The following is a 90551-nucleotide window of genomic DNA, read 5'->3' on the forward strand; positions in this document are numbered from 1 at the left end:
TGCACTACATTGCGTCCACCCTCGGCCGCGCGGGTGGCCTGGCCGGCGCTTTCCGCCGTGCTCTGGGTGTTGTTGGCCACCTCCTGCACGGTCGCCGACATCTGGTTCATCGCGGTGACCACCTGCTCGACATCGGAGCGCTGATCGTTGGTCGCGCGACTCAACTCGTTGCTGCGGCCTTCCAGCTGGCGCGCCGAGGCGGCGATCCCGTCAGCCGCATCCGCCACCTGCGTGATCAGGCCCGACAACCGCTCCATGACCGCATTGAACGCGGTGCTGGTACGCCCGATTTCGTCATCGGTGGTGATCTCGACACGATGGCCGAGATCCGCCTGTCCCGAAGCGATTGCCTCCAGCCCCGTAGCCAGTCGCTCCAGGGGCCGAACCAGCATCGTGGCCGCGAACCAGCCGATCGCCAAGGCGACCAGAAAGGCCACCACCCACAAGCCCCAGAGCAGCCACCACAGCTGGTCCACCAATGCGGCGTCAACGCCCGCTGCCAGATCGCCCTTCATCACGTGGAAGGTTACCCCGCCCATGATGGAAAGCGGGATGGTGCTGACAAGGATCACAAGGATCACGAGCTTGAGGCGCAGTCCGCCGATCTTCAGAAGCCGGTTCATGGGGTTCCTCCTTTCCCCGCTATAACGGCCGGGCTGGCCGGTACTTTATAGCGCGCCCATCTTCGCGTGGGCGACGCCAAGAGCAGGTGATCCGGATCAAGTTCAGTACACAGGTTTACAGACACAAAAAAAACCGCGTCCCCATGGGAGACGCGGGCGGATTCGGTCAGAACGGCGAGGAATCTAGCGGCTGCGTGCAGCCCGATTGCCCTGCGCCGCACGGCCCTGGCCACCACCGCGATTGCCGCCGGGCTTGGCCCCACGGCCCTGGCGCGGCTTGCCATTGCGTGCGCCGCCACCCGGCTTGCCGCCACGGCGATGACCATTGCCATCGTTGGCCGCCGGCTTCGGGGCCGCGAAACCCTCGGTTTCGATCCGATCGATCGGGCGCTGAATCAGGCGTTCGATGCCCTTCAGGAGCTTCATCTCTTCGCCATCCACCAGCGACAGTGCGGCACCAACGGACCCGGCACGACCGGTACGCCCGATGCGGTGGACATAATCTTCCGGCACATTCGGCAGTTCGAAGTTGACCACCTGCGGCAACTGGTCGATGTCCAGCCCTCGGGCCGCAATATCGGTGGCGACCAGCACCGGCACGGCCCCGGTCTTGAACTGCTTGAGTGCCCGGGTACGCGCCGCCTGGCTCTTGTTGCCATGGATGGCCTCGGACGGCACACCGTCCTGCGTCAGCTTCTGTGCCAGGCGGTTGGCTCCGTGCTTGGTGCGGGTGAACACCAGCACCTGGCCCCAGTCGTTGCTGCGAATCAGGTGGCTCAGCAGTTCGCGCTTGCGGCTGGTCTCCACCAAATGCACCGTCTGCTGCACCGTCTCGGCAGCGGTGTTGCGCGGCGCTACGTCGACCTCTGCCGGCTTGTTCAGCAGGCTCGAGGCCAGAGAACGGATCTCGCCGGAGAAGGTCGCCGAGAACATCAGGTTCTGGCGCTGCTTGGGCATCAGGGCAATCAGCCGGCGAATATCGCGGATGAAGCCCATATCCAGCATTCGATCGGCCTCGTCCAGCACTAGGATCTCCACGCCGGAGAGGTCGATCGTCTTCTGGCCAGCATGGTCCAGCAGACGACCCGGGGTGGCCACGACGATATCCATCGGGCCCCGCAGTGCTTTGATCTGCGGGTTCATGTTCACCCCGCCGAAGATGGTCATCGACTTCAACGACAGGTGGCGACCGTAGGTACGAACGGAATCGTGGACCTGTGCAGCCAACTCGCGCGTCGGCGTCAGGATGAGTGCCCGCGGACGCCCTGGCTTGCGCTCGGGCGCTTGCCCGGTAGTCAGTCGCTGCAGGATCGGCAGCGTAAAACCGGCGGTCTTGCCGGTCCCGGTCTGCGCAGCGGCCAGCAGATCCCCGCCTTTCAGGACTTCGGGAATTGCCTGGGTCTGGATCGGGGTCGGCGTTTTGTAACCGGCCTGGTCCAGCGCGCGCATAAGGGGTTCGGCCAACCCAAGGTCGGCAAAGGAAGAAACGGAAGACATGCAATACTCCAACGGCTACCCGCCACTCGTACTCGAGGGGCGCCCATCGGGGTATGACGAAATCGGGGGGACGGGAACCGAAAAGGTTCCGGATCGGTGAACGGACGCTGACGGGCGGGGCGTTCGATGGGGCCACTATACGGGCTCGGGACACGAAAGCAAGCTTATTCCGCCGATAAATCCTACCGCGACACTAAAGATCTCTACCCCCTGTTCTAATTACTGTCGTATATTACCAAGAATATAAGAATAATCGCGCCAGGGAAGGCCGGGCGGCCTGCACCATCGAGAGATGCGTCCATTTCGCCCAAGGGTCAAACGCGCGTGCTTCGCGGCAACGGCATACACCCAGCAAATTGATCGTCCGTTGCCGACTCTGGAGGGGCACGATGAAGGAGTTCGTCCGGGCCACGCGTGGTCTGGTCACCAACGGCATGGCAGATCGCCAAGCTCGTTCGCGGGCACGTGGATGCATGGCGGCCGGATGAGAACGTTCCCCCGCTCATGGCCAGTGCGTCATACGCCACTGGCCTGGCTGGCATTGCTGGCCCTGTTCATGCTGCCCGTGTTTCTGTGGATGGCCGGGATCCCCGTCCCGCCGCTGGTTCCGCTGGAACACATGACAGCGTTCCACACAGCCACCGAGCTGTTCGCGGTGGTGGTGGCGATCGGGGTGTTCGCGGTGGCCTATCATGTGCGCGACCGGCGACGGGTGCTGGCCACTCTGATCCTCGCCACCGGCTTCCTCGCAGTGGGTTTGCTCGATTTCCTGCATCTGATGACCTATCCGCAGATGCCGGATTTCATTACCCGAAATTCTTCTCAGCAGACGATCTTCTTCTGGCTCGCCGCCCGGCTCATTGCCGCCCTGGCGCTTCTGTTATATGTCGCCTTGCCGCTGATAGCACGCAATCGCGAACCGGCCCCTATGACATTTCTGGCCGGAGCCCTGGTCCTGGTCGCATTCCTCGCGTGGATTGGGCTCTGGCACGAGCACCGCATCCCGGCGCTGTTCATCCCGGGCGAGGGGCTGACACCCGTGAAGATCGCCCTGGAAGGCGTGGTGGTCGCACTGCATGCCGCAACGCTGCTCATCCTCCTGCTGCGGCCACAGTTGCTGCAACGCCCGGGCATGCCCCTGGTGGCCGCCGCACTCATGATCCTGATGTCGAGCGAGGTGTTCTTCACCCTCTACGGCAGCCTGTCCGACGGCTTCTTCGTGCTCGGCCACGTCTACAAGGTGGCGGGCTACGCGCTGATCTACTGGGGCGTATTCATCGCAAGCGTACGCACACCCATGGAGCAGCTAAGAGCCGCCCATCAGGATGTCGAACTGCGCCAAAAACGTTATGAACAACTGATCGACACGGCCCCGGACGGGGTGCTGGTCACCGACGCGAACGGGACCATCCTGATGGCGAACCGCAACATTGAGCGCCTGTTTGGCTACCCGCGCCGGCACCTGATCGGCGAATCCGTGGAGACGCTGGTTCCCGAGCGCCTGCGCGAACATCATCGTTCGATGCGCGAACGGCAGGGCGACAACGTCTCGGAACGCACCATGGGCGAGGTACCCGATCTGCGCGGGCGCCGGCTCGACGGCTCGGAAATTCCGGTCGACATCAGTCTCAACGCCCTTGAGGACGAGGACGGCTATCGAATCACGGCCTTTATTCGCGACGTCACGGACCGTCAGCGCCGAGAAGCGCGCATCCAGCACCAGGCGACCCACGACAGCCTGACCGGCCTGCCCAACCGCTGGCTCCTGCACGACCGGCTCACCCAGGGCATTGCCCATGCCAACCGTCACCACCACCGGATCGCGGTGATGCTGCTTGATCTGGATCACTTCAAGATGATCAACGACACCTTCGGCCACCACGAGGGCGACGAACTGCTGCGGGAGGTTGCACAGCGCCTGAAAGACGTCGTTGGCGCCGATGCCACTATCGGACGATTTGGCGGCGACGAGTTCATGATCCTGCTCCCGGACGTTTCGGACAGCCTGCGGATCGGAGAGCTGGCCCAGCAGATCCTGGAGCTGTTTGACCGGCCGTTTCACACGGGGCCGGCCCGCCAGTTCACCTCGAGTGCCAGCATCGGGATTGCGTTGTTCCCCGAGGACGCGCGCGATGAACACACGCTGGTCCGTTACGCCGACATGGCCATGTACGAAGCCAAGCGCACCGGCCGCAATACTTACGCCTTTTATTCCGCGCATCTCGATGACCAGGTACGCGCGGAACAGCAACTCCAGGAACGCCTGAAGCGCGCGCTGGAAAATGACCAGCTGGCACTGCACTTCCAGCCGGTAATCGACGTTCACACCGGAGCCGTTGTCGGCGCTGAAGCCCTGCTGCGCTGGGACGACCCGGAATTGGGCTCCGTGGCGCCGTCCAGCTTTATTCCCAGCGCCGAGGCCAGCGGTCTGATCCTGCCGCTCGGCGCATGGGTGATTCGGCATGCGTGCCAGCAACTGGCCAGCTGGGAACGCCAGGGCGCCGATTTGTCCCTGTCCATCAACATCTCGGCGCTTCAGTTCCGCCAGCTGGATTTCGTCGACCAGCTACGGCAGACCCTGAGGGAGACCTCCGCAGCGCCCGAACGACTGGAGATTGAGGTCACCGAAACGGTGGCCATGGCCGATGTCGGCCTGGCTCGCGAGCACCTCTCCGGCCTCAAGGCGCTGGGCGTACGCGTGTCGCTGGATGATTTTGGTACGGGGTATTCCTCCCTCGCCTATCTCAAGTCATTGCCGATCGACAAGATCAAGATCGACCGCTCGTTCATTGCCGACATCGGCCGCGACCGCGACGCCGAGATGATCCTGCGCTCGGTGATGAGCCTGGGTGACAGCCTGCACCTGAATCTCGTGGCGGAGGGCGTGGAGACGGCCGAGCATCTCGCCTTCCTGCAGCGGGAAGGCTGCGACTTGTATCAGGGGTGGCTGCATTCGCCGGCACTGACCATTCAGGAATTCAATGCCACCATCCATTCTCAACTAAAGGCCTGAAACCGACCCAGCCGAGCGCAGTTCAAATATGCATTAGCATTCGCTGTTTGACACAAGGCTAACGTTCCCATTGAATCAGGTACATAACGCCTGTTTTACATTGGCGGGCGCAATAACGAAGGGGAACGCCCTATTGGCCGAATCCCCTCGCGACGCAGGGAGTCAGCGTGACAGGGAGATTCCGTATTGGCACGGCGTCGGGGCCAGGCAGTGGCCATACTCCGACGCCGCACACACGCTCAACCTGGGTGATCGGGCTCGGGTTCACGGTTGTGCTGGTCCTGATGACGGTGATGATCGCCCTGGGGCTGAACCGCATGGCGCAGGTGCACGACCGTCTCGAACTGATCGTGCACGAACACAACGTCAAGACCGAGCTGCTCGGCAACATGCGCAATGCGGCGCGCGAACGGTCGGTCACCCTGCTCCAGTTGTCGATCACCACCGACCCCTTCGATCTCGACGAGGGGATCATGACGTTTCGCGGCCACGCATCGGATTTCATGGTCAACCGCCAGCAACTGGATGCCATGCCGATGACCGCGGAAGAACAGAGACTGCTCGACGAGTCCCGCGGGCTGACCGAACGCGCAGTCGAGGTCCAGGAGCGCGTGCTCGACCTCATTCTGGAAGGCCAGACGGAAGAAGCCACGAACTGGCTGCTCGCGGAGGCCATCCCGAAACAGGGACGGGTGCTCGAGCACCTGGACGCGATGATCGGGTTGCAGAAGGAGGCCAGTGTGGCCGCTGTGCGTGATACGGCACGGCAGTATCGTACCGCGGTCGTCCTGAAGCTGGTGCTCGGTGGCGCCGCGCTACTGATGGGGATGCTGATTACCCTGGGCGTGCTGCGGCATACGCGGCGAATCGAATCGGCCCTGTTCGAGGAGAAAGAGCGCGCCCAGGTCACGCTGCACGCCATTGGTGACGGCGTGATCACCACGGATCTGGAGGGCCGGATCGACTACCTCAACCCGGTCGCCGAACACCTGACGGGCTGGGACCAGGAAGCCGCTCGCGGTCAGCCGCTTTCACGCGTTTTTCACATCATCCGCGAGTCCACTGGCGAACGGCTCCATCATCCTTTGACCGAACGCCTGCCGGACGGCACGGCATGCACGCTCGATCAGGAGGCCATCCTGATCTCGACTGAGGGGCGCGAGCATGCGATCGAGGAGGTCTCGGCCCCCATCCGTGACCGCGATGGCACCACCATTGGTGCGGCCCTGGTGTTCCGCGATGTTTCCCGGGCCCGCGAGATGGCGCGCGAACTGTCCTGGGCCGCCACCCACGACTGCCTGACCTCGCTGGCCAACCGCGCGGAGTTCGAACGCCGCCTCGCCCAGCTGGTGGCCACGGCCCACCAGGAAAACCGCGAGCACGCCCTGCTCTACATGGACCTGGACCAGTTCAAGCTGGTGAACGATACCTGCGGGCACGGGGCCGGCGACGACCTGTTGTGCCAGTTGACCTCGCAGCTACACAGCCAGCTCCGCGAGAGCGACACCCTGGCCCGCCTCGGGGGCGACGAGTTCGGCGTGCTGCTGTCGAACTGCCCGCTCGTACAGGCGGAACGCATCGCGGAAAACCTGCGCGCGACGGTCGACAGCTACCGCTTCGAATGGCAGGGACGCATCTTTCGCGTAGGTATCAGCATTGGCGTGGTCCCGGTATTCGGACACACCAAGGATACCGCGCAGTACATGAGCGAAGCCGACGCCGCCTGTTATCTGGCCAAGGAGCAGGGACGCAATCGTATCCACGTCTCGCGCGCTGGCGACACCGAGCTGTCGCATTGTCAGGGCGAAATGAACTGTGTCCAGCGCATCACCTATGCGCTGCAGCACAATCGTTTCTGGCTGCATGGACAAAGAATCGTCCCCGTTTCCAGCGACGATCCCGCGCATACCGAGATCCTGCTGCGCATGGTCGAAGACGATGGCACGGTGGTACTGCCGGCCACCTTCATTCCCGCCGCCGAACGCTACGGGCAAATGCCTGCGATCGACCGCTGGGTCATCAAACGGGTGCTGAAGCACGTCGCCAACGACACCGATACCGAGGGTCACTTTGCCGTCAACCTGTCCGGGCACTCCCTGTGCGACCGCGGCATGCTGGACTACATCGTCGAACAGCTCGAGCAAAGCGGCGTCGATCCCGGCCGTATCTGTTTCGAGATCACGGAGACCGCTGCCATCGCCAACCTGAGCCAGGCCAGCCGTTTTATTCGCGTACTGCGCGGCCTGGGCTGCCAGTTCTCCCTGGATGACTTCGGCACGGGGATGGCCTCGTTCGGCTACCTCAAGACACTGAAGATTGACTACCTGAAGATCGATGGCAGCTTCGTACGCAACATGGCGGACGACCGCATCAGCCGAGCGATGGTCGAAAGCATTCACCACATTGGACGCGTGATCGGAGTCCAGACCATCGCGGAGTGTGTCTCGCACGAGAGCATGCTGGACTCCCTGCGGCTGGTTGGCGTGGACTATGCCCAGGGATTCGGGCTGCATCTTCCGGAACCCCTCGAGCCGTGCCCGGTGGTCGTCAAGGACAGCCCGCGTACCGGCTCGGTTGCCAACTGATTCGCGCATGAAGACCAGGCGGCCGGAGCCCGGCCCCGGCCGCCTGGTTTGTCTGCTTCAGTAGCCCATATTGGCGTGAACGTCTGGCGGGGCTTCGTGCGTCAACAACGACCACGTCAGATGCGCCATGACCTCGGGCGCCACCACCGTATGGCGATTCCCGTCTTTCTGCATCCCTTCGCGCAGGCGCTGGCGCACCTCGGCGCGTCCCGTCAGGTCGTAGACCACATCCACCTGGTCACCACGGGCCAGGATCTGTTCGACCGATTCCACCGGAATTCCCCGCGCCTGCGCCAGCTTGCGGCCATCGGTTTCGCCCTGCTCGGATACCGCGCAGATCTCCATCCCCGGCGTGTCGCTGTCCAGCAGCAGTTCCAGGAAACGCCCTCCCACACGGCCAAGACCGACAATTGCGATCTGAATCGCCATCACTCCCTCCTGTTGTTTTCGTTATATCCGGCATGCATCGAATGGCATGCCCATCGGAGTATAGGAGACATTCCTGTTTTCGTACGGCGGGGAGACATGGGGAAGATCAGGCCTTTTGGGGGCAGACCCCGCAGGCCCTACACTCGCCCGATCAACCGCAATGGAGTATCCCGATGAGCCAGCTGCAGCTTCCGATCCGCGTGGACCGCCGCGAACAGGGCAAGATCATCCAGCGCCTGGAGCGCCTGGAGGGCGTGGAGCTGGAGTTCACCGATCTCGATGTAGGCGACTACGAGCTCCCCAACGGAGTCGTCGTCGAGCGCAAGTCCGCCACTGACATGGTCCTGAGCGTCGTGGACCAGACGCTGTGGGAGAACGCGGCCAAGCTGAAGGCGCAGTACGACAAGGTCATCTACGTGGTCGAGGGCGACCTGTACGAACCGCGCTTTCATCAACAGGCGCTGGACATCCATCGCGCCCTTACGCACCTGACGATCGCACTCGGGATCAGCGTACTGCCCTCCAATGACGAGGACACCAGCGGCATGCTGATCTACCTGCTGGGTCTGAACGCCCAGGTCGATCCCGACCCGGCCGCGCGACCCGCCAAGCCCGAAAAGCGCCGCGAAGCAGCAGAGTTCATCGTCAGTGGCCTGCCGGGTGTGGAGCCCGACCAGGCCCGCGATCTGCTGCGCCAGTTCGGCAGCGTGCGCGACGTAATGAACACGGATGCACAGCAACTGGCCGAGATCGATGGCATGGACCTCGAGCGCGCCCAGCGCATCGAGTCGGTCGTAACTTACGGTAGCCGCAACGCCTGAGCGCCGATTCACGTGTCTCGGCCCCAGCCTGGCGTTACAATGCGCGATGTAGCCCATATGCGGACCCAGGGGCCGCGCGGAGCCAGGCTCGCGATTTCACGGGCAAACGGGACCGCAATTTACTGATTTCAGGGAGAAACCAATGACGTTTGTCGTTCTCGATAACTGCATCAAGTGCAAGTACACCGATTGCGTCGAGGTCTGCCCGGTCGATTGCTTCCATGAAGGCCCGAATTTCCTTGCGATCGACCCCGACGAGTGCATCGACTGCACGCTTTGCGAACCGGAATGTCCCGCCGAGGCGATTGTGCCGGAGGACGACGTCCCGGAGGATCAGCTGGAGTTTATCGAGCTGAACGCCGAACTCTCGCGTACATGGCCGGTGATCACCGCGCGCAAGGACCCGCCGGACGACGCCGAGGAGTGGGACGGCGTGGAAGGCAAGTTGCAGTACCTGGAACGCTAAGGAAACGCTGATGTAGTCCCACGTCCGCGTGGGCGCCCCCTTCCTTACGAGACAAGACGCGTCGTGCAGCGGGTAATGATTCTACCCCCAACACGGCGCAACAAGGTGCCACCCCGTGGGGCCAGGCGTCACACCCCACGACGCCTCTCCCGGCCTCTACGACACCGGTTCACCCGCCTTCGAACACTCCTTGCCACGTAATGCACGGCAGTGTCTCCGCAATGATCCATCCGCATCGCGCGGGATAGGCTCATCATTTCAATGCGTTAGCTTCACTCTTTCAGAGTGTGGCCGAGTGATCTGTATCACAACTGGCGCAGTTTGCGCCTCGTCATCATTCCACGAATCGTTCCAAGTCACTGTTCCTGCGAGGTTTCCATGTATTGGCCTGACTCCTGCTAGTGGTATGGCTACGTAGCGCGGTACCTCGTACACCGGGGCTACGACAACCGTCTATTGCTAGCTAGCCAATGGAGACTTGACCATGAACTTCAAAAAGACCCTGATTGCTTCCGCTGTCGCCCTGGCCTTCGGCCTGAGCTCGGGCCTGGCCCTGGCCAACCCGACCAATACCGCCGACGGCGAAGTCGGTGATCAAACCGCCACCGCCACCTCCTCGGCGGACGGCGGCGGCGCCTCGGCGAACGAGTATTCCCAGGCGTTGGCGATTAACGACTCCGACCTGTCGAACAGCTCGGACAACAGCACCTCGATCTCGGATTCCGGGAACACCACGGTTTCGGATTCGGGCAATGACAGCTCGGATAACAGCCTCAATATCGCCGACTCCGGCAACGACAGCTCCGACAACAGCACCAACATCTCCGAGTCCGGCAACACCATGGTTTCGGACTCGGGCAACGACAACTCGGACAACAGCCTGAACATCTCCGACTCGGGGAATGACAGTTCCGACAACAGCACCAACATCTCGGACTCCGGGAACGACAGTTCCGACAACAGTCTGAACATCTCGGATTCGGGTAACGACAACTCCGACAACAGCATGGCCCACGCGGACGACAACAGCGCGGCCGCCAATAATGGCTCCACCGCCTCGGTGACCCGTGACCAGAGCGACAACTCGGACAACAGCCTGGCCATCATGGACTCCGGCAACAGCACCGCGACCGACAGCTTCAACACAACGCTGCAGGTGAACGCCGTGGTCAGCCAGAACGAGCTGTCGGGTACCGTGACCGGGAACCATGTTGACGTTGCGCCCGAGGCGTCTCAGATGAGCTCCAACAGCATTGGGGCGGATTCCTTCGTGTCTCCGGCGGGGATTACCCAGGTGTCACAGAACAGTGGCGCCAACAGCCTGACCCAGCAGCAGGTTTCGGTGCAGGCGCACCTGAACCTGGGCAACTAGCCGACATACGTTGTCGGAACGGCATGCGGCGGGGGTCTTCCCCGCCGCATTCTCCCTGCCATGCAAGAGGGTCCGGTCATGTGTAATCCGTCAGCCCGTCGCGGCGGCATCGGTTCTGCCGCCTTTTTGTCCATCGGCATGATGCTGGCTGCGGGCGTGGCCCACGCCGACATGACGCCTGCCAGCACTCCCCCCTCCCTCGAATTTGGCGCCGGGGAATACGAGGTGGTGGACATGGCCACCCTGGATGCACAGCGGGCACGTCAGGGCGTGACCAACATTCAGCTGGGCCAGATTCATTCGCGCATCGATCTGACCAACAACCAGGTCGTGAACTCCTCTACTGGCAGGAATCTGGTGGCGCCCGGGGCCTTTGACAACGCCCGCGGGATCTCCACGGTCATCCAGAACAGCGGCAACAACGTTGCCATACAGGAATCCATGATCGTGAACATCACGATCAATCCCTGAGGGAGTCTCGATGCGAGCCCGCCGATGGTTCCCTGCATTGATCATCGCAGCCACACTGGCGCTTGCTCCGGGCTTGTCGGCCTGGGCCAGCGGGGCTCAGTTTCCCGGCGTAATCGGCAGCATGAATGTGCCCGTGGAAAGCCTGAAAGACCTTCGCTTTCGCTCGATCGTGCCACAGCGATACGACTTCAGTTGCGGCTCCGCGGCCCTCGCCACTCTGCTGACCTACCATTACGATCGACCGACCACCGAGGTCGAGACCTTTGACAGCATGTTCCGGCACGGTGACCAGGATCTGATACGCGAGCAGGGCTTCTCCATGCTCGACATGAAGCACTACCTGGAGGCCGACCAGGGCCTCCCGGCCGACGGCTTTCGCATCGGGCTCGACGACCTCGAGAACCTTGGCGTGCCGGCGATCGCAATGATCGAGACCCGCGGCTACCGGCATTTCGTCGTCATCAAGGGACTCAAGGATGGCCATGTGCTGGTAGGCGACCCGGCGCTGGGAGTCAACAGCTATACCCGAAACGAATTTCAGCGGGTCTGGATCAACGACATCCTGTTTATCATCCGCGAGGATGTGGACCTTGCCCGGTACCGCTTCAATGCCTCGGAAACCTGGGCCGCCGTCACACGGGCCCCGATCGAATCGGGCGTCGTGCGCAGCGATCTGGCGAGCTTTACCCTGAACCTGCCCCGCGCCGGGCAGTGGTGACCCGCGAGATGAACCCGAAGAACCGTTTTGGCTGCAGCGTCCTCCTGGTCATCGTACTGGGCTGGACATGGCCGGTGGCCGGTCAAGCGTTCGATGCCCTGCCCCCAAGCGACGACTACCGCGTGGTGCCGGACACGGTACTGGAGGCCCAACGTGGCGGTTTCTTCGGACGCGACGGCCTGGAGATCTCGTTCGGACTGGAACAGATCACGTCCCTCAACGGCGAGGTGATCCATCAGTCGACGCTGCGCCCCCTGAGCGATCTCGCGAGCGGCGCCAGCCGGGCCGGCGGCGATCTGCGATCGGTCGTGATCCAGACCGGTGGCGCGATGCCCGTGGAAAACTGGAGCTCCGGCATGGGATGGGTGACCGCGATCCAGAACGAACTCGACGGGCAGGACATTCGTCACCAGACCATCCTGCAGCTGGAGCTGGGCAACTTGCAGATGCCACGCGGCGACCTCAGCCGGGCGCTGGAACAGCAAATGCTCGAACGCGGCGGAGGCTTCTGACACCCCCGCCACGGCAATGTCCCTCAGAAACGGATCGGCACCCGCAGGGTTGCCTGGACATCCGGGGCCGCCTCGGTCGCCCCTACCCCGAGGGAGAAGTTGACACTGGTGCGATCCGTCAACCGGTGCGAGATCCCCCACAGTACGGTCCCGACCTGGCGCCGCCCGAACACGGGTTCGAGTCCGCTATCGTTTTCCACCCGCGTGCGGAATACCGTGCTGTGGTCATAGCCAAAGCTCATCGAGGTGCGGTCATTCAGACTGATGGCCATCCCCAGGCTCATCCCGACTGCATCGCCAGGATTGACCTTGCCATAGCCATCACCCACATCGCGCTCGATATTCCAGAGATAGCTGACATTGGCAAAGATGACCGCCGGGTCGGTGGGATAGATCATCGTCACGCTGGGCTGGATGCTCCAGAACCCGGAACCCGTGGGCTGCTCCAGGAAGATCTCGCCCAGGCGATTGCCCTCGTCGTCGAGAATCTCGCGGCGGGCTACATCGAAGGGCCCCTTCCCGGTTGTGCTCTTGGCCTTGAGGTTACCGATAAAGAACGGCCGGCCACGATCCGCCATGTTGAACTGGTAGGAAAGACCGAATTCGATATCGCCCAGTCCCTGCCCGGTGGAGCCGGTCACGCGCTCCAGTGCGGTCGCCTCAAGGATGTCGCGCCTGCGCACCTGCTGCTCACGGTAGACATAAGGGATCTTCATCCCCACCTCGAGCCGCTCGGTCACGCCATACCGGAAGCTTACGGCCGCGGTCAGCGTGTCGCGCTCTGTCTCGCTGACATCAATCAGGCCAATCGCCAGGGCCGGAACGATGGTGAACCCCTCGATCGATACATCCAGCGAACTACTGTGGACGTACGACAAGGACGGTTCTATGACCCACTGTCCCTTCGGCGTGAGCACGCCCCGATCCGCGAACACGGTCACCTCGGGACCTGAATCGACCGGGGCATCCCCGACGGCCTCCCGCCCCTCCTGACTCATGGCCGGCCCGGCCAGCCCCCAGCATAGCGGCACAACCCCCAACCCACTCCACTTGATCCATCGCTTGTCCACCATCGTTCTCCATGGCCCCAAGGGCCGAACCGTTACGCAAGGACCAGCCTCTTCCCCCACACAACCTTCACGGCGCGTCGGAACGCAGCCCGTGCTTGGCGAGCAAGCGGTAGAGCGTCATCCGGCCCACCCCCAACTGGCGTGCGGCCCGCGAGACGTTGTTGTCGCACTGGCCAAGCGCCTTGATGAGCAATTCCCGTTCGGCATTCGATCGCGCCTCGGCAAGCGTCGGTGGCTTCTCGGCCTGGGCCGGCACCGCGGCCAGTCCAAGATCCTCCGGACGAATCAGGCGTCCTTCCGCCATCGTGACCGCACGCCGCACACGATTGACCAGCTCGCGGACGTTGCCGGGCCAGCTGTAGGCGTGCATCGCCTGCCACGCGGCCTGGGTAAAGCCGCGCAAACGGGGGTTCTGACGACGAAACTGATCGAAGTAAAAACGTCCCAGCTCTTTCAGGTCCGTGCCCCGCTCACGCAGAGGAGGCACATCGAGCTGGATCACATTCAGGCGGTAATAGAGGTCCTGCCGAAACCGACCGGTTTCGACGGCCTTGTCGAGCGCAACGTGGGTCGCCGCGAGGACGCGTACATCCACCTTGATGGACTGTAGTCCACCGAGCCTGACCAGCGTCCCTTCCTGCAGAAAGCGGAGCAGATTGACTTGAAGATCCAGGCTGAGGTCGCCGATCTCGTCCAGCAGCAAGGTACCGCCATGCGCCAGCTCGAACTGCCCGATCTTGCGACGTCCTGCTCCGGTAAAGGCACCTGCCTCGTGCCCAAACAGCTCCGACTGGATCAGTTGTGCCGGCAAGGCGCCACAATTAACCGCGACGAACGGCCCGTTAGCCCGCCGCGAGTGCCGGTGTACCGCCAGCGCGGCCAGCTCCTTCCCGGTCCCGCTCTCTCCCTGAAACAGCACTGGCGCCTCGGAGCCGGCCACCCGTTCAATCTGACGGGCTAACGCCTGCATGGCAGGGCTGTGCCCGATAATAGGGATCGCATCTCCCGGCTCTGCATCCCGAGTCGGGCGCACAGGCCGTGCCTCCAGAGCCGCCATACCGCAGGCCCGCCCAAGGGTGATCTCAAGGCGCGCCTGGTCCAGTGGCAGAGTATGGAAGTCGTAACAGGACTCGCGGATCAGCTCGCGAACGTCATCGTGCAACAGTAAATCCGGGTGCACCAGCGCAATCCACTTCACGTGCTGGTGCGTGTGAACAAGCTCGGTGGCCCAGGGCGGTACCGGGCTCCCCAGGTCCAGGAGCCCAACCCGGATCTTGTCCAGCACCTCGCCGGAAGACCCGGCCGGGCGCGGCACATGGGTCAGCTTCCAGGCATCCGAAAGGCCCGCGAGCGAGTCGCATGCACATCCCCCCGCGTCCATCCACGCCACTTCGCGCACCATGGAGGTCGCGCAGGCGCGCTGCAGCGCATAACGCGATCCGTCGGCATCCCCCCGGGGCAGGAAACCCCCACCATCCACCGACCGCAAAAAGGAACCGTTCAACCTTCGCGATCCGGCCATGCTCGTCCCTATTGTTCCAAACCCCGGCCAATATGCCGATGGACTCCCCCTGAGACAGGGCCGGGGCATTCAACAGCGTCTACGCCGAATATAGGGCAAAAGAACGATCAGAACGGGAAAACGCAGGAGGGAAATTCACCACCCAAAAGAATTAAGATTGAATTTAATATTCGGCATTAATATTCCCAAAAACAAAAACGAAGAAACAAAAACAGGCCGCTACAAGGCGGCCTGTTTTTGTGACCAATTTAAAACTTGTCAATGCCTACACAGCACTCACAATGGGTCAATCACACAACGGGTTTACATCCTGCCGACGCCGATCACCACAGCCAGGTCTCTGGCTGCTCAATGGCCCGGTCTTCGTTGTTTGCCAGCAGCCCCTTGATACAGCGCACCAATAGCCAGATGATCATGAACAGCAACACCAGGAACCCAATGCCGACCGGGGTCAGGATCGCACCCACGACTACACCCAGCAGTCCAATCCAGAACGTACGAATCTGGTATGTGAAATGAGTATCGCTGACAGCGTCTCCATCGTGACGCTTGATGTAAGCAATAATCACTCCCGCGATCGCGGTCAGGGCGGTGAGAAAACTGACCAGGTACAGCACGTACACCACAGTCACCATGGTGCGCTCCTTGCGCGGACCCGGCACGGGACGGCTCACTTCGCTTGGTTCGACTTCCGGTCTTGTTCCCTCGGTCACCTTGCACCTCCCGTTGGCATGGTCAGGCTCATCACAGGCCTCTTGGGCGAGACTAGCACTTTTGATACTGCCCCAGCAGACTCGTGCGTCTACATTGGGCCCGCCCAGACGATCAGCACGATCCCCAGCAGCGCAAACACAAAGCCCGTCAACTGCACGCGTGACATGCGCTCGGCCTGAAACAGGCGGGCCATCAGTGCGGTCGGCGCGGGTGATAGTGCCCCGGCCACTGCAATAATCGACAACAGCCCCATGCGCACGGCCACCACGAAGGCCAGTGTAGCGGCGGCCTGAAACAGCCCCGCCAGCGCCAGCAGAACAAAGGTGGAGCGGCTCATACCGCGTTCGGGCCGCAGGACCAGCATGACCAGGGCCAGCGTAAAGGCCCCGACCGCCGAGGTCGCAACCACGGGCCACAAAGGCGACCCGGTCTGGGCCTGATCGAGAAACACGAACACCAGTCCGAAACAGACCCCCGCGATCACGGCGTTGAGCAGACCCTTGACCGGATGCGCACCCCGGGCCAGCGCCAGCAGACCACGCACCGGTTGATCCAGACGCCGCGGGCTGGCCTTGCGCGCCCCACCCGAGATCATGCCGATCGCGACCACAATCGCGGCAATCCCGACCAGGGCCAGCACCCCGGGCCGCTCGCCGAGCGCCAGCCCGACTCCCAACGGGACCAGCGCGGAGATCACACCGGTAATCGCCGCCACCAGGCCCATGGAGCCCTCTGCCAGCCCGCGGTAGTAGGCGAGGAGGCCGAGCGCCAGCGCCAGTCCGGAGGCACCGCCCCAGAACAGTGCCTGAGGGCCCGGAAAGCCGGCAAGCGGAACGGCAATGAGCAGCAGTACGCCGGTGGCCAGGAGCTGCGAGTAACAGGCCACGACCAGCGCCGGAATACGGCGCGAGGCCAGACCACCAAGAAAATCGCCCGCGCCAAACCCAAGCGCCGTCAGAAGCCCGAGAAAAAACGCCATCAGCGATACCGCCGTCGCGAACGCGGGGCTCGCTGGCGGCGGGCCTTATTCACCTGCCTTTTCGAGCAGCTCCTTCAGACGGTCTTCGTTCGCCGCGGTGTGGATGCCGGTGACGGTGCCCTCGCCGTCGAGCAGGATGACGGTGACCTCTTCCGGAGTATGCGGCATAAAGCCCGCGTCCTCTTCCGAGCGAGTAATCGCGGTGGGGTACTCGCGTGCCTGCATGCGAGGCAGGACGACGTTTTCCATCACATGCGGTGGCATCTGATGAATATCGGCGATATAGATCACCCCGATTTCATTGCGTTGTTCTTCTGTCATTTCACCCAGAACGGCATTGGCGATATCCGCCGGGGCCATCTCCACCGTCTTGAGGATGACGCGCGCCGCGCCCGGGATCTGTAGCGGGTTCCCGTGTTGATCGTTCAGTGTGCGCTCGGGGAAGGTCTCGCCCTCGACGACGTCATCGGCCGAGGCCTCGACGCCACCCTCGCAGCCCGCCAGCAGCAGGGTCGAGGTGGCAAACAGGGCGGCAAGCAAAAGTGCGGGCAATCGTGTCATGGGGATTCCTCCAGGGCTGTGAATCAATGCGCGCCGCGAACAACCGGACGTACGCGGCAAACGCCGCCGATGGTAACGCATCCATTGCGCCAGTAGACTGCAGGGGAAACACTGGTCCATGTACACGCTCGCGCTCGAGTCGCTTTTGCGTGCGAACAAGGCGCGGTGACTGCCGTGCAGTCATTCTGCACAAGGGAGCCGCAACGCCGTGCGCGCGCCCGTTTTTGATGACAACGGGCGGTCGAGCCCCTGCATTGAATGGTTTGTGGGGTTGGTACCCCAGGTTCCCCGATCCTGCGTTGCGCCGCTTGCGGGTAGAACCACTACCCGCTGCGCGACACGCCTTGTCTCGGAAAACCTGGGGTACCAACGCGAGCGTGTACATGGACCAGTGTTTCCCTACGCGAATTTCCAAGGGCCCGCCGATGGTTCAGCCACTGATCAAACTGCTGCGGCCGCACCAGTACATCAAGAACGGGTTTGTCCTGCTGGGCGTCGTGTTCGCCCACGAGTGGGAACCGGCGATGCTGCTGGCCGCCGGGGTCGCCTTTGTCGCGTTTTGTGCAATGGCGAGTGCCGTTTATGTACTGAACGACATCGTCGACGTCGAGGCCGACCGCCAGCATCCGGTCAAGCGCCACCGGCCCATTGCCAGCGGGGCCATTCCGGCCAGTACCGCCTGGGCGATCTTTGCAACGCTGGTGGTGGTCGCGCTCGTACTGGCGGCGTTGGTCAGCACCGGCGTGACCGCACTCGTGCTTGCCTACCTGGTGCTGAACGTCGCCTACTCCTGGTGGCTGAAGCATGTCGTCATCCTGGATGTGTTCAGCATCTCGGCGGGCTTCATGCTGCGCATCCTGGCCGGCACGCTCGGCCTCGGGATCGAGCCCTCGCAGTGGCTGCTGCTGTGCGGCCTGATGCTCACGCTGTTTCTTGGCTTCGCCAAGCGCCGTGCGGAACTGGCGGATACCGCGATCGAGCGGTCCCCCGAGCGCGAGGGCCCGCGCCGTGTACTCAATGACTACAGCGTGGGCCTGGTGGACCAGTTCATCGCGATCAGCGCAGCCTGCACGGTCCTGGCGTACGGGCTTTATACGGTCAGTGCACAGACGATCGACCTGCACGGCACCGACGGGCTGATCTACACCCTGCCGCTCGTAATCTACGGCATCTTCCGCTACCTGTTCCTGCTGCATGCCCGAGGCGGGGGCAACGACACCTCGCGCGACCTGGTCACCGACCCGCACCTGCTCGCGACGGTCGCTGTCTGGCTGGGCGTCACCATCGTCGTACTCGCATGAGCGCAGTGCTGCTGTCCGGCTGGCGCATGCGGGCCGTGATGCTCTCCGTAATCGCGGCGGTCGTGCTGTATCTCGGAGTTGCGCTGTGGGCGGGGGCCACCGAGGTCTGGCATGCCCTCACCCTCGTGGGGATCGGCGGCCTGCTGCTGGCACTGTCGCTCTCATTGGTGAACTATTCGCTGCGTTTCACGCGCTGGCAGCTCTACCTGCGCCGCCTGGGTCACCACGTGCCCCTGCGCGGGAGCGCGCACATCTACCTGGCGGGGTTCGCCCTGACCACCACCCCCGGAAAGACGGGCGAGGCGCTGCGCGGGGTGCTCCTGAAGCGACGCCATGTTCCCTATCCCGACAGCTTCGCGGCCTTTGTCAGCGAGCGTCTGTCGGATCTGATCGCGGTCGTGCTGCTGTCGATGCTGGGCTTCACCCTGGTGGCCAAGGGTGGCTGGCTGATCCTCGGCGGGGCCGGCGCGGTGGCGCTCGCGCTGGTCATCCTGTCGTGGCGCCGACCACTTGCGCGGCTGCAGGCGTGGACGGACCGACCCGGCCAGCGTCTGTGGCGGACCATTCATCACCTGGCGACCGTCCTCCTGCAGGCCCGCCGCTGCCATCGTCCGGCCCTGCTGGCCGGGACGATCCTGCTGAGCGTGGTCGCCTGGAGCGCAGAGGCGCTCGCCTTCTGGTGGATCCTCAACGCGATGGGCTTCGAGGCCAGCTTTGCCTTCGCCGCATTCGTGTTCGCGCTGGCGATGCTGGCCGGCGCGCTGAGCTTCCTGCCCGGCGGGCTCGGCGGGACCGAGGCCGTGATGGTCGGCCTGTTGCTGCTGCACGACATGCCCGCAGCCGATGCGGTTGCCGCGACCATGCTGATCCGCTTCACGACCCTGTGGTTTGCGGTCATCCTGGGCCTGATTGCACTGGGCACCAACCCCGAGGCCCGCGGCCGCGAACAACCGGAGGCTACGGCATGACCACGAGCTGGAACCGCATCCCGCGTGTCGCGCACGCCGCCGAGGTCTCCCTGACCCGGCGCGGCCAGCCCCTGCCCGAGGCTGCGCACCCGCTGCTGGCCCACGGCCTCGGCCGCAGCTACGGCGACGTCTGCCTGAATCCCGGCGGGACCCTGCTGCATACCCGAGACCTCGACCGCTTCATCACCTTCGACACGGACACCGGCCGCATTACCGCCGAGGCCGGTCTGACCCTCGACGACTTGCTGCGCTTCGCGGTCACGCGCGGCTGGTTCGTGCCGGTGGTACCCGGCACACGCTTTGTCACACTCGGAGGCGCCGTGGCCAACGACGTGCACGGCAAAAATCACCACCATGCCGGCAGCTTTGGCGAGCATGTCCGCGCCCTGACCCTGCGCCGCTCCAACGGCGAATGCCTCGAAGTGACCCCCGACGGCACTCCGGACTGGTTCGCCGCGACCGTCGGCGGGCTCGGGCTGACCGGCCTGATCGAGACGGTCACGCTGCAACTCATTCCCGTGCGCACCCCCTGGATGCGCGCCTGGTCGCAGCGCTTCGACAGCCTGGACGAGTTCTGGGAACTGGACGCCCGGGCCGAGCGCGAATGGCCCTACACCGTCGCCTGGATCGACTGCCTGAACCCGGGCCCGCGCGGCGAGGTCGGGCGCGGCATCTACAGCGGGGCACGCCATGCGACCACCGCACCGGCACGCAGCCGATACCGGGAGCCCCGCCGCGCCATCCCGCTGGACCCGCCAGTGTCACTGGTCAACCGCGTGACCCTGCGGCTGTTCAACCAGCTCTATTTCCGCCAGTCCGTACACCCGACCGCCCGCGCCGTCCATCACCTGCCCTGGCTCTTCCCGCTGGACGCGATCCGCCACTGGAACCGCATCTACGGGTACAAGGGTTTTTACCAGTACCAGTGCGTACTGCCTCCGCATGCGCAGAAGGACGGCATGCAGGCGCTGCTCGATACCGTGGCCGCCAGCGGCCAGGGTTCGTTCCTCGCCGTGCTCAAGCGCTTCGGGGATCGCGCGGGACCGGGGATGCTGTCATTCCCCCGACCCGGCGCGACCCTGGCGCTGGATTTCCCCGATCGCGGCAACGACACCGAGCACCTGTTCCGGCGCCTGGACCGCATCGTGCAGGAAGCCGGCGGCGCGCTGTATCCGGCCAAGGATGCGCGCATGTCACCCGAGCTGTTCCGCAGCGGCTTTCCCCGCTGGGAGGAGTTCGCTAGCTTTGTCGACCCCGAATTCTCCTCCGGCTTCTGGCGCAGGGTAACCAAATGAACCGTTTGCAATCCGTCGTGATCCTCGGCGCCACCTCGGCGATCGCCACCGCCGTCGCGCGCGAACTCGCCGAGCACGGCGCCCGACTGTTCCTGGTCGCGCGCGACGGCGAGCGGCTGGAGCCCCTGCTGCAGGATCTGCGCGTACGCGGCGACGATGCCTCCGCCACGCGCATCCTCGGCACGACGGCCGACCTGGCGGACGTCGACGCCCATGCGGACGTATGGGCACAGGCCCAGGAGGCGCTGGGAGACAACATCGATGCGGTGCTGCTGGCCTGGGGCGCGCTGCCGGATCAGGAGGCCTGCAACGTGTCGGTCGCGACCACGCTGGAGGCGATCCACGTGAACGGTACCAGCGCCATCGCCTTCCTGGCCCATATAGCACCCGACTTCGAACAGCGCGGCCGTGGCGTGATCGCCGCCATCGGGTCGGTCGCCGGCGACCGCGGGCGCCAGAGCAACTACGTCTACGGCACTGCCAAGGGCATGCTGGCCACCTATCTCCAGGGGCTGCGCAACCGGCTGTTCTTCAGCGGCGTGGATGTGGTCACGATCAAGCCGGGTTTCGTGCGCACCCCGATGACCGAGGGCTTCAACCGCGCCGGCGCGCTGTGGGCGGAGCCCGAGACGGTCGCGCGCGGGATCGTCAAGGCCATGCGCCGCGGCCGCGATGTCGCCTACCTGCCCTGGATCTGGTGGGGCATCATGACCGTGATCCGCCTGATCCCCGAGTACCTGTTCAAACGCCTGAAGCTGTAATGACGGCTCCGCAACGCATCGTGCTGTTCGACTTCGACGGGACCCTGACGCGGCGCGACAGCCTGTTCCCGTTCCTGCGCTTTGCGCTGGGTACGCCGCGCTTTCTCGCGTCCCTGCCCGGGTGCCTGCCGACACTGGCGGGCTTCGCGCGCGGGCGCATCGCCAACCAGGTCGCCAAGGAGGCCGTGCTCCAGCGGACGATCGGCGGCGCATCCCTGGACGATCTGCAGGCCCGGGGCCGTGCCTTCGCCGATCGCGGGCTGGACCGCTTGCTGCGACCCGTCGGCATGGAACGCCTCAACCATCACCAGGCGGCCGGCGACACCTGCGTGCTGGTCTCGGCCTCGCTGGATCTGTGGCTGCGCCCCTGGGCCGAGCGCCATGGCCTGGCCGACGTGATCTGCTCGCGCCTGGCGGTCGACGATCACGGCTACGTCAGCGGGCATCTGGACGGCACCAACTGCCAGGGCGCGGCCAAGCCCGCCGCGATCGCCAGCTGGCTGGGCCGCTTCGACCCGGAGACGCCCGTCGACCTCTACGCCGCCTACGGTGACAGCGCCGGCGACGAGCCCATGCTGCAGATGGTCACCACGGGTTATCGGCTGCAGGGCGGCCGCTTCGAGCCGACCCAGACGGGCATGCACGAGGCATGAGCGAAGATCGCCTGCCTCCCGGCGCGCCCTGGCTCGTGCGCCACTACGGCGCGGTATTGCTGACCGCCCTGGCCGTCAAGATCCTGATCGCCTGGACTTTGCCGATCACGGGCGACGAGGCGTACTTCCTGATCTGGGGGCAGAACCCCGATCTCGGCTACTACGACCATCCCCCGATGGTGGGCTGGTGGCTGAGCCTGGTGCTCGCGATCTCGGACCACCCGCTCGCGATCCGGGCGCTGGGGATCGCCGTATCCATGGCCCCCGCCCTGCTGATCCTTGCGCTGTGGCATCGCCAGGACCCGGTTCGGGCGCGGCTGGTCTCGCTGATCGCCCTGTTCGTGCCGCTGCTGTTCATCGCGGTACTGACCGCCACGGACACCCCGCTGCTCCTGTTCGGCCTGCTGGCCACCGGTCTGACCTGGCAAGCGCTGCGCACCGGGCGTCCCGGCTGGTTCCTGCTGGCCGGATTCGCTCTGGGCCTGGCCTTCCTGTCGAAGTACTTCGCGGTGCTGCTCGGGATTGCGCTAGGGCTGCATATCCTGCTGTTCGCGCCGCGCCACTGGCGCGGACTGCTGCTGATCATCCTCGGCGTCGTGCCGGCGGTGGCCCTGAACCTGTACTGGAACTGGGACAACTGCTGGTACAACGTGATGTTCAACATCGTGAACCGGCATGGCGGCGACGGGATCGATTCCGCCAACGTGCTCGCCTACGCGGCGATGCTGGTCTATGTGTTCACCCCCTGGCTGCTGTGGTTCATCGCCCGCGAGTTCCGCGCGCTGGGGCCCGGCATCCGCGAACATCACTTCGGGGTCTTCCTGAGCGCCGGGCTGATCCCGCTCGCGGTGTTCGCCCTGCTGGCGCCGTTCAAGAGCATCGGCCTGCACTGGTTGGCGGTGTTCGTGCCCTTCCTGCTGCTGCCCGCCCTGTTCCTGAGCACCCGCTCGCTGAACATCAGCGCCTGGCTCTCGGCCATCCTGGCCGGCGTGCACGCGGCCGTACTCTTGACCATCGCACTGATGCCCGTGGAATGGCTCGAGGGCCACGACCGCTACGGCGATGCGGTCTACTACCTCGCCCCGGAATCCGTGGCCGAGGCCGTGAACGAATATGACCCGGACTGGCACGTGTTCACGCGCAGCTATTCACGCTCCGCGGTCCTCGCCTACTACGCGGGACGCGAGGTCGGGGTATTCGGCTCCGGCTCGCACTATGGCCGCCAGGATGACCTGCTGACCGACTTCCGCGCCCTCGACGGCGAGAATCTGCTGTACGTCGCGACCCGCGGCAAGGTCGACCGGGGCGATCTGGAACCCTTCTTCGACGAGGTCGTGATCCGCCGCCAGTCCATCCGCGGGATCGACTGGGAGATCGCCGAGGGTCGGGGCTTTCGGTATGAGGCCTACCACGAACAGGTGCTGCAGGAGATCCTGGACGACTACTACACCATCCCCACCTGGCTGCCCGAAGGCCGCTGCGACTTCACCGATCGATATAGCCGGTGACCCACCGAACGCCTGTTCGGTATTACGGTCACACAGGCACGCCGATGCGCTTGAACCCGCCGCCATGCGCGTTCAAGCTGACGCGTTTGCCAATGCAATGACGGAGATCCTTACATGAAGCCTTACCTGGCATTCGCTGGTGCGCTGCTACTGGCCATCCCGGGCCTGACCCTGGCCCAGGCCCAGACCGACCCGCAGATGGAAGAGCAGATGCAACAGCAGGAGCCGGAGACCACGACCTATCAGGACTGGGAGGTCGCCTGTATCGAGACTCAGGGTGGCGAACGCTGCCGCATGCAGCAGACGTTGCAGATCCAGGACGAGCAGGCGCAGGGCGCCTACCTGCAGGCTTCACTGTTTCGCGATGGTGACAGCTATATCATCGAGATCCTGCTCCCGCTGGGAGTGGACCTGCGCCCCGGTATCCTGATGCAGGTCAACGACGATGGCGAGGAGGTCGAGGCCCCGTATATCGCATGTGTGGAACAGGGTTGCGTGGCGGGCCATGAGCTCTCCGACAGCCAGTTCAACGCGATGCGTGGCGGTCGCGCGCTGACGGTCGGCTTCTGGCCTCTGCATGGCGAACAGCCGCTGGCCTTCGACGTCTCGCTGATGGGCTTCACCGACGCCAGCGAGCGCCTCTGAGGCTGCCCTTGGCTGCGCCTCGCGGGCCGGTACAATGACCCGTGTGGCAAAGCACAGGGACGCAACGAGCCGAGGCGGCCTGAACCGGGCTCGGGCACGCTGGCGGCGGGCAGCCTGGACTGTCCTGGCCGCCGCTGTCCTGTGGTGGATACTGGCCGGTCTCGATTCTCTGCTGGAACCACTGGCCCTGCTAGCGGTTGTGCTGGCGGGCGCCGCCAGCCTGGTCCTGCCCACCGGCCGACCCCTCGCCATTCGCCCCCGTGCCATTCCGGGTCTGACCGCCTATTTCGTGCGTGCCTCATTCCTCGGCGGCATCGATATTGCCCGCCGTGCGCTGGATCCAAGGCTGCCCATCGCCCCCGATTTCATCGAATATCGGGCGGACCTGCCGCACGGGCCGCCCCTGACACTGTTCATGGCGGTGCTCAGTCTGCTACCCGGGACGCTCAGCGTGCGCCTTGAGGGTCGCCTGTTGACGGTGCATGTACTCGATCGTCACAGCGACCCCGAGAGCGCCCTGCGGGACCTGGAGAAACGGATCCACGCCGCATTCGAAGACCCGCGGCAGGAATCGGGGGGGGACCAGTGATCACCTTCTATCTGATGGCCGCGCTCTTTCTCCTGGCGACGATTCTGCTTGGCCTGATCCGCGTGCTTCGTGGCCCCGGCTCGGGTGACCGCATGCTCGCCGCACAATTGTTCGGAACGACCGGTGTGACCATCCTGTTGCTGCTTTCGATGACGCTGGAGACCCCGGCGCTGGTCGACGTTGCCCTGGTATTTGCGCTACTGGCTGTCGTCGCCGCCGTCGCATTCGTCCGTCAGCATGGCCTGCCGGAGCCCTCGGGCACGCCTGTACACCAGCGCAAGAACGACCAGAAAACGGAGTCAGACGATGATCGCTAACACCCTGACCGTGATCCTGATCCTCGCGGGGCTGGTGTTCTTTGCCGCCGGCACGGCCGGGCTTCTGCGATTCCCCGATGTCTATTCGCGTCTGCACGCCCTGACCAAGGCGGACAACGTCGGGCTGGGTCTGGTCATCCTCGGCCTGATGCTGCAGGCCGCTGGGCCAGCGGACATCCTCAAGCTGCTTCTGATCTGGGTGCTGGTCCTGGCGGCCGGCACCACGGCTGCGCACATGGTGGCGCAACGCACCTGGACCCACGGGGAATTCGAGTCCGATCGATGAGCAACCTGCTCCTGGTCATCTTCGACCTGGTCCTGCTGGCCGGGCTCCTGGGGGTGGCCTGGCGCTGCCTGGCGAGCACCGACCTGTTTCGCGCGGTGGTGCTCTTCATCACCTTCGGGCTATTGCTGGCGCTGGCCTGGGTGCGTCTGGAGGCCCCCGACATCGCACTGGCCGAGGCCGCGATCGGCGCCGGGATCACCGGTGCCCTCTTGTTGGTCACGCTGGAGCGGCTGCGCAGCATCGCGGTCGAGCGCCGCCGCGGGCGGCCCGACCAGCCACCCGACCCCGCCGGCGCCGACGCCCTGCTGCACGCCCTGCATGATCCGCCGCCGCCACGACGGACCTTTGTCCCGGCGCTGAGCTTTGCCCTGGTGGTGGGCGGGCTCATGGTCACCGCCCTGTGGCACCAGCCGGACGCCGTCGGCCTGGAGCCGGTGGTCGACGAACACATGGGCGTCTCGGGCGTGGATCACCCGATCACCGCCGTGTTGCTGAATTTCCGCGCCTACGACACCTTCCTGGAGCTGGCGATCGTGCTGATTGCACTGCTCGGGGCCTGGTCGCTGGGACGCTACGACCGCCTGCCGGCCCGCCCAGCGCCGGGCCCGATCCTCCCCGGCACCCTCCGCCTTCTGGTGCCGGTCGCGATCGTTACGGGCGTGTACATCCTCTGGGCGGGCAGCCATGCCCCGGGCGGAGCGTTTCAGGCGGGGGCGATCCTGGGTGCCGCCGGCATCCTGCTCGTGCTGGCACGGCCGCGCGACCTGCCGATGGCACCGAGTACACCGCTGCGGCTGGGCCTGACCGCAGGGGTGGGCCTGTTCCTGGCGATCGGCATCGTGGGCCTGTTTATCGGCCCGGGTCTGCTCGGCTATCCGCCGGAATGGGCCTATCCGCTGATTATCGTGATCGAGATCGCGGCCACGCTGTCGATCGCGCTCACCCTGGTGGCGCTGTTCATCGCCGGCCGGCCCGCCGGAGACGATCACTGATGGCCGGGGACGCACGCTGATGGAATGGCTCGCCCAGCAGCTGGCCCCAGGCCTGATCTATCCGACGGCGGGCGCACTCCTGTTTGCCCTGGGCCTGTACGGGCTGATCCGCCGCCACCACCTGGTGCTGCGCATCCTGGCGCTGAACATCATGGGTTCCGGGGTGTTCATGGTGCTGCTGGGCATTGCGGCCCGGGGCGAGGGGGCGCCGGACCCGGTCGCGCAGGCCCTCACGCTGACCGGCATTGTGGTCGCGGTCAGCGCGACGGCGTTCGCGCTGGCGCTGGTCGTACGCCTTGCGCGCATCACGGGGCAGGCGATGATGCTGCCGGGTCCGCCGGACGATGAAGCACCGGTGGATGACATCTCGCGCGAGGAGCATGCCCCCTCCGCAGAGTACGAGAGGGAGCATCGCGAATGAGCGAGGCACCCGCCGAGATGCTCCCGCTGGCGATCAGCGGCTTGGTGGCCCTGTCGCTGACGCTTGCGATCCTGGCCACGGTCTGGCCGCGCCAGGCGCACCGGATTGGGGGTTATGGCGCGGTACTGATGGCGGCAGCCGTAGTGGCGCTGAGTGCCCTGTTCGTGGCTGCGGGACCCGAACCGGAGTCCGCGGCCACGCGCGTCGCCCTGGGCGGCTGGGAGGCACCCCTCGGCGTGATGCTGCATCTGGATGGGCTGTCGATGACCCTGCTGGTCCTGACCGGCGTGGTCGGACTGGCGACCAGCCTGTACAGCCTCGGCTACGTGCACGACCCGATCGAACGCCGCCAGTTCTGGCCCCTCTGGCTGTGGCTGTGGGCCGGGTTGAACATGCTGTTGCTGTCCGGCGATGCCTTCAACCTGTACATCTCGCTGGAGGTGGTGTCGCTGTCGGCGGTGGCGCTGGTGGCATTCACCGGTACCGCGGCCGCCGTCTCCGGGGCGATGCGCTATCTGCTGGTCAATATTCTCGGCTCGCTCAGTTTCCTGATGGGGGTCGTGCTCCTGTTCGGAGAACACGGTGTGCTGGATCTGGTGTTGCTAGAGGCGCGCACCGAGATCGGCCCCACCGAGCGCATGGCCGCGGTACTGATGACCGCCGGGCTGATGCTGAAGGCAGCGCTGTTCCCGCTGCATGTCTGGCTCGCCCCCGCACACGGCTCCGCCCCGGCGCCCGTCAGCGCCGTGCTCTCCGGTCTGGTGGTCACCGGCTCGTTCTACCTGATCCTGCGTCTGTGGATGGGACCCTTTGCCCCGCTGGCCACGCCGGCGTTCGGTATCCTGGTGGGCCTGCTCGGCGTAGCCGCGCTGGTCTGGGGCTCGGCCCAAGCCCTGCGGTCCGGGCGCCTGAAATCCATCGTTGCGTATTCGACCGTGGCCCAGTTCGGCTATCTCCTAATCGCGTTCCCGCTGATGCTGATCGAATCGGAGGCGTGGAAAGTCGTGGTGTTCTTCGCCATCGTCCATGCCCTGGCCAAAGCCTCGGTCTTCCTCGCCGCCGGCACACTGCAACACGCGGCCGGGCATGACCGCGTCGCCGAGATGGGCGGGGTCCTGCGCGCCCGCGGGCGGACGGTATTTGCGCTCGGACTGGCCGGGGTCAGCCTGATGGGACTGCCCTTCACCGGCGGCTTCATCGCCAAGTACCTGTTGCTGGAGGCGGGTCTGTCCACGATCCTGGCAGGCAGCCTGATCGGCGTGCTGTGGGTGATCGCGATTGCTGGAGGCGGGTTGCTCGCCGCCGGCTACGTGCTGCGCATGGTAGCCCCAGCCTTTCACCGCGGGGCCCGTGACGCCGGCGAGGCGGTCTCGCCGTGGATGGACTGGGTACCGCTGGGACTGGCCGTGGTCGCGGCCGCCGCCGGGTTCGCCGGCACCCTGACGCTGCACACGCTGACGCTGACGCCGGGGGCGCCATGAGCGACGGCGGCTGGCTGCTCCTCGCCATTCTTTTGAGTTCGCTGGGCCCAGGCCTGGCGATCTTCTTCCTGCCCGAACGGCGCTATGGCCTGCGGACCCTCCTGAACCTCGGCGGGGCCGGGACCAAGCTGGTACTGGTCGGCTGGCTTCTCCTGAGCGTCCTGCGCGGCGATGAATATCAGCTCAGCATCCCGCTGCTGCCAGGGATCGACTTCGTGCTCGCAGCGGACGCTCTGTCGCTGTTGTTCGCCACCCTCTCGGCGGTGCTGTGGTTCGTCACCACCGTGTACGCCATCGGCTATCTGGAAGGTTCACCACGCAGGAGCCGCTTTTTCGGGTTCTTCTCCCTTTGCGTCAGCGCCACGGTCGGGATCGCGCTGTCGGGCAACCTGATCACGCTGCTGATCTTCTACGAGCTGCTGACGCTGGCTACATGGCCACTGGTGGTACACCGCGGCACGCCCGCCGCCCTGCGTGCCGGACGGCTGTATCTTGGCTACACGCTGACCAGCGGGCTGGTGCTGTTCACCGCGATCGTCTGGCTGACCCTGCTGGCCGGGGCCGAGCCGTTCGTGCCGGGTGGCTACCTGGGCGAGCTTGCGACCACGCACGAGACCACGCTCAAGGTCCTGTTCGTTATGCTGATGATCGGATTCGGGGTCAAGGCCGCATTGGTGCCTCTGCACTCCTGGCTGCCGATCGCGATGGTCGCACCCGCCCCCGTCAGTGCATTGCTGCACGCGGTCGCGGTGGTCAAGGCCGGGGCCTTCGGGATCGTGCGGGTGGTGAACGACGTCTACGGCGCCGAGGTCGCGATGGAACTCGGACTCGCCGCGGGGCTGGTGGTGATCGCCGCGATCACCATCCTGTACGGCTCGATCCAGGCCCTGCGCACGGACGACCTGAAGCAGCGGCTGGCCTTTTCCACCGTCAGCCAGGTCTCGTACATCGTGCTGGGTGTTGCGCTGGCCGGGCCGCTGGGGGTCATCGGCGGGCTGGTGCATCTGGTGCATCAGGGGATCACCAAGATCACGCTGTTCTTCTGCGCCGGCAACTTCGCCGAGACTCTTGGCATCCACAAGATCAGCGAACTGGACGGCGTGGGCCGGCGCATGCCGCTGACCATGCTGGCCTTTACCCTGGGCGCCCTGGGCATGATCGGCCTCCCGCCGCTCGCCGGCTTCGTCACCAAGTGGCATCTGGGCCTGGGCGCGCTGGAAGCCCAGTTCCACTGGGTACTGGTCGTGCTGATCGCCAGCAGCCTGCTCAATGCCGCGTACTTCCTGCCGCCGGTGATCCGCGGCTGGCTGGGCGAGCGGCGCACGCCCTGGCACGAGCATCTGGTCGAACATAGCGGCCCCACACGCTTCGAAACCCACTGGATGCTGCTCGTCCCGACGTTGTTCGTCGCAGCGCTGAGCCTGCTCGGTGGTCTGCTGGCGGGGATGAGCCTGAGCCCGCTCGACTGGGTGACCCTGATCGTGGAACGCGACTATTCGATCCCGGGGTTCGCACCATGAACGCCCTGGTCTGGCTCGCGATCCCCCTCATCCCGCTGCTGCTGGCGGTGCTGATCGGCCTGCGGCCGCACCGGACCCGCTTCAACCGGTGGGTCCCGTGGGCGGCATTGCCAGGCCTTGCGGGGGCGGCCTTCGGGGGCGATGTCGAGCCTGCCGCCCTGGACGGTCTGATGCTGAACACCCTGCTGGGGCTGGACCCGCTGGGACAGGCCTTTCTGGCACTGACCTCGGGGCTCTGGCTGGCCGCCGGCCTGTTCGCCCTGAGCGACCGCCAGGATGATCCGCTGCGTCATCGCTTCTACGTGTTCTGGCTGCTGGCGCTGTCCGGGAACCTGGGCCTGATCCTCGCACAGGACGCCCTGAGCTTTTACCTGTTTTTCTCCCTGATGAGCCTGGCGGCCTATGGTCTGGTGGTGCACTCCAATACAGGGGAAGCCTGGCGTGCCGGACACATCTATCTGATTCTGGCAGTCGTCGGCGAAATCCTGTTGTTTGCCGGCTTCGTAATGGCGATCCACCAGACAGGTGGGGATACGCGGTTGACCGCAATCGCCGAGGCACGCCCCGAGGGCTGGGGCCTTGCGCTGCTGGTGCTCGGTTTCGGCATCAAGGCCGGCATGCTTCCACTGCATTTCTGGCTCCCACTGGCCCACCCGGCCGCACCGGTCGCGGCCAGCGCCGTACTGTCGGGGGCGATGATCAAGGCCGGCGTGCTGGGCTGGCTGCGCGTGTTGCCACTAGACGAGACCGGCCATGTGCTGCTCGGCGAGACCCTCGTGCTACTGGGTCTGGCGGCCGCCTTCCTCGCCGCGCTCGCCGGTGTTCTGCAGTCGCGTCCCAAGACTATCCTCGCCTACTCCAGCATCAGCCAGATGGGGCTGATAACGGCCGGGGTCGGACTGGCACTCGTCCTGCCCGACCTGCGGCCCTGGCTGCTGATGGCCGTTACGCTCTACGCCGTGCATCACGGCTTTGCCAAGGGTGCGTTGTTCCTGGCCGCCGGGATGACCGCACAGCGCCCTGCGGGTGGTGCAGGCCGTCTGGCCTTTTTCCTGTTCGCGGCGCTGCCGGCGCTCGCCCTGGCCGGGATGCCAATGACCAGCGGGGCGCTGGCCAAAAACACCCTGAAAGACCCGCTGTACGGCGCCGACCTGGCCGGCTGGATGGCCTACACGGAATTCGCGCTGACGCTCGCGGCTGCTGGCACAACGCTTCTGATGCTGCGCTTTCTCTGGTGCTGGCACCAAGCACAGCAGGACATACAGGCGCCCCCGCGAGCGGACTCCCGCCGCTGGTGGGCCTGGGGCGGCCTGGCGGGCATGTCGCTGGTGTTTCCCCTGCTGGGGATCGCGGTTGCACCGCCGGAGCAGGTGCCGGCCTGGGTTGTGCTGACGGGGCTGAGCCTGGTCTGGCCGATTGGCCTGGGCCTGGTACTGGGTCTGCTGGCCTGGCGATGGCTGCCAGATCGCAATCGCCCATGGCTCCAGGAAGGCGATCTGGTCGTGCCACTGGAGTGGCTCGCGCACGCCAGCCAGCGCCTGTGGCACAGCCGCCCTGCACTGATCGGCATCGGGCGCCACCCGGCGCGCCTGCGCTGGGTTCGCTACCGGCTGCGTGAACGGCTGGAACTGGCCGAGCGCGTACTCACTCGCTGGGAAACCATTGGCCTGCTGTTCGCCGCCGCGATGCTCGGACTCTACCTGACCCTCTGGGCCGGTTAAGGAAACGAGTTTCCTTACGGCAGGCACAAAAAAGGCCGGCCCATCAGGGCCGGCCCGACTGCGTCAGATCAGCGAGTCAGTGCTGATCGAGAAAATCGACAGTGAAGTCCACCACGTCATCCGCGAAGAAATCACGGAAGAAGTGATCCGCACCATCAACGGTGTTCACGGTGATGTGCTCTTTGTCCTCGACCGCATCCATCCGCTCCGGCAGATCCGCCACCACGTCATCCTCGGCCCCGATCACCACGAGCGTCGGGGTCTGGATGCCGTCGATCACACTGGGCGTGTTGTGAACGGGGGCCGGATCGTAATAGCTCAGGAACGCATGGGGTGCGACGTCCAGCTCGCCGCATTGCAGAAAACGCACGCCTTCCAGCATGGAGCCGTCGCCACGATCGTGCTTCTCCTGGGCGCGGGCCAGCACTTCACCCAGCGGCTCGCCGGCCTGCTCTTCGTAATCCGCGGAGACCCTGTCTGCATCAAACGTGGACGGGGCCACCAGCACCATCGCACGAATGTCGTCCGGATCGTGCTCGGTCAGATAGCGCGCCACCTGGTTACCACCGCGCGAGTGCCCGAACAGGGTGACCGGGCCATAGCCTTCACCCTGCAGCCATTCCTGCCAGAGAGCGACCTCCTTCAGGTGCTCGTCCACGCCATGGTGAATCGGCGCGTCACACTCGAACATCCCCTCGCGCTCGTCGATCCCGTAGCTCAGGTTGATCGACAGCGTATTGTGTCCCCGGTCGGCGAGTTGATCCTGAACCGCCTGCATGATCTCCATGCGGCCGTGGGCCAGCGTGCCATGCAGCATCAGCACCACGCCATCTCCAGGCGAGGCACCCGCCCCCTCCTGGAAATGACCGATCAAGGTCAGGTCATCATGTACCAGCGTGACCTTCTCGGCCGCAAACGCCGGGGCGGAGGCCAGGGCAGCGGCCGCACAGGCCGTCGTGATCCACGAATACCGCATTGCAATCTCCTTTTTCGGAATGGAATCGTTCTAATGATCCCGCGAACGACTAGACCATTGAGGGCTCGAAAAAATTCCCGACTTCTACTACGCCAAAAGGAACCACCCCAACGTGGCAGCATCGGCTGCGCCGAGAGACAACACGGAACGCCCCGGACATTTCCCGTACCGCTCGCCGCCTGTAACCTGAAGGCTGAATTCGCTCTTGGAAGCCCTTGCCCCTCATGAGTGCCGAACAGCCCCTGACCCCGGATTCCACTGCGCTGGAAGCGCTGGCGGCCGCGATCGCGGTCCTGCAGGGGGAGCTGCCCGCGGATCGCCTGATCCTGGAGGCACACGAACGCCGCACCTACGAATGTGACGGGCTGTCCGCCTATCGCCAGACCCCCGGCGCGGTCGCGCTCCCCCAGACCCGTGAGGAACTGCTCACCTGCCTGCGGGTCTGCCGCGAGCACCAGGTCCCGATCATTCCCCGCGGCGCGGGCACGGGGCTCTCGGGCGGAGCGCTGCCCAGTGCCACCGGATTGCTACTGTCGCTGGCACGGTTCAATCGCATCCTGGAGATCGACGCCGACAATCGCTGCGCTGTGGTACAACCCGGAGTACGTAACCTCGCAATCTCCGAGGCAGCCGCCCCGCAGGGCCTCTACTACGCCCCCGATCCCTCATCGCAGATCGCCTGCTCGATTGGCGGCAACGTCGCCGAGAACGCCGGCGGCGTGCACTGCCTGAAATACGGCCTCACCGTGCACAACGTCCTGGGCCTGGAGATGATCACGCTGGATGGCGAGATCATCCGGCTGGGCGGCAAGACGCTGGACACCGCAGGCCCCGATCTGCTGGCGCTGATGATCGGCTCCGAGGGGATGCTTGGCATCGTCACCGAGGTCACCGTGCGCCTGCTGCCCCGCCCCGAGCGTACCCAGGTCCTGCTCGCGAGCTTCGACGATGTAGAGGCTGCCGGACGCGCAGTGGCCGGGATCATCGCGGCCGGGTTGATCCCGGCCGGCCTGGAGATGATGGACAACGCCGCGATCCGCGCGGCCGAGGACTTCGTCCATGCCGGTTATCCGGTGGATGCCGCCGCGATCCTGCTGTGCGAGCTCGACGGCACTAACGCCGAGGTCTCCGAGGACATTATGGTGGTGCGCCGCAAGCTGCTCGAGTTGGGCGCCACAGAGGTGCGCACCGCGCGCGACGCCCAGGAGCAGGCCCTGTTCTGGGCCGGGCGCAAGGCCGCGTTCCCCGCGGCCGGGCGGATCTCGCCGGACTACTACTGCATGGACGGGACCATCCCACGCCACCAGCTGGGTACCGTGCTCGAGCGCATCAATGCACTGTCGCACGAACATGGCCTGGGCGTGTGCAACGTTTTTCATGCCGGCGACGGCAACCTGCACCCCCTGATCCTCTACGACGCCAACCAGGCCGGCCAGCTGGAAACGGCCGAGGCCTTCGGGCAGCAGATTCTGGAGCTGTGCGTGGCAGTCGGCGGGACCGTCACCGGGGAACACGGCGTGGGCGTCGAAAAGCTCGACGGCATGTGTGTGCAGTTCGCACCCCCCGAGCTCGAACAGTTCCACCGGCTGCGGCAGGCCTTCGATCCGCTCGGCCTGCTGAACCCCGGCAAGGCCGTGCCCACACTGGCACGCTGCGCCGAGTTCGGTCGCCAGCATGTGCATGGCGGCGAGCTCCCGCACCCCGACCTGCCGCGCCTTTGACTGGCCCGGTAACCAATACCGGGTCAAGTGCAGGCCCGGAAACACTCTTGTAAGGTGGCCCGGAGTCCACAGACCTCGGGCCACAGTCGCCCGTGGAAGACCGATGAAGCGTTCCCAGGATCAGAGCAAGGACAGCGAGGACCCGTTCAATCAGGGCGTGGATAACACCCTGCGTCTGCTGCACCAGCTCGCCCCGCTCGACACCTGGATGCTGACCCGGGTGGAAGGGAATGAACAAATAGTGGTGCGGGCGAACGACCACGGCTACGGCATCAAGGCCGGCACGGCCTTCGACTGGAGCAACTCGTTCTGTATCCGCATGCTGGAAGGCCGAGCGCCCCGGATCGCGCCGGATGCCGCAAGCGAACCGGCCTACGCCGAGGCACTGGAAGCCCTCGCGGCGGCCGGCAACGAGACACCGATCAGCAGCTACATCGGCTACCCGGTGCGCGACATCGACCACCAGTTGTACGGCGTACTGTGTGCCATTCACCCGGACAAAATGGATATCTCGTCCGCTGAGCAGGACGCACCGATCCAGGCAGCGGTCGGAGCGCTTGAGGCACTGATACGGATGCGCCACCAGATTGACTCGCTCGAGCGCGAACGCGAAGCCCTGTTTCTCGAGGCGCATACCGATACCCTGACAGGCGCCTACAACCGTCGCGGCTGGACGCTCGCGCTCGCGGCCGAGGAAGACCGCTGCGCTCGCCATGGCCTCCCGGCCGGGGTCGTCATAATCGACCTGAACGGCCTCAAGGCCGTCAATGACACCGAGGGGCACGAGGCCGGCGACCGACTGATCGCCACAGCCGGGCGTACCCTGCGCGAATCCGTGCGGGAAGTCGACACGGTGGCCCGCCTGGGCGGCGACGAGTTCGCAGCCCTGTTCCCTGAGACCCCCATCGACTACATTCCGGATCTCGCCCGGCGCCTGCGTGACGCGCTCGATCAGGCCGGCGTCTCCGCTGCACTTGGCGCGTGCTCGCGCGATATGCGTGGCGACCTGCAAACCACTCAGGCCTATGCCGACAAGGCCATGTACGAGGACAAACACAGCCAGCGCGCCCCCCACTGACAGCCCAGGGTCAACCCCGTCCGGAATTCCGAAAACCGGCCCGAACGACGCTGCCCGGTGGGTGTCGATGGTTTACCATGCTCCTTTTCGACCCCGCGCATTCGGGCGCCCCAGCGAATTTTCGAGGCCGTTTCATGAGCAAGACCGTCACGCTGACCGACAACACCACCGGCAAGAGCATCGAGCTGCCGATCCAGGAAGGTGCCCACGGCCCCAACTGCATCGACATCCGTGCGCTGTACAAGGAACTCGGCTACTTCACCTACGACCCGGGATTCATGTCCACGGCCAGCTGCCGCTCGGATGTGACCTTCATCGACGGGGACGAAGGCACCCTGCTCTACCGGGGTTACCCGATCGAACAGCTGGCGGAGGAGAGCACCTATCTCGAGGTCTGCTACCTGCTGCTCAACGGCGAACTGCCCTCCTCGGACGACCTGCACGACTTCTCGCGCATCATCAAGGAACACTCGATGCTGCACGAGGCGGTGCGCCGCTTCTTCGACGGCTTCCGTCACGATGCGCATCCGATGGCGATCATGGTCGGCGTGGTGGGCGCGCTGTCGGCCTTCTATCACGACAATGTCGACGTGCATAACCCGGAACACCGCCGCATCGCCGCGCACCGGCTGATCTCCAAGATGCCGACCATCGCCGCCTGGTCGTACAAGTACGCCCACGGCCAGCCGTTCATGTATCCGGACAACAACCTGTCCTACACGGCCAATTTCCTGTCGATGATGTTCGGCGTGCCCAGCGAGCCCTACCAGCCGAACCCGGTGTTCGTGCGCGCGCTGGACCTGATCCTGATCCTGCACGCCGACCACGAGCAGAACGCCTCGACCTCCACCGTGCGCCTGTCGGGTTCCTCCGAGGCGAACCCGTTTGCCGCGATCTCGGCCGGCATCGCCTCGCTGTGGGGCCCGCTGCACGGCGGTGCGAACGAAAAGGTTGTGCGCATGCTCGAGGAGATCGTGAATTCCGACAAGAGCGTGCAGGACTTCGTCGCCCGGGCGAAGGACAAGAACGACCCGTTCCGCCTGATGGGCTTCGGCCACCGCGTGTACAAGAACTACGATCCGCGGGCGAAGATCATCCGCAAGATGTGCCACGAGCTGCTGGCCGAGATGGGCGACATGGGTGCCGACAACCAGCCGCTGTTCGACGTCGCGATGGAACTGGAGCGTATCGCGATGGAGGACGACTACTTCATCGAACGCAAGCTCTATCCGAACGTGGATTTTTACTCCGGCATTATCCTGCGAGCGATGGGCATCCCGCTGAACATGTTCACCGTGATCTTTGCGCTAGCCCGTACGGTCGGCTGGATATCACACTGGAACGAGATGATGCAGGACCCGGAATCGCGCATTGGCCGTCCACGCCAGCTCTACACCGGGCACCCCTCGCGCCAGTACATCGCGATCGAGGAACGCTAGAAACGCCCGGGGTACTCTCCCTCCCTTGCCCTTCAACAGCGCCAGTGCTATCTACTGGGTAGATGACGGACACAAGGGAGGGAACGTCCATGACTATTGATCGCTTTTTCCTGGTGTTTGCCGGAATTGTTGTACTGATCAGTGCCCTGCTGGCCTGGGCCGCTAGTGGGTGGTGGCTGTTGCTTACCGTCTTTATCGGCGTCCATCTGATCCAGTCGGCCTTCACCGGGTTCTGCCCACTGGCCATGGTCCTCCGGAGCCTGGGCATGAAACCTGGCGAGATCTTCCACTGACACTCGACGTGATCGCGGGGTCCATCCATCGGTGGGCCCTTGTATTTCCGCGCGCATGGGACCATATTAGTTTTATCTAATAGATAACCCGGGAGAACCCCATGAGCATCGATCGCATTGTTCTTGCCTTTGCCGGCGCCGTCGTCATTATCAGTGCCATCCTGGCCTGGGTGTTCAGCCCCTGGTGGCTGCTGCTGACCCTGTTCGTCGGCTTTAACCTGCTGCAGTCCGCGTTCACCGGCTTCTGCCCGCTGGCGATGATCCTGAAGGCCATGGGCGTCAAGCCCGGCGAAGCCTTCAACTAGGGAGACGCTGATTTAATCGCACGTCCGCGTTGGTGCCCCCTGTTTTCCGAGACAAGGCGCGTCGTGTAGCGGGTAGTGGTTCTACCCGCAAGCGGCGCAACGCAGGATCGGGGAACAGGGGCACCAACCCCACAAGCCATTGAAAGCAGGGGCTCGGCCGCCCGTTTTTGATCCACAACGGGCGCGGGAACGGCGTTGCGGCTCCTTTGTGCAGAATGACTGCACGGCGGTCACCGCGCCTTGTTCCCACGCAAAAGCGACTCGAGCGCGGACGCGCGATTAAATCAGCGTCTCCCTAAAGCAGCCATAAGTGAAGGCCCGGGCATGATGCCCGGGCCTTTTTGCTTTCGGGGCCTGCAAAATCGCCCAGCCCTGGCGCACAATGGTGAAGTACCCAAACCCGCCTCCCGCGATGCTCTCGCTGATCCCGCGTCTGTTCCAGCGCGCCCCCAAACCCGACACCGAGGCCCGCCAGTGGGTCCGCGCCGTGACCCTGTGGGCGCGACGCCAGACCGCCTGGGCGCGCCCGCTCGGCCAGGCCCACCTGGTTCTGCCGATTCGCGAGCATTTCCCCGGGCAGGCGGATACCCGCCACGGGATGGCGCAGATCGTGTTCGACGCGGTGTGCAGCCACGCCGGCTTTGCCGACGGGCCGTTTCGGCTCGCGCAGCCAGACGACCTCCTGGACGACCCGGTACCGATGGGCTCGTGGGGCCACGCGCCTCATCTCGAGTCCGTACCGATCCCCTACGACCCCCGGCTGGTCGGCGAGAACGAGGCCCTGATCGGGCACTTCGCCCGCGAGATCGCGCTAAGACTGGTCCCGACCGCCGCTGAGCCTGCGCCTTCACAGGCAGGCAACGAAGGACATGTGGCCGAACTGCTGGCCACACAGATGGGATTCGGTCTGATGCTCGCCAACACGGCTTTCCACGTGCGGGTCGGGGGCTGCGGATCCTGTAGCGCGCCGAGCGCGGAGCGCCAGGCCTCGCTCGGCCGCGACGATCTCGTCTATGCGCTGGCCCTGTTCTGCTATCACCAGGGCATCGCACCGAGCCGCGCCCGCACCTTCCTTAACAAGCCACTGCGCCCGGTTTTCCGCCAAGCCGCCCGCAGCCTTGCACAGCAGGCCCGAGCGTCCGCTTGATCAGCGCTTCGCTGGATCCCTCCACGCCCACGGGACCACCAGCAGGCTCTCCAGCGGCCCCTTGCGGAACACCCGGCGCCATCCGACCGCAAAGAGCATGAACAGCCCGGTGAATACCGCTGCTACCACCAACGCGGGGCTGACCTCCTGCTTGAAGACCAGTTGGTCGCGCCACACAGCAATCATGACCAGATGCAGCACGTAAAAGGTCAACGCGAGCTGCCCCGTCGCGACCAATGGCCACACCGCTCGGCCGAGGCGATCGGCCGACACCAGGCACACGGCGAGGACGGCCACGGCGACCCCGGTGGCATTCAACAACCATAATGGCCGCTGACTGTGCGCCTTCATGTCGGCCAGATCGGCCCAGCGCAGACCTCCACCCGGCTCTCCCCACCAGGCAAAGAGCCCCACGTGCAAGGCCCAGGCCGCCGCGGCGACCAGGATCCCGACCGACAGCATCCGCATACGCAGCACATCGCTGCGCAGATCGCAGCGGCCAAGCCACAGACCCACCAGGAAGGGCACGATCCAGGTGATCAGCGGGTATGGCCCCGAGAACAGCAAGGCGTGCAACATCACGCCGGGCGGGTTGTCCGGCCCGATGCCAACCCGCTGGAAGGTATCGGGATCCAGCATCTGTCCATACAGATACAGCGGCGGCCCCAACACCAGCGCGAACAGCCCCATCATCAGGAGTACCGTCGTGTGCAGCCGCACCAGCCCAATGGAGAGCACAAAGAACAGGGCATAGGTCTGCAGGATCACGTTCAGCTCGTCCTGCATCGCCTGCAGCGCCACACCCAGCGGAAACAACAGCAGGGCACGCCAGAGGAGCTGGCCGGACAGCCCCTCGGCGGCGACGCGCCGCGACGCCGCCAGAAACGAAATGCCAACCCCGGCCACCAGCATGAACAACACCGAGGCGCGCCCATGAGGCAGCGCATACCACTGGCCCGCAACGGTATCGAGGCGCGTAGGCCCCACATGCACCATCAGCATGCCAATCATGGCCAGCGCACGGGCCACATCGACCCCTTCCAGCCGCGCTCGACTAGGGTGCTCCACCCATCCTCCTCCAATCGCTGCGGTTCATCTTTTTCACGACACGACCGTGCCCGATCCGCTCGCAAAGGTCACCCATCCCGAACCCTTTTCCAATCACGCACTTCGCCCTCCGCATTGCGGAATGCTCGATCAATGACTAGAAAAAAGACGAGACCACAGAGAAGGAGTAGTTCCCATGCGCATGACCAAGCTCACTCCGTTGGTTCTGGCCGGTGCCCTAGCCTTTGCTGCCAATCCGGCACACAGTAGCGAAGGCACCTTTTCGATCCCGACGCTCATCCCCGAGCTGGCAGTGGAGGCGGTCGAGGCCGCGATGGAAGCCTGCCGCGACAAGGACACGCAGGTCGCCGTCGCCGTAGTGGATCGGTTCGGTGTCACCCAGGCCGTCAAGCGCGACCGCTTCGCCGGGGCCCATACGGTCGATACCGCCGTCTCCAAGGCATGGACAGCGGTCAGCTTCCGCACCGATACCCTGGAGCTGCGGGAATCGACGATGCCGGACGAGACCAGCTACGGCATCCAGCATCTGCCCAACGTGAGCATCCTCGGCGGTGGCGTGGTGATCACCGATAACGGGCGGATCGTCGGCGGCATCGGCGTCTCCGGCGGACCCAGTGGAGACATCGACCACGAATGCGCCAATGCGGGCATCGACGCAATCTCGGACGAGCTCTTGTAACCAGCCCAGAGAATAAGGCCCTTCCCGCAAGGAAGGGCCTTCTACCCACCGAGCATCACGGACCCGGTCGATCTCTCTATCGGGCCTCCATCCGGTAAAGCCCGCCGTCGGATTCGTCCGTCAGCACATAGATATGCCCGTTCGGGCCCTCGCGCACATCGCGGATACGCCCGATCTTGCCGTGCAGCAGTTCCTCCATATGCACGACCTCGTCGTCCTCGATCACGATTCGCAGGATGCGCTCTGCACGCAGCCCACCGGCGAGCAGATTGCCCTGCCAGGCCTCGAAACGATTGCTGGTAACCATCGCCAACCCGGAGGGCGCCAGCGTGGGCAGGAATTCATAAACCGGCGGGATGGTGTCGTCAGACCGGCGGGCCTGGCCGAACTGACGCTCAGTGGGATACTCGCGCCCCTGACTGACATCCGGCCAGCCGTAGTTGCCACCCGCCTCAACGCGGTTTAGCTCGTCGCCGCCACGCGGGCCATGGTCCGTCAACCAGATGGTGTCATCGGCGGGATCGACTACAAGCCCCTGAGAGTTGCGCAGGCCGTAGGCGTAGATGTGCGGCTGGGCGTCATCACGGTCGGCGAACGGGTTGTCCGCCGGGGCCTCGCCGTCTTCGGTCAGACGCAGCAGCTTGCCCGTATGAGTGGAGAGATCCTGGACGCGTTCTTCCTGACGCCGGTCGCCGATCGTCATCAGCAGCGTGCCATCGGAGAGCCAGGCCAGCCTCGAGCCAAAATGACCGTGGTTGCCGCCACCGCGATCCTGCTCGAAGAGCTTCTCGAACTCGTGCAGTTCGCCACCTTCCAGCAGGCCGCGTCCCAATGCGGTATGGGACTGATCCTCATCGCCGCTGGAGTAGGTGAGGTAGACCCAGCCATTGTCCTTGAAATCCGGGTGAAGCGACACGTCCAGCAGTCCGCCCTGATCACGGGCCACCACATCCGGCACACCCTCGATCGTGCGTACGTCGCCGTTCCTGCGGATATGCTTCAGCGCACCGGTGCGCTCGGTGACCAGGTAGCCACCACCGGGCAGGAACGCCACCGACCACGGATGGTCCAGATCGCCCGCGACCCGCACCAGGTCGAACTGTTCGTATTCGGTACTGATGCCGGACTCGACCGTCTCGCCAGCCTGCGCACCACCGGCCAGCAACGCCGTGGCAACCGCGGCACCCATGAAACTACGCCAGACAGACCCGTATTTCAGCATCACAGCCTCCCGTTCTTTCCATGAAACCACAGCCATGCGACCGGCATGGTTTACAGGGTGTTCCCGCGATCGTACCACCCGGCGCGCCGACGGAAGCTGAACCGGAGCCGCTTCAGGCTTCAGGCCGCAGATGGGGAAACAGCAGCACATCGCGGATGGACGGGCTGTTGGTCAGCAGCATCACCAGGCGGTCGATGCCGATGCCCTCGCCGGCCGTGGGCGGCAGGCCGTATTCCAGCGCGCGGATGTAGTCCGCGTCGTAGTGCATCGCCTCGTCATCGCCGGCGTTCTTCTCCGCGACCTGGGCCTGGAAGCGCTCGGCCTGGTCCTCGGGGTCGTTGAGCTCGGAGAACCCGTTGGCAATCTCGCGCCCGCCGACGAACAGCTCGAAGCGGTCGGTTACGAACGGGTCGTCGTCGTTGCGCCGCGCCAGCGGCGAGACCTCGGTCGGATAGGCGGTGATGAACGTCGGGTGGCGCAGTTTGTTTTCGGCGGTGTACTCGAAGATCTCGGTCCACAGCTTGCCAAGGCCAAAGCTCGCCTTGATCGGGATCTCCAGGCGCTCGCAGTGGGCGCGTACCTTGTCGATGTCCGCCAGGTCCTCGCTACTGATCTCCGGGTTGTGCTCGAGGATCGCCTCGCGCACGGTCATGCGGGTGAACGGCTGGCCGAAGTCGTAGGTCTCGCCCTGGTACTCGATGGTGGTTGTGCCCAGCACGTCCTCGCACAGCCCGCGCAGCAGGGTCTCGGTGCGGTCCATCAGCGCGTGGTGGTCCACGAACGCCTCGTAGAACTCGAGCATGGTGAACTCGGGGTTGTGCCGGGTGGACAGCCCCTCGTTGCGGAAATTGCGGTTGATCTCGAAGACCTTCTCGAAGCCGCCGACGACCAGGCGCTTCAGATACAGCTCCGGCGCGATGCGCAGGTACAGCGGCATGTCCAGCGCATTGTGGTGGGTGGTGAACGGCCGCGCGGTGGCGCCGCCCGGGATCACCTGCATCATCGGGGTCTCCACCTCGATGAAGTCCTCGCGCTCGAAGTATTCGCGGATGTAACGCACGATCCGGGTGCGGGTGCGGAACAGTTCGCGGCTGTCCGGGCTGGTGATCAGGTCCACGTAGCGCTGACGGTAGCGCTGTTCCTGATCGGTCAGGCCGTGGAACTTCTCCGGCAGCGGGCGCAGGCTCTTGGTCAGCAGACGCAGCTCGTCCAGCTGCACCGTCAGCTCGCCGGTCTTGGTCTTGAACAGCGTGCCCTGCCCGCCGACGATATCGCCCAGGTCCCAGTGCTTGAAGGCCGCGTAGACGCCCTCCGGCAGGCTGTCGCGCTGGGCGAACAGCTGGATGTCCCCGGACTGGTCGCGCAGGCGGACAAAGCTCGCCTTGCCCATTACGCGCTTGCCGATCATGCGCCCGGCCACAGTCACGCGGATCCCCTGAACCGCCAGCGGCTCGCCTTCGGTGTCGTCATGCGCGGCGTGCAGATCGGCCGCCAGGGCATCACGGCGGAAGTCGTTGGGGAAGGCCGGGCCGGCCTCGCGCAGCTCGTTCAGCTTGGCGCGACGCTGGGCAATCAGCTTGTTCTCGTCGGTAATCTCGGTCATCGGGAATCCCGGTAAAAGAAAGCGTTACAGCCCACTCTTAAGGCTAGCTTCAATGAACTGGTCCAGGTCGCCGTCGAGCACGGCCTGGGTATTGCCAACCTCCACGCCGGTGCGTAGATCCTTGATCCGCGACTGGTCGAGCACGTAGGAGCGGATCTGGCTGCCCCAGCCGATGTCGGACTTGGCGTCCTCGGCCGCCTGCTTCTCGGCATTGCGCTTCTGGATCTCCATCTCGTAGAGCTTGGCCTTCAGCTGCTTCATCGCCGTATCGCGGTTCTTGTGCTGCGAACGGTCGTTCTGGCAAGCCACCACGATGCCGGAGGGCTCGTGGGTAATGCGGATCGCGGACTCGGTGCGGTTGACGTGCTGCCCGCCCGCCCCGGAGGCGCGGTAGGTGTCCACGCGCAGATCGGCCGGGTTGATCTCGATCTCGAAGCTGTCGTCCACCTCCGGCGAGGCGAACACCGAGGCGAACGAGGTATGCCGGCGGTTGCCCGAGTCGAACGGCGACTTGCGCACCAGGCGGTGCACACCGGTCTCGGTGCGCAACCAGCCAAAGGCGTATTCGCCCTCGATGCGCACGGTCGCGCTCTTGATGCCGGCGACCTCGCCCTCGGACAGTTCGATGATCTCGCTCTTGAAGCCGTGGGCCTCGGCCCAGCGCAGGTACATGCGCAGCAGGATGTTGGCCCAGTCCTGGGCCTCGGTCCCGCCGGAACCGGCCTGGATGTCGAGATAGGCGTTGGCCTCGTCCATCTCGCCGGAGAACATGCGCCGGAACTCCAGCGCCTCGACCCTTGCGGTCAGGGCGGCGACGTCGGCCTCCACCGCGGATGCCGTCTCGGCATCGTCATCGGCCTCGGCCATTTCCAGCAGGTCGCGGCTGTCGTCCAGCTGCGTGCCAATCTCGCGGATGTTGACGACGATGTTCTCGAGCTGGGCGCGTTCCTTGCCCAGCGCCTGCGCACGATCCGGGTCGTTCCAGATGTCCGGGTTTTCCAGCTCGCGCTGGACCTCTTCTAGGCGTTCTTCCTTGACCGGGTAGTCAAAGGTACCCCCTCAGGCCTTCCAAGCGGCCTTGCAAATCGTCGATCTGGGAATACAGCGGGTTGAGTTCCATGATGCGTCCGTATCCGGTGTCCGGGTGGGCGGAAAAGCCGCGCAGTATAGCACCCCTGAGCACCCATCTGTCGTGTCCGGGGCAACGGGAAACGGCCCGTTACAGGGCGCGCGAACGGCGCCAGAAAGCGAAGCTGTTGCGGCGTGTCAGCACCCTTGGCGGCTCGGAGCGCGCCAGCGGATCGTGAAACTCCAGCGCTTCCAGACTTCCTCTGCGCAACAGGGGCATCAATGGCTGTACAACGTCATCGGCCAGCGACTGCATGAGCTCCGCATGCTGTTCGAGATCGCGCGCGCTGCCCAGGGCATCCAGCACCACGACCGTATCACGCGCCATCCCTGCGGCGGACGCTGGATCCGGGGACCAGTCAAGCGCGGTCCAGTCCGCCAGAAAATGCGCGATGGGACCACCACCACAGACTGCGCGCACCGGTGTACCCCCCTCGGGTCGCCCAGGCGACCACAGCCACAGCCCATGCACAGGGTCACGCCCGTACTGCTCGCGTGCCTGATTGACCGGGTGCTGGAACCATGCCATCTGCAGGGCATTGCCGAGGATCTGCAAGCGTCGCGCGATGTCGCCTTCCATCGATCCGGGGCTCATGGAGCGCCCCAAGCCTTGTGAGGGGGCGATCCCGGCGCCCATCCCTTCGCCCTCCATTTCCAGGATCCACAGCCCCCCCGAGGACAGCCGCAACGTGGCGCCCACTGCATCCAGCTCCGGACGGGCGGCCTCCCACAATGCCTCGCGTTCCTCCTGGTGGACCTCGTCGACCGGGTCCGCCACCAGATCTTTCATGCCCGGGGTCAGACGCACAGGCCTTGCCAGCCAGAGACGAGGCCCGGAATCCGGCTGCACAAACCCCAGTCGCTTTGCGAGTTGTGTTTCCCACGCATCTCCGGGGTCGGCAGCGCCGGGTACCAGCGGGCTCGCCCGTCCGAGCCAGCGGGCCAGCTTCCGGATGCCTGGAGGGTCCTCGCCGTTCTTCGGCAAGGCCACCTCGGCGCGCCGGAAAAGCCCGGGCAGCAAAAGCGTCACCCTTGCCATCTCAGGCCGCCCTCGCACGGCATTTGCTGCCACCCAGACGAAGCATTCCATCTCCCCCCTTTCCTGACCGCGACCATGCTACCACCGAGCCCAATGCCGACCCGAGGAACGCCAAACGACAGTTGTGGTCTACCGTAGTAAGCAGCCCAAACGCACTGGAAGCGCCATGGACGACCGCAACCTTTCCCCAACAAGCTTCCGGGCGACCACCGCGTTCCGCGGCTGGGCCGCCCCCATCATGGGACTCACGTTACTGGCCCTTGCGGCTCCCGTGGGTGCACAAGGGGCGGCTGGCCCTGCCGAGGCGCCGGATAACGGTCCCGACAACGGCTATGAAGTGGACGATTACCCGGAAGGCTCGCAGATCGACTGGCAGTCCTGGGACAGCGCGTTGTTCGAGGAGTCGAAGGAGCGCGAGCGCCCGATCTTCTTCTATTTCCACGGGCAATGGTGCACCTGGTGCCGCGACTTCCAGGACGAGTCACTGGAGAATCCCGATGTCGTCGACACCATTGACCGGCACTATATCCCGGTTCTGGTCGACCTCGACGAACGCGCCGATCTGTTCCGTCGCTACGGGGGCCGAGGCCTGCCCTTCGTGGTGATCGTCAACCACGAGGACGAGATGCTGACCCGCTTTACCGGGCATGTGAATCCGCGCGACCTTCAGGGCATCCTGGAGGCTCGGCGGGACATGTTCTCGGTCACCGGCCGCGAAATCACCCCGGACGACGCAGACATCAACGACCTCGACAGCTTCCGCGAGATGCTCGACGAGGTCTACGACGGATCTGCCCATCGGCTGAGCGGCAGCGCGGCCTTCGGGACACTGAGCAAGCGCCCGCAGCCCTGGACTTACCGCTTCCTGCTCGACGAGGAGGACTGGGAAGAGCGCATGCCCGCCATGCTTGATCAGGTCGCCGCAGACCTCTACGACGGCGTGGAAGGCGGGTTCTTCTTCTTCCACGACTGGGACCAGCGTGATCCGGTTCTGGCACTTGAGACTTCCAAGCGCCTGGATCAGAACGCCGCGTTCCTCTGGCTGTATGCCGATGCCTACGAGCGCTTCGGCAAGGAGCATCATGCCGAATTCGCTCGCGGGATCCGCGACTACCTGCGCGAGCAGCTGTGGGACGACAATCAAGCCCGCTTCGGCAACAGCCAGTACGCGGATCGCGACTACTACCAGCTCGAACCGGAAGAACGGCTCGAGACCGACCCCCCGCGCGTGGACCGCAACACCTATGCGGACACCTCGGGCCAGGCGATCGCCGCCCTGGCCAACATGGCGCGGGTCATGGAGGACGAGGACACCCTGGAATGGGCACGCGAGGCCATGCAGGCCCTCGAGCGCTATATGGGTACCGAGGCCGGTTTCCTGCACGGCATTACCGCCGACGGCCGCCCGGCGATGGAGGGCTACCTGCCCTCCCAGATCTGGCCGGAGATCGCCCGTCTGGAGCTGGCCCGGGCGATCGAGGCGCTGGAGGGCGAGAAGCCCGACCTGCCCGACCCGGTAGCCACCCTGGACCGCTTGGAGCCGTTCTTTGACGAAGAACTGGATGCGCATGCCGAACGGATCGGTACCGAGCTGGAGCCGTGGTCCGAGACCCGTAGCCAGGCCGCCTTGGCCTGGTGGCTGCACCTCCTGCCGGAAGAAGCGGTGGAAGAATCCCACGTCGACCCGGAGAAGGTCCGCGCCCGCCTGCACATCGAGCCCGGCGCCGATCCCGACGATGTCGCCATCGGCTTCCAGGCCCTGCGCGCCGGCATCCCGGGACTGGGTAACTGACTCAATCGCCCCCGTCCAGGGGGCGCACGCGGACATCGGCCTCCTCGATCATCTGTGTCCCTCGCTCCGGCAAGGGTACGTCGGCGTAAGGATCCCCGTTCCAGTGCCCTTGCTGCCAACTCCAGCCAAAAAGTGCCAGATTCGCCAACAGCAGCAGCGCGACAAGCCAGCGCATCACGAGCCCTCCTCGATACGCGCGATCTGCCACAGGCCCTCAAGTACGAGGTTCTCGCGCAGTGTAAAAAACTCGGTGAGTTGTCCGGCAAGCCAGGACGCATCCCCGCCGTGGATCCAGCAGGCGGTATCGCTGCCCAGGTGCGTGCGGGCCTCGACGATCAGGCGGTCGACGGCGCCGGACAAACCGAGCGTCAGGCCTCGTTCCAGGCCCTGTTCGCTGCCAAGCCCGGGCGTCGAGTCGAAGGTCACGGGCCAGGCACCCGGATCACGCGGGGCCACACGATCGGCCAGCCGGGCTTGCAGCGATTCCCAACCCAGCTGTCGTCCCGGCAGCAAGTACCCGCCCCGATGCCAACCCTCGGCATCCAGCAGGTCGACCGTAATCGCCGTTCCCGCATCCACGAGCACGCAGGGTCCCGCACCTTCCGCCCGCGCCGCCACCAGTGCACAGAAACGGTCCACCCCCAGCTGACCCTTGGCATAGTCACTGCGCACGCCAAAGCGCCCATCGCCCTGCGTACCCACCCAGTGGATGGGTACCGATCCCATCGCGGCCTCCAGCGCCGCCTGGCGCTCCGGGCTGCCGACCCGGGCGGCCCAGATCGCCACACAGGTGTTATTCAGCGCCTGCTCACAATCCGCGATCGCGAGGCTCGCGCCCTCTTCCAGCACATGGCCCACCCCATCGCGGCGCTGCCACTTGATTCGGGTACTGCCAATGTCGACCACCGCACGGTCAGGCATGGCCGGACCTCCTGATGGATACTTCCCCCGCGTCGAGATGATGCAGAACGCCCGTTTCGTCCTCGACGCGCAGGCGCCCCGAATCCAGGCAAACGCCCCGTGCAACGCCCGACAGGCCCGTATCCGGAACCTGGATCGAACGTCCGGCCAGCACATCGAGCCGATCAAGATCGTCCCCCAGCGCCACCAGCCCCTGCGCCATCAGCACCGAATGCAGGCGCATCTGCCAGGTGGCCACCTCGGCCGCCAGCGCCAGCCAGTCCGGCGCTTGCCCATCTGACAGGGCTTCCAGATCGGTCACCTCTCGATCGAGGCCAAGTGCTCCGGAACCCCGCCGATTGAGTCCAATACCCACCACCAGGCATCCGAGTCGGTCCGACCGGGGGAGTCGCTGTTCGACGAGAATACCGCCCAGCTTCGCATCGCCCACCACCACATCGTTCGGCCATTTGAGCCCGATGCCGGCGAACCCCAGTGCCTCCAGCCCCCGAATAACACCGAGGCCCACCCCGACCGGGTAAGCCGAAGGGACAGGCTGGTCAGACACAATCGGCCAGGATAATGACAGCGCAAGGCTGGCATCCGGCGAGGCCACCCATGCCCGGCCGCGGCGTCCGCGCCCGGCCATCTGCACCCGCGCCAGGCACACCCTCGGGCCGCTCTGAGTTGACTCGGACGCAAGCAGACGCGCATTGGTCGAATCCAGCCGTTCCAGCACCTCCACATAGGAAAAGGTCAGCGCGGTTCCTGCCAGGCGATCGCGCAGCAGCCCTTCCAGTTGCGCGGTTTCCGGCGCCATAATGGGATCGGTCGTCTGGGGAGCGTTCATGCGGGCGTGGACGGCAAGGGGGGATTCGGTTGCGCAATCGTGCACATGGTAAGCGTTTCGCGGGCACGCTGCCGGCATTACTGCTGGCCGCTGGTTTCCTCGCGCCGCCCGCCCAGGCCGAGCTGTACACCTATTACGACGCCACGGGTGCCCGTGTGATTACGGATCAGCGCCCCGAGGGCATCGAGTACGAGACCGTACCCTCGCCCCAGCGTCCCGGCACCGCCGCCAGCCCTAGCGGCCCATCCCCGCGTAGTAGCTGGTCGCCCAGCGAGATCTTCGTATTCGAGGGCCCCGACGGACAGCGCCTGGTTACCAATCAGCGCCAACAGAATGCCAACATGAACCTGATCGCCACCTACGGCCGCCCGACGGCCCAGGCACGCTGCGGCGAGCGGGCCCGCCAGGCGCTGGCGAGTGGCGGAGGCGAGTTCGCCGACCTGATCCGCGACGCCGCGGGCCACAACGGTGTGGACCCGGCCCTGGTGCAGTCGGTGATTCACGTCGAGTCCTGTTTCGATCCCGAGGCTGTCTCGCGGGTGGGCGCGCACGGCCTGATGCAGCTGATGCCGGCCACCGCAGCGGATCTGGGCGTGACCGACCGCTTCGACCCGGCCCAGAACATCCATGGCGGCACCCGCTACCTGGCCGAGATGCTGCAACGCTTCGACGGGGATCTGGATCTGGCCCTGGCCGCCTACAATGCCGGGCCCGGGGCGGTGGAGCGTCATGGCGGTGTACCCCCCTTCCCGGAAACACAGACCTACATCCAGCGGGTACGGGCCCAGTACGGCTCGGGTAACGGGATTCGCTAGAAAGGCGCGGCCAGCGCCGCGCAAGTGGTGGAGAATCAGCGCCGCTCGCGCCCGCAGTTCCAGCACTGGGTGAACTGCGGCTCGATCCGCTCGCCACAACGCGAGCACTTCCATTCCTTCCCGTCGTGCTCCGGCTCGCCTTCGAGGTATTCCACGATCAGCTCGCGGGCCTCCTGGGCCTGGGCCTCGTGCACCACCATCACCCGCCCCCAGCACTCGTTCGGCGGGATCTCGCCGGCGGCACCATAGAGCCCGGCCTGAGCCACATAGGCGGGGATGCCGGCTTCCTGCAGGAGATTCTCGATAAACCCGGCCATCACCGGGTCAGCTGCGGTATAAACGGTACGCATGCCCCGACCCTAACAGCCTGCGTCCTGACGTGCAGTCGCGCCTATTGCACCGTGCCCTGGTTGGCCGCCTGGAAGTACTCCATCGCCTTCTGGATGGCGTAGAACGGTGCCTCGTCCAGGGCCTCGCGGGTGTGCGGTTCGTGCATGTCGGCGTGGAACTTGCGCATCGCCAGCACATGAATCGGCAGCTCGCGCGCGAACATCGGGTTGTCGAAATTGAAGAACTGCCCGAGGCCCAGTACGAGGTTCTTGCGCTCCTCGGCCTCCAGCGCCTCCGGGCTGACCGCGACATCCGGCAGCTGGCCGGCCTGGCCGGTCACGGTCACGACGATCTCGCGATCGCCGTCGGCCGCGGCCGGGCGTTCCTCGTCACCATTGATCAGCTTCAGGTCTTCCGAGAGATCCAGGTAGCCCTTTGCCAGGATATGGCCATGCGGCTGGAACACCTTGCTGGACATGTTCACTGCCCACAGTTCCAGGGTCTCCTTCAGCTCCTGCGCTGGCTGCGTCTCGCCGAGGGCGAACAGCTGCTGGGCATAGAGGATGTCCCACACCCAGACCTGACCGTATTCCGGCAACTCTTCCTCCCCGCCCGCGGTCACGGACACGCGCTGAATTTCGGGATCGTCCGCGGCGCGGGCATGCAAGGTGATCGTGAAACTGGCCAAGGCGCTTTCTCCTGCCGACGATGGACCAACCATCGCGTAAATGCATTAGCGCCCCAGTATAACGAACACCCCGTACAGCACTCGGTTCTTCCACGCGGGCCGGGGGCTTGCCCCCCGTGGCCATCTGCCCGACTCCCTGGCCATGTGCGGGCGCTCGGCATCCACGGATTGCCCGAGCCGTTCCTCAAGGCTCGCCGCGCGCCCCGCCAGAGACCCCGATACCGCGAACCAGGCCAGTGCACCATCGCAAGAAATTCGAGCTGACTGCCGGAGGGGATGAATTCAGTCTCGACCCATTCGCCCCGAGCCGCATCGCCTGGCGGACACACATTCAGCGGCAGGCTCGCGGTCTTCACCTAGACCGTACCGGGCCCGGGCAGGTACTTCGTCACATCGCCACTGAGGGTTCGAGCCAGCACTGCCGCCTGGTCGCGCAACGACTCCGCTTGGGGCGCAACCGGCCGCCAAACTCACAGCCATCGACAAGGGCACAGATCGCCGCATCGGAGGTGGCCAGTTGTGCATTCACACGGATACCAAGGCCGAGAAGCTGAGCGGCTTCCTCGGGCTTCGGGCCCGAGGTCGCCCAGGCGCTGCAGGCGTTCCCGCACAAGCACTGAAACAAGACCCTCCCGACAGACCCGATGATCTGAGGCGATCAACGTCTATGGCGACACGATGAAGGCGCTGATCCACGAGAAATTCGGCGACGGCATCATGAGCGCGATCGACTTCACCATGGACATCGACAAGGTTGAGGACCCGAAGGGCGACCGCGTCAAGATCACCTGGAACGGAAAGGTCCTGCCCTACAAGAGTTGGTAGCGCACCTGCGCCAAGTCACAAACGAGAAAAGGCCTGCATCTGCAGGCCTTTTCTTTGGGAATGTGGTGGAGCGGAGGAGGATCGAACTCCCGACCTTCGCATTGCGAACGCGACGCTCTCCCAGCTGAGCTACCGCCCCAATCAAAGCGCGCATTCTAGCAAGTCCGCGCGGACGCGGGAAGCCCGCTGACCATACCGAACTCCCGCTCTGGCGGTTTCTCGTTGCGGGGCAGGATCCCCCATCAACCCGACATCTAGGGCACAGGGCGGTCGCAGCGACCCACCGTCCTGGTGAAAACGCGAAACCGAGCACCTTTTTCAGTCGAGGCATGACGCGCAGGTGGCATTTTCATGATGCACGTCACGTCAAACCTGCTTAGACTTGCTCTAGTCTTAACGTATGTTAGAAGTACGTCGGAAATCCGTCGTATCCGCCGGTTCCTCACAGAGGCGCCCGAGCCGCATGGTCTGTCGAAACGCTTTCCTCTCCCAATTGCAGCTTGACCCCACATGAGTCTGTCTGTCCGCATACTGGGCGCTAGCGGCGGGATTGGTCCCAACCGCCGCACGACATCGATCCTGATCGACGAAGATATCCTGATCGATGCCGGCATTGGGGTCGGCGACCTGACTCTGAGCGAATTGCAGAAGATTCGTCACGTATTTCTGACCCACTCGCATCTGGACCACATCGGTTTTCTGCCGATGCTCGCAGACATGGTGTATTCACCAGACTCGCCGCCGATCCAGATCCACGCGCTGCCGGCCACCCTGAAGGCCCTGCGCGAGCACGTGTTCAACTGGGTGATCTGGCCCGATTTCACCTGTCTCCCAACACCCGCGCAGCCCATCCTGGAGTTCCGCCCAATCGGGTCGGAAGAACAGGTCACCATCGGGTCGCGCGAGGTTCGCGCACTGCCGGCCCTGCATACCGTTCCCACCGTGGGTTACGGTGTGATTCATCACGACGGCATGGGCTTTGCGTTTACCGGCGACACCACGTCGTCGGAGGCCCTTTGGGATGCCCTGAATGCGCTGCCCTATCTGGACTTGCTGATGATCGAGTCCGGGTTGCCCGACGAGATGGACAGCCTGGCCGATCTGTCCAAGCACTACACCCCACATCGGCTCTCGGACGATCTGGATGCATTGCGTCACGACCCGCGGATCGCCATCACCCATCTCAAGCCCGGGCACGAGATGGCCATCCGCCAGCAACTCCAGCAGTCGCAATATGCCAGCCGCATGGTCTTGCTGGAGGGCGCCGAGCGTTTCGAACTGCACGCCCAGAACAGAACTCTCAAGGCGGGATAGGTCCTCATAGGTCCTCAGCCGCGATGCCCCGGCCTGGTGCCGGCCATTCGCTCGCCGTCACACAGCTGTAACATCCCTGCTATCTAATGCAGGGCATCCTGAACTCTGGAATGGGTTATGGCTGTGAAGATTCTGCTGGTCGAGGATGACACCGCAATCCGCGAAATGCTCCAGCTGCCGCTGCACAAGGCCGGATACGCGGTGCGCGAAGCGGGTGATGTCCGCACCGCCAAGGGCCTGCTATTGGGAGATCCTCCAGACCTGGTCCTGCTCGACTGGATGCTACCGGACACCAGCGGTCTCGACTGGGCGCGCACGCTGAAGGCCAGCCCGATCACCAAGGACATCCCGATCATCATGCTGACCGCCCGCGGCGAGGAAGAAGATCGTGTGCGCGGGCTGGATGTGGGTGCGGACGACTACGTGACCAAACCGTTCTCGCCGCGCGAACTGGTTGCCCGTATCAAGGCCGTGTTGCGGCGTACCGCGCCGATCACCAGCGAAGAACCGGTGGAGGTCGAGGGTCTGCGCCTGGACCCAGTTTCACATCGTGTCAGTGGTAACGGCGAGGCCCTTTCAATGGGCCCGACCGAATACAACCTCCTGCACTTCTTCATGACCCACCAGGACCGCGTATTCACCCGCGGCCAGCTACTGGACCAGGTCTGGGGCACCAACGTCTACGTCGAGGAACGCACTGTGGACGTGCATATCCGGCGCCTGCGCAAGGCGCTGGCGCTGACCAGGCATGACCACCTCGTGCAAACCGTACGCGGATCGGGGTACCGTTTCTCGCAGACTCCCTGACCGCGGCCGGCGCCGCGGTCTCCCATCACCCCACTCGGTCGTCCGATGCAATCACGCAACCCCTGGCCTGGTGTCATCGCGGGAACCCTGCTGGTCGGCGTCCCGATCGCGCTGCTTGGCTGGAGCATGGGGCAGTTCTGGGCCACGATTGCCTTTCTGCTGGGGGCGGCGCTGTTCTGGAACCTCTCGCATCTGTTGTTGCTGGAGCGCTGGCTGCGCCAGGGTGGGCGCAGCGAACCGCCGGATGTGCGCGGACTTTGGGGGCTGGCCTTCGACCATCTTTACCGCCGCCGGCGCCGTCACGAACACCGCGTCCATCGGCTGCGCCAATACCTCGAACGCTACCGTGACTCGGCGCGGGCGATGCCGGACGCAGTCGTCGTGCTGAATGACGATCTGCGCATCGAATGGCTGAACGAAATGGCCACGCAGCTGCTGGGCCTGAACTGGCCGGAGGACGAGGGCCAGCGCATCACCCATCTGCTGCGTAATCCAGCGTTCATCGCGTTCATGGAGCGTGCGCGCACCACGCCGGGCAGCGTGACCACGCCCTCCCCGCTGTACGACGACCAGCAACTGGAATTCCGGCTGGTCCCCTATGGCGATGCGCAGTACCTGCTGCTGGCACGGGACACCACCCACCTGCACCGGCTGGAAGTAATGCGGCGTGACTTCATCGCAAATGTCTCGCACGAGCTGCGCACGCCGCTGACCGTACTGTACGGCGTTGTGGAGACGCTGGAGGACGAACTGGCCGACCAGCCGGACAAGGTACGCTCGGTCCAGTTGCTTCGCGAACAGTCCGAACGCATGAAGTTGCTGGTCGACGACTTGCTGACCCTCTCACGTCTGGAGACCGGTAGCCCGCAGGGACCACCACAATGGGTCGACGTCGAGGCCATGCTGGACACGCTGAAAGGCGAGGCGGAACTGCTCTCCGGCGACCAGCGCCATCGTATCGAGATCCACGCGCAGGCCGGACTCGAGTTGCAGGGGACCGAGAGCGAACTGCGCTCGGCCTTCGCCAACCTGTTGTTCAATGCCGTCAAGTACACGCCTTCGGGCACCCGCATCGAGATCCGCTGGCGGTCCGACCCGGACGGTGCGCGTCTGAGCATGATCGACGAAGGACCGGGGATCGCCCGCCACCACCTGCACCGCCTGACCGAACGCTTCTACCGGGTGGACGCCGGCCGCGACCAGCGCCGCGGCGGGACCGGGCTCGGATTGGCCATCGTCAAGCATGTGCTCGCCCGCCATGGCGGCCATCTGGAGATCGACAGCCAGCTCGGTCGCGGCACACGTTTCACCTGCCTGTTCCCTCTCTCGATCACCCGCACCAAACCGGCCGAAGCCGCCAGCGGCTGAGTCCGCACGATGTCACATGGCTGTCACACGCCCGTCACGGGAGCGTCAAGCCGGCTGCGCATAATCCCCCACCAAGGTCGCTCGAGGCGTCCTTGCGAGAATTCCATTCAAGGGGAGATTCCCATGTTGTTGAAGCGCAGCATTCTGGCCCTGGCCACCGCCACTGCACTGGCCGTTACGCCGTTTACCGCCTCCGCCGAAGTCGATGCCGACATCCCGGCCTACGAGGCGGTTTCCGGGATTTCCGGCAACCTGTCAAGCATCGGCTCCGACACCCTGAACAACCTGATGACGCTGTGGGCCGAGGAGTTCCAGAATTTCTACCCGAACGTCAACGTCCAGATCCAGGGCGCCGGCACCTCCACAGCACCGCCGGCCCTGACCGAGGGCACCGCCGACTTCGGCCCGATGTCGCGCATGCCGCGTGACAGCGAACACGCCGAGTTCGAGCAGCGCCACGGCTACGAGATGACCGCCGTCCCGGTCGCGATCGACACCATCGCCGTGTACGTGAATCGCGACAACCCGATCGAGGGCCTGACGCTCGAGCAGACCGACGCGATCTTCTCCTCCACCCGTCGCTGCGGTGGCGCCGAGGACATCACCCGCTGGGGCCAAGTCGGCCTGGACGGTTCCTGGAACAACCGCGACATCACGCTCTACAGCCGTAACGCGGTCTCCGGCACCTATGGCTTCTTCCGCCAGCACGCCCTGTGCGACGGTGACTTCAAGGATTCGGTCAACGAACAGCCCGGTTCCGCCTCCGTGGTCCAGGGTGTCTCCGAATCGCTGAACGGCATCGGCTACTCCGGCATCGGCTACATGACCTCCGGCGTGCGCGCCGTCCCGCTGGGTCAAAACGAAGGCGAGTACTACGAACCGAACGCCGAAAATGCCTCCACCGGCGATTACCCGCTGGCCCGCTTCCTGTACGTGATGGTCAACAAGCACCCGGAAGACGGTCTGACCCCACGCGCGGCCGAGTTCCTGAAGATGGTGCTGTCGAAGGAAGGCCAGGAAGTCGTGGTGCGTGACGGGTTCATCCCGCTACCGGCCGCCGTGGCCGAACGCGAGCGCAAGAACCTCGGCCTGGAATAATCCAGGTGGCGGGCCGGCCATCTACGGATGGCCCGAACCGGGTTCCTCGCGGGGCCCGGTTTTCTTGTGTCCGCCTCATGCAGTCCGCCTGCTCGACCCGCAATACAGCGTTCAACGGTCCGTCACATGGCTGTCACGTTTCTGTCACGAAGCGGCCGTAGCATGCCGGCCAGTTCCATCCTACACCTGCCGCATCAGGGGACCCTGAATGTCCAGCCTCACCGCTACCACGACGCTCGGGCGCTTCCAGCGCTGGCGCCGCGCCAAGGACCGTACCGCCCGTTATACCATCGGCTTTTTCGGTGTGGCCGTGATTGGCGCCCTGACCCTGATGTTCGTGTACCTGGCCAGCGAGACGCTGCCCATGTTCCAGGGGGCGACGCTGGAGCCACGCACCGAATACGCGGCCCCTGGCGGCGCCGACACCCGGACCATCCACCTCGCCGTGAACCGCCATCGCGAGATGGCGGTGCGCCTGACCGAGGACCGGCGCGCTCTGTTCTTCCGCCCCTACAGCGGCGAGATCGTGAAAGAACAGTCACTGCCGATCCCCGAGGATGCGAAGGTCACCACCTTCAGCGCCGCCGAGCCACGCACGCGCCTGGTGGCCGCGGGCCTGGACAACGGGCAGGTACTTGCCATCGAGTACGAATACAACGAGCGCTTCAGCCCCGAAGGCCGTCTGTACGACCCGGCGCTGGTCTACCCGCTAGGAGATGAAGACTCCGCGCTGCTGGATGTGGATGACGACGGCCGCGCGATTTCGGTGGTTGGCGTGCAGCGTGGCTCCAGCGGCATCCGCGTCGCCGCCGCGACGGAAGATGGCGATCTGAAGCTGGTGCGCTTCGAGAAACGCACCTCGATGATGACCGGCGAAACCGAGGTCCAACGGTCGGCCTACGACCTGCCCTCACTCCCGGATGGCGCAACGCCGACCCGCATCCTGCTCGATATCACGGGCCGCCACATGCTGGTGGGCGACGATCAGGGGCAGCTGCACTTCTTCGACATCAACAACCCCGCCCGCGCCAGCCTGGTCGACAGCAAGCGTGTGATCGGCGGCGACGCGGCCGAGGTGACCTCGCTGGAATATCTGCTGGGCACGGTATCCATCATCGTCGGTGGGTCCGACGGGACGGTCACGCAGTACATGCTGGTGCGCGACGACGACAACGTAAACCGCATCACCCGCGTCCGCGATTTCCCGTCGCATGCCGGTTCGATCCGCAACATCCAGCCGGAGTACATCCGCAAGGGCTTCCTGACCGCCGACGACCGCGGCGAGGTCAAGGTCCACTACTCCACCTCGCAGCGGACCCTGATCGAACGCCAGATCACCGACCAGCCGCTGCACCGGGTTTATGTCGACCCGCGCAACCGCCTGCTGATCGGCATCGACGACCATGAGACCTGGCACCTGCAGGACCTGTCCAACCCGCACCCGGAGGTCTCCTTCCACGTGCTGTGGCAGAAGGTCTGGTACGAGGGCCGCTCCGGGGGTGACTACGTCTGGCAGTCGTCCTCGGCCACCGACGAGTTCGAACCGAAGTTCTCGCTGGTACCCCTCACCATCGGCACCATCAAGGCCGCGTTCTACGCAATGCTGTTCGCCACTCCGCTGGCAATCATGGGCGCGATCTACAGCGCCTATTTCATGTCGCGGCGCATGCGCAGCATCACCAAGCCCTCGATCGAGCTGATGGAGGCGCTGCCGACGGTCATCCTCGGCTTCCTGGCCGGATTGTGGCTGGCCCCGTTCATCGAGGCCAATCTGCCGGCGATCGCCAGCATCCTGATCCTGATGCCGCTGGGGATGCTGGTCGCTGCGTTCCTATGGACCCGTGTGCTGCCAGAGAATCTGCGCAATCTCGTGCCAGCCGGCTGGGAGGCCGCCATCCTGATCCCGGTGATCCTGGCCATCGGCTGGCTCTCCGTCTCCATGAGCCCGTTGATCGAGGTCTGGATGTTCGGTGGCGATGCCCGCCAGTGGCTGACCAACCAGGGCATCACCTACGACCAGCGCAACGCGCTCGTCATCGGCATCGCGATGGGCTTCGCCGTAATCCCGACCATCTACTCGATCTCCGAGGACGCGGTCTTCAATGTGCCCAGGCACCTGACCCAGGGCTCGCTGGCGCTGGGCGCGACGCCATGGCAGACGGTCGTGCGCGTGGTGCTACTGACCGCCAGCCCCGGGATCTTCTCCGCAGTGATGATCGGCTTCGGCCGCGCGGTGGGCGAGACCATGATCGTACTGATGGCGACCGGCAACTCGCCGGTGGTCAACTTCAACATCTTCGAGGGCATGCGCACGCTCTCCGCGAATATCGCGGTGGAGATGCCGGAGGCCGCCGTCGGCAGCACCCACTTCCGCATCCTGTTCCTGGCCGCACTGGTCCTGTTCGCGCTGACCTTTGCGGTGAACACGGTCGCCGAGATCGTGCGCCAGCGGCTGCGCCAGAAATACAGCTCCCTTTGAGGCATACCCGATGAATCGTTGGTTCAAATCCGGCACCCCGTGGATCTGGCTGAATGCCGGAGCAGTCGCGGCCTCGCTGGTGATGGTCTTCGGCCTGATCCTGATGATCGCCGTGAACGGCCTCTCCTTCTTCTGGCCCTCCGAGGTTATCGAATTCGAATACCAGACCGAGCAGGACGCCGAGCCCCGACGCATCATGGGCGAGCTGCAGCGCTCGGAGACGATGACCGCCCAGGCGATGCGCGATGCCGGTTTTGACGTCGCCGAAGGTCAGGACATCGTGGTCCGCCATCTGATCAAGCGCGGCAACCGCGACCTCGACAGCCGCGACTTCCAGTGGTACCTGGACGACTTCATGTCCGAGTGGGAGCGCCCGCACGACGCGGTGGTGCTGGAACGCCTGCAATGGGGCGACTTCTACGGCTACATCCGCGAATACCGAGAGGACGGCGAGACGGTCGCCGAGGGTGAGCAGGCGCGCACCGCGTTCGAGGCACGCATGCCGCAGACCCGCGAGCTGGCCCAGCAGATCGAGCGCATCGAGCGCATCGAGATCGGCCGGGTGAACTTCGATCTGGAGCGGCTGCGCATCGCCCAACGTGGCGTCGAGCGGGCCACCGACCTGTCGCCCGAAGAACGCGGCCAGCGCCAGGAGGAACTGGACGCCGAACGCGCGGAGCTGGACGCCCGCTACGCCGAACTCGAGGCCGAACGCAACGCCCTGCGTGACGAACTGGGCCGCTTTGCGATCGTGCTGGAGACCGCCGACGGGCAACACGCGACGATCCCGCTCTCGCGCATCGTGAACGCCTGGTGGCCGAACGACATGAGCGTGCCAGCCAAGCTGCGCCACTATGTCGTCGCATTCTGGGACTTCATGACCGGCTACCCGCGCGAGGCTAACACCGAGGGCGGCATCCTGCCGGCGATCTTCGGCACCGTGCTGATGGTCATCCTGATGTCCATCGTCGTCACCCCGTTCGGCGTGCTCGCCGCGATCTACCTGCGCGAATACGCGAAGCAGGGACCGCTGGTGCGCACCATCCGTATCTCGGTCAACAACCTCGCCGGGGTTCCGTCCATCGTATTCGGGGTGTTCGGCCTCGGGTTCTTCGTCTACCTGATCGGCGGCAACATCGACCAGATCTTCTTCCGCGATGCCCTGCCCTCGCCGACCTTCGGCTCGCCCGCGATCATCTGGGCCTCGCTGACGCTCGCGCTGCTGACGCTGCCGGTGGTGATCGTCTCCACCGAGGAGGGCCTGACCCGTATCGGCGCCAGCATCCGCCACGGCTCGCTGGCACTGGGCGCGACCAAGGCCGAGACCCTGTGGCGCCTGATCGTGCCGCTGTCGGCCCCGGCGATGATGACCGGCCTGATCCTGGCCGTAGCCCGGGCCGCCGGCGAAGTGGCCCCGCTGATGCTGGTGGGCGTGGTCAAGCTGGCCCCGACCCTGCCGCTGGACGGCAACTTCCCCTATCTGCACCTGGACCGCGCGTTCATGCACCTGGGCTTTCACATCTTCGACGTCGGCTTCCAGAGCCCGAACGTCGAGGCTGGCCGCCCGCTGGTCTACGCCACCGCCCTGGTGCTGGTGCTGCTGATCATCGTGCTCAACCTGACCGCGATCTCGATCCGCAATTACCTGCGCGAGAAATACCGCGCCGACAGCGATTGAGGTCCGTCATGCGCAGACTTTCAAGCCCAGCAGCGACGCAGTCAGTCCCGGAAGGCCCCTGGAGGCCTTTTGGCGGCCCGCGCCGAACCGAATTCCCGATGGAGTACCCGAGATGAGTGACACCGCTACCCACGCCGTCAACATGACGCAAGGCGACCGACCCGACCGCGGCCTGCGGCTCTCCAGTGAGGAGATCTGCCTGACCGCCGAGGACCTGAAGCTGTTCTACGACAAGGATCAGGCCCTGAAGGGCATCGACATCCAGATCCCGAAGAACCGGATCACGGCGTTCATCGGCCCCTCCGGCTGCGGAAAATCGACGTTCCTGCGCTGCTTCAACCGCATGAACGACCTGATCGATGCCGCCCGCATCGAGGGGACGATCCGGCTCGACGGCGACGACATCTACGAAAAAGCCGTGGATGTGCCGGAGCTGCGCCGCCGCGTCGGCATGGTGTTCCAGAAGCCGAATCCGTTCCCGAAGTCCATCTACGAGAACGTCGCCTACGGCCTGCGCCTGCAGGGTGTGAAGAACCGGCGGCGACTGGACGAGGTGGTGGAGAAGTCGCTCAAGCGCGCGGCGCTGTGGGACGAGGTGAAGGATCGCCTGCACGAGAACGCCTTCGGCCTGTCCGGCGGTCAGCAGCAGCGCCTGGTGATCGCCCGAGCGATCGCGATCGACCCCGAGGTCCTGCTGCTGGACGAGCCCTGCTCCGCGCTGGACCCTCTGGCCACGCTGAAGATCGAGGAGCTGATGATCGAGCTGAAGAAGGACTACACGCTGGTCATCGTTACGCACAACATGCAGCAGGCCGCGCGCGTGTCCGATTACACCGCCTTCATGTACATGGGCGAGCTGATCGAATACGCCGACACCGACACCCTGTTCACCTCGCCTGCCAGAAAGCAGACCGAGGATTACATCACTGGCCGCTTCGGTTAGGCCATTTCGGATCAGGAGTCCGGATCATGGACAAGAGTTTCTTCAAACAGCACATCTCCCAGCAGTTCAATGCCGAGCTGGAGGACATCATCAAGAAGGTGATGACCATGGGGGGCCTGGTCGAGCAGCAGCTCGGCGACGCGGTGACCGCGATGGTCGAGGGCGACACCGCGCTGGCGGAAACCGTGATGACCTCCGACTACAAGGTCAACGCGCTCGAGGTCGAGATCGACGAGGAATGCACCCATATCCTCGCCCGGCGCCAGCCCACGGCCTCCGACCTGCGCCTGGTGATTGCGGTCATCAAGACCATCACCGACCTGGAACGCATGGGCGATGAGGCCGAGCGTGTGGGTCGTATGGGTCTGCAACTGCAGGAATCCGATCGCCGCGAAGCGCCGATGGACGAGATTGCAAAGATGGGCCAACTCGTGCGCGAGATGACGCGCGGCGTGCTGGATGCCTTCGCGCGCATGGACACCGAGCAGGCGGTTCGAGTCGCGCAGCAGGACATCCAGATCGACAGCCTGTACGAGGCCATCACGCACAAGCTGATGAAACAGATGACCGCCTCCCCCGATGCCGTGCCACGCCTGATGGACATCGTCTGGGCGACCCGCGCGCTGGAACGCATCGGGGACCGCGCGCGCAACATCTGCGAGTACGTGGTGTACTTCGTGAAGGGCAAGAACGTCCGTCACACCAGTTACGATCAGATGGCGGCCGAAGCCACGGGGGATCGTCACTAGGAAAGCGACAAACTCGGCCCGAGTAGACAACGACCGGGCAGTCAGGCTCAAAATAGGGTTCAGCACACTCATGCCCGGACCGTGCAACCCGATGCCGCGCTTCCTCTCCACGTTGTTTGCCCTTGCCAGCCTGCCCCTGTTCATGGCCGTTGGAACTGCTTGGGGTGCGGACGAAATCGAAGAGGCCGCTCCCTCTTCCGAGGTGGTGGACCTGCTCGAGCAGGACGAACTCCCCAATGGCGTCGCATTCGAGATTGTCGAGAATGACCGTGCGGCCCTGAGCGCCCTGCTGCCCGAAATTCAAGCGAACATCTGGGTGCTGCGCCAGCGCGAACCGGAGTTGCCGATCGCGGTCGTCACCCACGGGGCCGAGCAGTTCACCCTCACCCGTGCCGAAGCGGTCGCACATGGCTCGCTTCACGCCGAGATCGAGTCACTGGTGATGGATGACGGGGTCAACGTCGTGGTCTGCGGGACCTTCGCCGGCTGGCGCGATCTCGAACCCGATGCGTTCCCCGAACATGTCGAGGTGGCCACGGCCGCACCGGACCGGCTGGAGGAGCTGGAGGCCGCCGGCTACACCCTGATCCGCCTGCGCCCGTCCCTGCTGGATACCCCGGCGGAAGACCCCTGGGAGTTCGACTTCGGCCAGCCCTGACGTGCGCACGCCCGATGCGGCCTCTGTCACCCGTCAGGGGGCTTGTGGCATCCTTTCGCGCATGCGATTTCTGATCCGATGGTTTTTTCGTGGCGTACGCCTGATCCTCACCCCATTCATGCTGATTGGCGAGCGCCTGTCGCGTCCGCGCGGCATCGAGCGCGACCCCGCCGACCAGGCCCGCGTTGACGAACAGACGCGGCAGCTCGCGCTTTATCATTTCCCGGCCTGCCCTTTCTGCATCCGGGCACGGCGCACCATGCAGCGCCTTTCCCTGAATATCGAACTGCGCAACGCCCAGGCGGCCGGCCCGCACCGCGAGGAACTGCAAACCGAGGGCGGCAAACTGCAGGTCCCCTGCCTGCGAATCGAGGAACCCGACGGCCAGGTGCGCTGGCTGTACGAGTCGGACGTGATCGGCGAATACCTGCGCGAGCGCTTCGACCCGAACCGCCAGGATGGCAACTCCAAGGATGCTGCGGTATCCGGTGACTCCCGCACCTGACGGTGACGCCCGGAAACTTGGGCCACGACTCCAGATCTGGCGGCACGACGCGGTATAAGATTGGGGTTCCGTACGTACCCTAGGATCCCACTGGATGGCTGCCCCGACCCGCTCTCAAATACTGCCCCGTCTTTTCATTCTGCCGGCCGCGACTCTATTGCTTGGCTCGCTGCTTGGCGCCGCCTCTGCCCAGGCACTTGAACCCCTGTTCGATGCCCACCTGCACTACCGCGACCGGCAGATGGAACACTTCCCGCCGGAGGCCGTCGCGCGCACGCTAGAGGAGAATTCGATCCAGTCCGCGATCGTGATGGCACCGCGCGCAAAGCTGATCGAGGCGCTGGAAACGGAGGTGGATGCACGGATCGTCCCGTTCCTCGAGATCTCCCAGCGTCTGGGGCGCAAGATGGACTGGATGTACGAGGACGGTCTGCGGGAACAGGTCGAGACCATACTCGACCGAAGCTGCATCCAGTGGCGCGGGATCGGGGAATTGCACATCCAGGCCGACGACCGCTTTGCCCACGGCTTCGAGGACCTGCTGGAACTGGCAGTCGAACGCGATTTGTGGATCGTGATCCATGGCGATCCGGCCGTGATCGACCATGCCTACGCCATCCAGCCCGAGGTACGCATCCTCTGGGCGCACGCCGGTTCCTACGCCTACCCGCCACTGGTGCGTGACTATCTGGACCGGCACCCCAACATGGTCATGGATGTCTCCATGCGCAATCCGCGCATCAACCCAGCCGGCATCATCGACGCCGACTGGTTCGAGCTGTTCCTCGACTATCCGGACCGCTTCCTGATCGGCAACGACACCTTCAGCCTGGCCCGCTGGGAGCACTTTACCGTGCTGAAGGACGGCACACGGGACTGGCTCGAACAACTGCCGCCCAACGTCCAGCGCATGATCGCCCGGGAGAACGGCGAGCGCCTGTTTCCGCCCGCCGAGAGCCGGTAACCCGGCCACAAAAAAGCCCGGGACCGTTTCCGGACCCGGGCTCAACGTCGGACGGCTCGAGGCTTACACCTTGAACTGCCCCACTCGCTGCTGCTGTTCGGAGGCCAGCTTGGACAGCTCCTCCGAGGCATTGCGGATCTGTTCCGATCCGGCCGCGGTCTGATCCAGCACCTCAGTCACGTTGGCGACGTTGCGGTTGATCTCCTCGGCCACCGTCGACTGCTCCTCGGCGGCACTGGCGATCTGCGTGTTCATGTCGCTGATGCGGGTGACCGACTGGGTGATCGCGGTCAGCGATTCGCCCGCCAGATTGACCTGCTCCACGCTCTGATGCGCCTTGGAACGGCCATCTTCCATCGCCTGCACCGCCTCGCGGGTACCGCTTTGCACCCGCTCGATCATCTGCTGGATCTCGTGGGTCGAGTCCTGCGTGCGACTGGCCAGGGTCCGGACTTCGTCGGCGACCACCGCGAAACCGCGACCCTGTTCGCCCGCACGCGCCGCCTCGATCGCCGCATTCAGCGCCAGCAGGTTGGTCTGGTCGGCGATGTCGCCGATCACTTCCAGGACCTTGTTGATCTCCTCGGCATCCTGCGACAGACGGCTGACCACGTCGGCAGCACCATCGACCTGCTGCGACAGCGCATTGATCGCGGCCACGGTGCGCTGCACCACCTGCTGACCCTCGTTGGCGTCCTGGTCGGTGTTCTGAGCCGCGGCGGCGGCGTCCGCCGCGTTGCGGGCCACCTCCTGCACCGTTGCCGTCATCTCGTTCATGGCCGTGGCCACCTGATCGATCTCCGACTTCTGCCGCCGCACCTGCTCGTTGGTTTGCTCGCTGGTGGCGGACAGCTCGTTCGCTGCCGCGGCAACCTGATCGCCACCGGCCGCAACCGTGGACACGAGGCCCCGGATCTTCGTGACGAAGTTGTTGAACGCCTCCGCCAGCTCTCCGAGTTCGTTCTTTCCAGAGACCTCCAGCGTACGGGTCAGGTCGCCCTCGCCTCCCGCGATATCGTTCAGGCGGGCCACCGTGCGGTTCAGGGGACGAACGATGCTGCGAGTCAGGAGCCAGGCCAGGAGCGCACCAAGCGCCACGGCAATCACGCCGACCGCAACCACGGTACCGGTCGCATTGCGTGCCATCACCACATATGCGCTACGGTCCACCATGACCTCAAGCACACCCACTACATCACCGGAGAAGTCTGTAACGGGACGCGCCACCACGGCCATGGGGGTACCTTCATAGGTCACGTTGCGCACCAACTCTTCGCCCTCCATGACCTCACGCATTTCGGCATCACTGAAGGTCGGATCACCACTGATCGTGCCGCGGAAACGGCTGAACGAACGGCCATCGCGCAGATAAAGCGCGACCGGCGAGTTCGTATCCGCAGTGAATTCCTCGAAGAAGGAGTCGCCGAACGACAGACCAAACTCCACCGAGCCGACGTGGTCGCCGTTGTGTTCGATGGGCACAACCCCGCGAATGCCGAGACCCGCCACGCCTTCCTCAAGCCCCGAGATCGGGGTGCGCTTCTCGTTGGTGTCGACCACCGTCTGGCGGAAATCGGACAGGTCGTCACCATAGTTGTCGGGCGAGTGCACGCGCAGGAACGACGTCGCCGGTGGGGTGTGGAACTGGTATTGATGCACCCCGTAGCGCTCGCTCAGCGATGCGAAACTCGGGACGGTCATCTCGGCCAGGCGCTCGCGATCGCCCGCCGCCATCGCCTCCTCAATGTCGGGGATCTTCGCCACGGTTTCCGCCATCGCAGTGGCCCGCGCGGCCTCCTGGTCCAGCCGGCCGACCAGCTGCGCGGCCAGATCAGTCAGCTCGCGCTGTTCGGCACGGTCGGCCATGGTGCCAAGGCTGTTCATCACGACCACGAGCGTCAGGATCACGGCCAGCAAGACGACCGCGATGATCCCGACCATCAGCCGGACCCCGATTCGGATGTTATCGAACATGTTGAAGACTCTCCCCAAGTTAAGGCGTTGCGGACTCGCGGCATCCTTGCTGCGGCTGTTCACCGACGATAGCGGCGGCGAAGCATAAAACTTGAGGGGCGTCACAGGAAGTCGAGCACCCGGGGAGATGGCCTACTGGCCCATCAGCATCATCTCGGCAAAGGCATATACAGCGAGGGTGACCATGGCAATCGCCACCAGCGAGAGCAGTGCTCCGCCGCGCACCATGTCCACCACCCGCAGTCGGTTGCTGGCGAACACGATGGCGTTCGGTGGCGTGGCGACCGGCAGCATAAAGGCCACGGAGGCCGCGAATGCCACCGGTAGCGCAAGAAGCACGACCGGTACTTCCATGCGCATGGCCAGCGCGGCCACCAGCGGTAGCAGCGTGGCGGCCGTGGCCGTATTGCTGGTCACATGCGACAACAGCATGGTCACCACGACGGCCCCGGCGATGATCAACAAGAGGGGCCACGTCTGTGCGGCACCGAATCCTTCTGCCGCCAGCTCCGCCAGGCCGCTCGCCTCGATGGCCGAACCCAGGCTGAGACCACCGCCGACCAACAGCAGGACGCCCCAGGGCAGCTCGCGCGTGTTGTCCCAGGCCAGAAGCCGGCGCTGCTCCTGCGCTCCGGAAGGCAGCAGAAACAGCAGCCCGGCCCCCAGGATGGCAATGCCGGCATCGGTCAGGTGGATCGGCAGGACATCTTCCAGGAAGGGGCGCGACAGCCACGCCAGCGCCACCAGCAGGAAGACGCTCGCCACGCGGTACTCGGCACGCGACCACGCCCCGATCTCGGCACGCCGTTCGTCCATCATCGCCCTCAGCCCTTCCAGACGCACACGATGAACCTGGAAGACCCAGCGTGTCAGCAACCACCAGGCCAGCAGCAGCAGACCGATGGCCAGTGGCAGGCCCAGCATCATCCACTGGACAAAGCCGATCTCGATCCCGTGCCGATCGCCCAGATAGGCGGCAGTCAGCGCATTCGGTGGAGAGCCAATGATGGTCGCCATACCCCCAATATTGGCGGCGAATGCGATGCCCAGCAGGAGCGCGAGCGCGGGCCGCCGTGAACCGGAGCCGGCACCGTTTCCCGCAATTTGCGTATCGCGCTCCACCAACGCCAGGACCGACAGGGCAATCGGCAGCATCAGCGCGGCGGTCGCCGTGTTGCTGACCCACATCGACAGGCCCGCGGTCGCCAGCATGAAGGCCCCAACAAGGAGATGCAGGCGATCACCAGCACGGCCGACGATCGAAAGAGCAATGCGCTGATGGAGCCCCCAGCGCTGCACCGCCAGCGCGATCGCAAAGCCCCCCATGAACAGAAAGATGATGGGATTGGCATAGGGCGCGGTGGCCTCGTCCATCGGCATCACGCCCAGCAGTGGCAGTAGTGCAATGGGCAAAAGTGCCGTCACGGGCAGCGGAAGGGCTTCGGTAATCCACCAGATGGCCATGAACAGGGTCAGGCCCAGCACCCACCAGGCCTCGCTTCCGATTCCCTCGGGAGGTGGAGCAAGCAGGAACGCCAGCATGACAAGCGGCCCCAGCACAAGCCCCACGCGGCCGCGCCAGCCGTACGCACTGCGAGGCGGGCTCCTGTCCGCTTCCGGGGTTTCGGCCGTGGTTTGTCGATCCGTATCGTGCGGGGGCATACCCTGGCTCCTTCACACTTCCGCCGACCGATAACCAAGCCACACCATCGGAAATTGCATCGCCCGGGCAACGTGACTATCGTTGACGGGTTTACTGGCATGGCCGCCAACGGTCGGCCAGCCGCAGTCTCGCATGTTTTTTTACAAGGAGTCTTTCATGGCCTACGAACTGCCCGATCTCCCCTATGCCAAGAACGCGCTGGAGCCGCACATCTCCGCCGAGACGCTGGAATACCATCACGACAAGCACCACGCGACCTACGTGACCAAGCTGAACGGCCTGCTGCCGGGCTCCGAGTTCGAGAATGCCTCGCTGGAGGACATCATCAAGAAGGCCCCGGCCGGCGGGATCTTCAACAATGGTGCCCAGGTCTGGAATCACACCTTCTATTTCAACTGCATGGGCCCGAACGGCGGCGGCGAGCCGTCCGGCAAGCTGGCTGACGCCATCAACAACGCGTTTGGCTCCTTTGATGCCTTCAAGGAGAAGTTCAACGAGGCCGCGGTCGGCAATTTTGGCTCCGGCTGGACCTGGCTGGTGCAAAATGGCGACGGTTCGGTCGAAATCGTCAACACCTCCAATGCGGCGAACCCGATGCGTGATGGCAAGACCCCGCTGCTGACCTGCGATGTCTGGGAGCATGCCTATTACATCGATTACCGCAATGCGCGTCCGAAGTATCTGGAGAATTTCTGGACCGTGGTGAACTGGGATTTCGTCGCCCAGCAGATGAAATAAGTCGCGCAAACGCGATCGGGTGCCGCCCAGGGCGGTACCCCGGGCAGAAGCCGGCGGCTCGCTCGCCGGCTTCTTCATTTGGGAGAAACTTACGATGACTGACGTCCTGCAGAACACTTACAGCCGTCTGCCGGTCGCCTTCGAACGGGGGGAAGGCGCCTGGCTCTGGGATACCGAGGGCAATCGCTACCTTGATGCCCTGTCCGGCATTGCGGTCTGCGGCCTTGGACACGCTCACCCGAAAGTGGCGCATGCGATCTGCGACCAGGCCCAGACGCTGGTACATACCTCGAACCTGTTCCGCATCCCCTTGCAAGAGCAGCTGGCGCGCCGGCTGTGTGCACTGTCCGACATGAACCAGGCCTTCTTCTGCAACTCTGGCGCAGAGGCCAACGAAGCGGCGATCAAGCTGGCTCGCCTGCATGCCCGCCGCCGGGGTGTCGAAAAGCCCAAGGTCATTGTGATGCATGGCAGCTTCCACGGCCGCACCCTTGCAACCCTGTCGGCCACCGGCAACGAAAAGATCCACGCCGGCTTCGAGCCTCTGGTGGAAGGGTTTGTGCACATACCCCATGGTGACGCCGACGCTGTCGAGGCCCTGGCGAACGATCCGGACGTGGTCGCCATCCTGGTGGAGCCCATCACCGGTGAAGGCGGCATCCACGTACCCCCGCCCGGATATCTGAGACGCCTGCGCGAGCTGGCCGACCAGTACGACTGGCTGCTGATGCTGGACGAAATCCAGGCCGGGATCGGCCGCACCGGACACTGGTTTGCATTCCAGCACGAAGGCATCACGCCCGACGTCGTGTCACTCGCCAAGGGTCTGGGTAACGGCATCCCGATCGGGGCCAACCTGGTGGCCGGCCGTGCGTCCGGACTGTTCACGCCAGGTACCCACGGCACCACCTTCGGCGGCAATCCGCTGGTCTGCCGGGCGGCCCTGGCCGTGCTCGATGTGATGCAGGACGAGGGCCTGTGCGAGGAGGCCGCACGTCAGGGCGAAACCCTGCGTCGGCGACTGGCCGACCGGCTGGAGGGCAAGGCCGGGGTGGTCGCCGTGCGCGGCCGAGGCCTGATGATCGGCGTCGAACTGGATCGCCCTGCCGGGTCCCTGGTCCAGGCGGCTTTGGCCGAGGGGCTGATCCTCAACGTGACGGCGCAGCGAGTGATCCGGCTACTCCCGCCACTCATTGTGGACGACGCCCAGGTCGAGCAGATCGCCAGCACCGTGGCCGCGCTGGTCGACTCGCTGCTCGCGTCCGAAGTATCCCAGGAGGCACAGGCATGAAACCCCGCCATTTCCTGTCGTTCAAAGACCTCTCCGCGGACGAGACGCGCGCCGTGCTGGCACGTGCCGTCGAACTGAAGCGCCAGACCCACGCGGGCGAGCACCACGACACCATCCTGCGCGGCAAGACGCTGGGGATGATCTTCGAGAAGTCCTCCACCCGGACGCGCGTCTCGTTCGAGGTCGGCATGCAGCAGTTGGGCGGCAACGCCCTGTTCCTCTCCCCCCGCGACACGCAGCTGGGCCGCGGGGAGCCGATCGAGGACACCGCCCGCGTTCTTTCGCGCATGATCGACTGCGTGATGATCCGCACTTACGAACACGAGAAGATTGAGTTGTTCGCCCAGCACTCCTCGGTCCCCGTGATCAACGGCCTGACCGACCGGGAGCACCCCGCGCAGCTCCTGGCCGACCTGCAGACCTACCTGGAGCACCGGGGCGATATCCGGGGCAAGCGCGTGGCCTGGATTGGCGATGGCAACAACATGTGCCACAGCTACATGTATGCGGCTCACCTGCTGGACTTTCAGCTGGTGGCGGCCTGTCCCGAGGGCTACGACCCGGAAGAGGATGTCGTAGAGGCCACGCGCGACCATTTCGAGCTCACGCGCGATGCGCGCGCGGCGGCCGAGGGCGCGGACCTCGTGGTCACCGATGTCTGGGCCAGCATGGGCCAGGAACAGGAGAAGAGTGCCCGCCGCCGGGCCTTTGCCGGGTTCTTCGTGGACGCCGACCTGATGCGTCTGGCCAACGACGACGCCCTGTTCATGCACTGCCTGCCCGCGCACCGCGAGGAAGAGGTCTCCACCGAAGTCCTCGAAGGCCCGCAAAGCGTGGTCTGGGACGAGGCGGAAAACCGCCTGCATGCACAGAAGGCCCTGATGGAATTCCTGCTGACCCGCGGCAGCTGATCCAGAGCCGGCCCCGTCACGAAACTGACATAATGCCCGCATACACTCCGGCCCCACATTCTGGCCGGAGTCATGCATGCCGGATACCGACGTGACCGATACCGAGCTCTTCCTCAACCGCGAGCTGTCACTGCTGGAGTTCAACCGGCGCGTGCTGGATCTGGCGCGCGATCCGGACTTTCCCCTGCTGGAGCGCCTGCGCTACTTGAGCATCTCCTCCACCAATCTCGACGAGTTCTTCGAGGTCCGCGTGGGCTCGCTGCGCCAACAGATCGACCTGAACGTCCAGACGCCCGGACCGGACGGCCTGTCCGCGCCCGAGCAGTTGCGCCAGATCGCGCCCCGGGCCCACGCCCTGGTCGACGACCAGTATCGCGCACTCAACGACGAACTGATCCCGGCGCTGGCCGAGGAAGGCATCCATTTTGTGCGTCGCTCACACTGGAGCGAGCAGCAGAAGGCCTGGGTACGCCAGTTTTTTCACGAGCAGCTGCAGCCGGTCCTGAGCCCGATCGGGCTCGACCCCGCACACCCATTCCCGCGCATCCTGAACAAGAGCCTGAACTTTATCGTCACGCTCAAGGGCAAGGATGCGTTCGGCCGCGAGTCCGGGCGCGCTGTGGTCCAGGCGCCACGCTCGCTCCCGCGCCTGGTAAAGCTCCCGCGCGAAGTGGCCAGCGGCGATTCCGATTTCGTGCTGCTGTCGTCCATCCTGCACGCCCATGTCGGCGAGCTGTTCAAGGGCATGAAGGTCACCGGCTGCTACCAGTTCCGGCTGACCCGCAACTCTGATCTGTTCGTGCAAGAAGAAGAGATCGACGACCTGCTGAACGCCCTGGAGGGCGAGTTGCCAAGCCGCAACTACGGCGCCGGGGTACGTCTGGAAGTCGCGGACAACTGCCCGGACGAGGCTGCCCAGTTTCTGCTGCAGGAATTCCATCTGGAGGCGGACGACCTCTACCAGGTCACCGGTCTGGTCAATCTGAACCGCATGATGGCCGTGTACGACCTGGTCGACCGACCCGATCTCAAGTTTCCCCCGTTCATCCCCGCCCTGCCGCGCACGGAAGCCAGCGGAGAAAGCATTTTTGCCTCCATACGCGAGCAGGACCTGCTGCTGCATCATCCCTACCAGTCGTTCATGCCAGTGGTGGATTTCCTGCGCCAGGCCGCCAGCGACCCGCGCGTGCTGGCGATCAAGCAGACGCTTTATCGCACGGGTACCCAGTCGCCGCTGGTGGAGACGCTGATCGAGGCCGCACAGTCAGGCAAGGAAGTGACGGTGGTCATCGAGCTGCGCGCCCGCTTCGACGAGGCCGACAACATCGAGCTGGCCAACCGCATGCAGGATGCGGGCGTGCATGTGACCTACGGGGTGGTCGGCTACAAGACGCATGCGAAGCTCGCGCTGGTGGTGCGTCGTAACGGCGACAAGCTCGTGCGCTACGCCCACCTGGGCACGGGCAACTACCACTCGGGCACCGCCAAGGCCTATACCGATTACGGCCTGCTGACGGCCGATCCGGTCCTCACTGAGGACGTCCATCGCGTGTTTCAGCAGCTCACGGGCCTTGGCAAGGTGGAGCGCCTGCGCGAGCTGATCCAGGCGCCTTTCCGTCTGCACGATGCGATGTGCGAGAAGATCGAACGCGAGGCCGAGAACGCGCGCGAAGGCCGCCCCGCGCGGATCGTCGCGCGAATGAACTCGCTGAACGAGACCGGCATCATCCAGGCGCTTTATTACGCATCACAGGCGGGCGTGAAGATTCAGCTGATCGTGCGCGGCATCTGCAGTCTGCGACCCGGCGTGCCGGGCATCTCCGAGAACATCGAGGTGCGCTCGGTCCTCGGCCGTTTTCTGGAGCACTCGCGGGTGTTCTATTTCGAGAACGGGGGCGAGCCCGAGCTGTATCTGTCCAGCGCCGACTGGATGCCCCGCAACTTCTTCCGCCGCGTGGAAGTCGCCTTTCCGATTCGCGACGCCGTCATGCGGGAGCGCGTTGCCGAGGAGTCGCTGTTCAACTACCTGCGGGACACCGCCAGCGCCTGGACCCTGCAGCCCGACGGGAGTTACCAGCGGGTCGAGCCGCCCACGGACGAGCCCCCCCATTCCGCACAACAGCAGTTGCTCACGACCCTCGCTAGCTGAACGCCAGCTCCAGGTCGTGGCGCGCCCACTGCCCGGCCTCCTCCTCCAGATCTGCTCGCGTCAGCGGATGCGCATCCAGCCAGCCCGCGGCAAAACCCAGCACCAGCCCGCGCTCGCGCGCCTCGATCCGTTCCAGTGGCGGGGGCTCCGGCGCACGCGAACGATGCAGCAGCACTGCCAGTCGCAGCAGACTGGCTAGACGCAACAGGGGCTCGACCCGCGCCTGACGTACGTCATTCAGCAGCTTCGGCTTGAACGCGCGGCGGTGCAGGCGCACCAGCAGCGCCAACTCGTGCTGCTCGGGTTGCGAGAAGCCCGGCAGATCGGCCCAGTTGAGGATGTATTCGCCATGCTTGTGATACTTGCTGTGCGCGAGTGCCAGCCCCACCTCGTGCAGCTCGGCCGCCCAGTCCAGACGCTCGCCGTCACTCTCGTCCAACCCCCAGCGGGCCCGGACCGCCCCCAGCAGGCGTGCCGCCATAGCCTGTACCCGCGCGGCCTGAGCCTCGTCCACCGCAAAACGACGGCGCAGGTTGTGAATCGTCAGACCACGGACATCCTCGTGCCGGAATCGGCCCAGCAGATCGTGGATGACCCCCTCGCGCAGTGCACCATCCGAAGGATGCAACCGCTCGATCCCCAGCGCCTCGAACGCCCCGCTCAGCACTGCCAGCCCGCCCGCAATCACCGGAACCCGGTCTTCGGACAGCCCCGGCAGGTCCAGCTTGTCCAGGCGCCCGACTTCGATCATTTGATCGCGCAGGGTGCGCAACGCATCAAGCGTCATGCCCGGTGCCTCGTCAATCCCGGCCTCGCGCACAATTCGATCCAGCGCCAAGATCGTACCGGAGGCTCCCAACGCCTGATCCCACCCAGCTTCCCGGTACGTAGCGGCAATCGGTTGCAGTTCCTGGCCAGCATGCAGCTCGGCAGCGGCAAACGCCCGGGGCGTCAGGCGGCCGTCGGAGAAGTGCCTGCGGGTGAAGGTCACGCAGCCCATCTCCAGGCTCTCCGCGAGCATGGGCTGGAAGCGCTCGCCAATAACGAACTCGGTGCTGCCGCCACCGATATCCATCACCAGACGCCGCCCCTCGTCATCGGCGAGCGTATGAGCCACGCCCAGATAGATCAGCCGCGCCTCTTCACGCCCGGCGATGATCTCCACTGGATGCCCGAGCGCCTGCTCCGCGGCGGCCAGAAAACGTTGACTGTCGGCCATTTGACGCAGGGTATTGGTGCCCACGACGCGCACACTGCCCTGGCGTAGCTGGCGCAGCCGCTGGCCGAACCGTTCCAGGCAGTCCAGCGCGCGACGTTCGACCGTCGCATCAAGGCGGCCGCGGGCATCCAGACCGCTCGCCAGTCGCACCGTCTCCTTCAGGCGGTCCAACTTCAGGACCTCGCCGTCGTGACGCCGGGCCACGATCATGTGGAAGCTGTTGGACCCCAGATCGACCGCTGCGACAGTCTCGCCCTGCCCGTCCATCGCCATCTACCCGTGCTCTCCCGAGAGACCTTCCAGCACCCGGCGCGGCAACAGCCAGAGCAATTGCATTGGGCCGGGAAGACCGCCCCCCAGGGCGCAGACCGAACCCTTGCCCATATGCACCCCGGCAGCCGCGGACGGACAGCCCATCAGGCGCCCCGCCAGCGAGGAGAGGTCCGGCTCATGGCCGACCACCACCAGACTGCCGTCGGCCGGCAGCCGCGCCGCCAGGGCCTCCAGCTCCACCCCGGCCACCTGCCCAGGTGCCAGCCATTTCTTCTGGCGCACCGGGACGCCCAGTGCTTCGGCGATGGGTGACGCCGTTTGACGCGCACGCAGGTAAGGGCTGGTTAGCAGTTCCACATGCCCGTAAAGCAAACCGGTCAGCGAGGCGGCCATGCGCCGGGCGCTCACCTGGCCGGCCTCGCTCAACGGCCGATCCCGGTCGGCGCCTTCCCAGTCCCCTGCGTTGCCCGCCTGGGCGTGGCGGACCAGCACGAGACGCGGGCTCCGGCTCATGCTTATGCGCCCCCCGGGGCCAGCAGGAACAGGCTGTAGGCCTCATCCGGCGCTGACCACTCCGCCACCTGTGCCAGTCCGGCGCTGGACAGCAGTTGCTGCACCATCGGGCGCGTAAACTTGCGCGAGATCTCGGTGCGAATGGACTCGCCATCGGCGAACTGGAGAGTGGTCGCGGGTTCGGAGACCTGGACGGTCTGGTCACCCTCGGCGACCAGGTGCATCTCGATGCGCGAATGCGCCTCGACGAACGGGGCGCGATGGCGGAAACCATCGGGATCAAAGTCGGCTCCCAACTCACGATTGAGGACGGACAGCAGGTTCAGGTTAAACGCTGCCGTCACACCAGCCGCGTCGTTGTAGGCCGCCTCCAGAACAGGGATGGCCTTGACCCGGTCCAGCCCGAGCAGGACCCGATCCTCCGCACCCATGGCCGCGCGAATCTGTGACAGCAGGGCGATCGCCTCCGCGTCCTCGAAATTCCCCAGGCTGCCGCCGAGAAAGCTGAACAGGCGCGGGGCCGCTGGAACGGATGTCAGCGTCGACAGGGCCGCAAGATAGTCACCACACAGGGCCTCGATCACGAGCGAAGGGAATCGTCTCAGCAGGCGCTCGGCCGCTTCGTCGAGGATCTCGCCACAGACATCATTGGCGACGTAATACGGATCGTCGACACGCTCGTTCAGCGCGGCGATCAGGTACTCGGTCTTGCGCGAGGTCCCGCTGCCGAGTTCGATCAGCGTATGGGCACCCGAAGTCTCGATGATCTCGGCCGCTCGAGATTCCAGCAGGGCGGATTCCAGACGCGTCGGGTAATACTCCGGTGTGTCACAAATGGCATCAAACAGCTGCGAACCACGGGCATCGTAGAAATACTTTGGCGGAAGCCAGCGTGGTGCCTCCAGCATGCCCTCACAAAAGTCCGCCACCAGTTCCGCATGGGGATCACGCACCTGCACCACATGACGGCTATAACGCTCCGGGAGCGGTATGGCGGGACTCTCGGGCTTCATTGGCACATCCGTGCTTCGGGGTTCCCGGCACGCTACCATGAAACTTCTGGCCTCCCAACCGCGAGTCTGCGCCAATGTGTCGCCATCTAGCCTATCTGGGCCCGCCGCTGGTACTCAGGCGGGTACTGCTGGATCCACCGCACAATCTGATCGAGCAGGCGATCGCGCCGCAGGAATTGGTCTACGCCCGGGTCAACGCGGACGGATTCGGCTTTGGCTGGTTCGGTGAAGACGGTCACGCCCGTTGCTATCGTCGCGCCGATCCCCTGTGGCAGGACCCGAACCTGCAAACGCTGGCCGATACACTGGAGGAGCCGCTCTGGATGGCAGCCATACGCAGCGCAACTCCCGGGTTTGGCGGCGATACGGTCAATGCCCAGCCCTTCTGCATGGACGGTTTGCTCTACAGCCACAACGGGCTCATTGGAGGATTCAGGCCACAGATCCGCCGCCAGGTCGAGAACCTGCTGGCGCCCGAGATCGAGGCGGGCATCCAGGGAACCACGGATTCCGAGTACCTGTTCGCCCTGGTCCGCCAGTTCCTGGCGGACGACGAGAACGCCACGCTGGAAGGCGCCCTGGGCGAGGCCTTCTCAACATTGGAAACCTGGCTGGGCGAGGACATGGCTCTGCTCAACGTCCTCCTGTCCGACGGGCGCCGGCTGGTCGCCAGTCGCCATGCGATCAACAGCCCCTGTCCCAGCCTGTACTACACCTCGGACGATGATGACTTCCCCGAGGACTCGGTAGTGGTCGCCTCGGAGCCACTGACGGACCGGGAACGCTGGCGCCCCGTTCCTTCGGGACACATCCTGATCCTGGACCCTGAAGAACCCCCGGAACTACTCGCCCTGTAGTCGCTCCACCCGGTATGAGCACCCCGAACTGCGAGCTAACCGCAACCCCTGCATCTTCCACAGACATGCTGGATGCCCTTGTCCGTCAGCACCACCGCCTCAACGCGGCACTGGAAGCGACACCGGCTCGCGTGTGGCGCAACCAGTACCACCCGGACCTCAGCCCGATCGGCTGGCATTACGCCCACTGCCACTTCATCGAGGCCGTCTGGCTACGCGAACGTATTCTGGGACTCGTGCCACCCCGCACGCAGGACTGGCATGACCTCTATTTCCCCGAGCTGAGTCCCAAATGGCGCCGGGGTGGTCGTTTGCCCGCCCTGGATCCGCTCCTCCGATGGGGACGTGAACTCCAGTGCCGCCATCGCGACTGGCTCGCCAGCCACGCGGACATCCGCAACCATCCACTGATGGCCGACGAGTACCTCATCGGGTTTCTCGCCCAGCACCACGCGATGCATCTGGAGACTCTGGCCCAGGTACGCTGGTTTGCCCGTCTTCAGGGGCCCGTCCCTGCTCATCCGGAGCCCATCCGGCAAGAGCCCGAAGTCCCCTCGCAATCCTGGCTCGAATGGGATGCCGTACAGACCATTGTCGGCAGCGACGATGTACTGGCGTTCGACAATGAACAGCGCATTCACGGGAAAAAGCTCAACCCCTTTGCCATTCGGCGGGATCCCGTCACCAACGCTGAATGGCTGGCGTTCATCCAGGAGGACGGCTATCGCCGCCCCGAACTATGGAGTCGCGAGGGGTGGGACTGGCGCAACGCAAACGGAATCCAGGCCCCGCTCGGGTGGTTGCGGCCAGGAACCGACATTGACCTGCAGGTTCTGCCGGAGGGTACGGTCCAGCGCAACCCGAACGCCCCGGTGGTGGGCGTATCCCGCTTCGAGGCCGACGCCTTTGCGCGGTGGGCGGGCGCCCGACTGCCCCACGAACACGAATGGGAACATGCCCAGCGCGACGGAGCCCTGCGAGGCACCGGGCGGGTTTGGGAATGGTGCGAGAATCCGTTCGCGCCCTACCCCGGGTTCCGCCCGTTCCCCTACGACGAATACTCGGCGCCCTGGTTCGACGGCCATCACTACGTGCTGCGCGGTGGAAGCGACTGGAGCGACCCCCTGCTGAAACGGCCGAGCATGCGCAACTTCTTCACCCCGGAGAAGCGCCATGTCTTTGCCGGCGTGCGCCTCGCGCGTACGATAAAACCCTGATCTCACCGGATACTGCCCCATGACCCGCACTGCTTCCCTGCGTCCCCTCCTCGCATGCCTCTGGCTCGGTGCCTGGCTGCTACTGCCGGCCGTCGCCATGGCGGATGGCAACACGACACTGACGCTTTCCGGCCACGCCGAGCGGCAGGTGGAAAACGACCGCATGACGGTACAGATGCAGGCCCAGGCCCGGGCGCCGGACGCACGCGACGCCGCCGCAACAGTCAATCGCCGTATGGAACAGGCCCTGGCTCGGGCAGAGGAGTATGACGCGGTCGAGGCCTCGACCCGCAGCTACACGACACAGGCCATCCATGACCGCAAGGAACCCGGCCAGATCACTGCCTGGGAGGTCCAGCAGACCCTGGAGCTGGTGAGCGATGATTTCGAAGGCCTCACCGAACTGGTGGGGGTCCTCCAGGGAGACGAACTAACCGTCGGGCAGATTCGCTTTTCCCTCAGCCGCGAGAAACAACAGGAGCACCGTGAGGCGTTGCTCGAGGCTGCCATGGAGGACTGGAAGGAACAGGCACGCGCGATCGCACGCTCACTGGGGGCCACTCACTTGCGCCCGGTGGAAATCGAGCTCGTCGACAGCGGCTATGACCGCCCGCAGCCGATGATGGCCATGCGTGCGATGGAGGAATCCGTCAGCCAGCCTGCACTGGAGGCCGGGACCTCCACGGTATCTGTCACCGTCCGGGCCAAAGTCGAGGCCTTGGGAGGCGAGACGCTGCGCGTCGTCCCGTAAGCGGTCTGCACCCGCTCACTACCGCGCGAGATGCAGGGCCAGTTCCCCTTCGCGCACATCGATACTCTCGATCCCGGCACGAAGGTGCTGGAAGGGCTCCAGCGCCAGCAGGTCCTCGTCTTTCAGGCCACCCAGCCAGGCATCCGGCAGAGGGATGCCGGCGACGGACACGCCGACGAGTCGCGCCTGCAATTCTTCGCCCTCGGTCTCGAAGCGCACACCGGAGCGCACGTTCAGCACACGCCCGCCCATGAGCGGCACGTCCGCCGGTACGTCGATGCGCACGCGCGTGCTCACCTGCCCCGGTGTCAGGCGGACCGCCACCCGGCCGGCCAGGTCCGGATCGCGCGCGATCAGGGCATTCAACTCGCGCTCGCTGAACTGAACGATCCGGGCCTCGTCGGTTTCCTCGTAGAGCTCGGGGATCAGCGGCTCCGCGTCGGCTTCGAGATCAATAATCGGCTCACTGGGGGCCTGATCGGGGCGCGGCGCGTCGGGTGCGGAGATCGCCTGCAGCTTGGCCTCGAGCTCCACCTGCTCCTGCTCGCTCAGGATCACGGGTTTCGGCTCGCCGGACTGCAACATGACCACACCCCAGAACCCGGCCCAGATGACCGCGAGCACCAGCAGGACGATCAGATAGCGCGGGGGCCGCCCGGTGGAGCGGTACTGGATCGGGGCGGAGGGTTCCTGGGATTTGGCCATTACTAGGTCCCGTCCTTGCTGGACGCATCATGGGGATCGCAATATGGTCGCACAGACGCCCACGCGTGTGCGCAGGCGCGCTCGCTAGATAAAGTCGAACAGCGAGAGGCGGTTGACCTGCGTATAGGTCTGCTGGGCCGCCTGAAGTGCCACCTGCTGCTGGTTGAACCGGCTGATTGCCTCGGCGTAGTCCAGATCGCGAATCTGCGAGACGGCGCTTTCCAGATCCAGCAAGCGATCTTCGTTCAGCTCCTTCTGCTGATCGAACGCCTTCAGCTTGCCCCCCAGGTCGGCGCGCTGGTCGCTGAAATTTCCGAGTATGGCATCCAGATTGGCCAGGGCCGTATTGGTGGCACTGGCCAGATCGGCCCGGGCGCTGGCGGAATCGCCACTGCGCTCCAGCGCATCGATGATGCGGTCCAGGGTTTCGAACACGCTTGCGTTCTCCGCCGGCCGCGAGACCACCGCGTCGCCCGGCTCGGGCGTACCACTGATAGTGACGCTGCGTCCGGCGAACTCGATTGACTCGCGCGGCACGTAGGGATACTGAACCGGGTCGCCCTCTGCGTCTTCTTCCAGCGAAACGACGTCGCCGTCATCGTTGACGTACGTAATGGTGTAGACCAGATCGCCATCTTCGTTCTCGTCGAAGGCGATGGTGTACTCGCGATCATCCAGCTCGGAAACGCTGGTGACACCGGTTTTCTCCAGGACCATGGACCCATTGTTCTGGACGACCCCGGCCCCGACACGGCCGTCGTTCTCCGGGATATCCATGAACACGGCCGCACCATCGTGGCCCACCGCAATCTTGCGATCGGCCGAAACGGCGACCTCGCGCACACTGCCCGCGCCGGATGCACCTTCGTAGCGGATATTGCCTTCGCCATCCTGCCGGAAGGGCTGATTCTGGGACTTGGTACCGGCAAAGATGTATTCGCCATTGGGGTCTTTGGTATTGGCCATATCCAGCAGCCCGTCACGAATCTGCCGCAACTCGTCCGCCAGATACCCACGCGTCTCGCGCGTCTGGCTGTCGTTGTTGCCGGTGACCACCAACTCACGTGCCCGCTGCAGGGAATCGGTACCCTGCTGCAGCAGCGACTCCTGCTGCTGCATGCGCGGCTGCGTGTTATCCATGTTGCGCTGGAACTGCTTGGTCGCCTTGATGATGCGTTCGAACTGATTGATCTGGGTGGTCCCGCTGGGGTCGTCCGATGGCGACAGGATGCGCTTGCCAGAGCCCAGCTGCAGCGAGGTACGGCTAAGCTCGCCCTGGCCCGCCTGGATCTGGTTAATGCCGCTCTGGAAGATCTGGGTCGTGGAGATACGCATCGGGGTTCCCTCGAATTGCCAGCTGCCTAGCGGCGGAACGCGCCCAGCAGGCTGTCGAACAGCGAGTTGCTGACCTGGATCACCTGGGCGGCGGCCTGATAGGCCTGCTGGTAGCGGATCAGGTCGGCGGCCTCTTCATCCAGATTCACGCCCGAGATCGACTCGCGCTGGGCCTTGGCCTGCTCCAGCTGCGCATTCGCGGAGTCCAGCGCCACATTGGCCTGTCGCGTGCGCGTGCCGACGTTCGCGATCAGGCTGTTGTAGGCGTCGCCAAAGCCCGGGACGCGGCGCTCACCATTTTCCGTCTGGATCGTTCGGGTTTCGGACAGATCGGCCATTTCGAGCATGTTGCGGTTGTCGCCGGGCCGGTCACGGTCGAGTTCGACAACGAACTCGTCGCCCTCCTGGGGCTCCCCGGCGAGCGTGAGCTCCCAGCCGTCCATCTCGATGACCGTCGGGCCGTCATCCGCCACCGCGAACTGCTCGCCGTTGACCTCGTAGTACAGGTCGCCGTCGTCCTCCACCACCGTGACGGTCAGCGGCTCATCCAGAACGGCGGGATCGAAATCGTCGCCCGTGACCTGGATTCCCTCGATTACTGCGTCGCCTTCATTCCCGTCGACAGCGGATGCCTGCAGGGTGACCCCCGCGGCCGCGATACCCGAGGGATCATCGAGAACGACTTCGAGGTCACGCGCGCCATATCGCGTCGGCTGGATCAGCCAGTTGTCTCCCGCCTCGGCGTCGTCCAGCCCGCTTACATCCACAACCAGACCGTCCGCCTCAAGCGTATCCCCGTCCTCCGGATCCAGTTCCGCGACGACCTGGTTATTGGACAAACGCACCAGCTGGAAGTCGCCATCGTCGTTGACCCTCAGTCGGTAGTCCGAGGTGGTCAAGGCGTTGACGTCACCAAAACCGACCGTGGGCACATCGCTGGTGCTGTTACTGGAGCGGCCCCAGACTGTCGGTTCCGCAATCCCGAAGATGTCACCTCCAATCTGGCCGTCGGCATCGAGCCCCTTGGCATTCTGGTCGTTAAAGGCCTGGCCGAGCTGGGTGGCAATCTGGCCGAGCGAATTCTGCGCGGTGTCAATTACCGAGTCGCGAATCTCCAGCAGCCCCCCGAGCTCGCCCCCCTGCAGGAAACGGGTGATGTTGGCCACGCTACCACCCGACTGGAGCCCAACCTCCACCCTGCCGGGGTCGCCGGAGAAGGAATCGGCCACCAGCGACTGGTTGTTTCCGCCCAGCACCAGCGCCTGACCATTACCGATGAAGACATTCAGCGCACCATCGTCCTGCTCGACCGTCGTGACGTCGATCTTCTCCGCCAGCTGGTTCAGCACACGATCGCGCTGGTCCAGCAGATCGTTCGGTGTACCTTGAGTGCTCTTGGAGACGATCTCGCGGTTGAGTCCGGCCAGCGACTCGGCGAGCTGGTTGATCTCCTTGACGTTGGTCTCGATCTGCCCATTCAGGATGCGGCGCTGTTCCTCCAGACGCCCGTTGATGGCCTTGAAGCGTTCAGCCAGGGATTCCGCCTCGGTGAGAAAGACCGTGCGTGCGGCATTGGAGGTCGGATCATTGGCCACGTCGGAAGCCGCATCGAAGAAATCCTGCAGCACCGGCGCGAGGCCACTGGCCTCGTCCGCCAGGAGGCTGTCGATACGCTTGGCCAGATCCGCCTTCGCCTGGGCGTTGGACTGCTCGGAGATGCTCGTACGCAACTGGGTGTTGACGAAGTCATCCGAGATTCGACGAATGGCATCCACGCCCACACCCTGGCCCTGATAGGAACCACCCAGGAACTGCGGGCTCAGGTTGCCCAGTTCGGTGCGCTGACGGCTGTAGCCCTCGGTCGCGGAGTTGGCAATGTTGTTGCTGGTCGTGCCGATCGCACGCTGAAACGCCAGCAGTGCAGAGGTCCCAATACCGGAGACGCTCATACCCGGCCCCTCCCGGTCAGGCTCACCCAGCTGGATTTACGTGTCTGCGACATGGTCTACCCCTCGTCTCGGGTAACGGCCGGCTCGGCCAATGCTTGAGTCGGTGCGGAATTCACGTAGCCCGACAACTGTTCGCGCACCCGCAGCACCTTGTCCGCATAGGCGGGATCGGTCGCGTAGCCGGCGGCCTGCAACTCGCGGATGTACTGGACATCGTCGCCAGCCTGCAGAGCACGGTGATAGCGCGGGTTATTACGAATGAAATCGACATAGTCGGCGAAGGAATCCGCCGGGTCGGCATAGGCCCGGAAACGCGCCTGCTCGCGCTGGGCCACGCCATCGCGGTATTCCAGGGTGCCCACGGCGACCTGATCACCATCCCAGCGGGAATCGGCCTTGATCCCGAACAGGTTGAAGGTCGGCTGGCCGTTGTCGCGCGAGGGCACGTGGCGGCCCCAGCCCGTCTCCAGCGCACTTTGCGCCAGCAAAATTCCGGGCTCCACGCCCAGGTCGGCGGCCGCTTCCCGCGCCAGGGGTTCCAGGGTCGCGACAAACTCCGACGGGTCGCGTGGCGGCCAGTCGATCGCCAGCGGACCCGCCTCGCCGCCCAGCCGCCGGAATCCACCGGCCTGCGCCCCGGGATCATCCCGCACAGGTCGCATGGGCGCGACCGGTTCGAGCTCGCGTTGCTCGTCGGAAAAACGCCGAAAGTCCAGATCACCCCGGCGTTGCGGGAGGTCCAGGGCCGCCAGGCGCTCGGGATCCCGAAGGGTCTGTCCGTCCTGCGGCTGACTCTGCTGCGACAGCTGCTGCATCAGCACTTCGCGCAGGCCGATCCCGTCGCCCTGACTCATGGCCTTGGCGAATTCCTGATCCTGCATCTCGAGGTACATCTTGCTCTGTTCATTGTCGAACAGCCCATCGCCCAGCGAGGCCTCGCGCATCTGCTTGAGCATCTGGCCGATCAGCATCGCCTCGAACTCGCGCGCGACTGCCTCCAGCGCCTCGTCTCCCCCCGCCTGGGCCGCACGCCCGAGGTCACGCAGGCCGCTCGGATCACTGGCCAGCGCCGAGCGTGCCTGCATGGAGAGATCATGGCCGGAGGAGATCATCAGATGACCACCAGCTCCGCGCGCAGGGCGCCCGCCTCGCGCAGTGCCTCGAGGATGGCCACCAGATCACCCGGAGCCGCCCCCACGTTGTTCACCGCGCGCACGATCTCGTCCAGCGAGGTGCCGGGGTCGAACAGGAACATGGTGCTGTCATCCTGCTGGATGGCGATGTCGGTCTGCGGCTGCACTGCGGTCTCGCCCTCGGCAAAGGGCATCGGCTGCACCACCTGTGGTGCCTCGCTGATGGTGACGGTCAGGCTGCCATGGGAGACCGCTGCCGGGGTCACCTGCACGCTCGAGCCAATCACCACAGTCCCGGTGCGCGAGTTCACGATTACCCGGGCCGGGGGTGCCCCACGTTCGATGGGCAGGTTCTCCAGTTCCGCAACGAAACCCACCCGCTGATCCGGGTTCTGGGGTGCACGCACACGCACCGAAGAGCCGTCCAGCGCATGAGCCACACCGGGCCCGAAGGTATCGTTGACCGTCTCCACCAGGCGGTTGGCTGTCGTAAAGTCCGGACGGTTCAGGTTCAGGGTCACATGGTCGCCCTGGGCAAAGGCAGTCGGCACCTCGCGCTCCACCGTCGCGCCGTTCGGTATACGCCCCACGCTGGGAACGTTCACGGTGATGCGTGACCCGTCCTGCCCCTCCGCACCGAAGCCGCCCACGATCAGGTTGCCCTGGGCGATGCTGTAGGTCTGACCGTCCGCACCCTTCAGCGGCGTCATCAGCAGGGTCCCGCCCCTCAGGCTGGTCGCGTTCCCCATCGAGGAGACGGTCACATCGATGCGCTGACCGGGCTTGGAGAACGGGGGCAGGTCGGCCGTGACCATGACGGCCGCGACATTGCGCAGCTGCGGGTTGCCGGCGTCCGGGGTCAGGCCCAGCTGCCCGAGCATGTTGTTGAGGCTCTGGATGGTGAACGGCGTCTGCGTGGTCTGGTCACCCGTGCCGTCCAGCCCCACGACCAGGCCATAGCCCACCAACTGGTTCTCGCGCACGCCGAACACACTGGCCACATCCTTGACCCGCTCGGTGTAGGTGCGCTCCTGCATTGCCGCCTGTTGCTGGATCGCTGTCTGGGCCTGCGCGCCGGCAATCCCGCCTAGCAGCAGCCCCATGGCGGCAATCAAGCCGGGAAGCGCACGGCCTGCGTGGCGACGCCTGCTGTACCGATCCGTCTTGTACCCTGTTCGCTGCATCTCGGCTCTCCCGCTCAGAACGGCCACCAGGGGCTATTGAAGAAGCGGGTGATCCACCCGGGCGTGTTGCTGTCGGCCAGCATCCCGGTGCCGCCATAATAGACACGCGCATTGGCCACCTGCGTCGACAGGACGGTGTTGTTTGTAGTCACGTCCACCGGGCGCACGATCCCGCGAAAGCGCACATATTCCTCGCCCTGGTTGATACCCAGCCACTTCTCGCCCTGCACCACGAGATTGCCGTTCGGCAGCACCTCGGCCACGGTCACGGTGATCTCGCCATCCAGCTGATTGCTCTGGGACGAGTCGCCGGAGCCGTCAAAGTCCCGGCTGCTGGTATTGCTGGCGCCGAACAACGGCCGGCCACGGTGAGTCGCCTGGCCACCAAAGGCCTGCAGGTTGCCGAGATCCAGATTCGAGTCCTTCTGCGTAGAGGTCGACGCGGACTTTTGGGCCTGGGTGCTCTCGGCCAGAATCACCGTCAGAATGTCGCCCACCTGGCGTGCCTTGTAGTCCTCGAACAGGCCCTGGGGCTGAGCGACCTGGAAGATTCCCCCGTTGTTCTGGGCCTGTGGCACCGGTTGCGGCGGCATCACGGGGTTGTAGTCCGGATTGTCCCCGGGCATCGTCGGCTGGGTGGCAGCGCAGGCGGACAGTACCACCACGGCCGCCAGGCCCAGGATCGGTCGCATCAGGGTCTCAAGGCGGTTCATGGCGTTACCCGATCGTCTGATTGACGAACTGCAGCGACTGGTCGGCTGCGGAGATCGCCTTGGAGTTGACCTCGTAGGCGCGCTGGGTCTCGATCATGTTCACCAGCTCCTCGGCGATATTCACGTTCGAGGTCTCCAGCGAGCCCTGCACCAGGGTGCCGGTGCCGTTCAGGCCAGGCTGGGCCTGCTGGGCCACGCCGGAGGCGGCCGTCTCCTGGAACAGGTTCTCGCCGATCGCCTGCAGCCCCGCCGGATTCACGAAGTCCGCGAGCTGGATGTTCCCCAGTTCCACCGGATCGGCCTGCCCCGGAATTTGTGCAGTGACGGTCCCGTCCTTGCCAATCGCCAGCGACTGGGTGTCCTGCGGCACGAACAGGCCCGGCTGCAGCGGATAGCCATTGGACATCACCACCTCGCCATCGGCATTGAGCTGGAAGCTGCCGTCACGCGTGTAGCCAATGTCCCCATTGGGCATCAGGACCTGGAAGAAGCCACGGCCCTCGATCGCGACATCCAGCGAATTGTCGGTCTGTTGCAGGTTGCCCTGGGTAAACATCTTCTCGGTGGACACGGCGCGCACGCCGGTACCGATCTGCAGCCCCGAGGGCAATTGCTGATCCTGGGTGGCCTGCGCGCCTGGCTGACGCACGGTCTGGTAGATCAGATCCTCGAACACCGCGCGGTCCTTCTTGAAACCGGTGGTGTTCACGTTGGCCAGGTTGTTCGAGACCGTCGACATGCGCGTGTGCTGCGCGTCGAGGCCGGTCTTGGCAATCCACAGTGCCTGGTTCATGGTGTTCTCCTGTTATCTCTAAAGGGCGGCGCCAGCCAGTGCTGCGCTAGCCGATACCCAGCAGCCGATTGCTGCTTTGTTCCAGCGTGTTGGCGCTGTCCATCATCTTCACCTGCATCTCGAAGTGGCGGGACAGCTCGATCATCCGCGTCAGCGCCTCGACGGTATTCACGTTGCTGCCCTCGAGCATGCCCGAGACCACCCGCACTTCGGCATCCGGCGGCGCCTCGCTGCCATCGGCCATGCGGAACAGGCCGTCATCACCCCGTTCCAGCTCGCTCACTTCGGGATTCACCAGCCGAATACGCTCGATCGCAGCCAGCGCCTCCGGCCCCACGCCCTGCGGGCGGACGCTGATGGTGCCATCCGTGCCGATCTCGATCTTCTCCGCCGGCGGGATCGCGATCGGGCCGCCATCCCCCAGGACCTGGTGCCCTTGCGCCGTTCGCAAGAGCCCGAAGGCATCCACATGCAGGGAGCCCGCGCGGGTGTACCCTTCCTCCCCGTTCGGCCCCTGCACCGCGATGAAGCCCCGATCCTCGATCGCGATATCCAGATCACGCCCGGTGCTTTGCATCTGGCCCTTGGAGAAGTCCGTGCCATCGGTGCCCAGCTGTGCATAGTCGCGCGAGGCGAACACCGGCCCGCGTACAGGGACGGTATTGGCATTGGCCAGAGCCTGGCGAAAGCCGTCGGTATTGGCATTCGCCAGGTTGTGGTTGTTGACTGCCTGCGCGTGCATGGTCTCCTTCGCGCCGGACATCGCGATGTAGAGGAATCGATCCATGCCTGTGCCCTCGTGTCCCTGTCCCTGACCTAGCGGATGTTGATGATGGTCTGGGTAACCTGATCGGCCGTGGAGATCGTCTGTGCATTCGCTTGAAAGTTGCGCTGCGCGGTGATCAGGTTCACCAGCTCCTGAGCGATATCCACATTGGATGACTCCAGCGCCCCGGACTGAATCTGGCCCAGGTTGCCCGTACCGGGCGACGCGAACACTGGATCACCGGCGGCGAAGGTCTCGGCCCAGTTGTTGTTGCCGAGCTGCTCCAGACCCTGCGGGTTGGTGAAGTTGGCCAGCGCCACCTGTCCCAGCACGGACGACTGGCCATTGGTGAAGCGCGCAAACACCACACCACTGGAGTCGATGTCGACCCCCGTCAGGCGGCCCGATGCAAAGCCATTCTGCCCCAGGTCATTGACGGCGAAATCGCCACCGAACTGCGTGGTACCGGAAAAGTCGATCGTTCCTTCAATCGGGTCGGCACCGTTATCGAAACCGCCGCGTACAAAGTCGAACTCCGTATCCCCGGTCAACTGACCGGAACCGTCGAACTCGAGCCCGAACGCAGCCGGGTCGCCCTCGTCATCCACCGCCGGCTCGCCGTCGATGGTCATGAACGCAGTCCATTCACGGTCCGCGCCCTCGTTCTTCACAAAGTAGATGCGTGCATCTCGCGAGGTCCCCAGCGAGTCGTACACGGTCAGCGAGGTCGAATAGTTGTAGGTGTCGGGATCATCGAAATCGAAGGCATCCGGATCCAGCCCCTGGGCGCTCGACTGCAGGTTGACCAGCGCCTCGATCTCGCTGGTGGCCTGGGGCGACGAGGCACCCGTTTGCAAGCGCAGATCGCCCAACTGCCCGGTATTGAATTCGGTATCGGTACTGCCGGGGTTGATCGGTGGATAGCCCTGCAACTGCTGACCCTGGTTGTTCACCAGATTGCCGTCACGGTTCACCTGAAACTCGCCCGCGCGGGTATAGACACGATTGCCACCATCATTCATGACGAAGAAGCCCTCTCCATCGATGGCCAGGTCGAGCCCGTTCTCGGTGAACTCCATCCGCCCCTGGGAGAACTGCTGAGTGACCGCCATCAGGCGCGATCCGCCACCAGTGGCGGTCTGGCTGACACCGCCGAAGCTCTGGGCAAAGACGTCACCGAACTCCGCCCGCGAGCGCTTGAACCCGGTGGTTCCTGCGTTGGAGACATTGTTACCGGTGGCCTGCAAATCGGCCTGCGCCGAATTCAGTCCGCTCAATCCGATATTGAAGGGCATGCTCGTCTACCTCCTGTCCATCCACCATTGGTGTCCGTCAACTGCTGATGCGTCGGACATCCGAGAAATTGATCTCGCCCAGGCCCCGGACCATCAGGCCGAGTCTGGAGTCGTCACCTACCGAAACGCTCTCGACGCGGGCGTCGAGAAAGACATCCACTGATTCGCTACCGGAACCGCTCTGGGCCGAGGCCCGAAACTCGTACACGCCCGGGGCCGCAGGCGTTCCGTCATCGCGCAACCCGTCCCAGGTAAACTCCTGCAGCCCTTCCCCGGCCGAGCCCAGATTCATGCTCCGTATGCGCTCACCCGTTGGGCTGTACACCTCCAGTTGCAACTGGCCGGTGGACTGATCGAGATCGACTGCCCCGCGCACCACGCCGTCCGGCCCCAGCTCACTGAAGTCCGTCGGGACCAGCACGTCCTTGCCAACCAGGGAGGCTGCCTGCAGCGTCTGGCTCTGTCCCATGGACTGCGCCAGTTTCTCGAATGACTTGGACAGTTCCTCGATCCCGGTAACCGTCGAGAACTGCGCCATCTGCCCGATGAATTCGCCGTTCTCCATTGGCTCGAACGGATCCTGGTTCTGTAGCTGAGTCACCATCAGCTTCAGGAAATCATCCTGGCCCAGACGATCGGTCTGCTTGTCGTCCTGTCGGGTCCGGGAAAGGCCCAGCCGATCCAGAATGTCCGGTGAAATCTGTGTCATGGGGCGCTCCGGTTTAGCCCTGGCCGATCTGCAACGTGCGCTGCAGCAGCTGGCGCGAGGTCTCCATCACCTCGACGTTCGCTTCGTAGTTGCGCGAGGCCGACATCATGTTGGCCATCTCCTCCACCACGCTGATCGCGGGTCGGAAGATGTAGCCGTCTTCATTGGCCTGCGGGTGGTTCGGCTCGTAGTGCGCCTGTGGCGGCGCGCGTGACTCGTCAATGCCCGCCACCCGTACGCCGTTAGAGGCACCGTTCGGGTCGGCCTGGTTCATCACGGTCTGAAACAGCACCTGCTTCGCTCGGTAGGCCTCGTCAGGGTTGCTCGCCACGGTATTGGCGTTCGCAAGATTCGAGGCCACCGTATTCAGTCGTACCGACTGCGCGGTCAGCGCGGAGGCCGAGGTGTTGAACAGCTTGAACAGATCACTCACGACATCACTCTCCTGGTCCCGTCGTTGGCGCTCGCACTAGCGCTCGCCTCGCAGGGCATCGCGGATACCGGAAACCCGGCGGTTCAGGAACTCGAGACTGCTCTGGTACTGCAGGGAATTCTCGGCAAAGGCCGCTCGCTCGAGCTGCGGGTCCACCGTGTTGCCATCCAGAGAGGGCTGCGACGGCACGCGATAAAGCGTCTCCAGTGACCCGTTGGCACTGCCCGTCCCGCCGGGGCCGATGTGGCCCTGCTGCGTACGCGCCATCGGCAGGTTCCCGCCCTCGCCGGCCGCCGCCTGCAGCACCGACCGAAAGTCGATGTCGCGCGCCTTGTAGTTGGGCGTGTCGGCATTCGCGATGTTCGAGGCCAACAGTTCCATCCGCTTCGCACGGACGTTAACCGCCTCCGGGAGAATACCCATCGCCTTGTCGAGAGAGAGACTCATCCGTCGTACCCCGTCCGCCACTGGCGAACTTCAGGTTCCTCGGGACGAAACCGCTTCGCCCCGTATGACAGGGACGAAGCAATTGGTGTGCCACTATGGGATGTCGGATATCTGAAGAGGGGCGCCGAGGTCGCGAGGGACGACCGTATGGCGAGACGCTAGGGAGACGCTGATTTAATCGCACGTCCGCGTTGGTGCCCCCTGTTTTCCGAGACAAGGCGCGTCGTGCAGCGGGTAGTGGTTCTACC

86 protein-coding genes, 1 tRNA gene and 2 pseudogenes (1 of these 89 only partly in view) are annotated in these 90551 nt (G+C 64.8%); 51 read left to right on the forward strand and 38 right to left on the reverse strand.

What is annotated here, in order from left to right; all coding sequences use genetic code 11:
• Positions 1-623 carry the 5' portion of a methyl-accepting chemotaxis protein gene (locus F623_RS0110835; protein WP_018868555.1) on the reverse strand. 613 nt of this gene lie to the left of the window's left edge, so the window shows 623 of its 1236 coding nt (coding positions 1-623); it begins with the start codon at positions 621-623; its stop codon lies off the left edge, out of view.
• A 183-nt stretch (positions 624-806) separates the two neighbouring features.
• Positions 807-2072 (reverse strand): DEAD/DEAH box helicase, encoded by a 1266-nt coding sequence (locus F623_RS0110840; RefSeq protein WP_018868556.1) that lies wholly within the window; start codon positions 2070-2072, stop codon positions 807-809.
• A gap of 532 nt (positions 2073-2604) precedes the next feature.
• Here F623_RS0110840 and F623_RS0110845 point away from each other — a divergent pair.
• Positions 2605-5133 (forward strand): EAL domain-containing protein, encoded by a 2529-nt coding sequence (locus tag F623_RS0110845; RefSeq protein WP_026279382.1) that lies wholly within the window; start codon positions 2605-2607, stop codon positions 5131-5133.
• 248 nt (positions 5134-5381) lie between these two features.
• On the forward strand, positions 5382-7718 hold the full coding sequence (locus F623_RS0110850; RefSeq protein WP_018861599.1) for an EAL domain-containing protein: 2337 nt from the start codon (positions 5382-5384) through the stop codon (positions 7716-7718).
• 57 nt (positions 7719-7775) lie between these two features.
• Here F623_RS0110850 and F623_RS0110855 read toward each other — a convergent pair whose 3' ends face one another.
• On the reverse strand, positions 7776-8147 hold the full coding sequence (locus tag F623_RS0110855) for a hypothetical protein (RefSeq protein WP_018861600.1): 372 nt from the start codon (positions 8145-8147) through the stop codon (positions 7776-7778).
• 173 nt (positions 8148-8320) lie between these two features.
• Here F623_RS0110855 and F623_RS0110860 point away from each other — a divergent pair, with 173 nt between their 5' ends.
• The 6 genes from F623_RS0110860 to F623_RS0110885 all read left to right on the forward strand — a co-directional run bounded on the left by F623_RS0110860 (position 8321) and on the right by F623_RS0110885 (position 12507).
• Positions 8321-8968 carry an ERCC4 domain-containing protein gene (locus F623_RS0110860; protein WP_018861601.1) on the forward strand — a complete coding sequence of 216 codons (648 nt, stop codon included), beginning with the start codon at positions 8321-8323 and terminating at the stop codon, positions 8966-8968.
• 142 nt (positions 8969-9110) lie between these two features.
• Positions 9111-9434 carry a ferredoxin FdxA gene (gene fdxA, locus F623_RS0110865; protein ID WP_018861602.1) on the forward strand — a complete coding sequence of 108 codons (324 nt, stop codon included), beginning with the start codon at positions 9111-9113 and terminating at the stop codon, positions 9432-9434.
• Positions 9435-9918: 484 nt separating this feature from the next.
• A complete protein-coding gene (locus F623_RS0110870; protein WP_018861603.1) occupies positions 9919-10806 on the forward strand; it encodes a hypothetical protein in 888 nt (295 codons plus the stop codon).
• Between the two features lie 138 nt (positions 10807-10944).
• Positions 10945-11277: a hypothetical protein gene (locus F623_RS0110875; RefSeq protein WP_026279383.1), complete on the forward strand. Its 333-nt coding sequence runs from the start codon at positions 10945-10947 to the stop codon at positions 11275-11277.
• A 10-nt stretch (positions 11278-11287) separates the two neighbouring features.
• On the forward strand, positions 11288-11995 hold the full coding sequence (locus F623_RS0110880) for a C39 family peptidase (RefSeq protein WP_026279384.1): 708 nt from the start codon (positions 11288-11290) through the stop codon (positions 11993-11995).
• Positions 11996-12003: 8 nt separating this feature from the next.
• Positions 12004-12507: a hypothetical protein gene (locus F623_RS0110885; RefSeq protein WP_026279385.1), complete on the forward strand. Its 504-nt coding sequence runs from the start codon at positions 12004-12006 to the stop codon at positions 12505-12507.
• A 23-nt stretch (positions 12508-12530) separates the two neighbouring features.
• Here F623_RS0110885 and F623_RS0110890 read toward each other — a convergent pair whose 3' ends face one another.
• The 5 genes from F623_RS0110890 to F623_RS0110910 form a co-directional block, all read right to left on the reverse strand.
• On the reverse strand, positions 12531-13580 hold the full coding sequence (locus F623_RS0110890) for a transporter (RefSeq protein ID WP_018868561.1): 1050 nt from the start codon (positions 13578-13580) through the stop codon (positions 12531-12533).
• Positions 13581-13644: 64 nt separating this feature from the next.
• Positions 13645-15081: a sigma-54 dependent transcriptional regulator gene (locus F623_RS0110895; RefSeq protein ID WP_018861608.1), complete on the reverse strand. Its 1437-nt coding sequence runs from the start codon at positions 15079-15081 to the stop codon at positions 13645-13647.
• A 341-nt stretch (positions 15082-15422) separates the two neighbouring features.
• Positions 15423-15734, reverse strand: a complete 312-nt coding sequence (locus F623_RS0110900; RefSeq protein WP_018861609.1) for a hypothetical protein — start codon at positions 15732-15734, stop codon at positions 15423-15425.
• A 167-nt stretch (positions 15735-15901) separates the two neighbouring features.
• Positions 15902-16792: a DMT family transporter gene (locus F623_RS0110905; RefSeq protein ID WP_018861610.1), complete on the reverse strand. Its 891-nt coding sequence runs from the start codon at positions 16790-16792 to the stop codon at positions 15902-15904.
• 45 nt (positions 16793-16837) lie between these two features.
• Complete coding sequence (locus F623_RS0110910) at positions 16838-17353, reverse strand: hypothetical protein (protein ID WP_019572180.1); 516 nt, start codon at positions 17351-17353, stop codon at positions 16838-16840.
• A 425-nt stretch (positions 17354-17778) separates the two neighbouring features.
• Here F623_RS0110910 and F623_RS0110915 point away from each other — a divergent pair, with 425 nt between their 5' ends.
• The 15 genes from F623_RS0110915 (at position 17779) to F623_RS0110985 (ending at position 31811) form a co-directional block, all read left to right on the forward strand.
• A complete protein-coding gene (locus tag F623_RS0110915) occupies positions 17779-18654 on the forward strand; it encodes a decaprenyl-phosphate phosphoribosyltransferase (RefSeq protein ID WP_018861612.1) in 876 nt (291 codons plus the stop codon).
• Positions 18651-19622 (forward strand): lysylphosphatidylglycerol synthase transmembrane domain-containing protein, encoded by a 972-nt coding sequence (locus tag F623_RS0110920; RefSeq protein WP_026279387.1) that lies wholly within the window; start codon positions 18651-18653, stop codon positions 19620-19622. The genes F623_RS0110915 and F623_RS0110920 overlap by 4 nt, the downstream gene beginning before the upstream one ends.
• The gene (locus F623_RS0110925; RefSeq protein WP_018868564.1) at positions 19619-20917 is read left to right on the forward strand and encodes an FAD-binding oxidoreductase; all 1299 of its coding nucleotides are present in this window, start codon (positions 19619-19621) and stop codon (positions 20915-20917) included. Before F623_RS0110920 ends, F623_RS0110925 begins: the two co-directional genes overlap by 4 nt.
• Entirely contained in the window at positions 20914-21678 is a 765-nt protein-coding gene (locus F623_RS0110930) for an SDR family oxidoreductase (protein ID WP_018868565.1), read from the forward strand. The genes F623_RS0110925 and F623_RS0110930 overlap by 4 nt, the downstream gene beginning before the upstream one ends.
• Positions 21678-22331: an HAD family hydrolase gene (locus F623_RS0110935; RefSeq protein WP_018868566.1), complete on the forward strand. Its 654-nt coding sequence runs from the start codon at positions 21678-21680 to the stop codon at positions 22329-22331. Before F623_RS0110930 ends, F623_RS0110935 begins: the two co-directional genes overlap by 1 nt.
• Positions 22328-23839: a glycosyltransferase family 39 protein gene (locus tag F623_RS0110940; RefSeq protein ID WP_018868567.1), complete on the forward strand. Its 1512-nt coding sequence runs from the start codon at positions 22328-22330 to the stop codon at positions 23837-23839. Before F623_RS0110935 ends, F623_RS0110940 begins: the two co-directional genes overlap by 4 nt.
• Positions 23840-23953: 114 nt before the next feature.
• The gene (locus F623_RS0110945; RefSeq protein ID WP_018861618.1) at positions 23954-24484 is read left to right on the forward strand and encodes an invasion associated locus B family protein; all 531 of its coding nucleotides are present in this window, start codon (positions 23954-23956) and stop codon (positions 24482-24484) included.
• Between the two features lie 34 nt (positions 24485-24518).
• The gene (locus tag F623_RS0110950) at positions 24519-25073 is read left to right on the forward strand and encodes a Na+/H+ antiporter subunit E (protein ID WP_026278682.1); all 555 of its coding nucleotides are present in this window, start codon (positions 24519-24521) and stop codon (positions 25071-25073) included.
• Positions 25070-25390: a monovalent cation/H+ antiporter complex subunit F gene (locus F623_RS0110955; RefSeq protein WP_018861620.1), complete on the forward strand. Its 321-nt coding sequence runs from the start codon at positions 25070-25072 to the stop codon at positions 25388-25390. Before F623_RS0110950 ends, F623_RS0110955 begins: the two co-directional genes overlap by 4 nt.
• Positions 25380-25676, forward strand: coding sequence for a monovalent cation/H(+) antiporter subunit G (locus F623_RS0110960; RefSeq protein WP_018861621.1), 297 nt, complete (start codon positions 25380-25382; stop codon positions 25674-25676). Before F623_RS0110955 ends, F623_RS0110960 begins: the two co-directional genes overlap by 11 nt.
• Positions 25673-26668: a hydrogenase subunit MbhD domain-containing protein gene (locus F623_RS0110965; protein ID WP_018861622.1), complete on the forward strand. Its 996-nt coding sequence runs from the start codon at positions 25673-25675 to the stop codon at positions 26666-26668. Before F623_RS0110960 ends, F623_RS0110965 begins: the two co-directional genes overlap by 4 nt.
• A gap of 19 nt (positions 26669-26687) precedes the next feature.
• Complete coding sequence (locus tag F623_RS0110970; protein ID WP_018861623.1) at positions 26688-27089, forward strand: sodium:proton antiporter; 402 nt, start codon at positions 26688-26690, stop codon at positions 27087-27089.
• Positions 27086-28570, forward strand: a complete 1485-nt coding sequence (locus F623_RS0110975) for a complex I subunit 5 family protein (RefSeq protein ID WP_018861624.1) — start codon at positions 27086-27088, stop codon at positions 28568-28570. The genes F623_RS0110970 and F623_RS0110975 overlap by 4 nt, the downstream gene beginning before the upstream one ends.
• The gene (locus F623_RS0110980; RefSeq protein WP_018861625.1) at positions 28567-30090 is read left to right on the forward strand and encodes a complex I subunit 5 family protein; all 1524 of its coding nucleotides are present in this window, start codon (positions 28567-28569) and stop codon (positions 30088-30090) included. Before F623_RS0110975 ends, F623_RS0110980 begins: the two co-directional genes overlap by 4 nt.
• A complete protein-coding gene (locus tag F623_RS0110985; RefSeq protein ID WP_018861626.1) occupies positions 30087-31811 on the forward strand; it encodes a complex I subunit 5 family protein in 1725 nt (574 codons plus the stop codon). Before F623_RS0110980 ends, F623_RS0110985 begins: the two co-directional genes overlap by 4 nt.
• 76 nt (positions 31812-31887) lie before the next feature.
• On the opposite strand, the gene F623_RS0110990 is transcribed toward F623_RS0110985, so the two are convergent.
• Positions 31888-32787, reverse strand: a complete 900-nt coding sequence (locus F623_RS0110990) for an alpha/beta hydrolase (protein ID WP_018861627.1) — start codon at positions 32785-32787, stop codon at positions 31888-31890.
• 224 nt (positions 32788-33011) lie between these two features.
• Here F623_RS0110990 and F623_RS0110995 point away from each other — a divergent pair, with 224 nt between their 5' ends.
• The 6 genes from F623_RS0110995 to F623_RS0111020 all read left to right on the forward strand — a co-directional run bounded on the left by F623_RS0110995 (position 33012) and on the right by F623_RS0111020 (position 38770).
• Positions 33012-34508, forward strand: a complete 1497-nt coding sequence (locus F623_RS0110995; RefSeq protein WP_018861628.1) for an FAD-linked oxidase C-terminal domain-containing protein — start codon at positions 33012-33014, stop codon at positions 34506-34508.
• A 103-nt stretch (positions 34509-34611) separates the two neighbouring features.
• On the forward strand, positions 34612-35586 hold the full coding sequence (locus F623_RS0111000) for a sensor domain-containing diguanylate cyclase (protein WP_018861629.1): 975 nt from the start codon (positions 34612-34614) through the stop codon (positions 35584-35586).
• Positions 35587-35720: 134 nt separating this feature from the next.
• Positions 35721-37025, forward strand: a complete 1305-nt coding sequence (locus F623_RS0111005) for a citrate synthase (protein WP_018861630.1) — start codon at positions 35721-35723, stop codon at positions 37023-37025.
• Between the two features lie 89 nt (positions 37026-37114).
• Complete coding sequence (locus F623_RS0111010; protein ID WP_018861631.1) at positions 37115-37318, forward strand: DUF2892 domain-containing protein; 204 nt, start codon at positions 37115-37117, stop codon at positions 37316-37318.
• A gap of 101 nt (positions 37319-37419) precedes the next feature.
• Positions 37420-37623 carry a DUF2892 domain-containing protein gene (locus F623_RS0111015; RefSeq protein WP_018861632.1) on the forward strand — a complete coding sequence of 68 codons (204 nt, stop codon included), beginning with the start codon at positions 37420-37422 and terminating at the stop codon, positions 37621-37623.
• 412 nt (positions 37624-38035) lie between these two features.
• Complete coding sequence (locus F623_RS0111020) at positions 38036-38770, forward strand: hypothetical protein (protein WP_018861633.1); 735 nt, start codon at positions 38036-38038, stop codon at positions 38768-38770.
• Here F623_RS0111020 and F623_RS0111025 read toward each other — a convergent pair whose 3' ends face one another.
• The gene (locus F623_RS0111025) at positions 38771-39814 is read right to left on the reverse strand and encodes an acyltransferase family protein (protein WP_026278683.1); all 1044 of its coding nucleotides are present in this window, start codon (positions 39812-39814) and stop codon (positions 38771-38773) included. It abuts the gene before it with no gap.
• 199 nt (positions 39815-40013) lie between these two features.
• Here F623_RS0111025 and F623_RS0111030 point away from each other — a divergent pair, with 199 nt between their 5' ends.
• Positions 40014-40517 (forward strand): heme-binding protein, encoded by a 504-nt coding sequence (locus F623_RS0111030; protein WP_018861635.1) that lies wholly within the window; start codon positions 40014-40016, stop codon positions 40515-40517.
• 76 nt (positions 40518-40593) lie between these two features.
• Here F623_RS0111030 and F623_RS0111035 read toward each other — a convergent pair whose 3' ends face one another.
• The 4 genes from F623_RS0111035 to F623_RS0111050 form a co-directional block, all read right to left on the reverse strand.
• Positions 40594-41739 (reverse strand): PQQ-dependent sugar dehydrogenase, encoded by a 1146-nt coding sequence (locus F623_RS0111035; protein WP_018861636.1) that lies wholly within the window; start codon positions 41737-41739, stop codon positions 40594-40596.
• A gap of 112 nt (positions 41740-41851) precedes the next feature.
• The gene (gene lysS, locus F623_RS0111040; RefSeq protein ID WP_018861637.1) at positions 41852-43342 is read right to left on the reverse strand and encodes a lysine--tRNA ligase; all 1491 of its coding nucleotides are present in this window, start codon (positions 43340-43342) and stop codon (positions 41852-41854) included.
• 24 nt (positions 43343-43366) lie between these two features.
• Positions 43367-44462 (reverse strand): peptide chain release factor 2 gene (prfB, locus tag F623_RS0111045; RefSeq protein ID WP_155984204.1). Its coding sequence is split into 2 segments (ribosomal slippage): positions 43367-44389 and positions 44391-44462, totalling 1095 coding nucleotides; the frame shifts between segments, so codons are not numbered across the junction.
• 99 nt (positions 44463-44561) lie between these two features.
• Positions 44562-45509 carry a hypothetical protein gene (locus F623_RS0111050; RefSeq protein WP_038040587.1) on the reverse strand — a complete coding sequence of 316 codons (948 nt, stop codon included), beginning with the start codon at positions 45507-45509 and terminating at the stop codon, positions 44562-44564.
• A gap of 166 nt (positions 45510-45675) precedes the next feature.
• Here F623_RS0111050 and F623_RS0111055 point away from each other — a divergent pair, with 166 nt between their 5' ends.
• Positions 45676-47301 (forward strand): DUF255 domain-containing protein, encoded by a 1626-nt coding sequence (locus F623_RS0111055; protein ID WP_018861640.1) that lies wholly within the window; start codon positions 45676-45678, stop codon positions 47299-47301.
• Position 47302: 1 nt separating this feature from the next.
• Here F623_RS0111055 and F623_RS13525 read toward each other — a convergent pair whose 3' ends face one another.
• From F623_RS13525 to F623_RS0111070, 3 genes are read right to left on the reverse strand one after another with little or no spacing between them, the layout of a single operon-like run.
• Positions 47303-47476, reverse strand: coding sequence for a hypothetical protein (locus F623_RS13525; RefSeq protein ID WP_018861641.1), 174 nt, complete (start codon positions 47474-47476; stop codon positions 47303-47305).
• A complete protein-coding gene (locus F623_RS0111065; protein WP_018861642.1) occupies positions 47476-48222 on the reverse strand; it encodes a type III pantothenate kinase in 747 nt (248 codons plus the stop codon). Before F623_RS0111065 ends, F623_RS13525 begins: the two co-directional genes overlap by 1 nt.
• Positions 48215-49021 (reverse strand): biotin--[acetyl-CoA-carboxylase] ligase, encoded by an 807-nt coding sequence (locus F623_RS0111070; RefSeq protein WP_018861643.1) that lies wholly within the window; start codon positions 49019-49021, stop codon positions 48215-48217. Before F623_RS0111070 ends, F623_RS0111065 begins: the two co-directional genes overlap by 8 nt.
• A 59-nt stretch (positions 49022-49080) precedes the next feature.
• Between F623_RS0111070 and F623_RS0111075 the strand changes: the two genes are divergently transcribed.
• Positions 49081-49866 carry a lytic transglycosylase domain-containing protein gene (locus F623_RS0111075; protein ID WP_018861644.1) on the forward strand — a complete coding sequence of 262 codons (786 nt, stop codon included), beginning with the start codon at positions 49081-49083 and terminating at the stop codon, positions 49864-49866.
• 35 nt (positions 49867-49901) lie between these two features.
• Here the strand turns inward: F623_RS0111075 and F623_RS0111080 are convergent, their stop codons facing one another.
• The 3 genes and pseudogenes from F623_RS0111080 to F623_RS13635 all read right to left on the reverse strand — a co-directional run.
• A complete protein-coding gene (locus F623_RS0111080) occupies positions 49902-50216 on the reverse strand; it encodes a DUF2007 domain-containing protein (protein ID WP_018861645.1) in 315 nt (104 codons plus the stop codon).
• 41 nt (positions 50217-50257) lie between these two features.
• Positions 50258-50884 (reverse strand): hypothetical protein, encoded by a 627-nt coding sequence (locus F623_RS0111085; protein WP_018861646.1) that lies wholly within the window; start codon positions 50882-50884, stop codon positions 50258-50260.
• A 138-nt stretch (positions 50885-51022) separates the two neighbouring features.
• Positions 51023-51428: pseudogene (locus tag F623_RS13635) on the reverse strand (pyridine nucleotide-disulfide oxidoreductase); the annotation flags it as partial.
• Between F623_RS13635 and F623_RS12920 the strand changes: the two are divergent.
• Positions 51423-51709, forward strand: a pseudogene (locus tag F623_RS12920) (cyanate hydratase); the annotation flags it as partial. The pseudogenes F623_RS13635 and F623_RS12920 overlap by 6 nt on opposite strands.
• A 63-nt stretch (positions 51710-51772) precedes the next feature.
• Here the strand turns inward: F623_RS12920 and F623_RS0111095 are convergent.
• A tRNA-Ala gene (locus F623_RS0111095) sits at positions 51773-51848 on the reverse strand.
• Positions 51849-52219: 371 nt separating this feature from the next.
• Here F623_RS0111095 and F623_RS0111100 point away from each other — a divergent pair.
• The 11 genes from F623_RS0111100 (at position 52220) to F623_RS0111150 (ending at position 64272) form a co-directional block, all read left to right on the forward strand.
• The gene (locus F623_RS0111100; RefSeq protein WP_019572181.1) at positions 52220-53023 is read left to right on the forward strand and encodes a 3',5'-cyclic-nucleotide phosphodiesterase; all 804 of its coding nucleotides are present in this window, start codon (positions 52220-52222) and stop codon (positions 53021-53023) included.
• Between the two features lie 117 nt (positions 53024-53140).
• Positions 53141-53830: a phosphate regulon transcriptional regulator PhoB gene (gene phoB / locus F623_RS0111105; protein ID WP_018861649.1), complete on the forward strand. Its 690-nt coding sequence runs from the start codon at positions 53141-53143 to the stop codon at positions 53828-53830.
• Positions 53831-53875: 45 nt separating this feature from the next.
• The gene (phoR, locus tag F623_RS0111110) at positions 53876-55198 is read left to right on the forward strand and encodes a phosphate regulon sensor histidine kinase PhoR (RefSeq protein ID WP_018861650.1); all 1323 of its coding nucleotides are present in this window, start codon (positions 53876-53878) and stop codon (positions 55196-55198) included.
• Positions 55199-55321: 123 nt separating this feature from the next.
• Positions 55322-56296, forward strand: a complete 975-nt coding sequence (locus tag F623_RS0111115) for a PstS family phosphate ABC transporter substrate-binding protein (RefSeq protein WP_018861651.1) — start codon at positions 55322-55324, stop codon at positions 56294-56296.
• A gap of 208 nt (positions 56297-56504) precedes the next feature.
• The gene (locus F623_RS0111120) at positions 56505-58775 is read left to right on the forward strand and encodes an ABC transporter permease subunit (protein WP_018861652.1); all 2271 of its coding nucleotides are present in this window, start codon (positions 56505-56507) and stop codon (positions 58773-58775) included.
• 10 nt (positions 58776-58785) lie between these two features.
• A complete protein-coding gene (pstA, locus tag F623_RS0111125) occupies positions 58786-60453 on the forward strand; it encodes a phosphate ABC transporter permease PstA (RefSeq protein ID WP_018861653.1) in 1668 nt (555 codons plus the stop codon).
• A 112-nt stretch (positions 60454-60565) separates the two neighbouring features.
• Entirely contained in the window at positions 60566-61396 is an 831-nt protein-coding gene (gene pstB / locus F623_RS0111130) for a phosphate ABC transporter ATP-binding protein PstB (RefSeq protein WP_018861654.1), read from the forward strand.
• Positions 61397-61422: 26 nt separating this feature from the next.
• Positions 61423-62145, forward strand: a complete 723-nt coding sequence (gene phoU, locus F623_RS0111135; protein WP_018861655.1) for a phosphate signaling complex protein PhoU — start codon at positions 61423-61425, stop codon at positions 62143-62145.
• 91 nt (positions 62146-62236) lie between these two features.
• On the forward strand, positions 62237-62803 hold the full coding sequence (locus F623_RS0111140; protein WP_018861656.1) for a hypothetical protein: 567 nt from the start codon (positions 62237-62239) through the stop codon (positions 62801-62803).
• A 61-nt stretch (positions 62804-62864) separates the two neighbouring features.
• Positions 62865-63308, forward strand: coding sequence for a glutathione S-transferase N-terminal domain-containing protein (locus tag F623_RS0111145; RefSeq protein ID WP_018861657.1), 444 nt, complete (start codon positions 62865-62867; stop codon positions 63306-63308).
• A gap of 94 nt (positions 63309-63402) precedes the next feature.
• Positions 63403-64272 (forward strand): amidohydrolase family protein, encoded by an 870-nt coding sequence (locus F623_RS0111150; protein WP_026278685.1) that lies wholly within the window; start codon positions 63403-63405, stop codon positions 64270-64272.
• Positions 64273-64335: 63 nt separating this feature from the next.
• Here the strand turns inward: F623_RS0111150 and F623_RS0111155 are convergent, their stop codons facing one another.
• A complete protein-coding gene (locus F623_RS0111155; RefSeq protein ID WP_018868569.1) occupies positions 64336-66246 on the reverse strand; it encodes a methyl-accepting chemotaxis protein in 1911 nt (636 codons plus the stop codon).
• Between the two features lie 132 nt (positions 66247-66378).
• Positions 66379-67908, reverse strand: coding sequence for a DASS family sodium-coupled anion symporter (locus tag F623_RS0111160; RefSeq protein ID WP_018861660.1), 1530 nt, complete (start codon positions 67906-67908; stop codon positions 66379-66381).
• A gap of 157 nt (positions 67909-68065) precedes the next feature.
• Between F623_RS0111160 and F623_RS0111165 the strand changes: the two genes are divergently transcribed.
• The 4 genes from F623_RS0111165 (at position 68066) to ppk1 (ending at position 72998) form a co-directional block, all read left to right on the forward strand.
• A complete protein-coding gene (locus F623_RS0111165; protein ID WP_018861661.1) occupies positions 68066-68647 on the forward strand; it encodes a superoxide dismutase in 582 nt (193 codons plus the stop codon).
• Positions 68648-68741: 94 nt separating this feature from the next.
• Positions 68742-69938, forward strand: coding sequence for an acetylornithine transaminase (locus F623_RS0111170; RefSeq protein ID WP_018861662.1), 1197 nt, complete (start codon positions 68742-68744; stop codon positions 69936-69938).
• Positions 69935-70849, forward strand: coding sequence for an ornithine carbamoyltransferase (gene argF / locus F623_RS0111175; protein WP_018861663.1), 915 nt, complete (start codon positions 69935-69937; stop codon positions 70847-70849). The genes F623_RS0111170 and argF overlap by 4 nt, the downstream gene beginning before the upstream one ends.
• A 76-nt stretch (positions 70850-70925) precedes the next feature.
• Positions 70926-72998, forward strand: coding sequence for a polyphosphate kinase 1 (gene ppk1 / locus F623_RS0111180; RefSeq protein ID WP_018861664.1), 2073 nt, complete (start codon positions 70926-70928; stop codon positions 72996-72998).
• On the opposite strand, the gene F623_RS0111185 is transcribed toward ppk1, so the two are convergent.
• From F623_RS0111185 to egtD, 3 genes are read right to left on the reverse strand one after another with little or no spacing between them, the layout of a single operon-like run.
• On the reverse strand, positions 72991-74490 hold the full coding sequence (locus F623_RS0111185) for a Ppx/GppA phosphatase family protein (protein ID WP_018861665.1): 1500 nt from the start codon (positions 74488-74490) through the stop codon (positions 72991-72993). The two genes, ppk1 and F623_RS0111185, sit on opposite strands and share 8 nt — an antisense overlap.
• Entirely contained in the window at positions 74491-74982 is a 492-nt protein-coding gene (locus F623_RS0111190) for a histidine phosphatase family protein (RefSeq protein ID WP_018861666.1), read from the reverse strand.
• 23 nt (positions 74983-75005) lie between these two features.
• Positions 75006-76016, reverse strand: coding sequence for an L-histidine N(alpha)-methyltransferase (egtD, locus tag F623_RS0111195; protein WP_018861667.1), 1011 nt, complete (start codon positions 76014-76016; stop codon positions 75006-75008).
• Between the two features lie 74 nt (positions 76017-76090).
• Here egtD and egtC point away from each other — a divergent pair, with 74 nt between their 5' ends.
• The 3 genes from egtC to F623_RS0111210 all read left to right on the forward strand — a co-directional run bounded on the left by egtC (position 76091) and on the right by F623_RS0111210 (position 78841).
• Complete coding sequence (gene egtC / locus F623_RS0111200) at positions 76091-76873, forward strand: ergothioneine biosynthesis protein EgtC (RefSeq protein ID WP_018861668.1); 783 nt, start codon at positions 76091-76093, stop codon at positions 76871-76873.
• A 65-nt stretch (positions 76874-76938) separates the two neighbouring features.
• On the forward strand, positions 76939-78090 hold the full coding sequence (locus F623_RS0111205; protein WP_018868570.1) for an SUMF1/EgtB/PvdO family nonheme iron enzyme: 1152 nt from the start codon (positions 76939-76941) through the stop codon (positions 78088-78090).
• A 19-nt stretch (positions 78091-78109) separates the two neighbouring features.
• Positions 78110-78841, forward strand: coding sequence for an SIMPL domain-containing protein (locus F623_RS0111210; protein WP_018861670.1), 732 nt, complete (start codon positions 78110-78112; stop codon positions 78839-78841).
• An 18-nt stretch (positions 78842-78859) separates the two neighbouring features.
• Here F623_RS0111210 and F623_RS0111215 read toward each other — a convergent pair whose 3' ends face one another.
• From F623_RS0111215 to flgB, 12 genes are all read right to left on the reverse strand, one after another.
• Positions 78860-79546: a hypothetical protein gene (locus F623_RS0111215; RefSeq protein WP_018861671.1), complete on the reverse strand. Its 687-nt coding sequence runs from the start codon at positions 79544-79546 to the stop codon at positions 78860-78862.
• An 84-nt stretch (positions 79547-79630) separates the two neighbouring features.
• A complete protein-coding gene (flgL, locus tag F623_RS0111220; RefSeq protein ID WP_018861672.1) occupies positions 79631-80881 on the reverse strand; it encodes a flagellar hook-associated protein FlgL in 1251 nt (416 codons plus the stop codon).
• 26 nt (positions 80882-80907) lie between these two features.
• Positions 80908-82830, reverse strand: a complete 1923-nt coding sequence (gene flgK, locus F623_RS0111225; protein WP_018861673.1) for a flagellar hook-associated protein FlgK — start codon at positions 82828-82830, stop codon at positions 80908-80910.
• A gap of 56 nt (positions 82831-82886) precedes the next feature.
• Positions 82887-83942: a flagellar assembly peptidoglycan hydrolase FlgJ gene (flgJ, locus tag F623_RS0111230; RefSeq protein ID WP_018861674.1), complete on the reverse strand. Its 1056-nt coding sequence runs from the start codon at positions 83940-83942 to the stop codon at positions 82887-82889.
• The gene (locus tag F623_RS0111235) at positions 83942-85066 is read right to left on the reverse strand and encodes a flagellar basal body P-ring protein FlgI (RefSeq protein WP_018861675.1); all 1125 of its coding nucleotides are present in this window, start codon (positions 85064-85066) and stop codon (positions 83942-83944) included. The genes flgJ and F623_RS0111235 overlap by 1 nt, the downstream gene beginning before the upstream one ends.
• Before the next feature lie 95 nt (positions 85067-85161).
• Positions 85162-85860 carry a flagellar basal body L-ring protein FlgH gene (gene flgH / locus F623_RS0111240; protein ID WP_018861676.1) on the reverse strand — a complete coding sequence of 233 codons (699 nt, stop codon included), beginning with the start codon at positions 85858-85860 and terminating at the stop codon, positions 85162-85164.
• 4 nt (positions 85861-85864) lie between these two features.
• Complete coding sequence (gene flgG / locus F623_RS0111245; RefSeq protein WP_018861677.1) at positions 85865-86653, reverse strand: flagellar basal-body rod protein FlgG; 789 nt, start codon at positions 86651-86653, stop codon at positions 85865-85867.
• Positions 86654-86699: 46 nt separating this feature from the next.
• Entirely contained in the window at positions 86700-87440 is a 741-nt protein-coding gene (gene flgF, locus F623_RS0111250) for a flagellar basal-body rod protein FlgF (RefSeq protein ID WP_018861678.1), read from the reverse strand.
• Between the two features lie 29 nt (positions 87441-87469).
• Positions 87470-88714 (reverse strand): flagellar hook protein FlgE, encoded by a 1245-nt coding sequence (gene flgE, locus F623_RS0111255; protein WP_018861679.1) that lies wholly within the window; start codon positions 88712-88714, stop codon positions 87470-87472.
• Between the two features lie 37 nt (positions 88715-88751).
• Complete coding sequence (locus tag F623_RS0111260) at positions 88752-89423, reverse strand: flagellar hook assembly protein FlgD (protein ID WP_018861680.1); 672 nt, start codon at positions 89421-89423, stop codon at positions 88752-88754.
• Positions 89424-89436: 13 nt separating this feature from the next.
• Positions 89437-89856, reverse strand: a complete 420-nt coding sequence (flgC, locus tag F623_RS0111265; RefSeq protein WP_018861681.1) for a flagellar basal body rod protein FlgC — start codon at positions 89854-89856, stop codon at positions 89437-89439.
• Positions 89857-89892: 36 nt separating this feature from the next.
• Positions 89893-90303: a flagellar basal body rod protein FlgB gene (gene flgB, locus F623_RS0111270; RefSeq protein ID WP_038040583.1), complete on the reverse strand. Its 411-nt coding sequence runs from the start codon at positions 90301-90303 to the stop codon at positions 89893-89895.
• Positions 90304-90551: the final 248 nt, after the last annotated feature.

It is taken from the genome of Thioalkalivibrio sp. ALD1 (assembly GCF_000381245.1).
GTDB lineage: Bacteria > Pseudomonadota > Gammaproteobacteria > Ectothiorhodospirales > Ectothiorhodospiraceae > Thioalkalivibrio.

Coding starts and splice junctions, on each gene's coding strand:
- F623_RS0110840 (WP_018868556.1), bottom strand. CDS start 2,072: ATGCGCGCGCTGGACCAGGCCGGTTACAAAACGCCGACCCCGATCCAG.
- F623_RS0110845 (WP_026279382.1), top strand. CDS start 2,605: ATGAGAACGTTCCCCCGCTCATGGCCAGTGCGTCATACGCCACTGGCC.
- F623_RS0110855 (WP_018861600.1), bottom strand. CDS start 8,147: ATGGCGATTCAGATCGCAATTGTCGGTCTTGGCCGTGTGGGAGGGCGT.
- F623_RS0110860 (WP_018861601.1), top strand. CDS start 8,321: ATGAGCCAGCTGCAGCTTCCGATCCGCGTGGACCGCCGCGAACAGGGC.
- fdxA (WP_018861602.1), top strand. CDS start 9,111: ATGACGTTTGTCGTTCTCGATAACTGCATCAAGTGCAAGTACACCGAT.
- F623_RS0110870 (WP_018861603.1), top strand. CDS start 9,919: ATGAACTTCAAAAAGACCCTGATTGCTTCCGCTGTCGCCCTGGCCTTC.
- F623_RS0110875 (WP_026279383.1), top strand. CDS start 10,945: ATGATGCTGGCTGCGGGCGTGGCCCACGCCGACATGACGCCTGCCAGC.
- F623_RS0110880 (WP_026279384.1), top strand. CDS start 11,288: ATGCGAGCCCGCCGATGGTTCCCTGCATTGATCATCGCAGCCACACTG.
- F623_RS0110885 (WP_026279385.1), top strand. CDS start 12,004: ATGAACCCGAAGAACCGTTTTGGCTGCAGCGTCCTCCTGGTCATCGTA.
- F623_RS0110890 (WP_018868561.1), bottom strand. CDS start 13,580: ATGGTGGACAAGCGATGGATCAAGTGGAGTGGGTTGGGGGTTGTGCCG.
- F623_RS0110900 (WP_018861609.1), bottom strand. CDS start 15,734: ATGGTGACTGTGGTGTACGTGCTGTACCTGGTCAGTTTTCTCACCGCC.
- F623_RS0110905 (WP_018861610.1), bottom strand. CDS start 16,792: ATGGCGTTTTTTCTCGGGCTTCTGACGGCGCTTGGGTTTGGCGCGGGC.
- F623_RS0110910 (WP_019572180.1), bottom strand. CDS start 17,353: ATGACACGATTGCCCGCACTTTTGCTTGCCGCCCTGTTTGCCACCTCG.
- F623_RS0110915 (WP_018861612.1), top strand. CDS start 17,779: ATGGTTCAGCCACTGATCAAACTGCTGCGGCCGCACCAGTACATCAAG.
- F623_RS0110920 (WP_026279387.1), top strand. CDS start 18,651: ATGAGCGCAGTGCTGCTGTCCGGCTGGCGCATGCGGGCCGTGATGCTC.
- F623_RS0110925 (WP_018868564.1), top strand. CDS start 19,619: ATGACCACGAGCTGGAACCGCATCCCGCGTGTCGCGCACGCCGCCGAG.
- F623_RS0110930 (WP_018868565.1), top strand. CDS start 20,914: ATGAACCGTTTGCAATCCGTCGTGATCCTCGGCGCCACCTCGGCGATC.
- F623_RS0110935 (WP_018868566.1), top strand. CDS start 21,678: ATGACGGCTCCGCAACGCATCGTGCTGTTCGACTTCGACGGGACCCTG.
- F623_RS0110940 (WP_018868567.1), top strand. CDS start 22,328: ATGAGCGAAGATCGCCTGCCTCCCGGCGCGCCCTGGCTCGTGCGCCAC.
- F623_RS0110945 (WP_018861618.1), top strand. CDS start 23,954: ATGAAGCCTTACCTGGCATTCGCTGGTGCGCTGCTACTGGCCATCCCG.
- F623_RS0110950 (WP_026278682.1), top strand. CDS start 24,519: ATGACCCGTGTGGCAAAGCACAGGGACGCAACGAGCCGAGGCGGCCTG.
- F623_RS0110960 (WP_018861621.1), top strand. CDS start 25,380: ATGATCGCTAACACCCTGACCGTGATCCTGATCCTCGCGGGGCTGGTG.
- F623_RS0110965 (WP_018861622.1), top strand. CDS start 25,673: ATGAGCAACCTGCTCCTGGTCATCTTCGACCTGGTCCTGCTGGCCGGG.
- F623_RS0110970 (WP_018861623.1), top strand. CDS start 26,688: ATGGAATGGCTCGCCCAGCAGCTGGCCCCAGGCCTGATCTATCCGACG.
- F623_RS0110975 (WP_018861624.1), top strand. CDS start 27,086: ATGAGCGAGGCACCCGCCGAGATGCTCCCGCTGGCGATCAGCGGCTTG.
- F623_RS0110980 (WP_018861625.1), top strand. CDS start 28,567: ATGAGCGACGGCGGCTGGCTGCTCCTCGCCATTCTTTTGAGTTCGCTG.
- F623_RS0110985 (WP_018861626.1), top strand. CDS start 30,087: ATGAACGCCCTGGTCTGGCTCGCGATCCCCCTCATCCCGCTGCTGCTG.
- F623_RS0110990 (WP_018861627.1), bottom strand. CDS start 32,787: ATGCGGTATTCGTGGATCACGACGGCCTGTGCGGCCGCTGCCCTGGCC.
- F623_RS0110995 (WP_018861628.1), top strand. CDS start 33,012: ATGAGTGCCGAACAGCCCCTGACCCCGGATTCCACTGCGCTGGAAGCG.
- F623_RS0111000 (WP_018861629.1), top strand. CDS start 34,612: ATGAAGCGTTCCCAGGATCAGAGCAAGGACAGCGAGGACCCGTTCAAT.
- F623_RS0111005 (WP_018861630.1), top strand. CDS start 35,721: ATGAGCAAGACCGTCACGCTGACCGACAACACCACCGGCAAGAGCATC.
- F623_RS0111010 (WP_018861631.1), top strand. CDS start 37,115: ATGACTATTGATCGCTTTTTCCTGGTGTTTGCCGGAATTGTTGTACTG.
- F623_RS0111015 (WP_018861632.1), top strand. CDS start 37,420: ATGAGCATCGATCGCATTGTTCTTGCCTTTGCCGGCGCCGTCGTCATT.
- F623_RS0111020 (WP_018861633.1), top strand. CDS start 38,036: ATGCTCTCGCTGATCCCGCGTCTGTTCCAGCGCGCCCCCAAACCCGAC.
- F623_RS0111030 (WP_018861635.1), top strand. CDS start 40,014: ATGCGCATGACCAAGCTCACTCCGTTGGTTCTGGCCGGTGCCCTAGCC.
- F623_RS0111035 (WP_018861636.1), bottom strand. CDS start 41,739: ATGCTGAAATACGGGTCTGTCTGGCGTAGTTTCATGGGTGCCGCGGTT.
- lysS (WP_018861637.1), bottom strand. CDS start 43,342: ATGACCGAGATTACCGACGAGAACAAGCTGATTGCCCAGCGTCGCGCC.
- F623_RS0111050 (WP_038040587.1), bottom strand. CDS start 45,509: ATGGCAAGGGTGACGCTTTTGCTGCCCGGGCTTTTCCGGCGCGCCGAG.
- F623_RS0111055 (WP_018861640.1), top strand. CDS start 45,676: ATGGACGACCGCAACCTTTCCCCAACAAGCTTCCGGGCGACCACCGCG.
- F623_RS13525 (WP_018861641.1), bottom strand. CDS start 47,476: ATGCGCTGGCTTGTCGCGCTGCTGCTGTTGGCGAATCTGGCACTTTTT.
- F623_RS0111065 (WP_018861642.1), bottom strand. CDS start 48,222: ATGCCTGACCGTGCGGTGGTCGACATTGGCAGTACCCGAATCAAGTGG.
- F623_RS0111070 (WP_018861643.1), bottom strand. CDS start 49,021: ATGGCGCCGGAAACCGCGCAACTGGAAGGGCTGCTGCGCGATCGCCTG.
- F623_RS0111080 (WP_018861645.1), bottom strand. CDS start 50,216: ATGCGTACCGTTTATACCGCAGCTGACCCGGTGATGGCCGGGTTTATC.
- F623_RS0111100 (WP_019572181.1), top strand. CDS start 52,220: ATGAGTCTGTCTGTCCGCATACTGGGCGCTAGCGGCGGGATTGGTCCC.
- phoB (WP_018861649.1), top strand. CDS start 53,141: ATGGCTGTGAAGATTCTGCTGGTCGAGGATGACACCGCAATCCGCGAA.
- phoR (WP_018861650.1), top strand. CDS start 53,876: ATGCAATCACGCAACCCCTGGCCTGGTGTCATCGCGGGAACCCTGCTG.
- F623_RS0111115 (WP_018861651.1), top strand. CDS start 55,322: ATGTTGTTGAAGCGCAGCATTCTGGCCCTGGCCACCGCCACTGCACTG.
- F623_RS0111120 (WP_018861652.1), top strand. CDS start 56,505: ATGTCCAGCCTCACCGCTACCACGACGCTCGGGCGCTTCCAGCGCTGG.
- pstA (WP_018861653.1), top strand. CDS start 58,786: ATGAATCGTTGGTTCAAATCCGGCACCCCGTGGATCTGGCTGAATGCC.
- pstB (WP_018861654.1), top strand. CDS start 60,566: ATGAGTGACACCGCTACCCACGCCGTCAACATGACGCAAGGCGACCGA.
- phoU (WP_018861655.1), top strand. CDS start 61,423: ATGGACAAGAGTTTCTTCAAACAGCACATCTCCCAGCAGTTCAATGCC.
- F623_RS0111140 (WP_018861656.1), top strand. CDS start 62,237: ATGCCGCGCTTCCTCTCCACGTTGTTTGCCCTTGCCAGCCTGCCCCTG.
- F623_RS0111145 (WP_018861657.1), top strand. CDS start 62,865: ATGCGATTTCTGATCCGATGGTTTTTTCGTGGCGTACGCCTGATCCTC.
- F623_RS0111150 (WP_026278685.1), top strand. CDS start 63,403: ATGGCTGCCCCGACCCGCTCTCAAATACTGCCCCGTCTTTTCATTCTG.
- F623_RS0111155 (WP_018868569.1), bottom strand. CDS start 66,246: ATGTTCGATAACATCCGAATCGGGGTCCGGCTGATGGTCGGGATCATC.
- F623_RS0111160 (WP_018861660.1), bottom strand. CDS start 67,908: ATGCCCCCGCACGATACGGATCGACAAACCACGGCCGAAACCCCGGAA.
- F623_RS0111165 (WP_018861661.1), top strand. CDS start 68,066: ATGGCCTACGAACTGCCCGATCTCCCCTATGCCAAGAACGCGCTGGAG.
- F623_RS0111170 (WP_018861662.1), top strand. CDS start 68,742: ATGACTGACGTCCTGCAGAACACTTACAGCCGTCTGCCGGTCGCCTTC.
- argF (WP_018861663.1), top strand. CDS start 69,935: ATGAAACCCCGCCATTTCCTGTCGTTCAAAGACCTCTCCGCGGACGAG.
- ppk1 (WP_018861664.1), top strand. CDS start 70,926: ATGCCGGATACCGACGTGACCGATACCGAGCTCTTCCTCAACCGCGAG.
- F623_RS0111185 (WP_018861665.1), bottom strand. CDS start 74,490: ATGGCGATGGACGGGCAGGGCGAGACTGTCGCAGCGGTCGATCTGGGG.
- egtD (WP_018861667.1), bottom strand. CDS start 76,016: ATGAAGCCCGAGAGTCCCGCCATACCGCTCCCGGAGCGTTATAGCCGT.
- egtC (WP_018861668.1), top strand. CDS start 76,091: ATGTGTCGCCATCTAGCCTATCTGGGCCCGCCGCTGGTACTCAGGCGG.
- F623_RS0111205 (WP_018868570.1), top strand. CDS start 76,939: ATGCTGGATGCCCTTGTCCGTCAGCACCACCGCCTCAACGCGGCACTG.
- F623_RS0111210 (WP_018861670.1), top strand. CDS start 78,110: ATGACCCGCACTGCTTCCCTGCGTCCCCTCCTCGCATGCCTCTGGCTC.
- F623_RS0111215 (WP_018861671.1), bottom strand. CDS start 79,546: ATGGCCAAATCCCAGGAACCCTCCGCCCCGATCCAGTACCGCTCCACC.
- flgL (WP_018861672.1), bottom strand. CDS start 80,881: ATGCGTATCTCCACGACCCAGATCTTCCAGAGCGGCATTAACCAGATC.
- flgK (WP_018861673.1), bottom strand. CDS start 82,830: ATGAGCGTCTCCGGTATTGGGACCTCTGCACTGCTGGCGTTTCAGCGT.
- flgJ (WP_018861674.1), bottom strand. CDS start 83,942: ATGATCTCCTCCGGCCATGATCTCTCCATGCAGGCACGCTCGGCGCTG.
- F623_RS0111235 (WP_018861675.1), bottom strand. CDS start 85,066: ATGGGGCTGCTGCTAGGCGGGATTGCCGGCGCGCAGGCCCAGACAGCG.
- flgH (WP_018861676.1), bottom strand. CDS start 85,860: ATGAACCGCCTTGAGACCCTGATGCGACCGATCCTGGGCCTGGCGGCC.
- flgG (WP_018861677.1), bottom strand. CDS start 86,653: ATGAACCAGGCACTGTGGATTGCCAAGACCGGCCTCGACGCGCAGCAC.
- flgF (WP_018861678.1), bottom strand. CDS start 87,440: ATGGATCGATTCCTCTACATCGCGATGTCCGGCGCGAAGGAGACCATG.
- flgE (WP_018861679.1), bottom strand. CDS start 88,714: ATGCCCTTCAATATCGGATTGAGCGGACTGAATTCGGCGCAGGCCGAT.
- F623_RS0111260 (WP_018861680.1), bottom strand. CDS start 89,423: ATGACACAGATTTCACCGGACATTCTGGATCGGCTGGGCCTTTCCCGG.
- flgB (WP_038040583.1), bottom strand. CDS start 90,303: ATGAGTCTCTCTCTCGACAAGGCGATGGGTATTCTCCCGGAGGCGGTT.